This is a genomic window from Bradyrhizobium algeriense, assembly GCF_003062295.1.
GTDB classification, from domain to species: Bacteria; Pseudomonadota; Alphaproteobacteria; order Rhizobiales; family Xanthobacteraceae; genus Bradyrhizobium; species Bradyrhizobium algeriense.
The window spans coordinates 170,751-285,140 of the sequence record NZ_PYCN01000006.1 but is presented as its reverse complement, the minus strand read 5'-3'; the positions used below and the strand labels follow the sequence as shown (position 1 = coordinate 285,140).

Below are 114,390 nucleotides of genomic sequence, written 5' to 3'. Positions count from 1 at the left end.
CCGCTCGCAATGACGGCGAGGGTTGTTACTCCGCCGCCTGCGCAGCCCCGAGCGTCGGGTAGTCCGTATACCCCTTCGCGCCGCCGCCGTAGAACGTCGCCTTGTCGAACGGGTTCAGCGGGGCGCCCTTCTTCAGACGCTCGACCAGATCGGGGTTCGAGATGAACGGTTTGCCGAATGCGATCAGGTCGGCGGCGTTGGCCTCGAGCACCTTGGTCGCGAGATCGAAATCATAGCCGTTGTTGGCGACATAGGCTCCGCTGAAGCGCTTGCGCAGGCTTGTGTAATCGAACGGCGCGATGTCGCGCGGGCCGCCGGTGGCGCCTTCGATGACGTGGATGTAGGTCAGCTTCAGGGCGTTGAGCCCATCCACGATGTAGTCGAACAGCGGTTGCGGGTTGCTATCGGAGACGTCGTTCGCCGGCGTCACCGGCGAGATGCGGATGCCGGTGCGCTCGGGGCCCGCCACCGCAGCGACCACCTTGGAAACTTCCAGCATCAGTTTGGCGCGGTTCTCGATCGATCCGCCGTAAGCGTCGGTACGCTTGTTGGTGCCGTCTTTCGCGAATTGATCGAGCAGATAGCCGTTGGCCCCATGAATTTCGACGCCGTCGAAACCGGCCGCCAGCGCATTCTCGGTGCCGCGCTTGAAATCCTCGATGATCCCTGGAATCTCCGACAGCTCCAGCGCGCGCGGCTCGGAGATATCGGTGAAGGTGCCGTTGACGAACGTCTTGCCCTTGGCGCGGATCGCGGACGGCGCCACCGGGTTGCCGCCGCCGGGCTGCAGCGTCGAGTGCGAGATGCGGCCGACATGCCAGATCTGGATGAAGATGCGCCCGCCCTTTTCGTGCACGCGGTCGGTGACCTTGCGCCAGCCTGCGACCTGCTCCTTCGAGTAGATACCGGGCGTATCCTGATAGCCTTGGCCCTGCTGCGAAACCTGGCTGGCTTCGGTGATCAGGAGGCCTGCGGAGGCGCGCTGCCCGTAATAGTCGATCGCCAGCGGGCTCGGCACCATGCCGGGCGGCACCGCGCGGTTGCGGGTCAGCGGCGCCATTGCGAGGCGGTTCGGCAGCGTGATCGGGCCAAGCTTGAAGGGCTCGAACAGTCTGGTCTGGCTCATGTCTGATATGTCCGGATGGATGATGATAGGGGACAGTTGGGCATTGCGGGTAATTCTCGCAATCCCGGAAGCCATTCGGTTTGCGCAGAGGAGCTGCGCCCGATCCTGGCCGTGCGGCCGGCGCCGGGAAACGACGTATGCGCATAGCGTAGCAGGATTCACTCGAAACCACGAACCGCACAGCACGGGCTGCCTCGATGCCCGCGCCCTGGTGGCCGAACGGCGCTGTCGGCGCATGATCGAGCCGCCCCCGGCCGGCGCCGCGGTCGATCGGGGAATCGATGAGGCGGGGCGCGATCACATTGCCGCGAATGCTTTTTTTCACCGCCACGCCTGCCGGCGCCACAAGCTATTCCGCTGCAAATCCCATTCGCCTGTGGTCCAATTCCGCGATGGGGCCTGCGGAATCGACCTGCAGCAGTTCGAATGTCAGGCATTCGCAGCCGATGGCGCGGAGCACCTGGCTGGCGGCCTTCTGCGCGCTGTTGCTGAAGCTCTGGTGGTCCAGTTGAATTTCGAGGCGGGCTTTTCGGCTGCACACCGCCTTCACCACCGATTGCAGCCGGATCGATACCTCGTCCCGGTAGTTTTGCGTGCTTTCGAAAGCTACCCTGGGATCGACGATTTGACTCCGGACGACATAGACGAGGTTGATCGCAATACGGTCCGCGGAAACGGCGCCTTGCACAAATCGAAACACCTCGGGGCGTCGGTCGATCCGCGCCAGTTGGCGGCTGCCGGCGCGGATCCGGTGCCGGCCGGGCGGCAGCGCCTTTTCAAAACGGCCGTTCCGGTAGAGCAGGACGGTTTCAAACTGTTGCACACAGACCCGGTCGAAGCCGAGCAGCGCCATGGCGCCCTTCCTGAACAGCGTCGAAATCCAGGCCCATGCGCCGGCGATCACGGCGATGACGATCAAGGAGAATGCTATTGACCCCAGAAGTTCACCCACGTTCCCCTGCCATGTTTTTTATCTCGTCGGCAACACCGCGATATTAGTCATTGTCTTGGCTTTTCGTACGTCGAAATTAAGTCATCCGCATTTCAACCATAGCGGGTAAACAAAAAAATAAGCTCGGTGCCATCAGGCCATTTGTATTTTTAATAGAGTCATTGTGACGCCCGATTGTACGCGCCTTTGCCAAGGCTTTCGCGGGGCGGGCGGTCTCCGGCCGGCGTGTTCATTGGCATCCCCGCCATGGCAGTCCGGGCTACAAACTTTCTCCCCGTTATTGCGAGCGGCGCGACTTGGTGGAAGCAATCCATAGCCCGTAGGATGGGTGGAGCCAACGGGTCGCGCGAACGCGCGCCCGATGACAGGCTCCGCGATACCCATCAACGTCGGTGCGCGTGATGATGGGTTTCGCGTCGCTCTACCCATCCTACGAATAACATACCTTCGCGATCTCGCGGCGCATTGCGCCCGAGGTTTGCATTTTCTTTGCCCTCCAGAACTTAGAGGGCGCAGGGAAGACCGGGTGCACGCTGCACCCGCGATCTCGTGTGCAATTGCGCACAGAAAACGCGCACACGAGCATACAGGTACAGGCGGAACACTCCGGCCTTCCCTGCGCAATGGCTTTACGGCTTACTTCGTGCTCTCCCCGGCGGGCCGGGCTCGTTGTCACCGTCGCCGGCGGAATTGCTTCCGCCAACTTGACGCCAGCATCGGGGCGTCAGGACCACACGACTTCGCCGTACGCTCAAGCTGCACACGTCAGTCGCAGCTCTCGCGTCCATCGCATCTCACCGCGCGTTTGTGACGATGGCCAACGCCCCTCATCCGCCGTGAGACGGGCGGTGTTATGCCGCTGATTTGGCCTGCGTGTTAAGCGCAATATTTTTGCGCGAGGGGCTGGACAGGTTTCAGGTGATTTGCCCGTCGTGTTGCTTTGTCGCAGGCACTCGAGCGAGATTGCGCTTGCGCGCGAGGCAAATCAGTCCGCAGAGCGCAGGGTGGGCAAAGGCGCGTTAGCGCCGTGCCCACCAATTCACACTGTGCTCGTGATGGTGGGCACGCTCCCGCCTTCGCTCTTCGAGCTACGGCGAGACAAGTCCGCTTTGCCCAGCCTACGCTCTGCCGACCTAGCTGTGCGCGGGAATGTCGACGCCGTCAGTCGCATACTGCCGGATCTTGTTCCGCATCGTGCGCACCGAAAGTCCGAGCACGCGGGCTGCGTGGGTGCGATTGCCGTGGCAGCGCGCCAGCGTCTGCAGCACGAGCTCGCGCTCGATCGCCTCGACCGTGGAGCCGATCAGCATCGGCACGATCTGGTGGGGTGAAAGGCCTTGAGAATCCGACAGCGGAATCTCGGGCACGAGAACACAGTCCGCGCCAAGGTACAGGTCGCCAAGGTAGTCCCGGGGCATCAACACCTCCCGATCAACGCTAGCTCCGAAACGCGGAGCTGAAGCATCAGGAATCAACGGCCCCCAAGCCGTAGACGGAGGGTGAGCGCGTTTGGTTAATGAAAGGTTAATCGGCACGTAAAGATTTTGACGGCGGTTTGTCACACCCGGAGGTATATGCTCAACAGCGGGCAGATAGACGGGGCAGAGCGGCCCTACGTGTTAGCAGGGAAACCCAAATCTTAGGCGGTGGTGGCGAATGTTGGCCTCGGAAGGTCGCGCCGTGCTTGGCTGAAACACGTTTGTTTTCCGTAGAAATTGGTAGGCCGAGTCTTCTAGTTCCATACTCAGCTCGAGCCGCTTTCCATCCAATGTTAATGCGATCAAGCCTGCGTCAAAGAGGGCGTGGATATCCGCTCTGAGCAGGATCCCGTTCTCCAAGCTATTATCATCAACGCCCTTGCCGACCTTGATGTGAGCCGCTTCCAGTACCTCGGTCGTGGTGCTGCCTGTGATCGCACACGTGTTCTCGTAGGTCCGCCGGATGCTTGCGCTGAACGTGCTTTGATTTGGTCGAGAGGCAATCTTCCCGAGTCGTATGAGCCGCGCGACTTCGTCCTGTCCATCAGATTGAAGAGCGTCCAATGAAAACAAAGCGAGCAATTCGTCTGCTTCTGTTTGGTCTACTCGCCTTATTCCAGCGGGCGAATACGTCTTCAACTTCTCAAACAAGCTTTGTTGTGCGAGATTTTTGGAACTATAGAGCTTGTCAATTTCAGCAGCACCAAATTTTGAAGTGGCCTTCTGCAGATCTTCGATTCGAATCACAAACTTACTTGGATCACGTCTGTCTAAGGCCCGAACGCGGCCATACCATTCCAGCCCATGACCACCACTGTTCTCAAAAATCCATACAAACACGCGATCTCCGACAGAAATGTCTCCGCCCTTCTTCCGGTCAATCGGCTGACCCGATAGTTTGAGGGAATTGCCGTCGACTTCTGCGGTGTGGGCTTTGACAACGAAATACCGCGCAGCAGTCGCTCGATTGTCCTCTAACGAAATAATGGGACCTAAATCGACGAACTCTTGGCCGTTGGCATCCTGCCAATCTACCCGGCGAACTTCTCTTCTCTCGTTTCCCTCAAATGTTATTCGCGTGATACCCAACCATGTAGCGTTTGGTGGATTTTCGTTCGCTCGGTAAGTCAGGGTTGCAATATTACGCCTGATGAAGAGGTTAGACTTGACAGCGTATGCCGTTCCATTGGGCCTTCTTACCAAATGCTCGATCTCTCTCTCATCAGTCTCCGATCGAAACAATTCCAAGGGAACGATATCGACATAATTTCTTGAGTCTTTATTTGTCCAACGTATCCAAATCGATTTCATCGTGAAAAATCCATCTTAGTTGTGAAATATTGGCGTACAGATAAATCTGCAGCTGTGTGGAGCAATTTACGAAGCGTCCCCACCACTTGGGGATATGAGTAAGTCGGCGGATTACGCCTACGAGCTAACCGTTACTTCGGAAGACTGGACAACAAACGACAGCTCCAACGAGAGCAGCCATGGCCGTTAAGAGTTTTGCAAATGCTTCCATGAAGAACCAGACGTGAATTGAGATGCAATAACTGCGCATCTATTGGTTGTGTCAATCCGTTTCATCTAAAAAAGAAGGCCGGACAACTAGCCCGGCCTTCGTTATGGATGCCCGGGTCAAGCCCGGGCATGACGAGGAGAGAGCGGTGCCTCACAACACCCGATTACTCTCCTTCACCTTCTCCGCATCCAGATAGAGGTCGCTTCCCATCTCCTTGAACTTCTGGCTCATCGCCGCCATCCCATCCTCGATAGTCCCACTCACCGACATCCCGACACTCGCCGGATCGTTCAGCGTCGCCGCATAATCCCGCACGTCCTGCGTAATCTTCATCGAACAGAATTTCGGGCCGCACATTGAGCAGAAGTGGGCGACCTTGTGGGCTTCCTTCGGCAGGGTTTCGTCGTGGAAGCTTTTTGCGGTGTCCGGATCGAGGCCGAGGTTGAACTGGTCGGTCCAGCGGAAGTCGAACCTCGCACGGGAGAGCGCGTCGTCGCGAAGTTGCGCGGCGGGGTGGCCCTTGGCGAGGTCGCTCGCGTGGGCGGCGATCTTGTAGGTGATGACGCCGACCTTGACGTCGTTACGGTCGGGGAGGCCGAGATGCTCCTTCGGCGTGACGTAGCAGAGCATGGCGCAGCCGAACCAGCCGATCATGGCCGCACCAATGCCTGAGGTGATGTGGTCGTAGCCCGGCGCGATGTCCGTGGTCAGCGGCCCAAGCGTGTAGAACGGGGCTTCGCCGCATTCCTTGAGCTGCTTGTCCATGTTGATCTTGATCTTGTGCATCGGCACATGGCCGGGGCCTTCGATCATCACCTGGCAGCCCTTGTCCCACGCGATCTTCGTGAGTTCGCCGAGCGTCTCCAGTTCGGCGAACTGTGCGCGGTCGTTGGCGTCGGCGATCGAGCCGGGACGCAGGCCGTCGCCGAGCGAGAACGAGACGTCATACTTGCGCATGAGGTCGCAGATCTCATCGAAATGGGTGTAGAGGAAGCTCTCCTTGTGATGCGCCAGGCACCACTTCGCCATGATCGAGCCGCCGCGCGACACGATGCCGGTGACGCGGTTGGCGGTGAGGTGGATGTAGGGCAGGCGCACGCCGGCGTGGATGGTAAAATAGTCCACGCCCTGTTCGCACTGCTCGATCAGCGTATCCTTGTAGAGCTCCCAGGTCAGTTTTACCGGATCGCCTTCGCACTTCTCCAGCGCTTGATAAATGGGAACGGTGCCGATCGGGATCGGCGCATTTCGAAGAATCCATTCGCGGGTGGTGTGGATGTTGCGCCCCGTGGAGAGGTCCATCACGGTGTCGGCGCCCCAGCGGATCGCCCACACCATCTTGTCGACTTCCTCTTCCACCGACGACGTCACGGCGGAGTTGCCGATATTGGCGTTGATCTTGGTCAGGAAATTGCGGCCGATGATCATCGGCTCGAGTTCGGCGTGGTTGATGTTGCAGGGAATAATGGCCCGGCCGCGCGCGATCTCGCTGCGGACGAACTCCGGCGTGATGAAGGCGGGGACTTCGGCGCCAAAGCTTTCGCCGTCGGCCAACGCTGCCTCGGCGCGTTCGAGCTGTTGCTTGCGGCCGAGGTTTTCGCGCTCGGCGACGTAGATCATCTCTTTCGTGATGATGCCGGCGCGGGCGAATTCGAGCTGGGTGATCTTGTGGCCGTCGAGGCCGCGCAGCGGCTTGTGGTGCGCGGTGAAGGCCTTTGCGGCGTGCGACGCGCCGACATTGCCGTTGTCTTCCGGCTTGATCTCGCGGCCCTGATATTCCTCGACGCCGCCGCGCTCCTTGACCCAGGCGAGACGATTGCGCGACAGGCCGGCGTTGACGTCGATGGTCACGGTCGGATCGGTGTAGGGGCCGGAGGTGTCGTACACGGAAAGGTTCGGCTCGCCGGCGCCTTCGCTCAAAATGATCTCACGCAGAGGCACGCGCAGGTCGGGCGCGGCGTCCGGGGTGGCGAAGATTTTGCGGGACGAGGGAAGGGGCCCGGTGGTGACGGCGGGAAGGGTGGTGTCGGGATTGGAGCGAATGTTCATACTGTATCCTCCGTTGAATTTCTGATTGGTTTCTCCGTCATTGCGAGCGCAGCGAAGCAATCCATCCCACCGAGCATGCGGTAAGAATGGATTGCTTCGTCGCTGCGCTCCTCGCAATGACGTTGATAGTTTCGTAAATCATCACGCGGCCTCCGCGCTCTGGCCGAGCCATTGCCGCACCCGCGCGTCGGGGTCGGCGTGCTGGGTGACGTCGCTGACGACGGCGATGGAATCCGCGCCGGCGGCAAAAATCTCAGGCGACTGTTCGAACTTGATGCCGCCGATTGCGACCAGCGGTATGTCGCTGATGCGCTTCTTCCATTCGGTGATCTTTGGAATGCCCTGCGGGGCGAAGCGCATGGATTTCAGCGTGGTCGGGAAAATCGGACCGAGCGCGATGTAGTCCGGCTTCGCTGCCAGCGCGATCGCCAGCTCTTCGTCGTCATGGGTGGAGATGCCGAGCGTCAGTCCGGCTTTGCGGATTTCGCCGAGGTCGGCGTCCGCGAGGTCTTCCTGGCCGAGATGCAGGTGTTTTGCGCCGGCGACGATCGCCGCGCGCCAGTAGTCGTTGACCACGAGTTTTACCGGCGTGCCCTTGATGGCCTCGAGCGCGTCGGTCACGATCTGCAGCGCCTGGGATTCATTGAGGTCCTTGGCGCGCAACTGGATGGTGCCGGCGCCGAGCAGCGCCAGCCGCGTCACCCAAGCGACGTTGTGAACCACGGGATAGAATTTATCAGGATACGGCATGCCAGAACGGTGTCCCGATCACAGGGGTTGAGGGCGAGGCGAAGTCGCGGGCTTCCATCAGGCCGGCTTCGTAGGCGGTGCGGCCGGCTTCCACGCCGAGGCGGAACGCATTGGCCATCACGACAGGATCGGCAGCCTTTGCGATCGCCGTGTTGAGCAGCACGGCGTCGTAGCCGAGTTCGAGGGCGTGGGCGGCATGCGACGGCGCGCCGAGGCCGGCGTCGACCACCAGCGTGATGTCGGGCAGACGCTCGCGCATGAGTTTTAGCGCGTCACGGTTGGTGATGCCTTTTGCACTTCCTATTGGCGCGGCCCAGGGCATCACGACCTTGCAGCCGGCATCGACCAGCCGCATCGCGACCGAAAGGTCTTCGGTGCAGTAGGGGAACACTTCAAAACCGTCCTTGATCAGGATGCCGGCGGCTTCGACCAGGCCGACCACGTCGGGTTGCAGCGTGTCGTTGTCGGCAATCACCTCCAGCTTGATCCAGGGCGTGGAGAACAACTCACGCGCCAGTTTTGCCGTCGTCACCGCCTCGCGCACGCTGCGGCAGCCGGCGGTGTTCGGCAGCACCGTGACATCAAGCTCGCGGATCAGCGACCAGAACGCGTCGCCGGTCTTGCCGCCGGCGGCCTCGCGCCGCAGCGACACGGTGACGATGTTGGCCCCCGACGCGCGGATCGCGTCCTGCATGATCGCCGGCGAGGGGTAGAGCGCCGAGCCGATCAGGAGGCGGGAGGAGAAGGTTTTGCCGTAGAAGTTCAGCATGGTGTCAGTGTCCCGTTCTTTCCCGGTCGTCCCTGCGCACGCAGGGACCCATACCGCGTGATCTCGCGTATCGGCGCGGTCGCAGATACCTTTCGTCATCACGAAGGCCGGTGGTTATGGGTCCCTGCGTTCGCAGGGACGACGGGGGGAGAGAGTTTGCGCACAAAACCATCCTCACCCTCCCTGCCGCGGCGTGATGATCTCGATCTCGTCGCCGGCCTTCAGCACCGTCTCGGCCCAGCGGCTCTTCGGCAGCACGTCGTAATTCAGCGCAATCGCGAAATGCGTGCCCTCGTATTCGAGCTCTGAGAGCAGGGCGTCGACGCGGGAAGAAGCGATCTCCCGTTCTTCGCCGTTGACGGTCACACGCATCGCATCACCTCATTGTCGATCGCGCCGCGCTGGACATAGCCGAGCGTCAGCTCGGCGAGCGCAGGGGCCAGCAGGAAGCCGTGGCGATAGAGCCCGTTCACCGCGATCTTCTTGTCGACCGTGATCCGCGGCAGATTATCCGGGTAGGCCGGACGAAGGCCCGAGCCGAACTCGACGATGCGCGCCTCGGCGAAGGCCGGATGCACCGCATAGGCGGCGCCGAGCAGCTCCAGCGCCGAGCGCACGCTGACGCCGGTGTCCTCGGCCTCGATCGAGGTCGCGCCCAGCATGAACTTGTTGTCGCCGCGCGGGATCACGTAGAGCGGCCAGCGCGGATGGATCAGCCGCACCGGGCGCGACAGTTCAACCTCGCTCGTCTCAACGATGATCATCTCGCCCTTGACGCCGCGCAGATCGGGCTGCTCGTTTCGCGCCGCCAGCCCGCGGCAGTCGATCACGATGCCGTCGAGGTCGTCGGCATCGGCATCGCAGTCGAACTTGATGATGCCGCCGGCGGCTTCGATGCGGGCATGCAGTTCGGGGAGCACGCGGCGCGGCTCGACATGGCCCTCGCCGGCATAGAACAGGCCGTCGCGGAAACGGCCATCCAGCGACGGTTCGAGGTCGCGTAAACCGCCCGCGTCGAGCCTGACATGACCGGTGGTCAGCTTCGCAAACCGTTCGAAATCGGCACGGTCGCGCGCATGTGCCACGACCAGCGATCCGTTGAACGGGGTATTGGGAAAATGCTCGCGCCACAGATCGAGCGAGCGGATGCCGAGCCGGCCGATCACGGGCTCAGAGGTCTCGGCCTCGCACCAGGGGGCCAGCATGCCGCCGGCCCAGTGGCTGGTGGAAAGCGTCATATCGGCGTCACTGCGCTCATACAGAGTGACGGCATGGCCGGCCTGTGCGAACAGCAACGCCTGCCATGCGCCGGCAATGCCCGCTCCGATGATGGAAACGGGGGAATCCCCCCGCGGATCTGACTTCTGGTACATCCCTGTCCCTTCGCCGGCATGACCCGGATCAGGTTCAAAGGGTCACCGCGGTCCTGGGCGCCTCTACTTTGAGGTAGAACTGCCCAAGCTTGCGGTATCTCAGCTCCTCATCGGAGCACCCCTCGGAACAGGGCTAATGTAGGCAGTTGGGCGGAGGTGTCAACGCGGCTTTGCGGGAACTGCACCGCTGCCGTGCGCCGGACGCGGCGCAGCCGGGCCCAAAACCCCGCTACTGGGAGGTCTGCATTGCGTTCGCCTCAGCGGGCGTTTTCGCCGTTTCGACGGGCTTGGCGACGATTTTCGGCGGCACACCACTTGCGAGCACCGGGGTGGTGAGCCTCGGCTGCTCGAGCCGCTGGCGCTTTGCAGCGTAGTAATAGCCGCCCGCATAATAACGCACGGCCCGGCTGTGATCGCCGTTGGCGGCGCGGTAGGCGCCGGCCAGATATTTGATGCCCCAGGCGAGATTGGTGTCGGGATCGCGCAGGCCCGCGGCGTCGCCGGTGTAGCCGAGGCCGCGCGCGGTCGGGAGCTTGATCTGCATCAGCCCGATGGTGCCGCCGCGCCCGACGAGGCTTGGATGATACTTGCTCTCGCGCACGATCACCCGGTGCACCAGCGCTTCCGGCACGTTGTTGGCGCGCGCATGGCTTGCGACCATGCTCTCATACTGCGCGCGGCTCTGCGCCATCGCATCGGGTGAGGCCACAAGCGCCGCGATGGCGGCGAGCGCGAACTTCGGCAAACTTTTCATAAAATCAAATCCCGGCGGACAGGGAGCGTTAACGGTTCGGCGTTTTCGGTAGTTCCATTACCGGGCACAGATGTGGCGAAAAACCGACGATATCGCGGCGGGATGTCCGTAGCTGGCGCACGCGCTAACGGACCTGGGCGATCGTGACGCTGAAATTGTCAGTGCGATGCATCGCTTCTGTTACGCGAATCTGCGTCATGCGGACGCGCATGATTGTCGTGCAAATAATGCGATGAAAGTGTACAAGCGTTGCCGCCAGAATGTTCTATTTCGACAGCAATCCTGTCTCATTCAACGACATAACCAATCATCGATTTTGCAAAACGTCGTCAGCAAGACGTCGAAAGCAAGACGTCAAAAGGGAGATGCGTCATGGCTCGACTCGATTCCAGCTATCTGCCTCGCGGCAACCCCTGCGCCCAGTGCGGCAAGCCGATCGCAAGACCCGATTGGGTAGAGAGCAGTCCGGGCCGCACATCCTTCCTCTGGTTCTGCCGCGCCTGCGACTATCGCTTCGAGGCGATCGCAATCTACGAGGAAGCGGATCCCGACGCGCTCGCAGCCTGAAGCAATGAACTAGGCCGCAGCGCGGCCGCTGCTCTGGTGGATCGGCAATCGCATCCGAACCACCAGTCCATGCGGCCGCCGGTCATGCAGCGACAGCGTGCCGCCATGCGCCGTTGCGATGGCGTTGGTGATTGATAGACCAAGGCCGAAGCCCGCCGCCTCGTCCATATTGCGGGCCTCGTCGCCGCGCACAAACGGCTCCAGCACATTCTGCTTTTGCGCATCCGAAATGCCGGGGCCGTCGTCTTCGACGTCGATGGTGAGCTGGTCCGCCGAGACACGAAGGCGGATCACCGCTTCGGCGCCGAATCTCACGGCATTCTCCACCAGATTGGTGACGGCGCGGTGCAGGTCGTCGGGCCGCACCGTGGCCATGGCATGCGCGGGGCCGTCATAGGCGACCTTGCGTCCCATGTCGGCGAACTGGTCGGTGATGAGCTGCAGCGTGCTGGCGATGTCGGCCAGCGTCATCGCCTCCAACCTGCGGCCGTTGCGCAGGAACGACAGCACGGACTCAAGCATCGAGCGCATCTGGTCGAGATCGTCGAGCATGCGGCTGCGATGGGTCTCGTCCTCGATGAATTCGGAGCGAAGACGCATTCTTGTAATCGGCGTGCGCAGATCGTGGCTAATCGCGGCGAGCATTTTGGTGCGGTCGTCGATGCCGAGCTGCGAAAAGGCGCGCGCGATGTCGGCGGAGAGCCGCGGCCGTTCCGATGCGGGCGCTGCACCGAGCAGCTGCACGGCTGCGGCAAGCTGGGCCGTGGCCGCGGTCAGACGACGGCTCCGGCCGGTCGGGCCGCTGCAGCAGGAAACTCGCGGTGATGATCAGATGAAGCGCTGCGATCGAGACGACGACGAGGGCTGCGATCTGGCCGCTGATGCCGCGCAGGTTCAACAGGCCCTTCATGATCAGTGACCGGCGGCGGTCACCGCCTCGACGCTGATGGCTTCAACGCGCGGGGTGAACATGTAGCCGCCGGAGCGCACCGTCTTGATCAGGGTGGCAGCTTGCGGATCGGGTTCGATCTTGCGGCGGATGCGGCTGACCAGCACGTCGATCGAGCGTTCGAACGAGCCGGCGTTGCGGCCTTGCGTGAGGTCGAGCAGGCTGTCGCGCGACCCGGCGGTCCGCCGCCTGCGGATGGCGCGTCCTCCAGCGACGACTCCTCCTCGTCGAGCACGACTTCGATCGACGACATTCTCAAGCAGTTCCTGCAATCGCTGCAGGAATCGCTGTCGGCTTCGGCGTCGACGAGCTATGGCGCGACCGGTACTTCGAGCAGCAGCAACGCGTCGTTCTCGGCGTTGCTGATCGACTATCAGAGCTGATTTTTCCCCGCGCAGCTCCGTACCTTGCAACCCATCCTTTCCGACAGGGAAGGATGGTTGTCCTTTTTTGCGGCTGGAACCGCGCGGTTGCTGCGGCGTTGATTCACCTCTTCATTTGTGGAGGGTGCGATGGCAATCGACGTCATGGCCAAGCCGCATCAGTTGATCGCGAGCGACCGTGTCGAGGGGACCGCGGTGCGCCGGCCGAACGGGGACATGATCGGCCATATCGAACGGCTGATGATCGACAAGGTCACCGGTAAAGTATCCTATGCAATTCTGAGTTTCGGCGGCTTTCTCGGCATCGGCGCCAATCTGATTCCGTTGCCGTGGGGACGGCTTCGCTACAACATGAAGTTCGAAGCCTATGAACTCGACGTCGACGATGAAGAGCTGAAGCGCGCGCCGTCGTTCCGTGCCGACAAGGATTTCGACTGGGGCGATCGCGCGAAGGAAGCCGAGCTGCATCGCTATTACGGCATGCCGCCTTACTGGGGCGGCTTTTGACCGCAGTGCGGCGCAGGTTTCCGCGCGAAATGCGTGGAACACTTGTTGAAGTGACGGGTTCTTCCAGAGCGTTTCCTGAAATGAGGAGATGAGGAGAACCGATATGTTAACCAAAACTGCCGTTGCCGGCCTCGCGGCTTCCGCGTTGCTGGCGAGTGTCGCGTTCGCGCAACAAAGTCCTTCGGCAACGACTGACCGCGCCACCACCGCCGCGCCTGCGGCTGCGTCCGATACCTCGTCGTTCAAGGGCAACTGGCGTACGTCGAAGATGGTCGGCCTGAATGTGTACAACGACAGCAACGAAAGCCTCGGGTCGATCAACGATCTTCTGGCCGACAAGAGCGGCGACATCAAAGCCGTGGTGATCGGCGTCGGCGGGTTCCTCGGGGTCGGCGAGCATCTGGTCGCGGTACCGATCGACAAGGTGAAGTTCGTCGACGAGCCGATTGCCTATACCGGCACGGCCGGCGCGCCTGCCACCGGTGGCGCAAGGCCTGGGACGACAGGCACGGGTACGACGACGGGTGCTGCGCCGCCCGCGCCTGCCGCCGCGCCCAAGAAGAATCCGTGGTATCCGGACCACGCCGTGTTCAGCGCGACCAAGGATCAGCTGAAGTCGATGCCGGAGTTCAAGTACTCGACCGAGTGAGGCATCGGTCGCGTAGCAATGACTTTCACAAATGGCTGGACGGCGTAAGCCGCCCGGCCATTGTGTTTATGGGCGTGTGTTTTATGGGCGCCCGCTGGCGTAAGCGCTCGCAATGGTGCAGCGCATCCTATTCACGATGCGCGTCCCGATGTTAGGTTGTAACTGGCAGGAGCACCTGCGTCCTGCCTTGCATAGACCCTTGCTCAACGGGAGGACGACATGGCTGATAGCGTCTACAAGGTCATCGAGCTGATCGGCACCAGCACAGAATCCTGGGAAAAGGCCGCGGCGGCCGCGGTCAGCCGTGCGGGAGAGTCGCTCCGCGATCTGCGCGTCGCCGAAGTCGTGAAGCTCGATCTGCAACTTGACGCCAAGGGCAAGGTCGAAGCCTACCGTGCCAAGCTGAGCGTTTCGTTCAAGTTCGAGGGGGCGTAGCGACGGCATAATCGTGGGGTGGGCAAAGGCGCGCACGCGCCGTGCCCACTATCTTCATGAGCGTGCCCACCATCTTCATGAGAAAGAAACGGTGGGCACGCTTCCGCCTTCGCTCGTTGAGCTACGGCGGACAAGTCGCTTTGCCTACCCTACGGATCTCATCACAGCCCCGGCAGCGCGGTCACATAGACGCTGATCGCGCCTTCGGCTTCCGCGATCACGCGCAGCGTTTTGGAATCGAAGGCGATGTCGGCGAGGCGCAGTCTGCTGATCTCGGCCGAGACCCGCAGGCCTTCCTCGTTCTTCTGGAAATCGGCGATCACGGCCGCAATCTTTTTCTGGGCGTTGGCAGCGAACGGCTTGAGGTCGACGGTCGCCTTTTCCGCCAGCGTCTTCTGCAGGTGCGGGATGGCCGCGCGCGCCGCGGCGCCCAGCAGCCCGAAGGCGGCTTCCGACTCGACGGCGAGTTCGATATCGGTCAGCCGCAGCGTCTGCTCGGCGTGATCGAGCACCGGCCTTCCCCAGATATGCACATTGGCCTCGCCGCCCAGCCCCAGGAAGCTCTTCTTTTCCCTGGCGCTCACCAGCAGCGAAATCAGCAGGCGATTGCCCGACGCCGCGACGCTGGCGCGCTTGACGGTGACGTCGACCGAGCCCGAACCATCTTCCGGAAAAGTCTTTCCGGCGAACTGCGCTTCCACGATTCTGTTGAGCTCGGTGAAGGGCATGTCGATGGGAACGCCGATCGCGACCCGTCCCGGCGTTGGCGGCACGATGACGATCTCGGCGGGGAACGGGCAGGAGGGCTTGGTCTCACCCGGCGTGATGCGGGTCTCCGCCTCGATACCGAGCGTCAGCGTAAGGTTCGAAGCGTCGATGCGCGGCTGCGCGGCGATCGCCCGTGTGGGGCGCAATTCCAGCCACAGCGTCGGCATCGTCGAGCCGGCCGTCGTGCCCTGCAGCGGGATCGAGCGGCAGGCCTTGGCCCACTGCACGCGCGCGTTCTGTTCGAAGGTCGGATCGTTGCGCATGCGCGCCTGCACCAGCGCGATCTGCTCGGCGACGTTTTTGTCGATCAACGGCTTCACCTGCGCGGGCACGTTGACGCGCGCGCCGGCCACGCTGAGGCTGGTGTCGCCGAGATTGACCTGTGCCGCCAAATTCGGATCGATGCGCCAGTTCGCGGCGATCTTCGGCCGCGCTGATATGACGACGTTGCCCTTGATCTCGGCGCTGGCGTTGAGGTTCTTGATGTTCACGCTGCCGATTTGTTTCGCGACATTGCCGCCGAGCAGGCCGCCGAGCGCGTCGCCGACCGCACCGGTCGCCTTCGCCGACAGCGAGCCGGTTACGTTCAATGTACCGGTCAGCGGCGTCGTCAGCGACAGCACGTCCTGCGCGCCGGTCGCTGCGATCGGCCCGCGCGAGGCGGTCCAGCCGATATCGGCGTTCTGCAGGATCTGCGATATCGGATTGTCGGCCTTGCCGGTGAACGATCGCGGCGCGCCGCGATCGGCGGCGTCGCGGATCGCCGACAGCGTCACCGCAATCGGCGCCATCACGGTGGATGCGCGCGGCGCCGGCGGCAGCGGCGGCAATTCGGCGAGCGACGGCGCCCGGTTCGTGGCACGCGGCGCGACGAAGTCCATCACCTTCAGGCTGGCCACAAATGAGACGATGACGACCGCGAGCGCAATCGAAATCGTCTTGAGATGCATCGGCAGACGCATCGTCCCCCCGGATCCCCAATGAATCGCCCCACATCGTTTTACAGCGGCGGCGAGGGCCACGCCACTGCGCAATGAGGCTGCATCAGATCAATACAAACGGCCCGGCGAAGGCCGGGGCCGCCTTTTTCGCATTAAGAAGCGCTAATGACTTACCCGGATGGTGCCGCCGAGATCGGCGCGGCGATCCGTCATCGGCAGCACGATCACCTTGGTTCCGACACTGACCCGCGAATAGAGATCGCTGACGTCTTCGTTGGTGAGGCGGAGGCAGCCTGAGGAAACACGGGTGCCGATCGTCTCCGGCGCGTTGGTGCCGTGGATGCGATAGATGGTGCCGCCGAGATACATCGCGCGGGCGCCGAGCGGGTTGCCGGGGCCGCCGGCCATGTGGCGCGGCAGATAGGGCTGGCGGGCGATCATTTGCGGCGGCGGGGTCCAGGCCGGCCATTCGGCCTTGCGGGTGATCGTTTGCGTGCCGGACCAGGTGAACCCGTCGCGGCCGATGCCGATGCCGTAGCGCATCGCCTGGCCGTTACCGAGCACGAGGTAGAGATAGGTGTTCGGGGTATCGATGATAACAGTGCCCGGCGCCTCGCGGGTCGGGTAGCTCACGACCTGGCGACGCAGGCGCGCCGGCAGTTCGACCGAGCGGTCTTCTTCGTCCCGGGGGGCAGCCTGCACCGGCGGCGGGGCCGCCTCGATCTGCGGCAGGAAAAACGGAAACAGCGGCAGCGGAGCCGCCGCGGCAGGTGCGGAAAATGCGGTCGCGCCGATCGCCAGCGCGCCAAAAATGGCGGCAGCAAAGCGGGTATTGAGGCTAAATGAATTAAACATTGGTCGTCCCCTGTTCTACGCCCAGTCACGCCGTTTTCGGCGCGTCGTTGGGGAAACGTGTACAGGTGAACCGTTTCAGGACATTTGCACAAAATAGCCAAAATGGTTTCGTCGCGTTAGGGAATTGTTTCATTAAGGTTTCGTTGACGGCCGCGGCCCTCATCTTGAGACCAGCGCAGCCGGCTCTTGGGGATCGGCATTCGCCCGCGAATCGATCGACTGCCTGTCTCCAGCAGGCATAGCCCTTGCCCAGGCTTTCTTCGCTTGACCAACGGCGCATTGACCAGCGCGCTAGCTCCTAGTCTGCCGTTGTCGCCGCTCGAGGCGAAGTCTTTGCGCTCTCATGCGCTTGATGTCCTCTTCGAGCGCTTCCATCTCCGCGTTGCGCCGCTCATCTTTTGACTCCGGATCGGCGGAGCGGATTTTTTTCAGAGCCTTCTCGACGGAGAGTTTGGTTGTTTCAGCCATGGCGATCCTCTCGATCCCAGAACATGCAGGGCGGGAACCTGTCAAATTCATGGGTGCTGACCAAGGCGCTTCCTTGATTTGAGTCAACGTCCATAAAGAGACAGTAGTCTTACGCTCTTCCACGTCACGGATAACGGTTCGTCGATCTGATGCTGCTGGTCCGGTCGACGGAGTACTCACCACCAGCGTGGAGGGCAGGAGGCATGAAATGTCTGACCGCGGTGCTCGCGGCAATGCTCTTGCTTGCGCGAGCGGAAGCAAGCCATGCGCTGGTTCGAATTACCGATGACCGGGGCGGTCAGATCGGCCGCTACGTAGATCGATATGAAAAATTGCGAGCGTCAGGACACGCGATCGTCGTCGATGGCCTTTGCGCCTCCGCCTGCACAATTGTCCTCGGCACGATCCCCTACAACAAGATCTGTGTGACTCCGAATGCCGAGTTCGCCTTCCATGCCGCCTGGGATTTCGGAAGGCGCGGACGGGCTATTCCGAACCCGGAAGCAACCAGAGAGCTCTTTTCAATGTATCCATCGCAGGTCCAGCGCTGGATCGCCAGTCGCGGCGGCTTGTCTGCGCGCACGATCTTTCTGCGAGGCAGGCAGCTCGCAGCGATGTACCCTGCCTGCTACGGGGGCACGCAAGCTGCTACGACGCGGCGCATCGAGGGTTCTGTCTTAAGAAACTCCGGCCGACGGGAGCGGCCGGGATTGTTTGCAAGGGTTCACCAGCGGCGATAGTGGCGAACCCGGTACATCCCATAGCCCGCCGCCCAATACGGGCGATAGCCCGCATAGTAGCGCCTGGGGGGTCGATAATATGGGGTTCCTGCGGCGTAGCCATGATAGGGCAGGAGTAGCCGTAAGGCCTAGCTAGCGCGCATTCGCGGCGTCCCGGCAACGCCGGTCTGCAGCACCGCGCGGCGGTCTGCGACCGCATGGTGGAATTGTTCGAGCGTCAGCGCGATCACCGACAGATCACTCTCCTCGACGGTGCCGTCGTCATAGCAATCCAGCGTCTCGCGCAACATGCCGTCGGCCGCGCTTTGCATTTCGGCGAGTTCTTCCGGCGTTTCGGCCTTCCTCACCGAGGCAATCAGCTCGAGCAAATGATCGCGATGGGCAATGTACTGCTCGCGCTCGTCCTTGTTCCAGTAGTGCTTCAGCCAGGCGCCGGCCGATCCCAGGCCCGAGAGGATCAGGACCAGGAACCAGATGTAGTCGGTGTATTTTTCGAGGAACGTGCGCTCGTTGCCGTCGATATAGGCGGCCGCTCCCGCATGCGCCGGCAGCGCGGCATCCTTGTCGGTATCAGGCTTTTCGATCTGCGAGGCGGTCGGCAATTCGCGCGCGAGCTGCTGGCGGTTGGTGAAGAGCTGGCGGGCGAAGGCGGCGACCGCCGTGTCCGACAACGACTTCGGCGCGATGATCAGATGGCTGACGGCAACCGTATCGACCTTGTCTTCCGGCCGCTGCGGCGAAGAGCCGAAGATGCTGGCGGGAATTTCCTCGGATTCGTAGATCGGGTTCTTCTTCGCGATGGCATCGGCGACGTCGACCGGCAGGAACTTCGGCTCGCCGCGGGCCGCAGCCGTCAACGCGATGGCGTCGACCGTGATCTTGCTCTTGAGCGGGCCGACGGCCATGAACGCGTCGATCGTCTGGTCGCGCGCCATTTCGCCGATCTTGTCAGTGGCGAACTGGCTGATCGTGACCTTGTCGGGATTGATGCCGGACTCTTTCAGGACATTGCGCAGTAGCGTGACATTGGCCTGCGTCCGCCCGATCACGCCGACGCGGTGGCCGGCGAGTTCATCGAGACTCTTGATCTTGGGGGTCGGCTGCTTCTTCGAGCCCTTGGCGGGAAGGCCGGAAGGCGCCCACAGCACGACGACATTCTTGCGCAGGATGGCGACCGACTCGGCGTTCTCCGGCAGGTTGAGGTCGCCGCGGGCGACCGCGAGATCGGCCTTGCCGGCCGTGAACAACGCGATGCTCTCCGCCGCCCCCTCCGTCGTGACCAGCGACAGCCGCACCGAGCTGCCCTCGCGCGCGAACGTCTGCGCCATCAACTGGACCAGTTTCTGGTCCTCGCTGCCGGCAGGTCCCACCGCGATCCGCAGCGTCGTCGGCCGCAGCGCGTAATACAGCGCGCCGGCGGCAACGCCGAAGGCGAGCATGCCGGCGGCAAGGATCAGAAGCGCGTAGCTCCGCCGCTGTCGCCGGCGGCGGGATCGTGCAGGATTGTCGTTCGGGTCTGACATCATTCTGTCACGTTACCTGAAAAGCGTGGAGCTGGGTTTAAAAAACAACCTTACAGAACGATGACGTCATACGCTTGAAATATCCATGTCCCAACGTCGGATTTGAGAATCATTAATCTCGGGTCCGGGACATGAAGATACTGATCGCGACCGACGCGTGGCATCCGCAGGTGAATGGCGTCGTGCGCACACTGACGTCGCTTAAGCGCAGCGCCTCAGCGCTTGGCGCCGACATCAGCTTTCTCACGCCTGACGGATTTCCGTCGATGCCCCTGCCGACCTATCCTGGCTTGCGCGTCGCGCTGCCGAACCGCCGCGAGATCGCGCGCCGGATCGAGGAAGCCGTGCCGGACGCCATCCACATCGCGACCGAAGGACCAATCGGCTGGGCGGCGCGCGCCTATTGCCGCCGCCGCAAGCTTGCGTTTACCACGTCCTATACGACGCGCTTTCCCGAATATGTCGCCGTCCGCACCGGACTCCCGGCGAGCGTCGGCTATGCGGTGATGCGGCACTTTCATGCCGCGTCTTCCACAGTCATGGTCGCGACCAATTCGTTGCGACAGGAACTCGGCGCGCGGGGCTTTCGCAAACTCGGCTTCTGGACGCGTGGCGTCGACACCGAGCTGTTCAACCCGCACACGCCGGCAACGCTGGATCTGCCGCGGCCGATCTTCATGACCATGGGCCGCGTCGCGGTCGAAAAGAATCTCGAAGCGTTCCTGTCGCTCGATTTGCCGGGATCGAAAGTGGTCGTCGGCGACGGTCCGCAGAAGGCGCAGCTCGCGAAACAATACCCCGGCGCGATTTTCCTCGGCGAGAAGGAGGGCGCGGACCTGACCGCGCATCTTGCCGCCGCCGACGTCTTCGTGTTTCCGAGCCTCACCGATACGTTCGGTGTCGTGCAGCTCGAGGCGCTGGCGTGCGGCACGCCAGTTGCGGCGTTCCCGGTCACCGGCCCGAAGGATGTCATCGCCGATCATCCGATCGGCGCGATCGACACCGATCTGCGCAGCGCGTGCCTGCGCGCGCTGACGATGTCGCGCGAGGCCTGCCGGAATTTTGCGCTTTCGCGTTCCTGGGAAAACAGCGCGCGGCAGTTCATCGGTAATTTGACGGCGCTGCAGCCAAGCCGCGCGCTGCGGCCGGTGCGCCGGGCGCCCGCCGCGAGCGCCGTACAGGGTTGAATATCAAACCAGTCATACGAGTGAGACGAGAAGGCAGGACCACCATGGCAGACATCATCAAGCTTGACGGCACGAGGCAGCTCGATTTCGACCGCGAAACGGTCGAGCAGGCCTATGATCGCTGGGCGCCGGTTTACGACCTCGTGTTCGGCGGCGTGTTCAGCAAGGGCCGCAAGGCGGCGATCCAGGCGACCAACAAGATCGGCGGCCGCGTGCTCGAGGTCGGCGTCGGCACCGGCATTTCGCTGCCGCTATACGCGCCGCATCTGCGCATCTTCGGCACCGACATTTCGGAGGCGATGCTGCAGAAGGCGAAGAAGCGCGTCGACGAACTCGGCTTGAAGAACGTCGAGGGGCTTGCGGTGATGGACGCCGAAAACCTCGAATTCCCCGACGATTCGTTCGACGTGGTGATGGCGCAGTATGTCGTCACCGCGGTGCCGAACCCGGAAAAGGCGCTCGACGAATTCGCCCGCGTGCTGCGGCCGGGCGGCGAACTCATCATCCTGACCCGCGTCAGCGCTGATGCCGGCATGCGCCGCTTCATCGAGCAGCGGCTGCAGCCGGTGGTGCGTCCGCTCGGCTTCCGCACGGCTGAATTCGCCTGGTCGCGCTATGCGCAATGGCTGGCCGGCGCGGGCGGCATCGAACTGGCGGAGCGCCGCCTGGTGCCGCCGCTCGGCCATTTCTCCCTGGTGCGTTTTCGCAAAGTCGACGTCGCTGCGGCAGCCTGACGCGTAGCGGTTGCTGTTGCGTCATCGCGTCGCTGCAAGCCGTCACATGTCAACATGATGATGTCACATGCCGGACATCGAATCTCAGTAAACACAAACCCGAAAGCATTTGGGGGGTAGAGAATGATCAAGGACTTCCTGCAGGAACTGCGAACCCAGCGCTGGGACGACCATCGCTACTATCACCACAGCCGCATCAACCAGTCGCTGCACTTCGTCAGCGCCGCGAGCTTCCTGTTCGCCTATGCGATGCTGTTCTTCGATCCCGTGGTGTCGGCGCTGGTCGGCTGGCTGGTTTCGATGACGACGCGGCAGGCCGGTCACTTCTTCTTCGAGCCGCGCGGTTACGACCACGTCAACCACGCGACCCACGAGCACAAGGAAGAGATCAAGGTCGGCTACAATTTGCAGCGCAAGGTCGTGCTGATGGCGATCTGGGCGCTGTCGCCGCTGGTCCTGTATCTCGATCCGACGCTGTTCGGCCTGTTCACGCCATGGACCTCGACGGCAGACTTCATGCGCCAGGTGGCGAAGATCTGGCTCGCGGTCGGCATCGGCGGGCTGCTGTTCCGCACCGTGCACCTGTTCTTCATCCGCGACGTCGAGACAGGTTTGGTCTGGATGACGAAGATCCTAACGGACCCCTTCAGCGACCTCAAGCTGTACTACAGGGCGCCGCTGGCGCTGATGAAGGGCGAACTGATTGATCCGGGCCTGGAGAAGCACGTCAAGCACGCGTGAGTGTTGGGCAAGCGAAGAAGCCGACATGCCCGGCCTTGTGCCGGGCATCTACGTCTCTAGCACAGTCATTCCGGGATGGTCCGAAGGACCAGACCCGGAATCTCGAGATTCCGGGTTCGATGCTTCGCATCGCCCCGGAATGACGAGGAGACAGCAATAGCAGCAACAAGAATGACGTGGATGACCGAGACAAGCCCGGCCATGACGACAGGCGTTGGTGCCTCAGTGCCCGAACCTCTTGGCGAGCAGCTCTTTCAAAATCTGCCGCTTGATATTCTTGTTGGTGAGGGAAGCATCGTGCCACCACCAGCCGTCGCGCTTCATCTTTTCGGCGGCCGCGACAAAGCGGTCGGCGACTTCAGTGAAATCCGCGTCGGTGTAGTTGAGGCTGAAAATCAGCCGGCCGGTGCCGACCCAGCTCAGCGCCAGCCCTTCGGCGCGCAGATAATATTGAAGCATCCAGTTGTAGCGGGACGGCTCGGTGTATTGCACCATCCAGATCGAGGAGATGTTGCTGACGCGGACGGGCAGATCGTTTGCCGCCAGCCGCGCGTTCAGCACTTCGGCGCGGCCGTTCCAGGTCTCGTCGAGGCCCTGATAGACGGCGTTGAAATTGGGGCTGGCGAGGCGGCTGAGGAATTCATCCATCGCCGTCATCACGTAGGGGTGCGAGTTGAAGGTGCCGCGGGCGAAGCAGACGTCGGCGGGGCGGTCATCGCGAAAACGCCGCATCAGCTCCTTGCGGCCGCAGACGACGCCGACCGGAAGTCCGCCGGCAAGGCTCTTGCCGTAGGTCACCATGTCGGCGCGGACGCCGAAATATTCCTGGGCGCCTTTGGCGGCGAGGCGGAAGCCGACGAAGACTTCATCGAAGATCAGCACGATGCCGCGGTCGGTGCAGACGTCGCGCAGCTTCTTCAGCCATTCGGTGTAGGCCGCGCGATCGAAATTGCCTTTTCGCGAACTGTCGACCAGCGCGGAGTCGCCGGGCGCGTTGGCGTTCGGATGCAGTGCCTGCAGCGGATTTACCAGCACGCAGGCGATGTCCTTGCGCGTGCGCAGCACATGCAGCGTTCGCTCCGACATGTCGGCCAGCGTATAGGTCTCGTGCGGCGAAACCGGATTGCCGACGCCGGGCTGCACGTCGCCCCACCAGCCGTGATAGGCGCCAGCGAAGCGCACAAGGTGCGAGCGCTTGGTGTGGTAGCGCGCCAGCCGCACCGCCTGCATGACCGCTTCGGTGCCGGACATGTGGAACGAGACTTCGTCGAGCCCGGAGATTTTGCACAGCCGGCGGACGTTGTCGGTGATGACGGGGTGATAGGGGCCGAGCACGGGCCCGAGCGCATGGGCGCGCTTTTCGGCCTCGGTGATGCACTCCTTGTAGAAGTCATTTCCAAAGATGTTGACGCCGTAGGAGCCGGTCAGGTCGTAGAACACATTGCCGTCGACGTCGGTGACGGTGACGCCGGCGGAAGACTGCATGAAGGCGCCGGTGCCGAGATTTTCCCGGACAAGGCGGCTGTACTGGAACGGCACCCGGTAGCTTTCGGTGAACTGCAGATCGGAGATGTGCGCAGCCGCTTCCGCCGTCATCTGCCGGCCCTTGGCGTAGCGCTCCTCATAGAGGCGGGCGAGGCGGAAGAAGGCGTCCTGGCGCTGCATGGCGACGTTGCCGGGCGCGCCGTCGGAACAAAAGAAGCCGTCGATATCGAACTCGTAATGCGGCAGCAGCCGCGCGACCATTTTGGACATTTTGGAATGTCCGGCCAGCGAACGGTGCTTGGCGCGGGACAGCGCCAGCCGCGCCTGCAATTTGGGGAAGACTGCCGCGGCGCTCACGACCGCAGCGGCGGACAGCGAAAGAATCGGAAGGGACGAATCCATGCCTGAAGCGCTAGCCAATCCTGCTGACAGATTGATGACAATAAGGGGCCTGATCGCCCGCTTCACGCAACAGGAGGATCTCAATTTCCTCCTGACCAACCGCATCCCGCGGGCTGCACTGACGCGGTTCATGGGCTGGTTCAGCAAGATCGAGAACCCGTTCGTGCGCGATACCTCGATCGCGTGCTGGCGGCTGTTTTCAGATCTCGATCTGTCGGAAGCCAAGAAGACCGAATTCAAGAGCCTGCACGATTGTTTTACGCGCGAACTCCGCCCGGGGCTGCGCCCGGCCGATCCCGATCCCGCCGTCGTGGTCAGCCCCTCCGACGGCATCATCGGCGCCTTCGGCAGAATCGCGGATACCGAACTGTTCCAGATCAAGGGCGCGCCTTATTCGCTGCTGGATCTGCTCGGCGATCCCGCGCTGGTGGAGAGCCATCGCAACGGCCGCTTCCTGACGCTGCGGCTGACGTCGAGCATGTATCACCGCTTTCATGCGCCGTATGACGGCAAGATCGAGCGCGTGACGTTCATCCATGGCGACGTCTGGAACGTCAATCCGATCGCGCTGAAGCGGGTCGAGCGGCTGTTCTGCAAGAACGAGCGGGCGGTGCTCGAGATGCGCCTGCCGTCGGGCGAAGCGCTGACGCTGGTGCCGGTTGCCGCCATTCTGGTGGCCAGCATCCGGCTGCATTTCCTCGACGTCACGCTCAACGCGCAGAGCAAAGGCCCGACCGTGTTTCCCTGCGATGCCAATGTGCGCAAGGGCGACGAACTCGGCTGGTTCGAGCACGGCTCGACTATCATCGTGCTGACGCCGGAACATTTCGAATTCGCCGACAATGTCGTGGAAGGCGGGCGCGTTCACGCAGGCGAGCCGCTGCTGCGAAAACCGTAATTCCTGATCTCGATTTTGCGGCCGCTTGTCGCTATATGGTCGCGAGATTCGAAATCGGGAAACGGGAAGAGAGATGGCGCGAACGCCCGTGCTGGCGGCGGGAGGCATTGTGCTGCGGCCGGCAGAGACGCCGCTGGTCGCGGTGGTGCGCCTGCGCAAGCGCAATGAATGGGTGCTGCCCAAGGGCAAGCTCGACGACGGCGAGACGCCGCGCGCGGCTGCCGAACGCGAGGTGATGGAAGAAACCGGGCACGATGTTTCCGTGCACGAATTTCTGGGCACGCTGGTCTATGAGACCAGCGGCGGCTCGAAGGTCGTGCACTACTGGCGCATGGAAGCGCGCGGTGGCGCGGTTCATGAGCTGATGCGAGACGTGAAGGCCGTGGACTGGCTGCCGCTTGCGGACGCCGTCGACCGGCTCTCCCGCGATTACGAGCGCGCGTTTCTTGAAAATGTAGGCCCGATTGCACTCTCCGCGGCGGCGCATGCCGCGACCACCCGGAAAGCACGGGCCAAACAACCGGCGCCGGAAAAGCGCCGGACGCGGCGAGCCGACGTCACAGCGCCTCCGGCAGTCACTCCTGCGCCTGCTTCGCCCCCAATCGATCAGCCCTTGCCGCAGTTTGCGCCGCAAGAGGATGTGACTGACGTGATCGATGCGGCCGCGGGTGCATCCGTCGAGGAAGCGCAGCCGGCCGTCACGCCGTCATTTGCGCCAGAGATAGAGCCGGTAACCGTCGAACCGGCCGAGATGCAGAGGCGAGAGCAGCCGCGCAGAAACCTGCTTCAGCGCGTACGGGACTGGCTGCGGGGCGCGGCCTGATCCCATTTTCTGAGGGCAGGTCTAGCTAGATTGCTGAGGTGGGAATAGTTCACTGTTTCCCAAGGGACAGTGATCACCTAGACTGAGGTTGCGCGGGGGGCCCGTGGCGCGGAAGCCTAGTCTTGGATGACGAAACGTCCGAGCTGGCGTTGGCTACGGACGGGCCTGTCCAACGTTGAGTTTTGCACAAGTCGCGCTTGGTCCCCATAGGGCGCCGTGCGCAAGGCCAGATTGATCCTGAAACTGTACCGACGTCAGATAATAACCCTCTGGGCAGTCGAGTTTCAGGCCACCAACAGGTTTGCGCTCACTCGCTGCGCTGAGTAGCCCATTGCGTAATTTCGCCAGCTCGGTCTCGGCCTTTACTAGCCTGAGCGTGAGAGCGCTTAAGCACTCATTTAGTTTCTTGAAATTGGCTTCTGCTTGATCAGTTGTTGTGCCACCCGATTTGATCGAAGCCATGGCGCAGGAATCTTGCTGCGCGTTGGCTCGGGTCGCCACCAAGTTAAGCATGAGCAAATTAAGAGCAGTTCCAACGAAAAGTGTCTGTAGTAAGAAGTTTGACCGCTGAGCAATAGACATTGAACTCTCCTGTCATTTGCAGAATCACAGATCCAGCTAAGAAAACGCCGAAGAGGAAAATTGCGAGGATCAGCCACCGCAGGGGCAGCAACGCGATTATCCGAATCAACGGAGGCATTTTGGCCGGTTCAGCTTCAGGTCTTGGGCTCTCTCCTCGGAGGAATGGCACCCAAAATCTTCTGCAGAACTCCTTCGTCAAAAAGGCGCTGTGGCGAGAACGTTCATGCCAGCGCGTGAACACGCCAGGCCTGTTAAATTGGGTTGACCCGACGGAGCCATAGCCCCAGCCCGCGCTTTCGGCCAAGACTGGCCAATAATCGTTGATGCCAACCTCATTGAGGAGCGGATCTTCGAAGCGGTGCATTATGCTGCCCAAGTCAAAATCCTCGCGCAGGACGCTTCCGCAAAAAATCACGCGGTACCATTTCATGTCTGGATTACGCGCCACAATTGCCGCAACGACGTAGGTTCCAAAGCTATGACTTATGACGGACAATTTTTCGGGGTGCTTGCCCACTTTGCGGCGGTAAAGATCAATGGCCAGCTTGACATCGTATTCGACGCGAGCAATTGCGCGATGACGATACCAGGGCAACGGAGCAAGGAAGCGAAAAAGGCTAAATCTCCCGAAGCTTGTGGCCCCCACCGCAAAGCCGGCATCTTCAAGAGCCGGCCCTACATTGCCCATCCACAGGCCTCGCGTGTTTATGCCGTGTACCAGAATAACCAAATGGGTGCTGGGCAGCCCCACGTAGCCAGTTCGGCGTACTAACCCGAGCGCAGCCAAGGCGGTCGAAATCGCGACTCGGTTGGAAAGCAGTGAAGTTTGGATGACGCCAAAGGGCGGAGGGATGCTGCGAACGGCCAGTTCTGGTGTACGCAGCGGAATGAGAACCTTTCGCTCGTTGGCGCGCGTAGCTTCCCATCGTACCCAGTCGGAACTGACGGACTCCGGTGACCAGATAACGATAACTGCACGAGCTTCGTCGATCCTCTTGGTGATTTCATCGCCAAATCGGTTACCAGTGATCAACGACGTGTCCCACCATACCTCGAAGCCATTGGCTTCGAGCTCGGCGACAAGTTCTTGGGCTTGTGCATAATTTGCCGATGAGTAGCTTACAAATATGTCCGTCATAGAAATCTTGCGATCCTAGGAAAGGCGCACTTAATCAGTCTAGCGTCTGCTACATCGAAAATACTCGCACACTTTCTGGTTGGTTGACCAGCCGTCCGTCGTTACCCAGCTTGGGTTGTGGAGCGTTTGCGGGCCGGTCCGTTCGATTTCTACTACCGCAGCTCCTTTGGCGGCGGCTTGCCCCGTTGCGGCGCGACCGCTGGCCGCCTCGGCGCAGGCGATCCCGGACGTTGCACGGCAGGCGCACCCTGAATGCCGGGCGCTCGTTGCAGTCCGGGAGCGCCGAACCTGTTCAGCCCGGGGCGTCCCTGCGGCGCGGTCGGCTGCGCCGGCACATGCGGTTGCTGCGGTTGGCCCGCGCGCGGCGGCAGGCCGAGCTGTGGCGGCAAATCGGATCGTGGCGGTTGTCCCGCACGCGGTGGGAGACCGAGTTGATTTGGCAGCCCGAGGCGTTGCGGCTGTCCGGCGCGCGGCGGCGTACCCGGGCGGAGCGGCGAACCCGGCTGCTGCTGTCCCTGGCGGTTGGGCGCGCCCGGCGCTTGCGGTTGACCGGGTCGGTTCAACTGACCGGGCGGTTGCTGTCCGGGACCAGGCTGCTGTTGCCCGGGGCGGTGCTGCCCTGGCAGGCCATTCTGCCGCGGCTGGCCCGGCTGGAATTGCCGGATCGGCCGGTTCGGATTGACGAAGGTGGGATTGGCGCGGCGGAATTCGCGCTGCTGGAACACGACCTGCCGGCCGAAATTCTGCGTCGAGTGAAGCCGACGCACAATGCCCTGATCGCGCAGAATCACCGCTTGCGGAATCGCCAGCGGCACCGCTGCGAAGCGCACGCCGCCGCTACCTGGCCGGATGGTGAAGCCGCTTGCGCCCTGCGTCAGAAAGCCGAGCCGCGCGCCGGCGCGGTCGTTGACCTCGATGCGGCCGACGCGCCCGTCCGCGTCGGGATAGAGCTTGACCGCGACGTTATTCGGATTGTTGGCGGCCGCACCCTCCGGCACTTCGACGAGGCCGGTGGTGCCGCGAATGCCAAGCGTTGCCGTTGGCGTCGTGATCTTCATGTCGCCGGTCTTTGCCACCGAGGCGGCGACGAAAGCGGCGGTGCCCTTGGCGACGTCGAAGATCGCCGCGTTGCTCTTGCCGCCGTCCTCATAGACGTAATTGTCGATGGTGATCTTCGTGCTCGCCTTGAGATTAAAGGTGGTGGCGTCGATGAAGGTGATGCCGAGCGCGGAATTCGTTCCAGTCTGCACCACGTCGTTGAGATAGATGTCGTCCTTGATCTTGAGCGGCGTGGTCTTGTCGTTGCGGATCACGCTGGCGCGGCCGGTCACGGTGGCGACGTTGCCGACCGGCTCCTCGGGCGCTTGCGCATCAGTGGCAGGCGCGGTGGCGTCAGGCGTGGCGGGATCGGGCGTGGTCGTCGCCGGTGCGGCCGGCTGCGAAGGCTCGGTCTGTGCCTGCGCCAGTTGCGTCGGCCCGGAAGGACCTGCGAAAACTTGCCCCGCCCCGATCAGCGTGCCGCAAGCAAGCAGCACGAGCGCGAAGGAAAGTTGGCGCGACATCGGGTATTTCCGTTCACGGAGGGGAAGGCAGAAGGCGGGAATCCGATTTCAGCGCCATCAGGCTGAATGCGGGATGAACGCCGCGCCTGGTGTCAGGGCGAGCGCACAACGATCAAGCGCCACACCCGGGGTGCGGGCATGGCGCTTTGATGTCGCATTGGGCTGCGAGTTGCGCGCCGAAAGTAACGCCTCGTTGGAAAGGAGAACTACGAGACGTCGGAGCCGTGTCCACTACATTTCCGCAACTTCGCCCAAGGTTGGCAATGTCCCTTCGGCACGGATCGGCTATAATCTGATTCTGGCGCGGCCCATGCCTCCCCCCTCCGTCGGGAAAGCATCATTCATGCGGGGCCATTGCGATCATCGAACCAACTGTTCGAGCTACCCAAGCATAAGGAGGGGTTGTGATCATTGCTCGCAATAGGAGGTTCTTCGATGAAGCTGTCTGCGCCCCTTTATCACTTGAAGCGTAAGGCCAAACGTCTATCCCGTGCAGAAAATATCCCGCTGCACGAGGCGCTCGACCGCGTTGCCAGGCAAGAGGGTTTTGGCGGCTGGAGTTTGCTCGCGGCCAAAGCGACCGCAACCGCGCCCGCCGAAAAACTGTTTGCGCGGCTGGCTCCCGGCGACCTGGTGCTGGTGGGTGCGCGCCCGGGCCAGGGCAAGACCCTGATGAGCCTCGAACTCGCCGTGCAGGCCATGAAGTCCGGCAGTCGAGGCGTGTTCTTCACGCTGGAGTATACCGAGAAGGACATGCTGGATCGTTTCCGCGCCATCGGCGTGGCGCGCGAGGATTTTGCCGGCCTGTTTGAATTCGACAGCTCCGACGAAATAAGTTCGGATTACATCGTCAAGCGGCTGGCAGGCGCGCCTCGCGGCACCCTGGTGGTCGTGGACTATCTGCAGCTGCTCGACCAGAAGCGCGAGAATCCGGAATTGATGGTTCAGGTTCGCACCCTGCAGTCGTTCGCTCGCGATCGCGGGCTGATCTTCGTCTTTATCTCCCAGATCGATCGCTCGTACGATCCGTTGAAGAAACCATGCCCCGATCTGGAAGATGTCAGATTGCCGAATCCGCTGGATCTGAGCCTCTTCACCAAGACATGTTTTCTGAACAACGGCGAGGTTCAGTTCCGGGCGGCAAGCTAGCCCGCGGACTCGTTAAGCCATAGTCGTATCGACGCAAGGTGCATGGCCATGCTCCTCGGCTGAGTTACAGAGCACGAGAAGCATGCGTCAGCGTGCAGGCATGGGAATCAGGTCGGTATTCGGGCCGACTCGGACATGCCTTGATCTAGATCAACCGGGAAATGTGCCACTCCGTTTCCGTACGCCTCGGCATCCGTCAAAGGACCTTACTGAAAAACGCTCAACAAGCCATGTCGGCTTCGACGCGCTAGCAAGTAGAACGAGCAGGAGAGTGGCGGCGCGCATGGTCTAGTCGATCCGACGTTTTCTACTGGACGGAAGGAGAAACCATGAAGACAGCTATGGATTCCAGGTACAGCAGGGAGATTTCCTCCGTACCGTTGCTGGATATGAAGAATCCGCCACGAGTCAAAGCCGGCGGCGGCTAGTCGCGGCGGGCGGGTCGAGCGGGGCGTGCGCAGTTGCACGTCCCGCTGTTATTAAAGAAAGGACATCCCATGCACCCAGCAATCATGGCAATTGCGGTGAGCACTCAATTGGTGAGTACTCAATTGTTGACGCCCATTTCCGATGCCATCCCAAAACTCAACGTCGAGGCTACCTGCAGAGGATCGGTAGAAGCCGATAAAGCGATGGGTTTGGCCTTACCTCAAGGTTTCGACAAGTGTATGAGCGATGAGCATTCAGCGCGACAACAATTGGACCCGATCTGGGCTTCGTATTCCCCGGCTGTCAGAGCCCAGTGTGAGGGAGAGGCGACGGTTGCCGGCGAAGCGAGTTATGTCGATCTCTTGACCTGTCTTCAAATGAATGATGGATCAGTGACGACCTCGGCAAGTGCTTTGAAGGGCGCGAGCCGAAAGAAAAGGGCCCCAAACTAACTCGTATTATTGCCGCAACGCCGAAACGCCGGTCTTGTTGGGAGATAGCTGAGCGTGGCGGAGCCTTTCGATCGGCGCCTCCACCAGTAAGTTCGTTGGCAGGGCATTGAACTTGCGGCACCCCGGCGATCTTGGAGGCAGCGGCGCCGAGCTTTGGGCCGGTGCGCCGGGCAAATCCTTGCATCACTTTGGGAGCTGCAATGATGAAGTGTACCAAATCGACGAAAGAGAAGCGAAACGCTGCCATTAGAAATGGCCTAATCGCACTTGCTGGCATGGGTGCGGTGTTCGGCAGCGGTGCGCTGGCGCAGACACCGCCAGTCGCGCCCACCGGCTCGGCAGTACCGGCATTTGGCGTACTGGTTGGCCGGTGGGCGCGAACCGAAGGCCCATATGTAATCAACATCAGTGCGGTTGATGAAAACGGCAAGCTTGACGCCGGTTATGCCAATCCGAGGCTGCTACCTTTTCACACCGCAGAAGTTACCCGCGACGGAAACGCGCTCAAGCTATTCTTTGAATTACGCGCTGGCGGTTACGGCGGCTCAACTTACACACTCAAATATGATGCCGCGAGTGACAGTCTGAGAGGCGTCTACGACCAAGTTGTCGTAAAGCAAAAGTTCGACGTGGTTTTTAATCGTATGAAGTGACGGTACCCGGCGCAATTTGACGATGCGCATAAAGAAGGCCCTGTGGCGAACCACAGGGCCTCAAGTCTCGGGGAGAAGGTAATCAGCTCACGCGCTTCCAGGTCTGGCCGCCGCAGAACATGCCGCCGAAGGCGCAGCCCTGGACCTTGAGCGTATTGCTGCTCTTCAGCGCGATCGTCGAGTCGTAGTTGCGGCCGCTGTCGGGATCATTAATTCGGCCGGTCCACTTGCTGCCCTGCGGCTTCATGTTGATCAGGATCCTTGCGCCGGTGTTGACGGAATAGCCGCACAGATTGGCGCCGCATTCCTCGATGCGCACGTTGCCCTTGTTCTCTTCCGTCGCCCAGATGCCGATCGGCGAGTTCGGATCGGTCGCGGCGGCTGCGGCCACCGGGGCCGGCTGGGGTGCGGGCGCGGTAGCGATCGGCGCGGGTGGCGGAGGCGGAGCGGGCGGTGCAGCTTCGGTCCGTGCCGGCGTGACGGCGGCAACGGTCTGGGCGGGGGCGGGCGCAGTCGCGGCGGGAGCGGCAGGCTGCGGCGCGGTGGCCTGGGCCGGAGCGGGTGCTGCCGGTGCCGCCGGCGCGGTCGCCACGGCGTCATCGTCGTCGTCCTTGCGCTTGGAGCCCATGCCCTTGAGATCGACATTGCCGAGCGTGCCGTTATAGCCGGGCGCGGTGATCTTGATGCAGGAGATGGCGTTGCAGTTGCGCGGCGCTTCAACGCGAACGCGCTCGCCGTTGATCTGGAGCGTAATTCCGCCGGCATGCGCCGAGGTGGTGGCCATCAACAATGCGGCGAGGATGTAGAGCTTCTTCATGACTGGCTCCTGAGCGGCTTGTGAGCGCGTGGCGGTGAATGTGCGCGGACCCTACGCGGCGCGAGGGAGGCGTTCTGTGATGTACGTCACAAGACGCCCCGGGAGCGCCACAGCCGGAAGCACCGCGACGGCGCGGCTCGGTGATTCAAATCACATCCAGTCGAGGCTCCCCGCGGCTAGTTTTCCGCGTCACCTGCGGGGAGGCTTCGATGAAACGATTTTGTTTTCTCGCCGTGCTGATCACGCTCAGTTCTTCGGCCTATGCCGCCGGGATTTCATTCAACGTCGGCCGCCATCGGGTGCAGATCGAATCCTCCAGGCATTGCCGTTCGGTCTCGTGTGCCAGGATGTCGATCTCCAGAAACCTCGACTGGCGCCGCAAGCGTGACCGCTACGACGATGAGCGCGATGCGCCCGTACCGGCGAAGCCCGTGCCGTCCGCGCCGCAGACGGTCGGGCCAACTACGCCGCAGACGATTTCGCCGCCCGCACCGCCGGCGACCACGGCGCCGGCCAAGACCATCGTTGCCGCGCCGCCGCCGGCCGTTTACACGGTGGCCGCATCGAGAGGCCAGATCGTCGATGCGCCTCCGTCACCTCCGCCGCCACCCGTTCAACAGGATTCGATTCCGGTGCCGCCGCCCCCGCCGGCCGCAAAACCGGTCGAGACCGCGCAGCCTGCGCCGCAGGTCGAGCGCGTCGCGCATCGGGCCGAGGAAGAGCCGTCTGATTCTCCGATCGGCGATTGGCAGACCGAAGGCAAGGGATCGGTGCGGATCGCCAAGTGCGGCAATGCGCTGTGCGGCTTTGTGCTCGGTTCATCGAACGAGAAGGGCGAAGCGATCCTGATCAACATGAAGCCGAAAACGGACAGGCAATGGACCGGCGGCGTCTACAGCCAGGGTTCTGGCGAGACCTATTACGGCACGATATCGATGAAGGGGATCAACACGCTGCGCGTCGAAGCCTGCGCGCTCGGCCGCTTCTACTGCTCCGGCAACAATTGGAGCCGCATCACGCGCCGCGCCGACAGCCTGGTGACGTCATGGCAGACATTGTCCGGGCAGCGCTCTTAGAGCCTTCATCAATTCTTCGCTCTTGACGCTAAGTCAGCTCACGAAAACGCCCGATGACATCGTCACCGGGCGTTCAGGTCCATGTCTGGACGGGAAAGTCTAGAACACGCCAAGCACAATCGCGCCGACGAAGGCGAGTGCAAGATACGCGGTGACAACGCTAAGTCTGCTCACGAGAGGACTTGCGAAATCCATTGAGGACAGCTCCCTAGGTTCACGTCGTGCCCGCACATAACACTTTAGGCTAGCAAAGCGTTCCCGGCCCAAAAAGTCAGTGTTGCTGTCCATCCATCGGCTCTCCACAGGCGGCAGCCCCCGAAAACATGGTAAAAAATTCGTAAAATCAACATGTTGAAGAGTCTTTAAATAAATTAGTTGAACGTGCGAGCGATGACGCGCGGAGTTCGTTTGTATCTCGTCGGCTCCTTCGTCCTCGTCTCGCTAGCGGGTTGTGGCCGCGGATTTTTTCAGTCCGCCGAGCGCGAACCGTGGCGCGCCGAGGCCGAGGTCGCTTGCCTGAAGTCCGGCGCGGTCAAGGAGAGCCCGGAATTGGTTCGGATCGACCCGATCTCCGGTCCCGGCGTGTGCGGCGCGGAATATCCGCTGAAAGTGGCGGCGCTCGGCGAAAACATCACCAGCTTCGGCTTTGCCGACGAAAGCCTGCGGCCGCCCGGCAATATCGGCAATCAGCCGCGCTGGCCGATCGCGCGCGCGCCAGCGGCGGCTCAACCCCAAGGAAACTATCAAGGAAACTATCCGCGAACCTATCCGGATCCGGCGCCGCGCCAGCCGAATTATGCCGCGCCGTCGAACGGCCCGATCTCGCTGTCCGCGCCAGGCATCGCCACGCAGGAGGATGACGTCGACCTGCCGCCCGAGGGCGCGCCGGCATCGCGCGGAGGCGGCTATATGGCGGCACCGTCCCATCCGCCGCGCGACCGTTACGCGGCGCCCTCTTCTGCGCCGTATCCGCAACCATCCTATTCGCCACCGGCGGCAAACCCGGCCACGCCGCGGCTCGGGCCAGCGCAAGGAAATTCCGTCAGCGCTTTCGGGCAGGTCTCGATGAAACCGCCGGCGACGCTGGCGTGCCCGATCGTCTCGGCGCTCGACCGCTGGCTCACCGATTCCGTGCAACCGGCGGCGATGCGCTGGTTCGGCGTGCGCGTCGTCGAAATCAAGCAGATCTCGGCGTATTCCTGCCGCGGCATGAACGGCAGTCCGCACGCGCATATTTCCGAGCATGCCTTCGGCAACGCGCTCGACATCGCGGCCTTCACGCTCGCCGACGGCCGTCGCATCACGGTCAAGGGCGGCTGGCGCGGCATGCCGGAAGAGCAGGGCTTTCTGCGCGACGTGCAGGGGGCCGCCTGTCAGCAGTTCAACACCGTGCTGGCCCCGGGCTCCAACTCCCACCACGAGGATCACATCCACGTCGACCTGATGCGCCGTGCCTCCCGCCGCACCATCTGCCAGCCCGCCGCCGTGCCGGGCGACCAGGTCGCCGCGCGCGCCGGGCAGCGCAATCCCTATGCGTCACGCGATCCGTATTCGACCGGATCGGTCGGAGCCAAGAAGTCGGTGTCGCGCTGGTTCAGGGGCAACAGCAAGGTCAACGAGGAAGACGAGTTCGAGGATCATTAGAGTCGTCGGATTCGTAGGATGGGTGGAGCGAAAGCGATACCCATCAAACCCGTTCGGCAAGTGATGGGTTTCGCAAGGGCTCACGGGCTGGAGCTGACTTCACTGTGCGTGGTGACGCCTCCAATGGGTAGCTCGCATCTAGGCTAAATTGCGAAGGCTATCTATCCACCTCTGACGAAATCGCTCTTGTTGCTCTACCGTAGATGGAACAACAGTCTCATCAGCTTCGAAAATGTTGACAATGTCGTGGCGTGAGGTCGGGGAACCGATGCGCATCTTGTAAGCCAAAATCGCTGGCCCCATCGATTTCTGCATTCCAGAGGGATAAACATTCTCGCTGGCGCCAAAGCAATGAAGCAATGTGCTAGTTTTCTCCAAGTCGAGACGGAGTCTTTTCAACGCTTCAAAGAAATCTTCTTCCGACTCGGCAACTCTCACTTCGGTGCCTTGCTCAAGGGAAATTCTACAAATCTCTTTGCCTTCCGCGTAGATTTCGTCTGCAGTCAATTGGCAGGCACACGCGATCCATCAGCGAGAACGATGGTGATGTCTCCAGCAAAATATCGTTCCGGTTCCATTCAGCGCACCCTCCATAGCCAAGATTTCGAAATCATGACGCTGAGCTTGAGTAAGCGCCTTTGATTTCAGTACCGAGAAAAGTCACATCGTTGCATCAATCCGCTTGAGCATGGGCTCGTCACGCGCGTAACCTTGTGACATAGCTCGACGCACGAAGGTAGAAGCGCTCCGTCAGACGATACCAATATCGGTCAAGGGAAAGTCGTTTCCCTTGCAAAGTAGTGGGGCATTCATGGCCTTCGCCAGCGCGTAAGAAAAACAATCTCCGTAGTTTAAAGCCGCGGCATGGCCGGTCCCCTTTCCGAACCGGCGATGAGCTAAGCGGGCTATAGCCGCCTGCTCCCGCGTTACCGGTTCGATCCGGATGCCCGCTGTTTCGATGAATTCATCAAGCCACCGCTCGGCCCTATCCGGCGCGATTTTCTTCAGACCGCGCAGGACAATCGACGTCTCTACAATATTCGCGGCCGATATGAGCGGATCATCGTCAGCCGCAATACACCGTGCATAATGCGCGGCATCATCTTCCTGCCGAAAAATCGCGATGACGGCTGAGCTATCGACGACGATCACGTCGGCAGGCCGTGCTCATCGTAACCGAGAATCTCCTCCGGGCTGCGTCCGCTGTCGGGCAAGGCCGCATACCGGTTGCCGATCTTCAACAAACGCGCGGCGACATCGTCGGTGTTTCGGCGCCGGCGCTCCCGGGCCAGGCGTTCGCGCAGCGCCAAGGTTACGGCAGACGTCAAATTCTCGCCGGTGAGCTTCGCCAGTTCGGTTGCGAGCTTATGTGCTTCATCGTTCTTGATATTCAGGTGCATGGCCGCCTCGTTGATGGTAGAAATATATGAAATATCTACCATCTGCGCAAGGGCATGTGAAAATTGCTCCGCCAGTCTGCCACTTCGTAAACGGATCAGCCAACGGCGTAATCTGCTGATCCAATCACATCGATATCTTTAGTCCCTCAGGAATGGAAATTCCTGCCGTTGTGGGCAAGATTTTCCGGCGCGCTAACTTTCTTCAGGAAGGAGGACACCAGCCTTATCAATGATTTCCGCGTTGGCATGGTGATTGCCTTCACCCTTAAATTGCCGAGGAAGGGTGTATCCATGATTACGAGTATGGCCGGTGCCGGGAGCTATTTGCGTCCCACACAAGCGTATCCATCAAAGACGACATTGACGCCGGCAGATGCGTTGCCTGTGGCTGGTGCAGAGGCAGGCGCGACAGCAGGAAATGCCAAGCCGGGAATTCCAGTTTCGGCCGTCAAGGCACTCGACATCTCGGGACTGAAGGTCATCAGGGACATCCCCGAGCTTCGCGACCGGATGGCGGCGAGTTGGCTAAGGAAACAAGCCGCTGACGCAAACGTCGTCACTGACGTGCCCGACAATGCGCCGCAAAATATCTATGCGACCGTCAAGGTCAACGGCAAGGTTGTTGCAACCCTTTATAACGGCGGTTCTTCGGCGATGACGAACGATGCCGCGGCCAAGGTCGCAGACCTGCAAGATCCTCCCGGCCTGAGCGGCGGCCCCGATCTGGCGCGTTGGCGTGCGGAGCATATCGCGAAGGCCGTCGGCGGCACGGTCGAGAAGGCATCCACGGCGATCACGCAGTCTGCATGGAAACCACGTCAGACGACGTCGACAGACTATACCCGCGCGCAACTGGACGCGGCCTTCGAAGCAATGATGGCGGAACGACAGCAGGCCATCTCGCCGCGCTCTGTGGGCTATTCAACTGCGCAGGAATCCTCCGGCGGTTACGCAGATATCAGCGCCTGAGGCTTCTCCGATTCGGCGGTGTGGCCGCAACCTCCGCCCACACGATCATCCAAAAATCGTGGATTGGCTTTGCTAGTCCGTCCTGCTTTGGGCGTGCCGACTAGTTCGTGCGAGGCTTCAAGGGAGGACTGGGCTCTCTCCCCCTCACCCGGCCCATGCGCGCCCGGCACGGTTACAATGTCAGCGAAGCTCTAATCGCATCAGACAGATCTCGGCGGCTCTGGATCGACTGGAGCCGTGGCCGTCGGCGTAGCCAGTCGGCCCAAAATACCAGCTTGTTGACAATGGTGTTCGACGGTACCGTGGTCACGATTTTTCAGGGACCTAAATGATTTGCCAGAGTTGCCAGCACGAAAACGGCCCGGCGGCGAAGTTCTGCGAACAATGTGCTTCTGTGCTGGCACGCGTTTGCACGAACTGCGGCACTCAAATTTCGCCGACGGCGAAGTTTTGTTCACATTGCGGTCATTCAACGAGTCATAGCGTCGCAAATCAGAGCGTCGCAAACTATCTGTCTGCGCGCTCTGAGGCGTTGAAGCCACAGACTGCCCAGCCCCTCACAGCGAACATTCTAACCTCCACCGCCGAGCTTGGGGGTGAACGAAAACAGGTGAGCGTGCTGTTCGCAGACATCACGGGCTCACTGGCCCTGATATCCGGCCAGGATCCGGAGAGCGCGCAGGCGATCCTCAATCCTGTGCTCGAGCAGATGATCGATGCCGTCCACCGTTATGAGGGGACCGTCAACAGGATCCTGGGTGACGGCATCATGGCGATCTTTGGCGCGCCGCTCGCCCATGAGGATCACGCCGTGCGCGCCTGTTCCGCCGCCCTGATGATGCAGGGCTCCGTGGCCAAACTGGCGGACCGCGCCAATACGCCGCTCAAAATTCGCGTTGGGCTCAACTCGGGCGAAGTTGTCATCTGTGCCATCAGCAGCGAGCTCGACATGGAATACACCGTTGTTGGTGAGGCTGTGCACGTGGCCGCTCGCATGGAGCAGATGGCGGAGCCCGGCTCGATCCTGACGACGAAGAAAACCATTCGGTTGGCCGAGGAATACGTCATGGCGCGGTCGCTCGGTCCGCTGCCGGTTAAAGGGCTTGCCGAGCCCGAGGAGGTCTATGAGCTCATCGGTGCGGGTCCTGCACGCACCCGTTTGCAGGCCGCAACGATTCGCGGCCTGACCCTGTTTGTCGGCCGCGAGGCGGAGCTCGATGAGCTGCGCCGCGTACAGCAGCGGGCCGATACGGGGTCGGGCCAATTGGCGGCGATCATCGGCGAGGCCGGCATCGGCAAGTCGCGGCTTGTCTATGAGTTCACGCATACAAGCCGGCTGCCTGGTCTGCTTGGCTGGCTCGTGCTCGAGAGCACGTCGCTCTCGCACGAAAGAGCGACCAGCTACTTGCCCGTGATCGAGCTTCTCAAGAGCTACTTTGGAATCCAGGATCGGGACGAGCTTGATGAGATCCGCCAAAAGGTGGTCCAGAAAACCATCGCGCTCGACGAAAGGCTGGAATCGACGCTTCCCGCGTTATTGGCTTTGCTCGATATCCCCGTCGATGACCAGGGCTGGCACGCGCTCGATCCAGCTCAGCGCCGGCGTCGCAACATCGACGCCGTAAAGGCTTTGTTGCTGCGGGAAGCACGCAAGCAGCCGGTCCTCTTGATCTTCGATGACCTCCATTGGGTGGATAACGAAACGCAGGAATTGCTCGATGCCCTGGTGAGCGCCATGGGGTCGGCATCCCTCATGCTGCTCGTCAGTTACCGCCCGGGCTACCAGCACAACTGGGGAAGCAGGGAGAACTACCATCAGATCCGGCTAAGCGCGTTGCCCAGGCGTGACACCGGCTATCTGCTGGAGGCGCTGCTTGGCGAGGATCCCGGCATTGCGCCACTCAAGCGGTTTCTGATCGCGCGGGGTGGCAACCCTTTTTTTATCGAAGAAACCGTCCGCTCTCTGGTGGAAACCCAATATCTCGTCGGCGAACGCGGTCATTATCGACTGATGAGTCCGACCGCGACCATTCAGGTTCCACCGACTGTCCGGGCCATCTTGGCGGCGCGAATAGATCGGCTTCTTCCCGGTGACAAGAATCTTCTGCAGATCACTTCCGTCGTAGGCCGGGAGATTCCGTTTGCCGTGCTCCGAGCGATGGCCGATCTGACAGAGGGCGCTCTGGATGGCGCGCTCGATCGGTTGCAGGCGGCCGGCTTTCTCCATGAGACCAGGTTTTTTCCGGACGTCGAATACGCGTTCGTACACGCACTCACCCACGAGGTGACATACGAGAGCCTGCTGCGGACGCGACGGCGCGCGCTGCACGCGCGACTGGTCGACACGATCGAGACTCTGTATCGGGATCGGATCGGCGAGCACATTGAGCGTCTCGCGCAACATGCGGTTCGCGGGGAGTTGCCGGACAAGGCTGTTCGATACCTGCGACAGGCCGGACTGAAGGCGCTCTCGCGGTCGGCCCTCGAGAACGGGCGAGGCTGGTTCGAGCAGGCGCTCGCCATCCTTGAGAAGCTGCCCGAAAGCAAAGAAAGTATCGAACTTGCTATCGATATTCGCTTCGATCTGCGAAACGCCCTTCACCCATTGGGACACCTCGATAAATGCCTGGGGCACCTGCAGAAGGTGCAGGCGCTGGCTGCTCAACTCGCTGACAAACGGCGGCTCGGACAAGCTTCGTCATTCCTGTGCCAATACTACCGGCTCATGGCGGAGCTTGGCCCTGCCATCGAGGCCGGCGAAAAGGCAATGACTATTGCAGACGAGTTAGACGACTTGCGCCTCCACATAGTGGCTGCCGGACATTTGGGACCAGCTCTGACTGCAAGAGGGGACCATCATCGCGCGTCACAAATATTGGGCGCGGGCGTTGAGCGTCTCCGAGACGATCTCGCGGCCGACACGATGGGTACAACCGGCGTTCTTGGCGTGTTCACGCGCGTATATCTGATTTCCTCGCTGGTCGAACTCGGAGAGTTTGATCGGGCGTTGCGCGTTGCGGAGGAGGCCGTGGAAATTGCCCAAGCCGCCAACCACGTTTACAGCCTTGCGTTCTCCTATTACGGACTCGGCACTGTTCTTGCCCTTCGGGGCGAGGTTTCGCGAGGCATCACGGTCCTCGAGCAGGGCCTTGAGCTTTGCCGCTCGTGGATTCTTCCATTGATGCTGCCGCTGCTCGGCACCTCGCTTGGACACGCTTATCGCCTGGCTGATCGCATCGATGAGGCCATTGTCCTCCTGGAGGAAACCGAACGTGAGTCGAGCGCGATGCACCGCATGAGCGGGCTCGCCATGACGGTGGTCCGGTTGGGTGAAGCTTACCTTCAGAAGCTCCGCACGGCTGACGCCGAGCAATGCGCTCGACGGGCGCTCGAACTTGCGCGCAAACATGGTGAGCGCGGCCACGAAGCTTACGCGCTGCGATTGATCGCCGAACTCGGCGTGACGGACGCGCCTCTCCTCGACGAAAGCGAGACGAATTTTCTCCAGGCCCTCCGAAGGGCCGAGGAACTCGATCTGCGACCGCTGGCGGCGCAGTGCTATCTCGGGCTTGGAAAACGCTACCGGCGTATTGGCAAGCAGGCGAGCGCGGAGCAGCACTTCAGCGCCGGCGCAGCCCTGTTTCGGCAGCTCGGTCTGCAATTCCCCCTGGAGGATCACGCTACGTGCAACGGCTAGAGCATGATCCGGAAAAGCGGACACCGGTTTTCCCTCGCGACAAACGCGGAACGCGTTTGCGCAGAGATCATGCTCAAATCGCGGAGATCACGCTCATATCAAAGAGATAGAGTGGGATGGCGATTCGAAGAAACGTCATCCCGCTCTAGCTCAACTTTCCGAGAAAAGCTCTGCCAGACCGTGTAGCGGACGATCGTGCGGCAGGCTTTGGAAACTGCGGGCTGAATTGCCGGCTAGCCGCGATTCGAAGTTTCGACCTTGATGCCGCTGACCTCCAGCCCGCAAGAGCGGGCAAGAGCTCGCAGCTGGAGCTGGATTGTCTCTAGCTGATGGGTATCGAGGTCGCGGTCGATCGTTACCGTAGCGACAACGGCGTTCTCAGCTTCCCTTCTTTTTTGCAGCTTTCTTTTTCTTGGCCTTGTTGGCGTCTTGATAGGCCTTGGTCGCTTTCCAGCTTTTCTCAAAATCCTTCACTCCGGCCTGAAATTTACGAAGCAGCGCGCGTGTCTCTGGACTCTTGGGTGTGACCGCTACCCGAATTTGGGTTCGCCCTTTGCTCAAACGTTTGAATATTTTGATGTTTGCCATAAGTTTTTGCCCCTTTTCGTTGCTTTCAAGCGGCCTCGACGAGAGGCTGCCCCTTGCCAAGCGTTCATGATGTTATCTGAGAAATCGGACGCGTGGAAGATGCGCGGCGCTCCGTCGAGGTCTCGCAGCATGTACCAATCCGGTGCGGCGTCGTAGCTGTCCTCGATGTCGACCGGCAGATCTCGCGCCAGACGGACGAAAGTTTTCGCCATGTTCTGTTTTCCAACCAGATCAAAAATATTGGTCGCCGACGAAAACCGGCCCGCGTTGATTTCCGTGATGCAGGGAATGCCGCGCGTATTCTCCTTGAGATCCACGCTGAAGACGCCGGATGCTTTTGCATCGAGCAACCTGATGGCCCGGACGCAGGTGTCGACGATTTTCGGTTCGACGACTGTTTTTGCAAGGGCTGCCACCGAAGAGACTTGCGACGGTTGACTGCCCGTCCCGAGATAGGAAAGCCGTTCATACGTCTTGATCAGTACCAACTCGCCATCCTTCCAAAGGCTTTGACAGCCGAAATCGCGGCCTGGCAGGTACTCTGAAAGTACAAACGACGTCACGGGTATGCCGCGCATTTCTTTCCAGTACCGGATCCAGCCGCGCGCCTGCTCGGGCGTCCGTACCGGCAGGGCGCCAAGCGCGCCGGCTCCGCTTCGAACGCGGCACCAGAGGGGTCGCTTCCCGCCAAGTTGGCGGAAAATCCCGGTGATGTGCCTGATATCCTTCACCGGGTAGCTCGCGGGCGCGTCGATGCCGTTGCTGCGCAGGAGCTCAATGAGACGATACTTGTCCCGGCAGATGTCGACTACGGATGCCCGCGGCAGGAAAAGGTACTCACCAAGGCGGTTACGCGCGCGCGACAGGTCATCTACATCGGTATCAACGGTCGGAATAATGAGATCCAGGCATTCGGTCTCGGCGATCCATTGCAGTGTCTCGGCCCACTCCGGATGGTCCGCGGGCGGAACGAGATAATGTCTGTCCGCGTCGGATTTCTTCAGCGCGAACTGGTCATCATTGCAACCGACTATGAATACAGGCCCGTCACCCGTTCGCAGGCTGCGCGCCAGATTGTTGCTCGGAGCGTTACCAGCGTTCGTAAAAAGCAATCGCGCAGCCAACTCACTTCTCCTGCGTCTGCCAGCGAGAGGTCGCCGACAGGAAGACATTATGGATAATAAGAACAGGAAGACACTATGGATCATAAGACATGAAAAAGACATTCAATTTCCGCCGGCCCTTCGCCGGCGTCACACCGGCGCGTCCCGGCGATCGATGCATCCACTCGCTTATGGTCCTGCGGGGAGGTTAGGTTCGCGCTTATGAGCCCGTGGCCTGGTTACCCGCCAACCGTTCCAGCAGATCCTGCACGACGCCCTTCAGCAGATCGAGCTTATATCCCGTCATCGGCAACGGTTTTGCACCCGATGTCGCGCGTTCTGCGGCAACGGCAATCGCTGCTACATTGGCCGGCTTCCCCTGCAATGCCGCTTCCGCTGCGACGAGCCGCAGCGGCACCGATGCGATGCCGCCGGCGGCGAGGCGGACGAACTGGAACGCGCCGTCCTTGATCACGGCGCGGGCGCAGATCTCGACCAGCGGCCATTCCGCATGGGTGCGGCTGATCGCGCGCTTGTACAGCGCGCGCTCGCCTTGCAGCGGAACGGGAAGCTCGATGCTCTTGATCATCTCGCCCGGCTGCAGCGCGTTGTCGGCGCTGCCGTTGGAGCCGTCGCCGAGGAGGTCGCCGATCGTCAGCGAACTCCTGCGGTCGGTCGTCACGTTCGCCTCATAGGCCAGCAGCGCCGCCGCCATCGTCGAGGGATGCGGCGCCACGCAGGGACCGAGGTCGAAGGCGACATGATAGAGATGATTGCCGGACCGTGCCGGACAGTCGGACCCGCCTTTCTTCAGGCAGGCGATATGCGGATTTCGAAAATACCAGCAGCGCGAACGCTGCGCGAGATTGCCGCCGAGGGTGGCGAGGTGGCGGATCTGCGGCGTCGCCAGACCTTGCGCGGACGCGGCAATGCCCGGATACGCCGCGGCGAGGCGCGTGTCCGCAGCGATGGCGGCAATGGTGGTGAAGGCGCCGATGCGCAAACTCCCCTCAGTGCCCCAATGCATCCCGATCGTGTCGGGCGTGGCTGATATATCGACCAGCGGTCCGGTCGAGACGCCGCTGCGCCGTCGCTCGGAGAGGTCGGTGCCGGCGGCGCGGAATTCGCCTGCTTGCGTGGCGGTCATGGCTGATGGTGTCATGCGGCGGCCCTCCCTTTGAGCGCGGCGACGAGACGGTCGGGACGGATCGGCAGTTCGGTCAGCCGAACGCCGGTCGCATTGTGAATGGCGTTGGCGACCGCGGGCGAGGTCGGCACGGTTGCGACCTCGCCGATGCCGACGCTGCCGCCGAGCACGTGGTCGAAGCCGCCCTGGTCGAAATGCACGTCGATCATTGGCGTGTCCGCGATTCCCGGAATGCGATAGTCCTCCATGCCGCCGCTGAGCACATCGCCGGTGCGGGAATCGACTTCGCGGGCTTCATAGAGCGCGTAGCCGATGCCTTGAACGACGGCGCCGGTCGCCTGGCTTCGCGCCAGCGCGGGCGCCACCACCTTGCCGATCGCAATGCCGGTGTGAACGTTGACGACGCGCACGTGGCCGAGCCAGGTGTCGACTTCGACCTCGACGACTTGCACCGAACTCGGCATGCCGGCGCCGATCGCAAGGTTGGAGAAGCGCCGCATCATCCAGCCGAAGATCCAGCCCATGAAGCCGGCCTGTTTCAGCGGCGACTCGATTCCCGGCGCCATCTGCCTGGAGTCTTCCGGCCGCACGCGGGAAGCGGAGAGATCGGGTGAGGCCGCGAGCAGTTCGCGCCAGGGTGCGTTGGAGCCGGGGACGGGCTGCCGCTTTGCGTGTTGCTGGATCGCGGCTTTCAACTGCTCGATCGCCAGCAGCATCGGCGGGATCACCGAAGCGGTGACCCGGCTGCCGCCTGAGCCCGGCCCTTCCGGCAGTTTTGAATCGCCGATCCTGACTTCGATCTCATGCGGCTCCAGGCCAAATTCGCGCGCGACCGTATTGGCGATCACGGTGCGGGTGCCGGTGCCGATATCCTGCGTCGCGGTGCTTGCGATCAGGCGTCCGCCCTTGACAGCCACTTCGACCTTCGAGCCGGGCTGCCACAGATAAAGCCAGTAGCCGGTGGCGACGCCGACGCCGCGGCGATAGCGGCCGCTCTGCGCGGCAATGGGTTTCCGGTTGCGCCAGACCTCCAGGCTTGACGCCCAATCGTACAGCCGCTGCCGGTTGGGATCGGGATCCCAGCGTTTGCGCAGCGCGATCGGATCGACGTTCATGCGCAGCGCCGCTTCGTCGATCGCCTGTTCCAGCGCGAACGCCATCGGCGGCCCGCCGGGGCCGCGGAACGGAGCGCCGGCCGGCAAATTGCTGATGACGTCGAAATCGGCCAGCTCCTTGCCTTCCGCGGGATAGATCAGGCGGGCAAGTGCCGCGATGGTCGAATTGGTCGCGGCTCCCGTGTCGGCATAAGCGGTCAGCGAAAGGGCTTTCAGTCCGCCTTGCTCGGACGGCAGCAATGCAATTTTCATTTCCGTTGCCGGCCGATAGCCCGTCACCGAAAGCTCCTCATGCCGGTCATAGGCTACTCTGACCGGCGCCCTGGCTTCGCGTGCCAGTTCGATCGCGGTGGTCGTTTCCACGCCGAGAGCGGCCTTCGAACCAAAACCTCCGCCGACATGATCGGCAATCACGCGCACCTTGTCGTGGCCGAGCTTGTAGCGCTTGGCGATCTGCTCCATCGTGTGAAACACCGCCTGCGTCGAAACATGCACGGTGAGCCGGTCGCCGTCGAAACGCGCCACCGCGGCATGCGGCTCGAGGCAGGCATGCTGTTGCGTGCCGGTGCGGAAGGTACCCTCCACCAGCAGCGGATTGTTCGCCGCCCGTGCGCCGTCGACCCAGCTCCGCACTTTCTTCGGCTTCTTGGAGAACGCCGCCGATGGGCCGCGGACATTACCTTTCCAGGAGGCCGGCGAACCGCCGCCTTCGGAGACGTTGCCGGCTCTCTTGCGCGCGGATTTTTCGAATACGACCGGCGCATCGGCCTTGCGCGCTTCGTCGAGCCCGATCGCCGACGGCAGGCGTTCGCTGCCGAGCTTGATGGCGGCGATCGCGGCCAGCGCGGTCTTGCGGTCCTTTGCCGCGACGGCGGCGATCGGTTCGCCGACATAGCGGACGATGCGATCGTCGCGGAGCAGCGAGATCACAGCGCTCACCCCCGGCATCGCGCGCGCCGGCGCCAGATCGAGTTCGTTGACACGCGCATGCGCGAACGGCGAGCGCAGGATCACGCCTTCGAGCTGGCCGTCATGATGGATGTCGACGGTATACTTCGCCGATCCCGTCACCTTGTCGCGCGCTTCCATGCGCGGTGGCAGGATATCGTCGCCGTCGAAGCGGCCGGCACAGGCATCCGCCACGGCGCGGAAGATGCCGTCATAGGCGCCGCAGCGGCAGAGATGTCCCGACAACGCCGCGCCGATTTCCTCGCGCGACGGCACCGACGTTCCCTTTGCTGCGCGCCAGCGGTCGCAAAACGCCGCGGCCTCGACGATGAAGCCCGGCGTGCAGAAGCCGCATTGCAGGGCGTCGTGCGCCATGAAGGCCTTCTGCACCGGGTGCAGCTTTGCCGCGCCGATGCCTTCGACCGTCGTCACGTTCGTGTTCGCGGCTGATCGAGCGGGCATCAGGCAGCTCACGGCGGCCTCGCCATCGACCAGCACGGTGCAGGCGCCGCAGACGCCGGCCCCGCACACCAGCTTGGTGCCGGTGAGATCGAGCGCGTCGCGCACGACATCGACCAGCAGCGCATCGGGATCGTCGAGGAGGGGAGCAAGCTTGCCGTTGATCGTCATCGTGCTCATCTGCGATCTCCAGGTTTGCGAGAGGTGGATTTCCTTGCCGGCTTCGGCTTCGCCGCGGGCTTCCGCGGCGCCGGGCTCACCGCGCCAGCCACCAGCGTCCGCAGCATGATCTCCAGATCCCTCAGGAAAGCGCCGGCCGGCTGCAGCGCCGGATAGGCGGATTTGGTGCCGTTAATCGCCATCTCGATGTGCCGTGCAAAATCGCGCGGCGTCGTGGCATTGAGCGTGAGGTCCTGTTTGCGGCAGACGCGCGTGATCGTTTCCGCGAGTTGCTCGGTATAGGCGGTGGTGTATTTCTGGTAGAGGTCGCGGGCCTGCAGCAAATGTTCGGAGAACAGTTCCTCGACATGGGGCGAGCCATCGAGCGAGGCGGCCAGTTGCCCGAGCTTGGCGCTGACCGAAGCGACGAGGATGTCGGCGAGGCTGCCGCCCTCGTTCTCGGCGGCGCTGGCCGCGGCCATTTCGGCGGCGAGGGCCTCCTCATGCAGCCGTTCGATGACGGCGCGGAACAGCGCTTCCTTGGACTCGAAATGATGGTAGAGCGCCTGGCGCGTCAGGCCCGCGGCCTCTGCCGCCTGCTCGATCGACGAGCGCCGGAATCCCTGCCGGCGGAACACCAGCATTGCGGCATCGAGAATGCGGGTACGCGGGCCCATTTGACGATTTTGACAAAAATAGAAGAAGTGTCAAATAACGAGATTGCGAACAGGGACCAGTGCCGCGACGGCAGGCCCGATGTCACTGATCGGACGGCACTTTATATGTGCGGCAGTCGTACGGCCCGTTCCCGTCACGGCCGGCCGCCGTGATGTTCGCGTTGAAGAACTGGCCCATCGAGGGCGCGTTCAGAAACGCATCGAGCGTGTCCTTCGGCAAATCGCAATATTGGTGGTAGGCCGCGTGGCGCTGCACAAGCATGCGGCGGCTTTCGGCATCGTAGCAGACCCGGCTGATGACGCTGCTCCGGGTGATGTCCTGACAGTTGAACGGCTTGAGATCGACCGCTCCCATATCCTTCACGTCAACGATCTCGGCTTCTTCCCAGGGCGCGGTGAAGAGCAACGCGAGGATGAAAGCAAGACGGGTCATGTCGGTTGGCACCAAGGGCGGCGCAGGAAGCTGCAGCTTGGGCGAGAAGATGACAAGCGCCTGCGCCGCGGCAGGTTACACGAACTTGATCCCACTTGTCGCACTGGCAAGTCTTTCAGGCGCCGGTCCAGTAATCAACCTCATGCGGCTCATGCATGTTGATCCCGATCAGGTACGCTTTCCATTCGATCGTACGCGCGCGCTGTCACGCATCGCGCGCCGTTACAACTGTTGCGTTGTCTACTTAGACCAAGACTAATTCTAAATCCTGTTGGATGACGCTTATTCAAGCAGCCTGGAGCAATACTAATTCTAAACGCGTGATTGACGTGCCGTTGTATCTTTCTCGCACTTCATCGCAGTGGTCGCGCTTGTTACTGGTCCCGCGCGAAGCGATGAGGACTGGAAATGAATGCAAGTTTGAAGACCGCGGGATGGCTCGGCGCCGCGCTGCCGATGCTCGCTGCGATGATCGACGTGACGCCGGCGCAAGCGCAATCGTCCGCGCGGGAATTACCGGCAGTTGTCGTCGACCAGCCCTCACGTCCGCCGGCTGCGCGGTCGCGACCCGCACCCAGGCGGCAATCTGCGTCGGCCGCTAGCCGTCGCGCTGCTCAGCGCGCGCAGACGGCGCCTGACGCCGCTACGGCCGCCGGCGCGCGCGCTGAAACGGCGACCGGCCCGGTGCGCGGTTATCTCGCGGGCCAGAGCGGCACCGGAACCAAGACCGACACGCCGCTGCGCGAAACGCCGCAATCGATCACGGTGGTCACCGCCGACCGCATCACCGACCAGGGCGCGCTCACCGTGCAGGAATCGCTGCGCTACGTGCCGGGTGTGTTCGCCGACGCCTATGGTCCGGATTCGCGCGGCGACTATCCGCGCGTCCGTGGCCAGGATCCCAACATCTATCTCGACGGCACCCGCGTGGTGAACACGTTCCAGTTCAACGAATGGCGGCCCGATCCCTACACGCTCTCGCGCATCGAGGTGCTGCGCGGTCCGGCATCGGTGCTGTATGGCGACACATCGACGGCAGGCCTCTTGAACCTGGTCTCGAAGCGTCCGCAGGCGGAATCTTTCAACGAGATCGGGGTGCAATATGGCAGCTTCAACCGCAAGCAGGTGCAACTCGATTCGACCGGCAAGCTGACCAAGGACGGCGAGTGGCTGTACCGCTTCATCGGCGTATTCCGCGACAGCAATTCGCAGACCGATTACGTGAAGGATGACCGCATCGTATTGGCGCCGTCGCTGACCTGGCGGCCGACCAACAACACGAGCTGGACCGTGCTCGGCACCTATCAGAAGGACATGACTGGCTCCTCCACCGCCTTCCTGCCGCATGAGGGCACGCTGTTTCCAGGACCCAACGGCCTGATTCCCGTGCGGCGTTTCGCCAGCGATCCGAGTTTTGACAAATACCAGACCGAGACCGGCGCGGTCTCTAGCCTGTTCGAGCACAGCTTTGGCGAAGGGCTGAAGATCCGGCAGAGCATGCGCTATGCGCACGTCGAGGGCATCTACCGCACCGTCTATCCGGACAATTATTCAAATCCGGACAATCCGTATCTCGATGCCTCGCACCGCACCGTGGCGCGCTATGTCTCGGGGCGGCAAACCACAAAGGACAGCTTCACCTCTGATGCCAATGCCGAGCTGAAGTTCGCGACAGGCGCGATCACGCACAAGGCGCTGTTCGGCGTCGACTATCGCGGCCTCGGCGAGCGGGCGTCGTCAGGGGCGCACATCGACGGCGGAGATCTGACTCCGACGCCCTTCGATCTCTACGCCCCCGTCTACAATAGCGTCGTCCCACCCACGATGACGGCCGAACCGGACCTGCGGCAAAGCCAACTCGGGCTTTACGCACAGGACCAGATGCGGCTCGGGCCGTGGCTGGCTGTCCTCGGCGTCCGCCAGGATTTCGTCAGCAACAATGTGCAGGGGGCGCCGGCGGAAGACACCAGGGCGACCACCGGCCGCGCCGGACTGATGTACGAATTGCCGTTCGGCCTGACGCCCTATGTCACCTATGCGCAGTCGTTCACGCCGATCTTCGGCTCCGCCTGCGTCGGCGGCATCTGCAAGGCCCAGGCGGGCGAAATGGTGGAGCTCGGCTTCAAGTACAATCCGATGCCCGGCACGGCAATCAACGGCGCGATCTTCGACACCATCGAGAAGAACCGGCTGGCGAGCGATCCCGGCGGCACTCAGTTCTCAGTCCAGACCGGCAAGGTGCGGATTCGCGGCGCCGAACTCGAGGTGATCAGCCGCGTGACGCCCGACCTCGATCTGATCGGCGCCTATTCCTACCTCAATGCCACGGTGGAAAGCGGCGACAATGCCGGCAAGCGCGTCGAAACCGTTCCCGAACATCAGGCCTCGCTATGGGCGAAGTACCGGCTCACTGCGCTCGGTCTGCAGGGCGTGACCATCGGCGGCGGTGTGCGCTACATCGGCGAATCCTGGGACGGCGCCGACGTCATCCGCACACCTGACTACACGCTGTTTGACGCGATGATCCGCTATGAGACCGGCCCGTGGCGGTTTCAGGTCAACGCCACCAACCTTGCCGACAAGCGCCATGTCACCACCTGTCTCGCCCGCGGCGACTGCTTCTTCGGCATCGGCCGCACCGTGCTGGGGAGCGCGACGTACCGGTTCTAAGCCGGGGTCCGGAATAGGGGGGGCCGGTCTTACGCCGGCTTCGCCCGGTACGTCTGCAGAAACAGCCGCGTCGCGCTGTCAACCACGTGCGCGATGCGCTCCGCCGATGGCGCCGGCTCTGCCTGAAACACGAACGGCAGGAACAGCGTCGCCTGGCACATCTGCAGGAATTGCGCGGCGGCCAATCCGCAATCGTCGATGGCAAGATCGTCCGGCCCGAGACGGGCCTGCAGATAATCGGCGAGACGGTTGATCGTCTGTGCCAGCACGTTCTCGTAGAACCGGCGTCCGACCTCCGGCATCCGCTCGGCGATCGCCATCACGGTGCGGATCGACGATCCGCCGCCTGGCCGGCAGATCGATCCGATGTAGGTCTGGCCGAACTCCCGCAGCGTGGTTTCGACATCGCGTTTGGGATCCAGATTGTAGGCGATCTTGCCCCTTTCGAGCGCTTCGTCCTCGACGATGGCTTCGAAAAGCCGGCTCTTGTCGGCGAAGTAGACGTAGAGCGTACCCTTGGAGACGCCGGCGGCGCGCGCGATCTCGTTCATGCTGGCGCCATCAAAGCCCAGATCCATGAACACCTTTCGTGCGCCGTCCAAAATCTGGCGGCGCTTCGAACTGTCTTCCTCGCCAAAGGGATGAATGGTGTTTGATGTGGATGCAACCATTGGTTTATCTTCTCAGGAAAGAATTCAACCCGGGGTACAGGCCTGCATCTGTTTTCACTTTATGGTCTATACTCTGGATTGATATGTTGACCGAACCGTTCGGTCAATGCTACATTTTGTCCCGGCGGCGCCCGTGCAGCGAGGTTTAGGGCTGGCTGGCGCCGCGGCATTGTATGGGGAGGGTGGTCATGGCCGCAGCGAGAGACCAGGCCGCACGCATCGTTCGCGCCGGATCGGAAAAGGCGCAGGATGAAGCTGCGCCCGAGTCCGCCGCGCAGCTTGCGGAGCAGTTGCGGACTCACGTTGAGGAAACCAGACGTCGCACCGCCGAGACCGAGCGGCCGGCCGGCGTCGCCGAAGCAGCGGCGGCGAAACCGGGCAAGCGCAAATTCATCATGATCGGTGCGCTCGGACTGCTCGCGCTGGCCGCGATCGGTTACGGCGTCCACTTCGTCCTGGTCGGGCGCTTCTATGTCTCGACGGACGATGCTTACGTTCGCGCCAACAACACCACGCTTGGTGCCCGGGTATCGGGCCATGTCGCGGCCATCCTGCCCCGCGACAATTCGATCGTTCGCGCCGGCGACGTGATTTTCAGGATCGATGACGGCGACTATCGCATCGCAGTGGATGCCGCGCGGAGCAAGATCGCGACCCAGCAGGCCACCATCGACCGCATCGGCCGTCAGGTCACAGCGCTCGAAAGCGCCGCGGAGCAGGCCAAGGCGCAGCTCGCTTCCGCGGACGCGGCGCTGAAGCGCGCCGGTCTCGACTTCGATCGCCAGCAGACGCTGAGCACCAAGGGTTTTGCCTCGCGCGCCGCCTTCGAGGTTTCCGAGGCCGGCCGCGACCAGAGCGTTGCTGCGGTGAAGTCGGCGCAGGCAGCCTATGATGCCGCGCGCGACAATGTCGAGGTGACGAAAGCGCAGCAGGCCGAGGCCCGCGCGCAGCTCGCGGAGTTGCAGACCCAGCTTGCCAAGGCGGAGCGCGACCTCGCCTTCACCTCGGTGCGCGCGCCCGTCGACGGCACCTTCTCCAACCGCCTCGTCAATGCCGGCGATTTCATCCAGGCCGGGCAGCGGCTCGCCAACGTGGTGCCGCTGAACGACGTCTTCATCGACGCCAATTACAAGGAAACCCAGCTCAAGCGCATCCGTCCCGGCCAGCCCGTGAAGATCTCGGTCGACGCTTACGGCCACCGCAAGTTCGCCGGAATCGTCGACAGCATTTCACCGGCGGCAGGATCGGTATTCACGCTGCTGCCGCCTGATAACGCGACCGGCAATTTCACCAAGATCGTGCAGCGGCTGCCGGTACGCATTCGCGTGCCGAAGGAAGTCGCGAAGCAGAACCTGCTGCGCGCCGGCATGTCGGTCTATATCACCGTCGACACCCGTGAGGGCGCGGCCGACGCCGACAGCGAGGCCGACCTCGATGCGCCCGGGGCGGTTCAACCGCAGTAGTTTTTCCCTAGAGCCCCGGGTACAAGCCCGGCGCCTGTTCCGAGCTGATCATGGCTGACGCCACCGCCGCATCGCCGTCCGCGATGAATGCCGCGACCGACGCCGCCGAGCGCATCCCGCCGCGGCGGCTGTTTGCGTTTCTGATCATGGTGTTCGGGATGTTCATGTCGATCCTGGACATCCAGGTCGTCTCGGCATCGCTGTCGGAGATCCAGGCAGGCCTTTCGGCCAGCTCCAGCGAAGTATCGTGGGTGCAGACCTCCTACCTGATCGCCGAGGTGATCGCGATCCCGCTGTCCGGTTTCCTGTCGCGCGCCTTCGGCACCCGTCTGCTGTTTGCGATTTCCGCTTCCGGTTTCACCGTCGCCAGCTTCTTCTGCGGCTTTGCCTCGACCATCGAGCAGATGATTCTGTGGCGCGCGATCCAGGGATTTTTGGGCGCGGGTATGATCCCCACCGTGTTCGCGTCCGCCTATACGGTGTTTCCGCGCTCGAAGTTCCACATTGTCGGCCCGATCATCGGTCTGGTCGCGACGCTGGCGCCGACCATCGGGCCGACGGTCGGCGGTTACATCACCGGCATGATGTCCTGGCATTGGCTGTTCTTCATCAACATCGTGCCCGGCATCGGCATCACGATCGGCGTTCTCGCGCTGGTCGACTTCGACCGCCCGAATTTCGCGCTGCTCGAGCATTTCGACTGGTGGGGGCTTCTGTTCATGGCGGGCTTTCTCGGCACGCTCGAATATGTGCTGGAAGAGGGACCGCAATCTCAATGGCTGGAAGACACCTCCGTGGCCATCTGCGCGGCGATCTGTGTGGTCTCGGCGATCGCCTTCTTCTGGCGTGTGCTCAGCGCGCGGGAGCCGATCGTCGACATCAGGACGTTTACCGACCGGAATTTCGGCGTCGGTTGCCTGATCTCGTTCTGTGTCGGCATCGGGCTGTACGGCCTGACCTATGTGTATCCGCGCTATCTGGCCGAAGTGCGAGGCTACAGCGCGTTGATGATCGGCGAGACCATGTTCGTCTCGGGCATTACCATGTTCCTCGCCGCGCCGATCGTCGGCCGGCTGATGACCAAGGTCGACATGCGCTACCTCATTGCCTTCGGTCTCTGCACGTTCGCGCTCGGCTCCTACCAGATGACCTGGATCACGAAAGAATATGATTTCTTCGAATTGCTGATCCCGCAGATCCTGCGCGGCGTCGGCATGATGTTCGCAATGGTGCCGACCAACACCATCGCGCTCGGAACGCTGGCGCCGGAGCGGGTGAAGAACGCCTCGGGCCTGTTCAACCTGACGCGCAATCTCGGCGGCGCGGTCGGTCTCGCGCTCATCAACCAGGTGCTGAACGAGCGTACCGACCTGCACATCTCGCGTCTGCACGACCGCGTCAATTGGGGCAACGCCACCGCGGTCGAAACACTCAACATGTTCACGCAGCGCCTGCAGGGCATGGGCGATGCCGCGCTGATGGCGATGAAGCAATTGTCGCAGATCGTGCACCGCCAGGCCGTGGTGATGGGCTATGGCGACGCCTTCTTCATGCTGGCGGTGTTCTATTTCGGCCTGAGCCTGCTTGTTCTGGTTCTGAAAAAGCCTTCGGCAATGGTGGCCGGGGGCGATGCGCATTAGCCGCGCTTGATGATGCCCATCACGCGGTTGTCATGTTGCAAATCACCCGCGATGCATTTATAAGCAGCGCATTGTCGCTCGAACCGGGGAGATTTGCATGATTTCGATGTATTCGCAGATCGTACCCTCGCGTCCGATGCCCGTGCTGGATTTTCGGTCGCTTTGCTGACCGCGATCACTGCCAGCCCTGATCGGGCCTGACGTCCCGATCATCAAGCTTCCCAACGACTTAACGATATTTTTCAACGACGTTCGCGTTCGGCCCGAGGTCGGCTCGCGCGTCAATTCAGATGGAGCCGGCGTGTGCGCCAAGCGCAGCCGGATGACGCCATGACCGCTCTTAAAGACAAACGTCCCGCGGCAATACGCGTGGTGATCCCGTTCGTGTTCCGCCACTGGCTGCAGCAGCCCGGCCGCGCCGCAGTTGTTGCCGGCGGCCTGCTCGGCGCGACCGCGGCCGACCTGTTCATGCCGATCTTCTCCGGCCGCTTGGTCGATGCGCTGACCCTGGGCGCTTCGGACACGGCGGCGCGGCAGGCGGCATTCGCAGCCTTCGGCGGGATCGTGGCGCTCGGCCTGATTTCGATGGTGCTGCGGCTGACCGGCCTGCAGGCGATCGTGCCGTTCACGCTGAAGACCATGTCCGACGTGTCGCGCGACGCGTTCGCGCGCGTGCAGCGTTTCTCGACCGACTGGCACGCCAACTCATTTGCCGGCTCGACCGTGCGCAAGGTTACGCGCGGCATGTGGGCGCTCGACCTGCTCAACGATACCATTCTGATGGCGCTGTTGCCGTCGCTATTGGTGCTGGTGGGCTCGATGATCCTGCTCGGGCTGCACTGGCCGGTGCTGGGCGCGGTGATCGCCGTCGGCACGGTGATCTATGTCTCGATGACGATGGCGTTCTCGGTGAACTTCATTGCGCCGGCCGCGCGCGTCTCCAATGCATGGGACACCAAGGTCGGCGGCACGCTGGCGGATGCCCTGACCTGCAACGCAGTGGTGAAATCCTTTGGCGCGGAAGCGCGCGAGGATGCGCGGCTGGCCGGCGTCATCGGCCGGTGGCGCACGCGCGTGCGGCGGACGTGGTACCGTTACAACTACACCTCGACGGCGCAGCTCGCGGTGTTGTTGTGCTTCCGCGCATCCGTGATCGGCGGCGCGGTCCTGCTGTGGATCGCGGGCCGCGCCACGCCGGGCGACGTCACCTATGTGCTGACCAGCTACTACATCATCCACGCCTACCTGCGCGATGTCGGCATGCACATCAACAATCTGCAGCGTTCGGTCAACGACATGGAGGAGCTGGTCGCGATCCACGCCGAGCCGATCGGCATTGCGGATGCGCCTGATGCAGGACCGATCGACATCCAGGGCGGCCGCATCGTGTTCGACGACGTGACGTTCCATTATGGCGGCCATCGCGCGCCGCTGTATGACGGTCTGTCGGTGGAGATCCGCGCCGGCGAGCGGGTCGGCCTGGTCGGCCGTTCCGGCTCCGGCAAGACGACCTTTGTCAAGCTGGTGCAGCGGCTGTACGACGTCAGTGGCGGAAAAATCCTGATCGACGGTCAGGACATCGCGCAGGCGACGCAGCATTCGCTGCGCAGCCAGATCGCGATCGTGCAGCAGGAGCCGATCCTGTTTCACCGCACGCTGGCCGAGAACATCGCCTATGGCCGGCCGGGCGCCAGCATGGCTGCGATCGAGCAGGCGGCGCGGCTTGCCAACGCGCACGACTTCATCCTGCGGCTGCCGAAAGGCTACGGCACGCTGGTTGGCGAACGCGGCGTCAAGCTGTCGGGCGGCGAGCGGCAGCGCGTCGCGCTGGCGCGCGCGTTCCTGGCGGACGCGCCGGTGCTGATCCTGGACGAGGCGACCTCAAGCCTCGATTCGGAATCGGAAGGCCTGATCCAGCAGGCGATGGAGCGGCTGATGAAAGGGCGCACCTCGATCGTGATCGCGCACCGGCTGTCGACGGTACGCAGCCTCGATCGCATCCTGGTGTTCGATCGCGGCGAGATCGTCGAGCAGGGTAACCATGCCACACTGACGGCGCGTCCCGGCGGGATCTATCGCGGGCTGTTCGAGATGCAGGCGACCGAGTTCGGCCGCATCTCGGCGGCGGAGTGAGGTCGCGCATTGTTGCTAACCCCATCGATGCCGGAATATATTTCTGCCGTCGATGGGGCGTACGCGATGCGCTGGTTTCAAAAAGAGCGGAAGCTGGACGTCTGGGAAGCGACGGACATTCAACCGGCCGGGGATATCGAAGCGGCGCACGCCATCCGTGACATTTGCACGTCAGCCGCGGCGATCGTCGAACATATGGCGAGCGTTCACGGCAACAAGGCGGAGCAGGAGCGGGCCTCTGACGCCGAGCGATACCAGGCCGGCATCAAATGCGCGATCGAGATCGCAGGAAAAATATCCGACGATGCCATGCGTGATGTCGCGGTGAGCCAGATCGTCAGGCTGTGCGTCAAGGTCAATCATCTGAAGACGGCAAGAGTGCTGCTTCGGGCCATTCAATTAGAAAAGATGCGAGCCGAACTGATTGCGGAGTGTCCGGCCCTGATCGATCAGGACGCCGCCAGCTGAGGCGGCTCCCGATCGCGTTGCGGCGGCGCAGGCGCCTCTCTGGCGCGCGTCCGCGTCGAGATCGCGACCGTCACCACGACGGCTGTGGCGAACAGCAGGATTTGCAGCGTGATGGTCTCGTCGTTGAAGAACACCGCGAGCGCAAAGGTGACGAAGGGTTGCAGCAATTGGATCTGCGACACCCGCGCGATGCCGCCCATTGCGAGGCCGGCGTTCCATGCGAAGAACCCGATCCATTGCGAGAACAGCGCGACATAGAGCAGCCCGAGCCATGGCCTCACGGCGATGTGGGCGATGTCGGCAGGTACGGTCAGCACGGTCGCGGGGATCGAGAGCGGCAGCGCGATCACGAGCACCCAGCTGATCACCTCCCAGCCCGGCATCTGCGAGGTGAGCCGGCCGGAGAATGCATAGCCGATCGCGGCCACGGTGACGGACGCGAACAGAAACAGGTCGCCTGCCGCGAGCGCACCGCCGCCTTGACGCAAGGCAAACGTGATCACCAGCGCGGCGCCGGCGACGGACGCGATCCAGAACAGCGGCCTCGGCCGCTCATGGGTGATGGCAACCGCAACAAGCGCGGTGGCGATCGGCAGCACGCCCAGCACCACGCCGCCATGCGACGCGTCGACCCGCTGCATCCCGAGCGACATCAACAGCGGAAACAGGATGGCGACGCAAAGCATGGTGACCGCCAGTTGCGGCCACAGCGCGCGCGGCGGCAGCTTGCGGCGCAACACCAGCAGAAGCACGAGCGAGCATAGCCCGGCGATCACGGTGCGCAGCGAGGTCAGTGCAATCGGATCAATTTCCGCAACCGCAATCCGCGTCGCCGGCAACGTGCCGCCGAAGATCGCCATGCCGACGAAGCCCAGCAGCAGACCGAGACGCTCGCGCGAAGCATTGGAAGTCATGACGCGATTGGTTAGCGACTTTGCCGGTCAGCGTACAGCAATCTACTCGGTGCACATGGCGGCCATGCGCCGCTATCTCGGAGCAATGCTGCTCCACACCAATCCCAGTCCGGACAGGAACAGGAGAGCCAGCACAACGTCGTAGAAGTTTCGGTCGTTGAGGGCTCGATAGGTGCGCATGCCGAGGCGGGCGCCGATCAGCGTGCCGGGCATCGCCAGCAGCGCCAGCCAGAAGACGTTCAGCTTCACGAAACCGGTGGCGGCTTGCAGGATCAGCGCGGCGCCGAGAATGGTGCCGTTGAAGATCTGGAAAACGCCGCGGCGCTGATCCTTGGTCCAGCCGCGTATGCTGGCCCACAGCGTCGGAAGCGGGCCCGACAGCCCGGCAAGGCCGCCGAGAATGCCGCCGGCGAATCCGACGCAGGCATCCGCGATGCGGCCGCCGAAACGAAAGGCCATCGGCTTGCGGATGAAATAGAGCGCGGCCGGAAACACCAGCAGCATCACGCCGACGCTGAGCTTGAAAGTCTGCGGGTCGGCGCGCGCGACCAGCAGTGCCCCGATCGGCATGCCGAGGAGTCCGCCGGCCACGAACGGCAAGGCCAGCCTGAAGTCGAGCAGCTTCCACATCGAGGGTAATGTCGAGATCTGCGAGCTGACCGAACAGATCAGCACCAGCGGCACGGCAATCGCGGGCGGCAGAATGTATAGCCAGATCCCCAGCGCCATCAGCGCCGTGCCGAAGCCGGCAAGTCCGGACACGAAGCCGCCGGCAAGCGCGCCGGCAAGCAAAATCGCGTAGGTAGCGACGTCCAATCTTCATCCCCCCGTCATTCCGGGGCGCGAAGCGAACCCGGAATCTCGAGATTCCGGGTCTGGTCCTTCGGACTATCCCGGAATGACGATATTGAAATTTGCGGCGACGTTTACACGATGGAACAGACAGGTACTATCGCAATCCAAGCCTTCAACAACATCATCATGGAAACGGCCCGATGAGTACAGCTCCTTCGAAAACCTTTCTCGTCTGTCACGGTGCCTGGTCCGCAGGCTGGGCCTGGAAGAAGATGCACCCGCTGATGCAGGCGGCCGGGCATCGGCTGATCACTCCGACCTACACCGGCCTTGGCGAGCGCGCGCATCTGGCCAACCCAGCGATCGACCTGGATTCGCATATTGAGGACGTACTGAACGTCATCAGGTACGAGGATCTTCGCGACATCGCGCTGATCGGGCACAGCTATGGCGGCATGGTCGCGACCGGCGTCGCCGACCGTGCGCGCGACAAGGTCAAGCAGTTGATCTACGTCGATGCCTTTGTGCCCAACGATGGACAGTCGCTGCTCGATTTGTACGAGGCGGACCGGCCGCGGATACAGGAACTGTTGAAGAGTGGCGACGGCTGGCGGGTGCCGCCGAATCCGACGCCGCCGGATACTTCGCCTGCGGACGTCGAATGGCTGACGGCGCGTCGCGTCAACATGCCGATCAAATGTTTCGAGACCAGGCTCAAGCTGCAGGCCGGCGCGCTGACCCTGCCACGCAGCTATATCTACGCCACGCGCATCACCCCGGCTGACACATTCGGCCCGTTCGCCAGGATGACGAAGAACGATCCCGCCTGGAGCTATTACGAGATCGACGCCAGTCATTCGCCGAACGTCACCGCGCCGGAAGCGTTGATGGCGCTGTTGCAAGAGATCGCTGCGTAGTTGCGTCGCTCTGTAGCTGCGTAGCCCGGATGGAGCGCAGCGAAATCCGGGGGCTCTGCACGCCAAAGCCTCGTCGTATATTTGATTACGGCGTCCGGGACGACGTCGGTCCCCGGATTGCGCTGCGCTCCATCCGGGCTACGAGGTGTCTCCGAGGATTGACTCTCCACCGTTCGCCCAACAAGCTGGCGAACCGGTGGTCGACGTCGATCGCGGAGGGCAGGGCCATGGCGGCCAGAACGACGACGGGCATCGAGACGTGGTCGACTGGCTCGGTCGAGCCGGAACGACGCCTCGACTATTGGATCGGCGCCGTCTGCGAATGTTTTCTCGAAATGGATATCACGACGCAGGTTCGATCGGGCTTCGACTGCTCCGTTCAGCGCGGGCAACTCGACACCATCGGCATCAACCGCGTGCAGGGATCGGCGCAGCACGTCTACCGCCGCAAAGCCAGTGTCGCGCGCAGCGCGGCCAACTTCTATTACCTGCTGTGCAAGACCGACAACGACTGGACGGTGATGCAGAACGGTCACGCGTCGCGGATGCGGCCGATGGATCTGGTGCTGCTGGATTCCCGGCGCTGCTATGAATTCAACTTTCCGGTGAATGCGGACACGCTGTCGCTGGAGCTGCCGATCCACTGGGTCGAATCGTGGATATCAGATCCCGAGCGGCGCATCGGGCAGCGCATCGACGGACGCGCCGGCTGGGGCGCGGCGCTCAGCGCATTTGCCTGCCAGCTAACTCCCCAGCTCGCCACGGACCGGCCGCTGCCGGCGCGCGTCTTGACTGACCAACTCGGCGCGCTGTTGGCGCTTGGGTTCGGCAGCGAGATTCCGGCCACGCCCGCCGAGCAGCGCGATGCCGCAAGACTTCTGGACCAGATCGGCTGTGCCATCAGGCTGCGCTACGCCGAGCCGGGACTGACGGCGGTGGCGGTGGCGGAGGAGTTGCGTGTCTCGGAGCGGACCTTGCACCGCTGCCTCAACAAAGCGGGCCTGACGTTCAGCGGGCTGCTCAACGATTGCCGGATGGCGGCGGCGCGCCGAATGTTGAGCGAGCCGCGGTTCGATCGCATCAGCGTTGGCGGCATCGGGCTGCGCGTCGGCCTGTCCGACCCATCCCATTTCATCCGCCAATGCCGCAGGTATCTCGGCCTGACGCCTGGAGCGTTCCGACGGCAGCGCTAAAGCCTTGTTGTAATCCCCTTGGCGTAAATCGCCGATGACGCTGGCCGGATCCGGCCATCGGGGACGAGACGCCGTCTCTATCAAGGTTCGATTTTCCGAAATCGAGGGGAGACCGGAATGGCAGACACTTACGTACTGGTTCACGGCGCGTGGCACACCGGCGCTGAAATGGAAGTGGTGGCTGGACATCTGCGAAACAGCGGCCACGTCGTGCATTGCCCGACGGTGGCCGGCAACAACAGGGATGATGATCGCGAGAAGATTGGCCTCGAGCAGGCGATCTCGTCGGTTGTCACCTACATCGAAGCGAACGATCTGCGCGACGTCCGTCTGGTCGGCCATTCCTATGGAGGCATGGTGATTTCGGGCGTCGCTGACCGCCTGACGGACAGGATCAGACGCCTCGTCTATGTCAACGCCTTCGTTCCGCTGGACGGGCAATGCCTCAACGACATGGTGCCGCCGCACTATGTCGGCCTGTTCGATGCGGTGGCCGCCGCCAACAAGGGCGCCGTGATGCTGCCGTTCGAAATCTGGCGCGATGCCTTCATCAACGACGCCGACCTTGAACTGGCGAAATCCGCCTTCGCCAAACTCAATCTGCATCCGTACAAGACGTTCACCGACAGGATCACGCTGAAGCATGCGTTGGCGGAACTGCCGATCGGAAAATCCTATGTCAATTGCCGGCAGGACATCGCCCTGCCGCACAGCATGCCATGGCATCCGCGGTTGTCGGAACGGCTGGGCCTGTTTCGTTTGGTCGAGTGCGACGGCAGCCACGAAATGTTTTTCAGCAACCCGGCGCGGCTGGCGCAGGCGATCGCGGAGGCGGGACGCGATTGAGATCGTCGCGCCTTGTTCGACACCTGTAGCCCGGATGAGCGAAGCGATATCCGGGACAACTCTCGCCAATCGCTCACGGTCTCCAAAGCCGTCCCGCATGTCGCTACGCTCATGCGGGCTACGGTTCTGAACAAGACTGCAAATGGCGAGGGGTCCGGCGTGTTTGCGCCGAACCCCTCATTCTCATCGCTTTCTACTCGCTCGAAAACACTTTAGAGCATCAGCCAGCCTGTAAGCCGGGTTCTGTAGGGCACCATTCTTGCGAATGGTACGTGACGGCCATTCCTCTGGGACCATGTTTGCACATGGCCTCGAGCAACCTACCCGGACGGCGAGCCTGACATCGCCCTGCGGAGTTATCACCCGAAAGCGAACTTTCCGCGTTGCCATCCCTATTCGGTTTTGCTCCCGGTGTGGTTTGCCATGCCGTTTCCGTTGCCGGATACGCGGTGCGCTCTTACCGCACCTTTTCACCCTTGCTCCGTCCGAAGACGGAGCGGTTCGTTCTCTGTGGCACTTTCCCTGGGGTTGCCCCCGCCGGACGTTATCCGGCACCGTATGTCGATGGAGCCCGGACTTTCCTCCCCCGCAGCCTTTCGACCATAGCGGGAGCGGCCGTCCGGCCGACTGACGCCTTACGAATGGGGATTTCGGTGCGCCGCGTCAAGGGAAAGCGATGGTTAATCGGTTCCATGCGTGCAATTTTGACAGACGCGGCGCGGCGGCATTTGATGTAGCGGAAGAGTAGCGGTGACACGCGATGAATATTCCTGCCGGTCTTGGTGAAAGCCTGCTGCACAGCGCCTCCGACGCGATCATCGCGACCGATCGCGACGGACGCATCACATTCTGGAATCCCGGCGCGGAGCGGATTTTTGGATTCCCGGCGGGAGAGACCATCGGCCAATCGCTTGACCTGATCGTCCCTGAGAATTTGCGCGCACGGCACTGGGCCGGCTTTCGTCATACGATGGAGACGGGAACAAGCCGCTACGATCACGGCGATTTGCTGTCGGTGCCTGCGCTGACCAGGGCCGGACGGCGCATCTCGGTCGAGTTTACCATCGTGTTGCTGCGAGACGAGTCGCAGCAGGTGGCGGGCACCGTGGCGGTCATGCGCGACGTGACGAAGCGGTTTGAGGAAGTCAGGGAGTTGAAGCGGAAGCTTGCAGAGGTCGGCGGGAAGTCTTGAGTTACAAAATCCTCCCTCCTGGAGGGGTCGCCCTCCCGCCAGAAATAAATTTCCGGGACGATGTCGTTTTGCGGGAGGCCCGTTCGACTGGGTGTCGGCGATCCAGCCGAACAATGGGAGTAATGAGATGCAGTACCTGCTGTTGATCTATCAGAACGAAGCCGAAATCGGCAAAATGGGCCCTGCCGAGCGGAAGCAAGTGACCGCCGACTACGGCGCATTCACCCAGTCCATCGTTCAGAGCGGCCATTTCAAGGCCGGCGACGGTTTGCAGCCGACGACGACCGCGACCACGGTGCGGGTTCGCGACGGCAAGATGCTGACCACGGATGGTCCATTCGCGGAGACGCGCGAGCAACTCGGCGGCTATTATCTGGTCGAGGCCAAGGATCTCGACACGGCCCTCGGCATTGCCGCGCGCATTCCCGGCGCCAAGTCGGGTTCCATCGAGGTCAGGCCGGTCATGATTTATGACTGACGGCGAAGCCGTCATTCCGGGCTCGAAGCGGTAAACCAGATGACCCCGGTTGAGGTCGAAAAGATATTTCGCGACGAGGCGGGCAGGGCGCTGGCGACCCTGATCCGCCTCGTCGGCGATTTTGATCTCGCCGAGGATGCACTGCAGGACGCATTCGCGGTGGCGCTGGAGCGCTGGTCCAATGCTGGCCTGCCGTCCAATCCGCGGGCGTGGCTGGTCAATGTCGGGCGCAACAAGGCGATCGATCGCATTCGCCGCAACGTCACGCTTCGCGGCAAGCAGCAGGAGCTGACGCGCGAAATCCTGCTCAACGCGTCCGCGCCATGCGAGGATGCCGACAACGCGCTCGACGACGACATGCTGCGGCTGATCTTCACCTGCTGCCATCCGTCCTTTGCCGCCGAGGTTCAGGTCGCGCTCACGCTGCGTACCGTCTGTGGCCTCACGACTGCGCAGGTCGCGCGCGCGTTCCTCGCAGGCGAAGACGCGATGGCGCAGCGCCTGTTGCGGGCCAAGCAGAAAATCCGTCTTGCCGGCATTCCCTATGAGGTGCCGGAGCGCGATGCGCTGGAGCCGCGGCTGCGCGGGGTGCTCGCCGTGATCTATCTCGTGTTCACCGAAGGCTATGCGGCGACATCAGGCGAAGATCTGATGCGGCCTGATCTGGCGCGCGAAGCCATCCGGCTGGCGCGGCTGCTCGACGCGCTGATGCCGGGACGTAGCGAGATCAAGGGATTGCTGGCCCTGCTGCTGCTGCACGATTCGCGCCGCGCCGGCCGCGAGACCGCAGGCGGCGACATCGTGCTGCTCGAAGAGCAGGACCGGATGCTGTGGGATCGCGGGCAGATATCGGAGGGTTTGCAACTCGTCGAAGACGCGCTGCGGATGCCGGGGCGGCCGCAATCCTATGCGGTGCAGGCAGCCATCGCCGCGCTGCATGCGCGTGCGCCGAGTTACAAGGATACCGACTGGCGGCAGATCGCCGGCCTCTATGAAGTGCTGCTGCGGATCAGCCCGTCGCCGGTGATCGAACTCAACCACGCCGCCGCAGTGTCGATGGTCGACGGGCCGGCGCGGGCGCTCGACCTGATCGATGCGCTGGAGGCGCGCGGCGGGCTGAAGGGTTATGAGCTGCTGCCGGCGGTGCGCGCTGACTTGCTGCGCAGGCTGGGCCGGCGTGACGCGGCGCGCGAGGCGTATCAGGCCGCGACGGCCGCGACGCAACTCGAGCCGCTACGGCGATTTTATGCGCGGCGGATCGCAGAGATGGATCGGCTCTAACCGTCGTTGCGAGGAGCGTAGCGACGAAGCAATCCATGTCTCAGCTTGTGGCGCTATGGATTGCTTCGCTGCGCTCGCAATGACGTTGAGAGCACCCGCAAACAATTTACCTCGCCGCGACCACCGTCGTCATCGCTTCCGGCGGCAGGCTCGACAGCAGCGCGTGCAGCGTGCTGATGGTCGAGTGATCGGCGATCCCGTCGACGCGCTCGGGACGGAAGTGGCGCTGAAATGCGGTGACCACTTCCATGGTCGGGCCGTCAAACTTGCCGTGGGTCGGGATCTTGTAGCCGTATTTGGCAAGCGCCGCCTGTAGCCCGGCGACGTCGTCGCTGATGCTGCCGAGCTTGAGCGTTTCGCTGCGCACGATCGGCGCCGGCTGCACCCAATGGCCGACGCCGGAATTGGCCAGCGAATGCCATGGAAACTTTTCGCCGGGATCTCTTTTGCGCGCCGGGGCGACATCGGAATGCGCAAGCACGCGATGCGATTGTATCTTGCGGCGGAGCATGATGCCGCGGCACAGCGCGATCACGGCGGCGATCTGGCGCAGCGGGAAATCCGGATAGCCCCAGTCGTGACCGCGATTGATGATCTCGATCCCTATCGAGCAGGAATTGATGTCTTCCTCGCCGGCCCAGGAGGATACCCCGGCGTGCCAGGCGCGCTTGGCTTCCGGCACGCATTGCACGATGCGGCCGTCTTCCAGCACGATGTAATGCGCCGATACATCGGTGCCGGGGGTGCAGAGCTGGGCGATCGCGCCCTCCACATCCGGCATGCCGGTGTAGTGCAGCAGGATCATGTCGGCGAGGCGGCCCTTGTTGCGGTCGCCATGGTTCGGGGACGGAATGACGTCGGATGCGATCGAGGAATCCGGGGTAAAGGTCTTCATGTCGGCGTTGGCCCTGGGCACGGGAAGGGCGCGTTGACGCTTCGAATCAATACCAGCAGATGCGAACGAACCAGAAGCCATTTTTTAAACTCAAACCGGGCAAGGGAATGGCAACATGATGTCTTAAGCGACAATGCCATTTACTATTCCTTTACCTTGCGCCCGCGCAATGCGATGGCCGGGTTCCATCTCGCATTTTGAGCGAGTGTGTGCAGCGCGCATCACCGATATTCAAGTGTATAGAGCTTCGGTTCTGATCGAATCAGAACCGAAGCTCTAGATTCTTGTTTTGACGCGTTTTCTACCGCAGATAAGTCTACGCAATCTGCGTAAACTTGATTGCTATGCGGGACCCACTTCACTCAAAAACGCTATAGAAGCGCACAAAACTCGCAGCCGATCATCAACGCTTTCTTAACGCTAAGTGCCGTTACTAAGTGGTGAAGAGCCGAACCGGGTTGGGGACGGCCGAGGCCCTCTTTCGCGCTCGAAATGCCATGGCAACCCAGCAAATTCCGTCCGGAAATGAGGGGGCGCGAGGCCGGGCTCGATGCGGCAATCGTGCCTGTTCGCGGCTTTTTGGCCGGAAAAGCCCGGCGAAGCGCAAAGATTTGAGGCGCAATGGGCCCGTCCGCGTCCATCATCCATTTTGCAGGCTGGAATACGCTGGAGGACGGCGCATGAGCCCGGCTGCGCCACACCATATCTCCGTTCTCGGCCGCGAGGCGGTCGAAATGCTCGCTCCGCGTGACGGCGGCGTCTATGTCGACGCGACCTTCGGCGCCGGCGGCTACAGCCGCGCGATCCTCGCTGTCGCGGGAACCCGGGTCGTCGGCATCGACCGCGACCGGTCGGCAGTTACCGGCGGATTCGATCTGGTCGACCAATCGGCCGGCCGGCTGACCTTGGTCGAGGACCGATTCTCCAACCTTGCGGACATCTGCACAGCGCAAGGCATAGCCGAAGTGGACGGCGTCGTGATGGACGTCGGCGTTTCCTCGATGCAGCTCGACCAGGCCGAGCGTGGTTTCTCGTTCCGGCTCGGCGGCCCGCTCGACATGCGGATGGGCCATGACGGGCCGACGGCAGCGGATGTCGTTGCGAAGGCCTCCGAGGCCGATCTCGCCAACATCATCTATATCTTCGGCGAAGAGCGACATTCCCGCGCCGTCGCGCGCGCCATCGTGGCGGCGCGGAAGGAAGCGCCGATCACGACCACGCAAGCGCTGGCCGATATCGTCGGCAAGGTGGTGCGAAGCAAACCGAACGAGATTCATCCGGCGACGCGCACGTTCCAGGGCTTGAGAATTTTCGTCAACGCGGAACTCGACGAGTTGCATCTGGCGCTCGTGGCAGCCGAACGCGTGCTGAAGCCCGGCGGGCGGCTGGTGGTCGTGTCGTTTCATTCGCTGGAAGACCGCATCGTCAAGGATTTTCTCAACGCGCGCGGCAAGACCGGCGGCGGATCGCGGCACCTGCCCGAACTGGCGCAGGCCGCGCCGAGTTTTCAGATTCTGACCAAGCGTCCCATTACGCCCGGCGAAGCCGAAGTGTCTGCCAATCCGCGCGCGCGTTCCGCAAAATTGCGCGCTGCCGAGCGCACCACAGCGCCCGCTCATGCGGCAGACCGCCTGCCGGCATGGCCCGTTCTTACTGATGTGATGAGGGGAGGCTGACCATGCGGATCATCCACTTCCTCGTCATCGGCGTGCTGGTGTTCGCGGCCGCCTACGTCTACCGGATCAAGATGGAATCGACCGCGCGCGTCGAGCGCGTGCTGCGGCTCAACGCAGAGATCCGCGAGCAGCGCGACGCCATCGCGGCGCTGCGCGCGGAATGGGCCAAGCTCGACGCGCCGCTGCGGCTGCAAGGGCTCGCCGAGCGCCATCTCGGCCTGAAGCCGCTCAACGCCACGCAATACGATCAGTTGAAGAATTTGCCGGAACGGCCGCCGGCCTTTGCAAGGCCCGGTGCGCCCGATCCGATCGGCGCGATGATCAATACCATCGAGGCCAGCGCCGATGCGCCGCCCACAACCGGGTCGGTGCCCACGCCGGGAGATCGGCAATGACCGGCCGGGCGCTCACCAACATCAAGCGGCCCGCGGAGCCGTGGCGGCAGCGGCTGATCCGCAGCCTGCTCTATGGACGCAATGTCGATCGCGCCGTCAAGGCGCGGGCCCGGGTAGGATTGGCCATCCTGCTGTTCGCGGCGATCTATGCGGTGCTGGCCGGACGTCTGGTGATGTTCGCGGTCGGCGCCGACAGCCACGGCGCGCGCCGCACCGGCTCGCAGGATGCGATAGCGACCGCGCGGCCCGACATCGTCGATCGCAACGGCACGGTGCTCGCGACCGACGTCAAGAGCCCGAGCCTGTTCGGCGAGCCCAGGCGCATCATCGACAAGGACGAAGCGATCGAGCTTTTGACCGCGGCGTTGCCGGACCTCGACGAAGCGGAGGCGCGCACACGCCTGTCGTCGCGCAAGGGTTTTGTGTGGCTGAAGCGCGAGATCACGCCGAAGCAGCAGCACGACATTCACAAGCTCGGCATTCCCGGCATCGGCTTCCTGCGCGAGAACAAGCGGGTCTATCCGACCGGTGCCGCGGTCGCGCATCTGATCGGGCTCGTCAACATCGACAACGCGGGCATCGCCGGGATGGAGAAGTGGCTGGACAATAACGGTCTGGCCGATCTGCACCGCGCCGGCTTTGCCACCGACCGCCTGCAGCGCCCGGTAGAGCTGTCGATCGACCTGCGCGTCGAACATGCGCTGCGCGACGAGTTGTTGAAGGCGAAGGAAAAATACAAGGCCAAGGCCGCTTCGGGCCTCGTCTCCAACGTCCGAACCGGCGAGATCGTGGCCCTGGTGTCGCTGCCGGATTTCGATCCCAACAATCCGAAGGAGGCGCACGATCCCGAGCGCATCAACCGCCTGACCACCGGCGTGTTCGAAATGGGCTCGACCTTCAAGGCGCTGACGCTGGCGATGGCGCTGGATTCCGGCAAGGCCAACCTCAACACGCTCTATGATGGGCGCGGGGTGCTGAAGTTCGGCAAGTTTACCATTCACGACACCCATCCGGTCGGCCGCTCGATCACGCTGTCGGAAGTGTTTACCTTCTCCTCGAACGTCGGCGCCGCCAAGATCGCGCTGGCGCAAGGCGTCGACGCGCACAAGGCGTTCCTGAAGAAGCTCGGCCAGATGGACCGGCTGCGCACCGAACTGCCGGAAAGCGCCTCGCCGATCGTGCCGAAGCGCTGGACCGAGCTCAACACCATCACGGCGGCCTTCGGTCATGGTATCGCGGTGGCGCCGCTGCAGGCGGTGATGGGCATCAACGCCTGCATCAATGGCGGCCTCCTGATTCCCCCGACCTTCCTCAAGCGGTCGGAAGAGGAGGCCAGTGCCATGGCCAGGAAGGTGCTCCGAACCGAAACCTCCGACAAGATGCGCTATCTGATGCGGCTGAACGCCGAGATCGGAACCGCCAAGAAGGCCGACGTGAAGGGCTACTATATCGGCGGCAAGACCGGCACCTCGGAAAAGGTGGTCAACGGCCGCTATTCCAAGAAGCAGGTGCTCAATTCCTTCACGGCGATCATCCCGGCCGACAATCCGCAGTATCAGTTGCTGGTCATGCTGGACGAGCCGAAGGCGCTGCCGGAAACCCACGGCTTCATCACCTCGGGCTGGAACGCGGTGCCGACCGGCGGCAAGGTGATTGCCCGCATCGGGCCGCTGCTGGGCATCGAGCCGCGCTTCGATCTGCCGCCGTCCGACCGCCTTATTCTTGCGGCATCGAGGACAACCCAGTAAGGCGTAAGATCACGCGCCCTCACTGCGCCGGGCCGGACTGGAACACGATGAAACTTCGCGACCTCTTCAGCGATGACGCTGCGATCGAGCCGCAGGCGGAAGCTGTCGATGTGAAAGGCCTCAGCGTCGACAGCCGCGCGGTAAAACCGGGCGACCTGTTCTTTGCCATTGCCGGCAGCAAGACCGACGGCTCGCGCTTCGTCGATTCGGCGATACAGGCGGGTGCGGTCGCGGTAGCCGGTGACCATGCGCCGCCCGGCGGTCGCCGCGTGCCGTTCGTCGTCACGCCAAATCCGCGCCGCGCGCTGGCGCTGGCGGCGGCGCGATTTTATCCGCGCCAGCCCGCGACAACAGCGGCGGTGACCGGGACCAGCGGCAAGACGTCCGTTGCCGCCTTCACGCGCCAGATCTGGGAACGGCTCGGCCATGCTTCCGCCAGCATCGGCACCATCGGCCTCGTTTCGCCGAAGCGCACGGTCTACGGCTCTCTGACGACGCCGGACCCGATCGCGCTGCACAGGCAGCTCGACGAAATCACGGGCGACGGCGTGACGCATCTGGCCTTCGAGGCATCCTCGCACGGGCTCGACCAGTTCAGGCTCGACGGCGTGCGCATTGCCGCCGGCGGTTTTACCAACCTTTCGCGCGACCATATGGATTATCATCCTGATGTCGCGCATTACCTCGCCGCCAAGCTGCGGCTGTTCCGCGATCTCGTCGCGCCCGGTGGTGCGGCGGTGATCTCGGCCGATCATGAGTGCTCACCGGAAGCGATCGAGGCGGCGCGGTCGCGATCTTTGCGGATCATCGCCGTCGGCCGCAACGGGGATGGGGCAGGCGAGGGCATTCGTCTCGTCGATGCAGCGGTCGAAGGATTTGCGCAAAAGCTCACGCTCGAACATCGTGGGCGCAAGCGCATGATCAAGCTGCCGCTGGTCGGCGAATTCCAGATCGAGAACGCGCTGGTTGCCGCCGGGCTCGCGATTGGCACCGGCAGCGAACCGGACGCCGTGCTGGCTGCGCTCGAACATCTCGAAGGCGCAAAAGGGCGGCTGGAGCGGGTCGGCGAACACAATGGCGCGCCGATCTTCGTCGATTACGCGCACAAGCCGGACGCGCTGGCGAAGGCGCTGCAGGCGCTGCGGCCTTATGCCAAACGCAAGCTCGTCGTCATCTTCGGCGCCGGTGGCGACCGCGATGCCGGCAAGCGCCCGATCATGGGCGCGATTGCGGCTGAGAATGCCGATCAAGTCATCGTCACCGACGACAATCCGCGCAGCGAGAATCCGGAAACAATCCGCGCCGCCATTCTGGCCGCGGCGAAGGGCGCAACAGACATCGGCGATCGCGCTGAGGCGATCAGGGCAGGGATAGCGGCGCTGCAGCCCGGCGATGCGCTCCTGATCGCCGGCAAAGGGCACGAGACCGGCCAGATCGTCGGCGACAAGGTTTTGCCGTTCAGCGATCACGAGGCGGTGGCGGCCGCGCTTGCAGCGAGGGGGGCATGAGCACGACGCCATTGTGGACCGTTGCCGAAGTCGCGCGTGCGCTGGGCCTGTCCGGCGAGTATCCGGATACGCCGATCGATTTCGTCACGCAGGATAGCCGCCTGGTGAAACCGGGCTGCCTGTTCGTGGCGCTGAGCGGCACGCCAAGCGGCGGCTTCATCTCCAGCTTCGCCAGCGCGCGCGACGGCTGGGAATTCGCCGACAAGGCGGAAGCGGCCGGCGCGGTCGCGATGGTCGTTCCGCATCGGATCGACGGCATCAGCGTTCCGCAGTTGATCGTCAAGGATACGCTGATCGATGGCCTGTGGCGGTTGGCGCGCGCCGCGCGGGCGCGGTTTGCCGGTCCGGTGATCGGCCTGACCGGTAGCGCCGGCAAGACCAGCACCAAGGAATTCCTTGCCGCGTATCCTGCCGCCTATGCCAGCCCGAGCAGTTTTAACAATTTCTGGGGCGTGCCGCTGACGCTGTGCAATGCCAGCCCCGAGGCGAGCGTGTGGGTCGTCGAAATGGGCATGAACCAGACCGGCGAGATCGCGCGGCTCAGCGAACTGACCCAGCCCACGGTCGCGCTGGTCGTGAACGTGCAGCCGGTGCATCTGGAAAAGCTCGGCAGCCTGGAAGCGATCCGGCGCGAGAAGGTAAGCATCGCGCAAGGCTTACTAAGACAAGGCCTGCCAAAGGACGGCGTGCTGGTGCTGCCCGGGGATGTCGAGGCGCCGGAATGGAACGGCAAGGTCGTTCGCTTCGGCGAGGGATCCGGGGTACGGGAACTGAAGCACGCAGCCGAGGGCGAGAGCTGGAACGTCGCCGCAGAGGTGAACGGCACGCCAATCAAGTTCGGTCTGACGCCCGGAGCGCCGCATCGCCTGCAGAACGCGCTTGCCGCGCTGGCCTCCATCCACGCCGCCGGGCTCGAACCCGCGGTGCTGGCCAAGGAGCTCGGCCATGTCGGCATCATGACCGGCCGCGGCGTCGAGCAGGCGGCCCATGGCGTCACCGTGATCGACGACAGTTTCAACGGCAATCCGGCCAGCATGGTGGCCGCGCTCGGCAGCCTGAAGGCGCGGCCGGTGAAGGCCGGCCGGCGCATCGCCATTCTCGGCGACATGCTGGAACTGGGCGCCGATGCGCCTGCCTATCACGAGAAGCTCGCCGGCGACCTCCCGGGCATCGACGGCGTTTACTGCGTCGGTCCGCTAATGCGCCATTTATATGGTCTGGTGCCGGCGGAGCGGGCGCTCGGCTGGCATGAAGACCCGGCCACGCTCGATCCCCAACAAATCGCCGCCTTGCTGCGGGACGGGGATGTGGTGGTCGTCAAGGGCAGCAAAAAGATGTTCTGGGTGAACAAGTTTGTGCCGAGGCTGCTGGCCGCCCTGCAGGCAAAGGCGTAAACTGGCCGTATTTGGCGGGTGCGTTGTTTCCGCGTGGCATGATTCGTCAATACCCCATGCATGACCAAGATTTGCTTGGTTTGACGATGAAAACGATTAACAAGGCGTTCCCGGAACGAAGGCGTTCCCGAAGCGCTTCCCGCCAAAGACGGCGTAACCAAGCCGCGTGATAGGGCCGACCTGAATGTTTTACTGGCTGATCGAGCTTTCCAATACTGTCCCGGGTTTTGGCATCTTCCGCGGCGCGTTCAACGTGTTTCGCTACATCACCTTCCGCACCGGCGGGGCGATGGTGACGGGCGCGCTGTTTGTGTTCCTGTTCGGGCCCTGGATCATCGATCATCTGCGGCTCCGGCAGGGCAAGGGCCAGCCGATCCGCACCGACGGCCCGCAATCGCATCTGATCACCAAGAAGGGCACGCCGACGATGGGCGGGCTGATGATCCTTTCGGGCCTCGTGGTCTCGACGTTGCTGTGGGCCAATCCGCTCAATCCCTACGTCTGGATCGTGCTGGCGGTGACGCTCGGCTTCGGCTTCGTCGGCTTCTACGACGACTATCTGAAGGTGACGAAACAGAGCCATAGTGGCTTCGCCGGCAGGCTGCGGCTGTTGATCGAAGCGGTGATCGCGATCGCGGCCTGCTACGCGCTGGTGCGGCTCGGCCGCGATGCGACCTCGACCTCGCTTGCAGTACCCTTCCTGAAAGACGTGGTGATCAATTTCGGCTGGTTCTTCGTGATCTTCGGCGCGTTCGTCATCGTCGGCGCCGGCAACGCGGTCAATTTGACGGACGGCCTCGACGGGCTTGCGATCGTGCCGGTCATGATCGCCGCCGCGAGCTTCGGCATGATCTCGTATCTGACCGGCAACGCGGTCTTCTCGGACTACCTGCAGATCAGATATGTGGCCGGCACCGGCGAGCTCGCGGTGCTGTGCGGCGCGGTGCTTGGCGCCGGCCTCGGATTCCTCTGGTTCAATGCGCCGCCGGCTTCGATCTTCATGGGCGACACCGGCTCGCTGGCGCTCGGCGGCATGCTTGGTGCGACGGCGGTTGCGGTCAAGCACGAGATCGTGCTGGCCGTGATCGGCGGATTGTTCGTGCTGGAAGCCGTCTCCGTGATCGTGCAGGTGGCTTCGTTCAAGCTGACGGGAAAACGCGTGTTCCGGATGGCGCCGCTGCATCATCATTTCGAGCAGAAGGGCTGGACCGAGCCGCAGATCGTGATCCGGTTCTGGATCATCTCGGTGATGCTGGCGCTGGCCGGCCTCTCCACGTTGAAGCTGCGGTGAGCCGCGCGCGATGATCCCCGTCACCTCCTTTGCGGGCAAGACGGTCGCCGTCTTCGGCCTCGGCGGTTCCGGCCTTGCGAGCTGCCACGCGCTGAAGGCCGGTGGCGCGGAAGTGATCGCGGGCGACGACTCTGCCGACAATGTCGCCAAAGCGGCGCAGGCCGGTTTCACCACCGCCGATCTGCGCACGGTGTCGTGGTCGAATTTTGCGGCGCTGATTTTGACGCCCGGCGCGCCGCTCACCCATCCGACGCCGCATTGGTCGGTGCTGATGGCGCGGCAGGCCGGCTGTGAGGTGATCGGCGACATCGAATTGTTTTGCCGTGAGCGCCGCCGTCACGCGCCGGACGCGCCGTTCGTTGCCATCACCGGCACCAACGGCAAGTCGACCACAACAGCGCTGATTGCGCATCTGATGAAGGTCGCCGGCTACGACAGCCAGATGGGCGGCAATATCGGCACCGCGATCCTGTCGCTGGAGCCGCCGCGCATGGGGCGGGTGCATGTGGTCGAGATGTCGTCGTACCAGATCGATCTGGCGCCTTCGCTCGATCCGTCGGTGGGGATTCTCCTCAATGTCAGCGAAGACCATATCGACCGCCACGGCACGCTGGAGCATTACGCCGCCGTCAAGGCGCGGCTGGTTGCCGGCGTGCAGCCGCAGGGCACCTCGATCGTTGGCGTCGACGATGGCTGGTGCCGCAACATCGCCGATCGCCTCGATCAGGCGGGAAAACGCGTGGTGCGGATCTCCGTGAAGAACCCGCTGCCCGACGGCGTCTATGTCGAGCGCGAAACCATCGTGCAGGCCTCCGGCGGCGCGCGTCGCGAGATTGCAAGGCTGGGCGGCATCGGCTCGCTGCGCGGCCTGCACAATGCGCAGAATGCGGCCTGCGCGTCGGCCTGCGCGCTGGCGATGGACATCTCGATCGATATTTTGCAAAACGGCCTGCGCAGCTTTCCAGGGCTGGCACACCGCATGGAGCAGGTCGGCCGCCGCGGCAACGTGCTGTTCGTCAACGATTCCAAGGGCACCAACGCCGATGCCGCCGCACACGCGCTGTCGTCGTTCGCCGATATTTTCTGGATCGCCGGCGGCAAGCCGAAGCAGGGCGGCATCACCGGCCTCGCCGAATATTTCCCGCGCATCCGCAAAGCCTATCTGATCGGCGAAGCCGCGCAGGAGTTTTCCGGCACGCTTGGTGAGCGTGTGTCGCACGAGATTTCCGAAACCCTCGATGTGGCCGTAGCTAGCGCCGCGCGCGATGCGGAAGCGTCGGGACTCACTGACCCCGTGGTGTTGCTGTCGCCAGCTTGCGCCTCGTTCGACCAGTACCGCAATTTCGAAATCCGCGGCGCCAAGTTTCGCGATCTGGTGGCGGCGTTGCCGGGCGTCAAGCCGGTGGTGTGAGGATGCGGATCGCGTAGGATGGGTAGAGCGCAGCGAAACCCATCGCTGCGGTGCTGGATTGATGGGTTTCGCTTCGCTCTACCCATCCTACATCCTGCTCCTTCGAGGGCGTCGCAAATGGCAATTCATGCTCCCTCACGTAACCTTGTTCGTTTCGCGGTTGCGGTGCTTTCAGCGACCGTTGTGCTTCATGCCGTTGTAGATGCGGCTTCGCCGGTGTCCGATGGCGTGTCGCTCAGCGAGTCGACGATTTCGTGGAGCACTGTCAAATACGCGACCTCTGCGGAGAACGGATTCGTCAGCGGGTCGCTCGACAAGAAGGCCATCGTCGATCGCACGTTCAAGACCTACGTGCTCCAGAACCGTTATCTGAAGGTAACGCTCGTGCCCGAATTCGGCGGTCGCATTCTTTCCATCGTCTACAAGCCGACCGGCCACGAACAACTTTATCGCAACGAGGTCGGCGTCCCCTATGGCATGACGGCCGGCGTCTTTTATTACGACTGGCTGATGGTGTATGGCGGCATCTTCCCAACCTTCCCGGATCCCGAGCACGGCAGGACGTGGCTGAAGCCGTGGGATTTCAAGGTCGTGAAGGAGAGCGCCGGCGAAGTGACGGTGTCGATGTCGATTAAAGATGATTTCGCGTATCCCGCAGCGCCGACGCAGTTTTTCAAGGAGGTGACGGGTATCGAAGCGACTTACTACGTCACGCTGAAAGCCGACCGCGCCGCGCTCGATGCGCGCGTGGTGCTGAGAAATCCGCAAGCCCGGACGATCGACTACGAGTACTGGACGTGCACGACGCTCGCGCCGGGATCGGACCCGAACAACCCCAAGACGACCGGCGGCGCCGAGATCGTCGCGCCGATCCAGGCCTACAGCACGCCCCGCTGGTCAGCCAATCTGTCCGACGGCGACGAGAGCGCAGGCGCGGGCAGGAGCCGTTTCGAAAAACTGCGCCACTTCAGGAACTGGCCGACGATGGGCATTGCATACGCGGCGCCCGATATGCAGGGCGGGAATTTCTGGGGTGTGATCAACCACGATAATGAAGAGGGGATCATCCGCATCGCCGACAACACGGTCACACCGGGCCTGAAGATGTGGACGTGGGGATTTCCGTCGTTCACGAACGAAACGGATGCACGCAAGGACCCGAACGAAGCGCGGCCTTACGTCGAATTGTGGGCCGGCGTGTCGGACCAGTTTTTCCACCGCGCACAACTTCCCGCGCTGGGCGAAGTGTCGATTCCGGAGACCTACAGCCCGATCGTCGGCATGAGCAATGTGACGGATGCGAACGAGAATATCCTGATCAATCTCTCGGCCGCGGCATCGGGCGTGAATCTTCAGTTCTTCAGTATCGAACCAGCCACGTCATTGCGCGTCACGTTGAAACGCGGCGATGCGATATTGTTCAACGACGCCGTGACAGCCGACCCGAAAAACGGAAATCGCATTTCCGTAGGGGTTCCTGCAGGCTACAGCGGCGAACAGGTGCGGCTGACGATCACGACCGCGGAAGGCAAAGAGCTGATCGCGGCCGAGACAAAAATAAGGTGATCTGACCGTAGGATGGGTAGAGCGCAGCGAAACCCATCAACTTCGCCAACCGCAATTACCGCATAATGGGTATCGCTTCGCTCCAACCATCCTGCGCAGCTACATTCTGTCGTCACCCGCCTTGTGCGCAATCGCGGGTATGACGACCTTTTGTGAGGCGGGTACCGTGCGCTCCCATCTAAAAAGTTACCGTCCCCATTAACCCCCCATAAACCATCCTGCTCCACCAATGGGCGTTACCTCTGCCATTTTGGGGACGCCCATGCTCGCCCGTGACCAACGCACGCCGTTTTCGGACTGGTGGTGGACCGTGGATAAGCTGCTGCTCGGCGCGATCATGGCGCTGATGCTGGGCGGCGTCATCCTGTCGCTGGCGGCCAGTCCGCCGGTGGCGACCCGGATCGGGCTCGATCCCTTCCATTTCTTCGGCCGGCACGTGCTGTTCCTGCTGCCGTCCTTGATGGTGCTGATCGGCGTATCGTTCCTGTCACCCAAGCACATCCGCCGCCTCGCGCTGCTGGTGTTCGTGGTCTCGATCCTGCTGATCGTGGCGACGCTGGTCTTCGGCGCCGAGGTGAAGGGATCGCGGCGCTGGATCACGCTGCTCGGCGTCAACATCCAGGCTTCCGAATCCGCCAAGCCTGCCTTCGTGGTGATGGCGGCGTGGCTGTTTGCGGAATCGACCAAGCGGCCGGAAATGCCGGCGACATCGATGGCGATCGTATTGTTGCTGACGCTGGTGGCGCTCCTGGTGATGGAACCGGATTTCGGCCAGACCATGCTGATCCTGATGGTGTGGGGCGCGCTGTTCTTCATCGCAGGCATGCGGATGATCTGGGTGGCCGGCCTTGCCGGCGTCGCGGCGGCCGGATTGTTCGGCGCCTATCTTCTGGTCCCGCACGTCGCGGGCCGCATCAAGCGCTTCATCAATCCGGCCTCCGGCGACACCTTCCAGGTCGACATGGCGATGGAAGCCTTCTGGAACGGCGGCTGGTTCGGCCTCGGACCGGGCGAGGGGATTGCAAAACGCAGCCTGCCGGACAGCCATACCGACTTCGTGTTCGCGGTGGCCGCCGAAGAGTTCGGCATCATCCTGTGCCTGGCGCTGGTTTCGCTGTTCGCCTTCGTTGTGATCCGGACGCTGACACGCGCCTATTCGAGCGAGGACATGTTCGCGCGCTTTGCGGCGTCGGGGCTTGCGATCCTGTTCGGCGCGCAGGCCGCGATCAACATGGCGGTCAATCTGCAACTGATTCCCGCCAAAGGCATGACGCTGCCCTTCATCTCCTATGGCGGCTCGTCGATCATCTCGCTGGCTTACGGCGTCGGCATGATGCTGGCGCTGACGCGGCAGCGCCCGCGTACCGAGGTGGAATCGATGAACGCGGCCGGCGTGTCGCGCGGTTACGCGTAGAACCTTATCGATTCTGAAAACGCTATGGGGCGTGACTAGCCTCGCCGCGTCGGCTATTTGAAGCCATGGAAAACGCGCCTCTCATTCTACTCGCCGCCGGCGGCACCGGCGGTCATCTGTTTCCCGCCGAAGCGCTCGGCGTCGAGCTCATCAAGCGCGGCCTGCGGGTGCGTCTGGCAACCGACGACCGCGCGCTGCGCTACAGCGGCCTATTCACCCGGGATAACATCGATGTGGTGCCGAGCGAGACCGTGCGCGGCCGCTCGCTGGTGGCGCTGGCGCGCACCGTCTACACGCTTGGTTACGGCACGCTGGTTGCTGCCAGGCTGGTGCGGCGGCTGAAACCTGCCGCCGTGGTCGGCTTCGGCGGCTATCCGACGCTGCCGCCGCTGATGGCGGCAAGGCTGCTCGGCGTGCCCGGCATCATTCACGACGCCAATGCCGTGCTCGGCCGCGCCAACCGCTTTCTCGCCCGCCGCGTCAACGCCATTGCCACATCGCTGCCGGGCGTGCTCGATCGCGATCCTGATCTCGCGGGCAAGACGGTGACCGTCGGCACGCCGATGCGGCCCGCGATCCTCACGGCCGCCGCCGTGCCGTTTGCCTCTCCCGAACCGAACGGGCCGCTGCGCCTGCTGGTGGTCGGCGGCAGCCAGGGCGCGCGGGTCATGAGCGATATCGTGCCGGGCGCCATCGAAAAGCTGGAGCCGATGCTGTGGAGCCGCCTGGTTCTCACTCAGCAGGTGCGCAAGGAAGACATGGGGCGGGTGCGCGCGATCTATGAGCGGCGCAGGATCAATGCCGAACTCGCGCCGTTCTTTTCCGACCTGCCGGCGCGGCTGGCGTCCAGCCACCTCGTGATCTCGCGCTCCGGCGCCGGCACGGTGGCGGAACTCGCCGCGATCGGCCGGCCCTCGATTCTGGTTCCGCTGCCCGGCGCGATCGACCAGGACCAGTTCGCCAATGCCGGCGTGCTGGCCCAGGTGGACGGAGCTTTACGGATTCCGCAGGCCGAATTCACGCCCGACCGGCTGGCAGCGGAAATCTCCGCCTTCGCCGCCGAACCCGCTCGGCTGACCGCGATGGCATCAGCCGCACGCAGTGTCGGCAGGCTGGATGCTGCTGAGCGGTTGGCCGATCTGGTGATGAAAATGGCCGGAATCTAGGCCGTTGCGTGCAAAATTGCCCCTTGTCATGCCACGCGAAAGCGGGGCATCCAGTACCCTGCGGCGCCTGATTTGAGCCTCGGCTTCGCGGGATACTGGATCATCCGCTCCCGTGCGCAATTGCGCACAAGGCGGATGATGACGATAGGGAATACTCCATGAGACTGCCGCGCGAGATCGGACCCATTCACTTCGTCGGGATCGGCGGCATCGGCATGAGCGGCATCGCCGAGGTCTTAAGCAATCTCGGCTATACCGTGCAGGGCTCGGACGCCTCCGAGAGCGGCAATGTCGCGCGGCTGCGGGAGAAGGGGATTACGGTTTCGGTCGGGCACAAGGCCGAGAATGTCGACGGCGCCGACGTGGTGGTGGTTTCGACCGCGATCAAGCGCGACAATCCCGAATTGATGGCGGCCCGCGCCCAGCGCATTCCGGTGGTGCGCCGGGCCGAAATGCTCGCCGAACTGATGCGGCTGAAAAGCTGCGTCGCGATTGCCGGCACCCATGGCAAGACCACGACGACGACGATGGTGGCGACACTGCTCGATGCCGGCGGTCTCGATCCGACCGTGATCAATGGCGGCATCATCAACGCCTACGGCTCCAACGCGCGGCTGGGCGCGGGCGACTGGATGGTGGTCGAAGCCGATGAGAGCGACGGCACGTTCCTGAAGCTGCCGTCCGATGTCGTGATCGTCACCAACATCGATCCCGAACATCTCGATCACTTCAAGACTTTCGAGGCGATCCAGGACGCATTCCGCAATTTCGTCGAGAACGTGCCGTTCTACGGCTTTGCCGTGATGTGTACCGATCATCCCGTGGTGCAGAGCCTCGTCGGCAAGATCGAGGACCGCCGCATCATCACCTATGGCGAGAATCCACAGGCCGACGCGCGGCTGGTCGAGCTGACGCCCACCGGCGGCGGCTCGACATTCAAGGTCGTGTTCCGCAACCGCAAGACCGACGCCACCCACGAGATATCAGACCTCATGCTGCCGATGCCGGGGCGGCATAACGCCTCGAATGCCACCGCGGCGATCGCAGTGGCGCACGAGCTCGGCATGTCCGACGAGGCGATCCGCAAGGCGATGGCAGGTTTTGGCGGCGTCAAGCGGCGCTTTACCCGGACCGGGGAGTGGAACGGCGTCACCGTGATCGACGATTACGGCCATCACCCCGTGGAGATATCAGCCGTCCTTAAAGCGGCGCGTGAATCCACCAACGGCAAGGTCATCGCCGTGGTTCAGCCGCATCGCTTCACCCGCCTGCAATCGCTGTTTGAGGAATTCTGCACCTGCTTCAACGACGCCGATGCAGTCGTGGTCGCCGAGGTCTATCCGGCCGGCGAGGCGCCGATCGAGGGCATCGACCGCGATCATTTCGTGCTCGGACTGCGCGCCCACGGCCATCGCGAGGTGATCCCGCTGCCGAATGCGGGCGAACTCGCCAAGGTGGTTCACGGCCTCGCCGGTCCCGGCGACCTCGTGGTGTGCCTGGGGGCCGGCAACATCACGCAATGGGCCTACGCGTTGCCGGGCGAATTGAAGGCGTTGGGTTAGCCGTGGCATTCCCCGACATCACACCCGATCTCAAGACCGCGATGCCGGAGCTGCGCGGGCGGTTGCTGGCGAATCAGTCGCTGGCGGAGCTGACGTGGTTTCGCGTCGGCGGGCCGGCGCAGGTGCTGTTCACGCCGGCGGATGAAGACGATCTCGCGTACTTCTTAAAGCGGCTTCCGAAGGCATTGCCGGTCTATGTCGTCGGCGTCGGCTCCAACCTGATCGTGCGTGACGGCGGCATGGCGGGGGTGGTGATCCGCCTGTCGCCGCGGGCGTTCGGCGAGACACTGGCTTCTGGCGATATCGTCAGCGCGGGCACTGCCGCGCTCGATAAGCGCGTGGCGGAGACCGCGGCTGCCGCCAACATCGGCGGCATGGAATTTTTCTTCGGCATTCCCGGCACCATCGGCGGCGCGCTGCGGATGAATGCCGGCGCCAATGGCAGCGAGACCAAGGACGTTCTGATCGAAGCTGTCGGCATCGGCCGCGACGGCACCAGGCATGTCTTCACCAATGCCGGCATGAAGTTCGTCTATCGCAACAGCGGCGTCGATCCCTCGGTGATTTTCACCTCTGCGCGTTTCCGCGGCGCCATCACGGATGCTGAAGCCATTCGCGCGAAGATGAATGAAGTGCAGACCCATCGCGAAACCGCGCAGCCGATTCGCGAAAAGACCGGAGGATCGACCTTCAAGAATCCGCCCGGAGACAGCGCCTGGAAACTGATCGACGCCGCCGGCTGCCGGGGCTTGCGCGTCGGCGGGGCGCAGGTCTCGGAAATGCACTGCAACTTCCTCATCAACACCGGTAATGCTACCGGGCATGATATTGAAACGCTGGGTGAAACCGTGCGCGAGCGGGTTAAAGCGAATTCTGGAATCGAGCTACACTGGGAAATCAAGCGGATCGGAATCGAGCGAGGCTGATGCGGACGACCATTCTCTTTGGCGGCACCAACAAGGAGCGGCTGGTCTCGGTCGCGAGCGCCCAGGCGCTGCATCGGGCCTTGCCTGAGGCCGACCTCTGGTTTTGGGACGTTGCCGATACCGTCCACGACGTCAGCTCAAAGGCACTCCTCGAGCATTCGCGTCCGTTTGAGGATGAATTCAAACCCGGCAACCGCGGCCTGTCGCTCGAAGCCGCGCTCGACAAGGCGAAGTCCGAGGATCGCGTGCTGGTGCTCGGCCTGCATGGCGGCCGGGCCGAGAACGGCGAATTGCAGGCGATGTGCGAACTGCGCGGGATTCCCTTCACCGGCTCCGGCTCGGCGTCGTCGAATCTCGCTTTCGACAAGGTGGCGGCAAAACGCTTTGCGGCCTATGCGGGCGTCGCAGCGCCGGCCGGCGTCGCCCTGGAAAACCTCGACGCGGCGTTTGCGGAATACGGCAGGCTGATCGCAAAGCCGGCGCGGGACGGATCGAGCTATGGCCTGATCTTCGTCAATGCGAAGCAGGATCTCGTCGCCGTGCGCAACGCCGCCAAAACAGAGGAATATCTGATCGAGCCGTTCGTGCCGGGTGTGGAGGCGACCTGCGGCGTGCTGGAGCGGCCAGACGGTTCGGTGCTTTCATTGCCGCCGATCGAAATCGTTCCGGCGGAAGGCGCGTTCGACTACACGGCGAAGTACTTGCTCAAATCCACCCAGGAGATCTGTCCGGGACGATTTTCGCCCGAGATCAGCACAGCCCTCATGGACCAGGCGCTGCGGGCGCACCGGGCGCTGTCGTGCAGCGGCTATTCCCGGACCGACTTCATCGTCTCGGCGAAGGGGCTGGTTTACCTGGAAACCAACACGCTGCCGGGCCTGACCGCCGCATCGCTCTACCCGAAGGCGCTGAAGGCGCAGGGGATCGAATTCCCGGATTTTCTGCGCGACCAGATCGCGCTGGCCGAACGGCGCAACCGGGAACGGGTCTGACCGGCCGACCGGCCAGTTAACAGGCCGTTAACCCGGAACTAACCTCGCCACGAGAATTGTTGCTAAAATCCTAAGAATTAGCCGGCAAACCACTCAAAAGACGCGTCAAAACGCGTCACCGGTGCCCCGAATTTACACTTTGTTTACCAGGAAGTCCGAAGGTTAACGCTGGCGGCGCATGTGGCGCTTGGCTGCCGGGGCGTGCGCTGTTCCGACTTCAGATCAGCACCAAGTCCGGCAAAACCGAGGCGTCACATGGGCCGGAACCCGCAAAACGCTTGCGGGAACAACACTTGGACAGGCTCGTGCAATGGATGGTGCAGGACGCCTCGCTCGGTCGCTGAGATCGCTGGGGCCCCAAGCTGACCTGAAAGCGGCTGCTATTGGAGCGGCCGTGCTGCTGCGCGAGCGGATGGGCCTTCGTGCCCGCGTCCCGGCAAGGCCTGTGATCGATCGCGAACCGTCGAATCGCCTGGTCCTGCTGGTCGAACGTTACCTTCCGAACCGCGCAGGCGTCGCCTTGACCGTGCTGATGCTGCTCGGCAGCGCAGGCCTGGGTATCGTCAAGGGCGGCCATGTCGACGACTTCATGGTGGCGCTTAACGATACCCGCAATGCGCTGGCCAATTCGGCCGGATTCCGCATCACGACGGTTGCCATCAACGGCCGCAAGCAATTGAGCCAGGACGAGGTGCTTGCGATCGGCGGCGTCAATGGCCGCTCCTCGCTGTTGTTCCTCGACGCCGCCACCGTGCGCGACAGGCTCAAGGCCAATCCGTGGATCGCTGACGCGACCATCCTGAAGCTTTATCCCGGTCAGCTGCAGATCGACATCGTCGAGCGTACGGCGTTCGCGCTGTGGCAGCAGGAGGGCCGGCTGTCCGTGATATCGGAGGACGGCGCGGTGCTGGAGCCCTACGTGTCGCGCCGCTTCGTGACGCTGCCGCTGGTGGTGGGCAAGGGCGCCGACGTCAAGGCCCGTGATTTCCTCGCGCTGCTCGACCGCTATCCGCAGGTTCGCACCGCGACCAAGGCTGCGATCCTCGTCGGCGAACGGCGCTGGAATCTGCGGCTGAAGGACGGCCTCGACATCCGCCTGCCGGAGAACGACGTTGGCAATGCGCTTGCCGTGCTGAGCAAGCTGGACAAGGACGACCTGCTGTTCTCGCGCGATATCGTCGCGGTCGACATGCGCCTGCCGGACCGCTTGACGGTGCAATTGTCTGAAGACGCGGCCAAGGCCCGCGAAGAACTGTTCAAGGACAAGAAACCCAAGAAAAAGGCCGGTGACGCATGACCGGCCTCGATCGCAACCAGACCCCGAAGACGCGCCCCGTCGATCACAAGCGCACCGCGCTGGTGGCGTCGCTCGATGTCGGCACCAGCAAGATCGCCTGCATGATCGCACGGCTGAAGCCGTCGCCGGCGAACGACGCGCTGCGCGGCCGTACCCATGCGGTGGAATTGATCGGCTACAGCCAGATCCAGTCGCGCGGCGTCAAGGCCGGCGCTGTGGTCGATCTCGCCGAATGCGAACAGGCGGTGCGGCAGGCCGTGGCGCTGGCCGAGCGTATGGCCAAGGTCCGCGTTGAGTCAGTATTGCTGTCGGTTTCCGGCGGCCGGCTGCAGGGCCAGCTGGTCGAGGCTGCCGCCGATATCAGGGGCGGCGCCGTTACCGCCGATGACGTCACCCGGGTGACGTCCACCGGCATGCGCCACGCCACCGGCGAGGGTCGCACCGTGCTGCACGCGCTGCCGGTCGGCTACGCGCTGGATGGCGTCAAGGGCATCCGCGACCCCCGCGGCATGGTGGCCCGGCAGTTCGGCGTCGACATGAACGTGGTGACGGCGGATGCCACCGTTGCCCGCAATCTGATGCTGGTGGTCGAGCGCTGCCATCTCAATGTCGAAGCCATGTCGGCGAGTCCTTATGTCGCAGGCCTTTCCGTGTTGACCGACGACGAGGCCGATCTCGGCGCCGCCGTGGTCGAAATGGGCGCCGGATCGACCACGATTGCGACTTATTCCGCCGGCCGCTTCGTTCATGCATCAGGATTTGCGCTCGGCGGACAGCACGTGACCATGGATCTTGCACGCGGCGTCGGCGCATGCATTGCAGATGCCGAGCGAATCAAGACTTTATACGGGACCGTGCTGACCGGCGGGTCCGACGCGCGCGAGTTGATGTCTGTTCCGACTGCGGGAGAGGAACACGATGCACCGCAGATCGTCTCGCGCGCCACGATCGCGAACATCGTCCGGCATCGCGCCGAGGAGATTTTTGAAATGGTCCGGGACCGGCTCGCGGATTCCCCCTTTGCGGCAGAGCCGCGGGCGCGGGTTGTCTTGAGCGGCGGCGCGTCCCAGCTCACCGGCACCGTCGAACTCGCCACCCGCATTCTCAACCGGTCGGTCCGGATCGGCCGGCCGCTCGGTTTCGGCCGGCTGCCCAACGAGGCCAAGAGCGCCTCGTTCGCGGTGCCGACCGGCCTTTTGGTCTATCCGCAATACGCTCATCTGGAACACGTCGAACCGCGGCATACGCGGCAGCTCAGGACAGGGACTGACGGCTATTTCGGAAAGGTCGGACGATGGCTTCGCGAGGGCTTCTGATGACCGGTCCAATGACCAAACGATTTTCACCAAATCCCGCGGCCGTCGGCCGGGGCGAACCAACGCGCGCGTCGTAGGAGAGGCAACCATGGCACTCAATCTGACCCCCCCTGACATCAGCGAGCTGAAACCGCGGATTACTGTCTTCGGCGTCGGTGGAGCAGGCGGCAATGCCGTCAATAACATGATCACTGCCGGGTTGCAGGGCGTCGATTTCGTCGTCGCCAACACCGACGCGCAGGCGCTGACCATGTCGAAGGCGCAGCGCATCGTGCAGATGGGCACCCAGGTGACGCAGGGCCTCGGCGCGGGGTCCCAGCCTGATGTCGGCGCGGCGGCGGCGCAGGAAGTCATCGACGAACTTCGCGACCACCTCTCGGGCGCCAACATGGTGTTCGTCACCGCGGGCATGGGCGGCGGCACCGGCACGGGTGCCGCCCCCGTCATCGCCAAGACCGCGCGCGAAATGGGTATCCTCACCGTCGGCGTGGTGACCAAGCCGTTCCACTTCGAGGGCATGCGCCGCATGCGCACCGCCGAGTCCGGCATCGCCGAACTGCACAAGGTGGTCGATACGCTCTTGATCATCCCGAACCAGAACCTGTTCCGGGTCGCCAACGAAAAGACCACCTTCGCCGATGCCTTCGCGATGGCCGATCAGGTGCTCTATTCGGGCGTTGCCTGCATCACCGACCTGATGGTCAAGGAAGGCCTGATCAACCTCGACTTCGCCGACGTGAGGGCGGTGATGAAGGAGATGGGCAAGGCGATGATGGGCACCGGCGAAGCCACCGGCGAGAAGCGCGCGCTGACCGCGGCCGAAGCTGCGATCGCCAACCCGCTGATCGACGACTCATCGATGAAGGGGGCCCGCGGCCTGCTGATCTCGATCACCGGCGGCAAGGACCTGACGCTGTTCGAAGTCGACGAAGCCGCCACCCGGATTCGCGAGGAAGTCGACCAGGACGCCAACATCATCGTCGGCGCCACCTTCGACGAGACGCTCGACGGCATCATCCGCGTCTCCGTCGTCGCCACCGGCATCGAGCAGGCGCAGATCGCGCGCAATGCCGCCGCCGCCCCGGCGGCCGCGACCACGGCCACTGCCGGCGCCACGTCCTCGCCCGACAACCGCCTGGCCGAACTGACCGCTCGCCTGCGCGCCGACAATGCGCGGCTGGCCGAACGCGCCCAGAAGCTCGAGCCGGCGCCCGCGCAGCAGGCGATTGCTCCGGCTCCCGCGCAGGCCCCGGCCGTCGCGTCGGCGCAACGTCAGGCCAACAATGTCGAGCGTGCGGCGCTTGCTGCGATCGCAGCTGCGGTTGATACGCCGCAACAGGCTCCGATCCAGCCGGCTTCCTATGGCGACGTCACGGTCCGCCCGATCGCGCAGAAGCCGACTTTGTTCCCGGATCATAACGAGGCCGCCCGCATCGAGCCCGAGCAGCCTGCGACCCCCGAAACCTTCATCCCGCAGGCGGCCGAACGTGCGCCGGCCCGCTCGCCGCGGATGCCGAAATTCGAGGATCTGCCGATGCCGGCGCAGGCCGAAATCCGGCAGGCCCGCGGTGAGGCCGAAGAGGAGCACCCGCAGAAGTCCAAGCTCTCGCTGTTGCAGCGGCTCGCCAATGTCGGGCTCGGCCGCCGAGACGAAGAGACCGAGCCGCCGATTTCGGCCCGCGCCTCCGGTCCGGCGATGGCGCCGCTGCCGCCGCTGCCCGATCGCAAGCCGCAGCGGACCGTCGCCCAGCAAATGGCGGCGAATCACGAGCCGGTATCAGAGTACGCAAAACGCCCGGCGCCGCAAGGTTTGGACGTCCATGGCCGCCCAGCGCCTGTTGCCCAGACGCCACAGGGCGACGACCATCTTGATATCCCGGCCTTCCTCCGACGCCAGGCCAACTGAGCTTTTGTAACAATTAAGGCGACCCAAGGGGCCCCGGCTGACCCAGCCGGGGCCCTCTCTTTGGCTGGGTGCCGAGGCGCGGTTGGTCAGTCAAGCAACTGATTTTAAATGATTAATTATTCATTCCGTGATCAGCTATTGCAGCTGAAACGGCCTTCGGCCGTGCCGGAATTTGGTTAACCCTTGGCGTGATTGCGGCAGAGATAGGGTAACAATCCGTAAAGAAGCGTGAGTTGGCGCGCATTGGGAAATAGTTATGGTCTGCCGTGACTTGGGGATGCCTAGAACGCGAATCGCCACCTACGCGCGGTTCCCGTCTTTGGGTTAAGTCAGGGTAGTGGGCAGTTATCGATGAAATTCAGCCGGCAAACCACGCTTCGGTCGCAAGCCACCGTAACGGGCGTTGGCGTTCATTCCGGTTTACCTGTCAGCCTGACGCTTGGTCCTGCTCCTGTGGATGCGGGTTTTATTTTTGTCCGCACCGGCCTTGATGAGGCCGACCGCGAAGTTCCCGCCATCGCAGAATCTGTAACCGCCACCGATCTTGCTACCGTTCTCGGCGACCGCGAAGGCCCGCTGGTTTCCACTGCGGAACATGTCCTCGCTGCCTTGCGCGGCATGGGCGTCGACAACGCCATCATCGAAGTCGACGGTCCCGAAGTTCCGATCATGGACGGCAGCGCGGCGGCCTTCGTCGCCGCCATCGATCAGGCCGGCATTGTCACCCAGTCGGCCTCCCGCCGCTTCATTCAGGTGCTGAAGCCGGTCCAGGTTGCGATCGGCGACAGCTTCGGCGAGTTGCGGCCGCATGCAGGCGGGTTCCGCGTCGAGATCGAGATCGACTTCGCCAATCCCGTGATCGGCCGCCAGAATTTCTCGCTCGATCTCAATCCTGAAAGCTTCCGCCGCGAGGTTTCCCGCGCCCGGACCTTCGGCTTCATGAACGACGTCGCGCGGCTCTGGAGCGCCGGTTTTGCGCGCGGCGCCTCGTTTGAGAATACGGTGGTGCTCGACGACGCCCGTCTGCTCAACACCGAAGGCCTGCGCTTTTCCGATGAATGCGCCCGCCACAAGGCGCTGGACGCGGTTGGCGATCTGACCCTGGCCGGTTTGCCGCTGCTCGGCGCCTATCGCTCGGTGCGTGGCGGCCACAAGCTGAACCACGCCGTACTGACGGCCCTGTTGGCCGATCCCAGCGCCTGGCGGGTGGTCGAGGCCGAACCGGCACGCCGTACCCGTGGCCATGTTGAGGCCGGCGCAGGCATGGTGGGCGGTTTGATCGCCCCGGCCTATGGTCCGGATGTGTCCTGACTTTCGCTTTGCGAAATGTCCTGACTTTCGCTTTGCGAAATGTCCTTGACCTTGGCTTGTGAAATCCACTGACTTCGGCTGCGAAGGCCGGGCTTTCGTGCCGTACAGACGCGTTTTCCGTAGTAACCACAATCGGTAACGATGCCCGTTCCGCCGCCTTAATCCGGGCGAATTGGCTGCGTATTCGGTTGGTTGAGGACCATTTTTCGGCTACAGAGGCTCGCGGTTGCACGACAAGCGCTACGGGCCCCTGAGGAATTATGCATTGGGCACGGGAAATATGGCTTCCATGACCGCGGTTCATGGGCAGGCGGGCTCCAGTCATCAACCGCATCAAAGGCGTCAGGTCACAGATTCAATGTCGGCACAGCGTATGACGCTTGAACCACGCAAATCACTACGGTCGCTGCGGCTGGCGGCGGGCCTGATTGCGCTCGCCATTCCCTTGAGCGGATGCGGCACCGGCGCGCTCTGGGACAAGTTCACCGCCAAGGACGACACCTTCAACGAGGAACCGGCGGACAAGCTCTACAATGAGGGCTTGTACCTGATGAACCAGCGCAAGGATAACAAGGCGGCCTCGAAGAAATTCGAGGAAGTCGATCGCCAGCATCCTTATTCCGACTGGGCGCGCAAATCGCTGCTGATGTCGGCCTATTCCTTCTACAATTCCGGCGACTACGACAGCTGCATTGGTGCTGCGACCCGTTACGTCACGCTGCATCCCGGCAGCCCGGATGCTGCTTATGCGCAATATCTGATCGCGGCCTCGCATTACGACCAGATCCCGGACATCTCCCGCGACCAGGGCCGCACCGAAAAGGCGATCGCGGCGCTGGAAGAGGTGATTCGCAAATATCCGACCTCGGAATATGCCAACTCCGCCAAGGCCAAGCTTGAAGGCGCGCGCGACCAGCTCGCCGGCAAGGAATTGGACGTCGGCCGCTATTATTTGGATAAGCGCGACTTCACTCCGGCGATCAACCGTTTCAAGACCGTGGTCACGCGCTATCAGACCACCCGCCACGTCGAGGAAGCGCTCTACCGCCTCACCGAGGCCTATATGGCGATCGGCATCGTCGGCGAGGCGCAGACGGCGGCGGCCGTACTTGGACACAACTTTCCTGACAGCCGCTGGTACAAGGACGCCTATAATCTTGTAAAGTCGGGTGGTCTCGAGCCGAGCGAGAACAAGGGTTCCTATATTTCCAGGGCCTTCAAGAAGATGGGTCTCGGCTAGGAATTTACTTCGCATGCTGGCGCGTCTGTCGATCCGTGACATCGTCCTGATCGAACGGCTCGATATCGAATTCTCCCGTGGCCTCGCGGTGCTGACCGGCGAGACCGGCGCGGGCAAATCCATCCTGCTCGATGCCTTCGCGCTGGCGCTTGGCGGCCGCGGCGATTCGGGCCTGGTTCGCCATGGCGCAGAGCAGGGCCAGGTGACGGCCACTTTCGACGTTCCCAAGGGCCATCCGGCCGCAAGGATCCTGTCCGAGAACGGTCTCGACGATGCGAGTTCTGAAGAATCCTGCGAAATGATTCTGCGCCGCGTGCAGCTCGCCGACGGCCGCACCCGCGCCTTCATCAACGACCAGTCGATCAGCGTGCAGACCCTGAAAGCGGTCGGCGCTGTCCTGGTCGAGATCCACGGCCAGCATGACGAGCGCGCGCTGGTTGACGCCTCGACGCACCGGCAGTTGCTCGATGCCTTTGCCGGGCTGGAGAAAGAGGTCGCGGCGCTGGAAACGCTATGGGAGGCGCGGCGCACCGCGAATCAAGCGCTCGACGCGCATCGCGCCAGCATGGAACGCGCCGCGCGCGAGGCGGACTATCTGCGCCACGCCGCCGACGAGCTGAAGACGTTGAAGCCGAAGGAGGGCGAGGAGACCGCGCTCGCCGGACGCCGCACCATCATGATGCAGGGCGAGAAGATCGCAAGCGACCTGCGCGAGGCGCAGGAGGCGGTCGGCGGCCCCCATTCGCCGGTGCCGGCGCTGGCCGCCGCAGTACGCCGCCTCGAACGCCGCGCCGCCAATTCGCCCGCGCTGGTCGAGCCGGCGGTGAAGGCGATCGATATCGCGATCAACGCGCTGGAAGAGGCCGACCAGCATCTCAGCGCAGCCCTGGTCGCGGCCGATTTCGATCCCGCCGAGCTGGAGCGCATCGAGGAGCGGCTGTTCGCGCTGCGCGCCGCCTCGCGCAAATATTCGACGCCAGTCGACGGGCTCGCGGCGCTCGCCGCCAAATTCGTCGCCGACGTGGCGCTGATCGATGCCGGCGCGGATCAGTTGAAGAAGCTGGAAGCCGCCGCTGCCGAGGCCGACCAGCGCTATGGCGTGGCAGCCGAGAAGCTTTCCGCGGCCCGCAACAAGTCCGCCGAGAAGCTCAACAAGGCAGTCAACGCCGAACTCGCGCCGCTGAAGCTCGAGCGCGCAAAGTTCATGACGCAGGTCGAGACCGATGCGAAGTCACCGGGGCCGCAGGGCATCGATCGCGTCGAGTTCTGGGTGCAGACCAATCCGGGGACAAAACCGGGGCCGCTGATGAAGGTCGCTTCCGGTGGTGAGCTGTCGCGCTTCCTGCTGGCGCTCAAGGTGGTGCTGTCCGACCGCGGCTCGGCGCCCACGCTGGTGTTCGACGAAATCGATACCGGTGTCGGCGGCGCGGTGGCGGACGCGATCGGCGCGCGGCTGTCGCGGCTGGCCGGCCAGGTCCAGGTGATGGCGGTGACGCATGCGCCGCAGGTCGCCGCACGGGCCAGTACGCACCTGCTCATTTCCAAGGATGCGCTCGACAAGGGCAAGCGCGTCGCCACCCGCGTCAACGCGCTCGCCGCCGACCACCGCCGCGAGGAAATCGCCCGCATGCTGGCGGGCGCCGAGATCACGGCGGAGGCGAGGGCGGCGGCGGAGCGGCTGTTGCGCGCGGCGAGCTAGCCGTCATGGCCAAGACAGCAAAAACAAAAAGCCTGACCGACGTTGCCAAGCTCACCAAGGCACAGGCCAAGGTCGAGCACATGCGGCTGGCGCTGGAGCTCGAGGGCCACGACAAGCGCTATTATCAGGAGGACGCGCCCAGCGTCAGCGACGCCGAATATGACGCGCTGCGGCAGCGCTACAACGCCATCGAGAAGCGGTTTCCCGAATTCGTCACGGCGGAATCGCCGTCGCAGAAGGTCGGCGCGGCGCCGTCGGGGCGTTTCAAAAAAGTTCGCCATGCGGTGCCGATGCTGTCGCTCGACAACGCGTTCGCCGAACAGGATGTGCTCGACTTCGTTGGCCGCATCGAGCGCTTTCTCAAGCTCAGCGACGACAAGATCGATTTCTCTGCCGAGCCGAAGATCGACGGGCTCTCGATGTCGCTGCGCTACGAGGGCGGCGAACTCGTTACCGCCGCCACCCGCGGCGACGGTGCGGTAGGCGAGGATGTCACCGCCAATATCCGCACGCTGGAAGATGTGCCGCACAGGCTGAAGGGCCGCAATATCCCTGATATCTGCGAGGTGCGCGGCGAGGTCTATATGACCAAGCACGCTTTTCTGGCGCTGAACGAACGTCAGAAGACCGCGGGCGACACGATCTTCGCCAATCCGCGAAATTCCGCCGCGGGTTCGCTTCGCCAGAAAGATCCTTCGATCACCGCTTCGCGCCCGCTCGGCTTCTTCGCCTATTCCTGGGGCCAGATGAGCGCGATGCCCGAAAAGACTCAAGCCGGCATGATCCACTGGTTCGAGCGCTGCGGCTTCAAGACCAACCCGCTGACAAAGCTCTGCCACTCCGTCGAGCATCTGATCGCATTCCATCGCAAGATCGAGGAGCAGCGCGCCGAGCTCGATTACGACATCGACGGGGTCGTCTACAAGATCGACCGGATCGACTGGCAGGAGCGGCTCGGTTTCGTCTCGCGCACGCCGCGCTGGGCCATTGCGCACAAATTCCCGGCCGAGCGCGCCATGACGGTGCTCAAGGACATCGAAATCCAGGTCGGCCGCACCGGATCGTTCACACCGGTCGGCAAGCTGGAGCCGGTCGGCGTCGGCGGTGTGATCGTGCAGAACGTCACGCTGCACAACGAGGATTACATCAAGGGCATCGGCGGTGACGGCGAGCAGTTGCGCGAGGGGCGCGATATCAGGCGTGGGGACACCGTCGTGATTCAGCGCGCCGGGGACGTCATCCCGCAGGTGGTCGACGTCATCATCGACAAGCGCCCGAACGACTCGAAGCCCTATAAATTTCCAACAAAATGTCCGTGCCCGCTGCACACCGACGTCGTGCGCGAGGAAACGGCAACCGGTGAGGAAGGCTCCCGCGCCCGCTGCACCGGCGAGTTCGCCTGTCCGTTCCAGAAGATCGAGCATCTGAAACTGTTCGTTTCGCGGCGCGCCTTCGACATCGACGGGCTCGGCGAGAAGCAGCTTCAGTACTTCTTCGACGAAGGCTGGGTGAAGGAGCCCGCCGACATCTTCACGCTGCAAAAACGCAACGCCAAGCTGAAGCTGGAGGAGATCGAGGGCTACGGCGAAACCTCGGTGCGCAACCTCTTTACCGCGATTGAGAGCCGCCGCCGCATTGCGCTGGAGCGTTTTATTTATGCACTCGGCATGCGCCATGTCGGGGAAACGACTGCACTTGCTCTGGCGCGCGGCTACGGCTCATGGGACGCATTCCACGATGCCTGCCTCAAGGTCGCCAAGGGGGACGAGGAGACCATCGCCGAGATGGACGCACTCGACCAGATCGGCGACACAGTGATCAAGAGCGTCGCCGCCTATTTCGGCGAGAGCCACAACCGCGGCATCGTCGAGCGGCTGACGAAAGAACTCGAAGAGATCATCGACGCCGAAAAGCCGAAGAGCAATTCGGCGGTTGCGGGCAAGACCGTGGTCTTCACGGGTTCGCTGGAAAAAATGACGCGCGACGAGGCCAAGGCGACGGCCGAACGGCTGGGCGCCAAGGCAGCCGGTTCGGTATCCAAGAAGACGGACTATGTCGTTGCGGGCCCGGGGGCGGGGTCAAAGCTGGCGGAAGCCAAGAAGCACGGCGTGCCGGTGCTGACCGAGGATGAGTGGCTGAAGCTGATCGGGGAGTAGGGTGGTGCGACGCATTCCTGTGTCGTCACATGCGAAAGCGGGTGACCCGGTATTCCAGAGACGGTTGTGACAGATCGAGAAGCCTCGGCGTACTGGATCGCCCGCCCCAGTGCGCAATTGCGCACAAGGCGGACGCCTCCTCCGCTTGCTCAATCAATTCCTCGCACGCGTTCGGCCGTCAGTTGAATTCGAGCCGCTGATATGTCTCCCACGATCGGAAGGGTGAGACCACACGCCCCCTGCGGTCGATGCGTCCCCATTGTCCGCCCTCGTACCAGCTGCGCTCGCCTTCAGAGACATTGCGGTCATAGACAATAGTGCAAGCCGTGCAGACAACAGCAACTCCATCCTTGAATGGATAGGCTCCGTCATAAGTTGCTGCGATCACGAGGTTGAGTTTGCGGTCGATGTATCCAATCTTGCCGCCGACCCGCGACCGCGCGAGACCATCCTCGAAATAGTCCGGGCCGTTGTCCATTGATTCAACCGGCACTGGGATGACGCCACGTCGAACGTAGAACCATTGGGCTTTTCGTTTGTCAGTCCCATTGAACAACAAGACGGAAGCCAGCCCACCTCGGTCATATCGAAGTCGAGCCAAATAGGATCGCTTCAAGCGCGGCCGCCCGTCGGGGCCGGTTGCCGCACACCGCTTGAAAGTGCGCTCGGGCTCCCAGCAATCAAAGACCACAGGCGCAACCGTGTCCTGATCTTTTGCTATGACCGGCCTGGACGAGAGTGCAAGCAGAGCGCCCAGCACAACAATCTTGAGAAAATCGGGCATCATGCACGCTCGTCGCAGGCAGACTGTATCCAGCCGTCATTGCGAGCAAAGCAATCCATTGCGGCATAAAGAAAGTGATGGATTGATTTGCCTGGCTCGCAATGACGAAATGGCGTCGTCGGGTGCGACCAATTGGCACGACGGGCAAATCACCAAAAGCCTGTCCAGTCCCGCGCGCAAAAATATTCTGCTTTCGTTCTCACCCAAATCACCCGCATAACTCCGCCCGTCTCACGGCGGATGAGGGGCGTTGGCCATCGTCACGAACGCGCGGTGGGGTGCGATGGACGCGAGAGCTGCGACTGACGTGTGTGGCTCAAGCGTACGGCGAAGTCGTGTGGTTCTGACGTCGCGGTGCTGGCGTCAAGTTTTACGAGTCACATCGTGGAGCGACGGTGGCAAAAGAGCCGTTCACCGGGGAGAGCTCGATATAAGCCGTAAAGCCATTGCGCAGGGAAGGCCGGAGTGTTTCGCCTGTACCTGTATGCTCGTGTGCGCTTTTGCCATGTGCATTTGCACACGGGACCGCGGGTGCAGCGTGCACCCGGTCTTCCCTGCGCCCTCTGTTCAAGAGGAGGGCAAAGAAGATGCAAACCTCGGGCGCGATGCGTCGCGAGAAGGCGAAACTATATCCACGTCATTGCGAGCGAGGCGAAGCAATCCACCTCTCCGCATGCCGTGTATGAATTACTTTACTTCGCTGCGCTCGCAATGACGGTCGAGGCTGCGATCGTAACCTCACAGCATCCCGCTCTCTTCCTGCTCCGCCTTCGCCATCAATTCCTCGCTGACCACGACCGTTGGCCGCGGCACGAGAAAGAACATCGCCGACGCACACGCGATCGACAGCGCGAAGATCGCCGCCGTCAGCGGCAGCGTCGTGGTGGAGTGGCCGCCGAGATAGGCGCCGAATTGCGAGACCAGCGCGCCGATGCCCTGTTGCAGGAAACCCATCGCGCCCGCCGCGGTGCCGGCGGCCTCGGGCCGCACGCTGATGGCGCCGGCCGCGGCATTGCTCATCACGAAGGCGTTGGCGACCATCACGATCATCTGGGTGCCGAACAGCCAGAGCGGCGCCTGGTTGGTCCCAACGATGCTGAAGATCAGGTTCAGCAGCGCGCCGGCGAATTGCAGCGCCAGCCCGAACCAGATCAGCTTCTCCAGCGAATGGCGCGGCGCGAAGCGGACGCAGAACAGGTTGCCGACCAGATACGCAAATCCGGTGGTCGCGAACCATGCGCCATACTCGGCGGTGGTTCGGCCCATCTGCGTCACCACGATGTAGGGACCGCCGCCGGCAAAGGTGAAGATGATCTGGGAAGCCAGCACCTGGCACAGCACATAGCCGAGAAAGGCGCGGTCGCGCATCAGCTTGCCGACATCGCCGCGGAAGCTGCTGCTCACGCCGCGGTCGCGCCGCGTCTCGGGCAGCGCAACGGCGATCAGCACGGCGACACCGAGTGAAGCCGCGGTGATGGAATAGAAGATCGCGCGCCAGCCGAACGCGGTCTCCAGCAGGCCGCCGGCGAGCGCACTCAGCATCTGCGCCACCATCATCACCCCGATGACGAGGCTGATCATGGAGCTGATGCGGTCGCGGCTGTAGAGATCACGGACGATGGCGCGGCTCACCACCATGCCGGTGGCGCCGCCGAGCGCCTGCAGGAATCGCGCGGCGATCAACTGCGGCAGCGTCTGCGCCAGCGAGCAGCCGATGCTGGCCGCCACCATCAGGGCAAGGCCCGCGAGCAGCACCGGACGGCGGCCGTACTTGTCCGACAACGGCCCCATGACGAGCTGCGAGCAGGCGATGCCGACCATGAACAGCGACACCGTCATCTGCGCGATCGAGATGTCGCTGCCGAACATCGTCGCCAGCACGGGCAGCGCCGGCACCAGCATGTAAAGCGAGATCGGCGCGACACCGGTCATGGCGACCAGCATCAGCAGCATGATTTTTGAGGTCGCGACGGCATTCGCCGCCGCGCCGGGCGGTTTGCCCACGACGCCGTGCATTCAGTCCGATCCTGCTGTTGAAGATTCTGTTGGTTGAATCAGACTGTAGCGCGATGGCTCATGGCGGATACGGATGTTTCAGCATGCGGCCATGCCCTTGTCGCATCCGTCATTTGCGGGGTGCGTCTTCGTGCGCCGAAATGACGATTAAAGCGGCAGCATCGCCGCCGTCGCCTCATCGAGCCACAGCTTCGTGGCGTTGTCGTCGAGATGCGGGCGCACCGCGCGATTGACGCGCTCATGGTAATCGTTCAGCCATTTCAGCTCTGTCGGGCTGAGCATGTTCACGTCGATCAGGCGGCGGTCGATCGGCGCCAGCGTCAGCGTCTCGAACGCATTCACCGGCTTGTCGGCACCTGGCACGTCGGTGCCGATGACGAGTTCGAGGTTCTCGATCCGGATGCCATAGGCGTCGGTCTTGTAATAGCCGGGCTCGTTGGAAAGGATCATGCCGCGCTTCAGCGGCGTGGTGCCGAGTTTTGAAATCCGCGCCGGGCCTTCGTGCACCGAGAGATAGCTGCCGACGCCATGGCCGGTGCCGTGCTCGAAATCGAGGCCGGCCTGCCACAGGAATTGCCGCGCAAAGGAATCGAGCTGCGCGCCAGTGGTGCCGTCGGGAAACACCGCGCGCGCAATCGCGATGTGGCCACGCAGCACGCGGGTGAAGCGGTCGCGCATTTCGTCGGTGGGATTGCCGATCGCGATCGTGCGGGTGACGTCGGTGGTGCCGTCTTCATATTGCGCGCCGGAATCGATCAGCAGGAGATCGCCGGGCGAAATCCGCCGGTTGCTCTTGCGGGTGACGCGGTAATGCACGATCGCGCCGTTCGGCCCGGTCCCGGCGATGGTCGGAAACGAAACATCCTTCAGCGCGCAGGTCTGGCGCCGAAAGGTTTCCAGCGCCTCGACGGTGTCGATCTCCGTCAGCGCGCCGGATGGCGCCTCGCGGTCGATCCAGGCGAGGAAGCGTGTCAGCGCCACCGCGTCGCGCTGGTGCGCGGTCCGCGTGCCCTCGATTTCGGTGCTGTTCTTCACCGCCTTCAGCAGGCTCACCGGATCGTTGCCGCTCACCGGTTTTCCGCCGGCGCCCGCGATCAGGCGGCTGAGCGCATCGGCGGCCGTGGCGCTGTCGAGGGCGATCGCGGCGCCGCTGCGCGCGAGTTCGGTCAGATCGGGCACCAGCGCGTCGGGATCCCGGACGTCGGCTGATTGTTCGAGATGGTCGCGCGTCAGGTTGGAAAGCTTGCGGTGGTCGATGAAGATGGTGGGGCGGCCGTCCTTCGGCACCAGCGCGTAGGACAAAGGCAGCGGCGTGTGCGAGACGTCGGCGCCGCGGATGTTGAAGGTCCAGGCCACCGCGTGGCTATCAGACAGAACCAGCGCCTCGGCCCCGAGCTTGCTGATCTCAAGCCGGATCCGCCTGAGTTTTTCGGCTTCGATCTCGCCGGAAAACTGCACGCCATGAACGGAAACGGGGCCGAGCGGCGGCGCCGGGCGCTCGGTCCACACCTGGTCCAGCGGGTTGCTGTCGACCGCGATCAGCTCCGCGCCCGCCTTGGTACAGGCGGCGGTCAGCCGCTCGGCTGCCGCGGAAGTGTGCAGCCACGGGTCAAAACCGAGGCGATCGCCGGCCGCAAGGTGCTTGGTCAGCCAATGTTCCGGCGGCGGATCGGCCAGCGGCTCGATATGCCAGGCCTTGCGGTCGACCTGTTTGGCGGCCTGCAGCGTATAGCGGCCATCGACGAAAACGACGGCCTCGCGCGTCAGGACGATCGCTATGCCGGCCGAACCGGTGAAGCCGGTGAGCCAGGCCAGCCGCTCTTCGGAGGCTGCGACATACTCGTTTTGCTGCTGATCGGCGCGCGGAATGACGAATCCCGTCAGCTTTCGCCGTGCAAGCTCCTCGCGAAAGCGGGCCAGCCGTGCGGTCAGCGCCACGCCGCCTTCGGGTTCTTCGAATGTCTGGAAATGGGCTTCGAACATCGCCTTGTCACTTTAGGGTTCGGTGGAGCGGTCCGCAATGCAGCGGGGCTGGCCACAATTTGGCATAATCCGTGCTTCATTATATCCGTCCGCGTCAGTCGGATGGAACGGTTTTGCGGTGCTGTTCGGCTCAGGATACCGGGAGGTCCGAGGAGTGTTTCAACTCAACGAAGAGGGGATACACCATGCCTGCTTTCACGTTCGAGAAGATTTCGCCGCCGGCCGACCGCGGCCCGGTTCCGCCGGTGGCTAACAAGAAACAGCGCGGCGTTATCGTCCAGATGCTGGACCGGTTCGCGGAAGCGCGGGTCAAACGGACGTTGAAGGCAGAGAAGGGCGCGATCGCCCGCAACCCGCGCAAAGCACCCGAGTAGAGTTTTCAATTCACCTTGCGCAACAACAGGCTGCTCCAGCCTTCGATACGCAGGTGCCGTAGCGGCACCAGCCCACGGGCGCGATAGGCGGCGATGACCGCGGGCGCCTGATGCGTCAGCAGGCCCGACAGAATGACCAGCGCCGATGGCGCCAGATGTCGCGTCATGGGCGCTGCCAGTTGCCGCAACGGATTGGCAAGAATATTCGCCAGCACCAGGTCGAACGGCGCGGCATCAGCAAATTGCGGCGCCGCGAAGCCGGTGGCACGGATCGCCTGCACCAGATGCCCTGACACGTTCAGCCGCGCGTTTTCGCGGGCCACCTGCACCGAGGGCTGATCGATGTCGCTCGCCAGCACCTTGTCGTGCAGCGCCTTGGCGGCGGCGATCGCCAGCACGCCGGTGCCAGTGCCGAGATCGAGCACGCGGCGTGGACGCCAGGCTTTCAGGACATGATCGAGCAGCAGCAGGCAGCCGCGCGTGGTGCCGTGGTGGCCGGTGCCGAACGCCAGCGCCGCCTCGATTTCGATGCCGATCTTGTTGGGCGCGATCCGCTCGCGGTCATGCTGGCCGTGGACGATGAAGCGTCCGGCCGGCACGGGAACGAGGTCTTCGAGGCTGGCCTTGACCCAATCCTTGGCCTCGACCATGTCGAAGGCGATGCCCTCGGCGATATCAGCGCCTGCGGCATTGGCCACGAGTTCGCGCACCAGCGGCTGATCGGGCGGCTCGGCGAAATGCACCGTGACGTCCCATCGGCCATCCGGCCGTTCGAACGCGGCGATCGCGGCCTGGCCCTCAAAAAAAACTTCGGTCAGGGCATCGACGACGCTCTTGGCTGCGTGCTCGTCACCGATGGCAAAGCTGACGCGATACGTAGCGGGAGGGGAAGTCATGGAAGAACCTGGGAGAAGGCGAGAGGGCGCGATTGGAGGAAGCGGTGTTTCGTTCAAATTTGAACAAATTTCATGTCGCAATATCCCGAAAAGTTGGGTTCCGGTTGTTAGGCCAACATTAGATGAATCCCCATAGGTTCCCAGCTAGGAACTACGGGGGGCACCCTGGTTCCAGAAACATACACTTAGGTCGGAACCAGCCATGAAATCGATCGTCAAGTCATTCTTCAAGGATGAATCAGGAGCCACGGCCATCGAGTATGGCCTGATTGCAGCCGGAATCTCGATTGCGATCATCACCGCCGTGAACGGTCTCGGCGGCAAGCTCAGCACGAACTTCAATACCATCAGCACCTCACTGAAGTAACCACCCTTTTCGGGGGCATTTCGAGACCGGGCGCGCCAAGCGCCCGGTCTCTTTCTTTTTGGACCAGCGTTGCTGCGGTGAAATATCCACCTTCTATCCACAGCCGGCAGGGGCCTTGCTGATAACGTTATGCGCGATAGGTCCCGGCTCTTTCCACAGCCGCTGCGGCGAGTTTTCGACAATCAATCCACAGGCTTTTCCCATCATTACCCACCGGCTTTGCACATTGTCTGCAGCCGGCCCGCCCTCGCAAGTCGAAGGCAAATCGCGGGACTTGGTTAAAATCCCGTTCAGGGCAATTCGGACCGGCGGCCCGACGCCGGTCTTAGGCGTTGCGCCTTGTGCGTTCCATCTATCCGAACAGTGCGCGGTGATCGCCCAGGATTGTCCGCGCGGCGTTGTGGCCGGGGGCGCCGGTGACGCCGCCGCCGGGGTGGGCGCCTGAGCCGCAATGGTAAAGCCCCTTCAGCGGCCCGCGATAGTCGGCATGGCCCAGCATCGGCCGCGCCGAGAACAATTGATTGAGCGTCAAGGCGCCATGGAAGATGTCGCCGCCGAGCAGGCCGAACTGCCGCTCGAGATCGAGCGGCGACAGCACCTGGCGGCCGATTACGCTTGTCCCAAAGCCTGGCGCGAATTTATCCACCGTCGCGATCATGAGGTCGGCGACCTCCTCGCGATGGTCGTCCCACGATTTTCCATCCGGCAATTCCGGCGCGACATGCTGGCAGAACAGGCTCGCGACATGCCGGCCTTCCGGCGCGAGCGAGGAGTCGAGTGTCGAGGGGATCAGCACTTCCACCACGGGCTCGCGACTCCAGCCGTAGCTGCGCGCATCCTGCCAGGCGCGATCCATGTAGCCTAAGCTCGGCGCGAGGATGATGCCGGCGGTGAGATGGTCGCCGGGGCCGGGCAATGCGGTGAAGGAGGGCAGGGCGCTCAACGCGACGTTCATCCGAAAAGTGCCGGAGGCGTTGCGCCAGCGCGAGATCCGTTCGAGGAATTCCGGCGCCAGCGCGCCCGACGGCACGAGCCGCGTATACAGCAATTTCGGATTGACGCCGGAGACGACGTATTTCGCGCGGATCGTCTGGCCATTGTCGAGGATGACGCCCGCGGCGCGGTCGCCTTCGACGATCACCTCGCGCACGCCGGCCTCGGTTTCGATTTCGGCGCCATGCCCGCGCGCCGCGCGCGCCATCGCTTGCGTGATCGCGCCCATGCCGCCGATCGCGTGGCCCCACACGCCCTTCTTGCCGTTCACCTCGCCGAACGCATGGTGCAGCATAACGTAGGCCGAGCCGGCGGCGTAGGGACTTGCGTAATTGCCGACGATGGCGTCGAAGCCGAACAGCGCCTTCACCAGGTCGTTCTCGAAACGCTCGTCCAGCATCTCGCCGGCCGAGCGCGTGAACAGGTCGAGCAGATTGCGCTGCTGCTCCAGTGAAAGCTTGCGCAGGATGCCGGCGGTGCCTACCGCATTGAAGGCTTCCCGGATCGCGCCGATCCCAAATCCCTCGACGATGTTCGGCGGCGCGCGCAGCACGAATTGCCGCAGCACGTCGGCGATGGCCTCCAGCTCGCGCGAGAAGGCATCAATAGCGGCCGCATCGTGCTGGCTGAGTTTCTCGACCGATTGCCTTGTGCGGCCCTCGCCGGTCAGGAGATAGCTACCGTCGGGCGCGGGCAGAAAATTTTGCGCACGGCGCTCGACGATGCGCAGGCCGTGATCGGCGAGCTTCAGGTCGGCCATGATCTGCGGGTTGAGCAGGCTGACAGTATAGGCGGCCACCGAGTTGCGGAAGCCGGGGTGGAATTCCTCGGTCACCGCGGCGCCGCCGACCGCCTTGCGGCGCTCGACCACCTTTACGCGAAGGCCGGCCATCGCGAGATAGGCGGCGCAGGTGAGGCCGTTATGCCCCGCCCCAATGATGACAACGTCGGTCTCGTTCATGCCAGCTTCAGCTTCAAAAAGGTTTGATCGGGATGGGCGCGGCGCGCCTATCCGTGCTTTCTTATCCCGCATTGCTCGCCGTGTCGCCCTATGCTCCATTGCGGCCCTCCGGCGGCCCTGCCGGGCATCCCGCCACCGGCGCCCGCCGGTTTCCAGCCGGAGTTTTGATGACTTCTCCCGATCTGTCCGTTTCAGCGGACCAGCCTTCCGAAAGCCGGAACCGGCTGGTCCTGGTCGTCTACACCGCCGCGATCTTCGTCAGCGCGCTGCTGCTGTTTTCGGTGCAGCCATTATTCACCAAGATGGTGCTGCCGCGGCTCGGCGGCTCGCCGGCGGTGTGGTCGGTGGCGATGGTGTTCTTCCAGTCGCTGCTGCTCGGCGGCTATGCCTATGCGCATTTTCTGATGCAGGCCCGCAACCGAACGATTCCCGTGGCGGTCCATCTGCTGCTGCTCGCTTGTGCGATGCTGACGCTGCCGCTGTCGATTTCGAGCGGATGGGGCGATCCGCCGACGTCAGGCTATGCGCCTTGGCTGCTCGGCCTGTTTGCGGTGTCGATCGGGTTGCCGTTCTTTGCGCTCGCGGCCAACAATCCGCTGCTGCAGGCCTGGTTCGTCCGCACCGGCCACCCCAACGGCCCCGACCCGTACTTCCTCTACGCTTCCTCGAATATCGGCAGCTTTCTGGCGCTATTGTCCTATCCGGTGCTGCTGGAGCCGATGTTCACGCTGCGCACGCAAAACCTGATCTGGACCGGCGGCTATGGCCTGCTGATCGTGCTGATCGCAAGCTGCGGCATGTTGCTGCTGCGCTCGCCGGCGAAGGCGGCCGAACTGAACATGCCGGCCGGCGATAGCGCCGCGACGGCGCCGCCATGGATCTTGCGCGCGCGCTGGATATTCCTCGCCGCCGTACCGTCGGGGCTGCTGATCGCGGTGACCGCGCATATTTCCACCGACGTCGCCGCCGCGCCCTTACTGTGGGTGCTGCCGCTGTCGCTCTATCTCCTGACATGGGTGCTGGTGTTCCAGTCGCGGCCATTGCTTCCTCATAAATGGATGCTGCTGGCGCAACCGCTGGCAATTGCGGGCGTCGTGGTGCTGCTTGCGTTTGGCGGCGAACAGAACCTGCTGCTGACGCTTGGTGGCCATCAGCTCTGCTTCTTCGTCATCGCGATGGCCTGCCACGGCGAACTGGCGCGCACCCGCCCGGCGGCGAGATATCTCACCGGTTTCTATGTCGCGCTGTCGTTCGGCGGCATGGTCGGCGGATTGTTCGCCGGCCTGATCGCGCCGTTCACGTTCTCATGGGTTGCGGAATATCCGATCCTGCTGGCGCTGGCGGCGCTGTGCCGTCCGACCGGTAATGAGCGGTTACCGCGCTGGAGCCACTGGTACTGGCCGTTCCTCGCCGCGTTGGCGGTGGCGCTGATCGCACCGACCTGGTCGACCGGCAAACTGTTCACTTGGCTCGACACCAACAGGGTCTGGGTGATCGGCGCGGTCGGCGTGCTCTCGGCGCTGCTGGCGCTTGCGCTCAACGCCAACCGCTGGAAGATATTTGCGACCGTCGCTGTGGCGCTGGTGCTGCTGCGCGCTTATCCCTCCGACGAAGGACGGGTGGAGACCGTGCGCAGCTTCTTCGGCGTCCACAAGATCGTGGTGACGCCGAACGGCCAGTATCACGTGCTGATGCACGGCACGACGATTCATGGCGCCGAGAAATTCAAGAACGACGACGGCACGCCGGTCACCGGCCAGCCGGAGCCGATCACCTACTACCACAAGGACGGCGGCATCGGTCAGGCGATTACCGCGATCCGCGAGCGCAAGGGCGCGCCGCTGCGGGTCGCGGTGATCGGGCTCGGCTCCGGCACGCTTGTGTGTGCTTCGGAGCCCGGCGAGGACTGGAAGTTCTTTGAGATCGACCAGTCAATGGTCGATACCGCGCGCGACCCGAAGTATTTCACCTACATCCAGGTCTGTGAGCCGAATCTCGAACCCGTGATCGGCGATGCGCGGCTGACTTTCGCGCGCGAGCCCGATGGCGTCTACGATCTGATCATCGTCGACGCCTATTCCTCGGATGCGATCCCGATTCATCTGGCGACCGAAGAGGCGATGGAAATCTACAAGTCCAAGCTGGCGCCGCAGGGGGCTGTGGTGATGCATGTCTCCAACCGGCATCTGGAACTGTCGAGCGTCGTCGTCGGCATCGCCGACGCCAACGACTTGAAGAGCTGGGTCTACAGCGAGGATTCCGGCCGCGACAATGAATACATCTTCTCGACCTCGGTCGTGGTCTCGGCGCGCGAAGAGGCCGACGTCGGCAAGCTGGCGTCGTCGGATAAATGGACGCTGACCGAGGCGGAGGATCACCAGCGGGTCTGGACCGACGATTATTCCAACGTGCTGGGCGCGGTATGGCGACGGCTCAGGAATGGTGAGGAATAGACGGGTTGCGGTCAGGCAAGGCACGCCTATGATTGAGCGGGCCCAACCAATGGAAATCCGTCATGGCTAATTTCACTCCCGTATCGGCCGCGATCGGCGGTGTGCTGATCGGGCTTTCCGCTGTCCTGCTGATGTTGTCGACCGGCCGGATCGCAGGAATCAGCGGCATCTTCAGTGGCCTGTTGAATTTGCGCGGGGAGGACAAGGGCTGGCGCATCGCCTTCGTCGCCGGGCTCATTCTCGCGCCCATCCTCGCCGGCCTGATTGGTTACGGCATGGCGCAGCCGAAATTGCCATCGAGTTGGGCCGTCATTATCGCAGCAGGACTGCTGGTCGGATTCGGCACCCGGCTTGGCGGCGGCTGCACCTCCGGCCACGGCATTTGCGGAATAGCCCGGCTGTCGCCGCGCTCCATCGCGGCCACCGTCGTCTTCATGGTGACGGCGGTCATTACGGTCGCGGTCACCCACCATGTGTTGGGAGGTTGAGCCATGTGGATCATCGCTCCCCTGCTGTGCGGCCTGATCTTCGGCGCGGGCCTGCTGATTTCAGGCATGGTGCAGCCGACCAAGGTTTTTGGCTTTCTGGATATCTTCGGCGCGTGGGATCCGAGCCTCGCGGTGGTGATGGCTGCGGCGCTCGCGGTATCGGTGCCGGGCTTTATGCTGGCCAATCGCCATTCGCGGCCGTGGTTTACCGGGCAATACTTCCTGCCGGGAAAATCGGGGATCGACTTGCCGCTGGTGGCGGGTACCGCACTGTTCGGAATCGGGTGGGGCCTTGTCGGCTTGTGCCCGGGACCGGCGCTGGAAAGCCTTGCGATCCTGTCGCCCGGGATCATCGTCTTTGTCGTCGCAATGGCCGCCGGGATGATTGCGCACGACGCCTGGCAACAGGCGCGGTTGACGGCGCACCGCGACCGCATGCTGGCGAGCGCGACGGACGGTTAGAATCGCGGCCGCGGATAACGCCGCGGCCGCGAAAAATTCGCCCAGCTATTCCTGATAGGTGAACAGTCCGCGCGGCTGATACGACTGCCGCGGCTGATAGTAGTAGCCCTGCGGCGCCGGCGCGTAGCCGCGGTTGCCGTAATATTGCTGCTGCTGCTGATAGGCTTGGGTGTCGTAAGCGCGGCGGCCGGGCGCGGGGTAGCGGGCTTCGTTGGAAGAGCCGTCGGCGGGATAGATATAGCCATCGTCGGCTCGCGCCTGCGCCTGCGGTGCCACGCGCTGCTGCGGCGGCGTGATCACGACGGGATCGCCGGCGGAGTCGTATTGCTGTTCATATTGCGGCAGCGGGGCGCGGCGGGCGACGGCGGTGTTGCCGCGCGGTCGCGGATTGCGCGCCAGCGCGACCTGCGACGAGCCGCTCAGCGTTACCGTGGTGTTGAGCACGCCTTGCTCCTTGACCAGCGCGAAGAGTTTTGCGGCATTCTCGCGCGACAGCCGCACACAGCCATGCGACGCCGGGCTGCCGAGGCGGTTGACGGAGTCCGTGCCGTGGATGGCATGGCCGATCTTCGTGAAGAAGATCGAGTGCGGCATCGGCGCCTCGTCGAATTCCTTGGAGTAGTGGTCCTCTTCCATCCGGAAGGCGCGGAAGCTGCCGCTCGGCGTCTCGTAGGACGGAAGGCCTGATGATACCGGCCACGTGTAACGCTCGACGCCGTCGACGGCGACGGTCATCTGCTGGTTATCCTTATCGACGGTGATGGAGACTTTGGCTTGGGCTGCGCCCGAGGCAAACAGCGTCAGCGCGGCGACAGCAATGAGGAAGGAACGCATTTTACCTTTGGCCTCCCAGGCCCCTGTACTAAACGCCGGCTCTCCGTCCCACGGCATCGACTATGCCCGGAAACCGGTACTGGTTCCAGTGGCCTGCGCCGCAATCGTTAACGCCCGCGGCGGCGCAAACAAGGCAGCAGGACGGCGCAGGCGGGCTGTGGCGCTGACTTTTTCGCGAGTGGCGGATGGAGGAGCCGTAGCCCGGATGGAGCGAAGCGAAATCCGGGGACTTCGCCCGATCGCGAGAATCCCGGATTGCGCTTCGCTCCATCCGGGCTACGAGGCTGGGGTCAGTTCTTCAGCCGGTATCCCGTTTTGAAAATCCACCACACCAGGGCCGTGCAGATGGCGAGGAAGCCGAGCGTCATGCCAAGGCTCAGGGCTACGCTGACGTCGGCGATCTCGTAAAAACTCCAGCGGAAGCCCGAGATCAGATAGACCACGGGATTGAGCAGCGTGATGGTGCGCCAGCCCGAGGGCAGCATGTTCACCGAGTAGAAGCTGCCGCCGAGAAAGGTCAGCGGCGTCACCACCAGCATCGGGATCATCTGCAGCTTTTCAAAACCGTCGGCCCAGATGCCGATGATGAAGCCGAACAGGCTGAACGTCACCGCCGTCAGCACCAGGAAGGTCAGCATCCACCAGGGATGCATGATGTGCAGCGGCACGAACAGCGCCGCGGTGGCTAGGATGATCAGGCCGAGGATGATCGATTTGGTCGCCGCCGCCCCGACATAGCCGATCACGATCTCGTAATAGGAAACCGGCGCCGACAATATTTCATAGATGGTGCCGACGAATTTAGGAAAATAGATTCCGAAAGAAGCGTTGGCGATGCTCTGCGTCAGGACCGACAGCATCACCAGCCCCGGCACGATGAAAGTGCCATAGCTGACGCCCTCGACCTCGGTGATGCGGGAGCCGATCGCTGCGCCGAACACCACGAAATAGAGCGAGGTGGAGACCACCGGCGAGACAATGCTCTGCAGCAACGTGCGCCAGGTGCGGGCCATTTCGAACAAATAGATGGCGCGGATCGCACGATAATTCATGGCGCCCTCACCAGGCTGACGAAGATGTCTTCCAGCGACGACTGCCTTGTGTCGAGGTCCGAGATGCGGATACCCGCGCTGCGGAGGTCGCCGAGCAAGCTGGTGATGCCGGTGCGGTCGCCCTTGGTGTCGTAGTCATAGATCACGGCGTGGCCGTCGTCGCACAGTTCGAGATTGTAGGCGGCGAGCGAGGCGGGGATCGCATCGATCTTGCCTTGCAAATGCACTTTCAATTCCTTCTTGCCGAGCTTCTGCATCAGCCCGGCCTTGTCCTCGACCAGGATGATCTCGCCCTTGTTGATGACGCCGATGCGGTCGGCCATCTCCTCAGCTTCCTGGATGTAATGCGTGGTCAGGATGATGGTGACGCCGGAGGCTTGGAGCGCGCGCACCACATCCCACATGCCCTTGCGCAGTTCGACGTCGACGCCCGCGGTCGGCTCGTCCAGGAAAAGAATCTGCGGCTCGTGCGACAGCGCTTTTGCGATCATCACGCGGCGCTTCATGCCGCCGGACAGCGTGATGATCTTGGAATCCTTCTTGTCCCACAGCGACAGGTCCTTCAGCACCTTTTCGATATGGGCCGGATTCTTGGGCTTGCCGAACAGGCCGCGGCTGAAGCTGACGGTCGCCCATACGGTTTCAAAGGAATCGGTATGCAGTTCCTGCGGCACCAGCCCGATCAGCGACCGCGCTGCGCGATAATCCCGGTTGATGTCATAGCCGCCGACGGTGACGCGGCCTTCGCTCAGATTGGCGATGCCGCAGACGATGCTGATCAGCGTGGTCTTGCCGGCGCCGTTCGGCCCGAGCAGCGCGAAGATCTCGCCGCGCTTTATGTCCAGATTGATGCCGTTCAGCGCCTTGAAACCGGAGCCGTAGGTCTTTGAAAGATTTGAGACGGATATGATGGGGGGCATCGCGAGCATGGCAGTCTGAAACGGAAATGGGCGAACGACACAGCGGCGCCTCGGCCGGATCGACGCGGGGAAGGGGTGGGAACCGGGAGATAGGAACGAACGTCTCATTCCGCAATGGTAGAATCTACTTTGCGGAAACGAAGCCTTCGCAATGCATTTGTTCTCGGCCAACCTCGAAACGTCGACGGTCTCCAAACCGCATGTTCTTATGACGTGGGCAACAGCCATTTGCCTTGTGCGGCTTGCACAACAGGCAGCCGGCCCGGGCGAACTTCGGGCGTTTGCGCTTGTGGTTCATGAGGTGATTTACACCCGCTCCACGAAACTATCGACCACCTTCTTCTCGCCGGCCTTTTCGAACGCAATCGTCAGCTTGTTGCCGTCGATCTTCACCACGTTGCCGTAGCCGAATTTCTGGTGGAACACGCGGTCGTCGAGCGAAAATTCCGAAACGGTGCCGGTGGATTTTGCGACCAGCTCGCCTTCGATCACCATCGGGCCGCGCTTGTTGCGCGAAAAGCCGCCGCCTGAGAAGGTATCGCTGCGCGAGCCGGCATCGCTGCGCGAGCCTGAGGTATCGCTGCGCGAACCAGAAAACGGCGACTGGCTTTCCTCGAAACCGCCGCGGGCCTGTCCGCGACCGCCCTGGTTGCGGTTGCGGTTGGCCTGGGCGCGCTGCCAGCCCGGGGTGCTGTAGCTGGAGCCGAAGGATTCGACATTGTCGAAGCGCGACGGGCCGTAGCCGCTGCTGCCGCCCCAGCCGGAGCCGCCCTTGGATTCCGTGATCTCGACATTGGCCGCCGGCAACTCATCGAGGAAGCGCGACGGGATCGTGGTCGACCACGTGCCGTGGATGCGCCGGTTGGTGGCGAAATAGAGTTTGGCGCGGCGGCGCGCGCGGGTCAGGCCGACATGAGCGAGGCGCCGTTCTTCCTCGAGGCCGGCGCGGCCCTGCTCGTCGAGCGTGCGCTGGCTCGGAAACAGGCCTTCTTCCCAGCCGGGCAGGAAGACGTTGTCGAATTCCAGCCCCTTGGCCGAATGCAGTGTCATCAGCGATGCTGCTTCATCCTCGGCGCCGCCGTCGCGGTCCATCACCAGCGAGATGTGTTCGAGGAACCCTTGCAGGTTCTCGAACTCTTCCATCGAGCGCACCAGTTCCTTCAAGTTATCCAGCCGGCCCGCGGCGTCGGCGGAGCGGTCCTTTTGCCACATCTCGGTGTAGCCGCTCTCGTCGAGCACGATTTCGGCCAATTCGGTATGCGAGGTGACCTCGCGCTGGGCGCGCCAGCGGTCGAATTGTGCGACCAGCTCGCGCAGGCTCCCGCGCGCCTTCGGCTTCAGCTCGTCGGTCTCGACCACGGCGCGCGCCGCCTCGAACAGCGGAATGCGGCGCTTGCGGGCGTGGTCGTGCAGCATCTGCACGGTGGCGTCGCCAAGCCCGCGCTTCGGCACGTTGATGATGCGCTCAAAGGCGAGATCGTCGGCCGGCGAGTTGATCGTGCGCAGATAGGCCAGCGCGTCGCGGATTTCGGCGCGCTCATAAAACCGCGGCCCGCCGATCACGCGATAGGGCAGGCCGAGGGTCACGAAACGATCTTCGAACTCGCGCATCTGGAACGAAGCCCGCACCAGGATCGCGACCTCGTTGAGGTTTTCGCCCGCGCGCTGCAGCTCCTCGATCTCCTCGCCGATGGCGCGGGCTTCCTCTTCCGAATCCCAGGAGCCGGTGACGGTGACTTTCTCGCCGTCGACATCCTCGGTGCGCAGCGTCTTGCCGAGCCGGCCCTCATTGTGCGCGATGAGATGTGAGGCGGCGGCGAGGATATGACCGGTGGAACGGTAATTGCGTTCGAGGCGGATGACTTTTGCGCCGGGAAAGTCGTGCTCGAAGCGCAGGATGTTGTCGACCTCCGCGCCGCGCCAGCCATAGATCGACTGATCGTCGTCGCCGACGCAGCAGATGTTTTTGAGAGGAGCGGCGGGCGACGCGGCCGCGCTCGCCGTCATTCCGGGATGCGCTGAAAGCGCAGACCCGGAATCTCGAAGTGAGTCTTCGCCCGCTCGAGATTCCGGGTTCACGCCTTCGGCGTGCCCCGGAATGACAGGAGAATCGATGCGCCCCGGAATGACGGAGGGCTCCGTCGCTCCCGGAATGATCGCCGAGAGCGGCGCCCCCGGCCGAGACGGCGCCTGCGACAACAGCCGCAGCCAGAGATATTGCGCGACGTTGGTGTCCTGGTATTCGTCGACCAGAATAAACTTGAACCGGTTCTGGTACTGCCGCAGCACATCGGGGTTTTCGCGGAACAGCCGGATGTTCTCCAGCAGGAGATCGCCGAAATCGGCGGCGTTGAGAATCTTCAGCCGCTCCTGATAGCTGGCGTAGAGCTTGCCGCCCTTGCCGTTGCCGAACATCGCGGCCTCGCCCGCCGGCACCTGCGAAGGCGTCAGGCCGCGGTTCTTCCAGCCATCGATCAGTCCGGCCAGCATGCGCGCCGGCCAGCGCTTGTCGTCGATGTTCTCGGCCTGCAGCAATTGCTTCAAGAGCCGCACCTGATCGTCGACATCGAGCACGGTGAAATTGGATTTGAGCTGCACCAGTTCGGCGTGGATGCGCAGGATGCGGCCGCCGATCGAATGGAAGGTGCCGAGCCACGGCATGCCTTCCACGGCCTGGCCGAGCATCTGGCCGAGCCGCAGCTTCATCTCGCGCGCGGCCTTGTTGGTGAAGGTCACCGACAGGATTTCATGCGGCCGCGCCCGGCCCTGACTGAGGATGTGGGCAATCCGCGTGGTGAGCACGCGGGTCTTGCCGGTGCCGGCGCCGGCCAGCACCAGAACCGGCCCGTCCAGCGTCACGACCGCGTCGCGCTGTTCGGGATTGAGGCCGTTCAGATATTGCGGACCGGCCGCGGCCCGCGCACGCGCGGCGATGCCGCCAGCCGCAGGCTGGTGCTCGGGGACGCCGTGATGGGGCAGCTTGCTCGGCTCGGTCATGCTCGAATCGCGTTGGCCCCACGATGGCACCGTGAGGCGGTAAAGGGGAGCCTTCATAGCAGGGATTAAGGGCCATATAGGGCCTGTCCGGCCGTTTTGACAGGTTTAATCCTGGTGCTTTTGCAGGCCGGATTTTGAGGCAAGCCTGCGATTTTGTTCCGCTGGAATCGTCAAATTTCGCGATTTTGCGGCCCGGAACCATCATTCCCGACCCGGATTGGTCCAGCAGGCGATGCGCGACGCGTCAGCCGCCGCCATCGCGAGAGCAACAGCTAATCGAGGTCATGTGATGTTGAGCTGGGTCGTTACGTTTCTGGTCATCGCATTGATCGCGGGTGTTCTGGGCTACGGCGGCATCGCCGGCGCTTCCGTCGAAATCGCCAAGGCGATCTTCTTTATTGCCGTGATCCTGTTCCTGATCTCGGCGGTGGTCGGATTGGTGCGCGGACGCAGCGACGTCTAGCGACCGGAATGGGCTATCCTGAAGGCATCGCGACCTTGCGGCCGATGCCTTCGGGCCGCGGCACGGCTGCATGCGAACCCACCACCGCCTGGATGCGGGCGCGGATATCGGGCGGGAAGGGGGCGACCTTTCGCGCCTTCATGTCCATGTGGAGCGTCATGTTCTCCGACGTGGCGGAGAGCCAGCCTTCGTTCGCGTGGCGCAGTTCCTCGAACGTATGCAGCCGCTTCTCATCATGACCTAACAGATAAACCGAAATCTGAACGGGATCGCCGAGGTGAATCTCGCGTATGTAGCGTACATGGCATTCGGCGGTGAAGGTCGAGCTGTGGCGCTCCTTCATGTAGGCCGGCCCGATCCCGAGCTGCAGCCACATCTCGTCAATCGCGCGGTCCATCATCACGTTGTAATAGGCCATGTTGAGATGGCCGTTGTAGTCGATCCATTGCCGTTCGATCTGCATCACCGAGGACAGGAACGGGACCGGCGGTAGCGGCATATCCTTCAAATTGTCCTTGGTAGCGGCAGCGGTCGTCATCCATCCATCCCTTTGTTTTTGCGGGTCTCTTGACCCCCCTTATATCCTTTGCCACGGTCCGCTCAAATCCGGAGGAATTTGGCGTGGCGATGACGGTATCAGGTAATTTGAAGCGGCCGGAGCCGCAGGCGCTGGCGGGCGCGGTCGAGGCGCTGGCGGCGCGATTCGGCAACCGGCTGATTACCTCGCAGGCGGTGCGCGAGCAGCACGCCCATACCACCACGTGGCTTCCGACGCAGCCGCCCGACGCGGTGGTGATGGCGCAGGAAACGTCTGATATCCAGGACGTGGTGCGGATCTGTGCCAAGCACGGCGTTCCCGTAATCGCGTTCGGCACTGGTACGTCGCTGGAGGGCCAGGTCAACGCGCCGGCCGGCGGCGTCTGCATCGATTTGCGCGACATGAACCGGATTCTCGAAGTTCATGCCGAGGATCTGGATTGCGTGATCCAGCCGGGCGTCACCCGCAAGGCGCTGAACGAGCATCTGCGCGACCAGGGATTGTTCTTCCCGATCGATCCCGGCGCCGACGCCTCGCTCGGCGGCATGGCTTCGACGCGGGCCTCAGGGACCAATGCGGTGCGTTACGGCACCATCCGCGACAACGTGCTGGCGCTCAAAGTGGTGCGCGGCGATGGCGAGATCATCACGACCGGCACGCGGGCGAAAAAATCAGCGGCCGGTTACGACCTGACGCATCTGTTCGTCGGCGCCGAGGGTACGCTCGGTATCATCTCCGAACTCACCATCAAGCTGCGCGGCATCCCCGAGACGATCGCAGCCGCCGCCTGTTCGTTCGAAACCGTGCGCGGCGCCTGCCAGGCCACCATCCTGGCGATCCAGACCGGGATTCCGCTCGCGCGGATCGAGCTGCTCAACGCCGAGCAGGTCCGCGCCTGCAATGCCTATTCGAAGCTGACCTTGCCGGAGACGCCGCTGCTGCTGCTGGAATTCCATGGCAGCGAGGTCGAGGTGGCCGAGCAGTCGAGGAATTTCGGCGAGATCGCCAAGGAATGCGGCGGCGGCGATTTCACCTGGACCACCAAGCCGGAGGACCGCACCAAGCTGTGGCAGGCGCGGCATGACGCCTATTGGTCGGTGAAGGCGCTGCGACCCGGCGCGGGCGTGGTGGCGACCGATGTCTGCGTGCCGATCTCGAGGCTTGCCGATTGCGTCACCGAGACCGAGGACGATCTGAAGCGGCTCAATCTGCTGTCGCCGATCGTCGGCCATGTCGGCGACGGCAATTTCCACTGCTCGCTGGTCTGTGACATCGACAATTCGGAGGAAATGGCTCGCGGCGAGGACTTCATGCATCGCCTGGTCGAGCGCGCGCAGGCGATGGGCGGCACCTGCACCGGCGAACACGGCATCGGGCAGGGCAAGCAGAAATACCTCGAGGCCGAGCTCGGCCCCGAGGCGATCGACGCCATGCGCGCGCTGAAGCAGGCGCTCGATCCGCAGAACATTTTCAATCCCGGCAAGATCGTGCCGGCGAACTAGGGCACCCCGGATCAAGTCCGGGGCATGCTTCGCTCAAAAACGCTACAGCCCTGCCCAGCGACAGCCACCTTCGTGTTGAAACCGCTGGTGGTGGGCGAGGGCCTGCAACGACGTTGTTCGCTCAAGGGTTGTACATTGTGGCGGCCGTCGCAGTTTGGTTCCAAACATAGCCTCGTTTCACCACAGCGCCGCCCGACTTAAACATCGTCGCGCCCGAAGTTCCCTCTTCAGCTTGGTTCCGCAACATGTGTTGCGTGTGCGTGCGTGATGAGGTGCGTTGATGCGTTTTCTTTCCTGGGGGATTGTTGCCGCTTGTGGCTTTTTACTGGCAGGTCCGGCGGCGAAGGCTGCCGAAATCCGTATTCCGGACCTGCCTTCGCCTCAATACAACTGGACCGGGTTCTATGCGGGCGTTTACGGCGGCGGCGCGTATGCCGCGTGGGCGGCCGATTACTGCCGGAATGGTGCTTGTCGTCATGCGGAGGGGCAGGCCGGCGGCTTCGCCGTCGGCGTCTATGGCGGCTACAACTATCAATTCGCCAACCGCTTTGTGATCGGCGGCGAACTCGATTGGGGCAAGTCCACGTCGTCGCGGGACGAGCACGTCTTTGGCGACAGCGCGTTGCTGTCGAGCTTCGGCGCATTCGGCTCCGCCCGCCTGCGCGCAGGCTACGCGTTCGACCGCCTGCTGGCGTTTGGTGCGGTCGGTGTCGGCGTGGCCAGCATCGGCAACGGCTACCGCTACACCGTTC

General features: G+C 63.0%; 100 protein-coding genes, 1 other RNA gene, 4 pseudogenes and 1 riboswitch (1 of these 106 cut by a window edge). Of the genes and pseudogenes, 60 read left to right on the top strand and 45 right to left on the bottom strand.

From position 1 onward, the window contains the following. Positions 1-25: 25 nt before the first annotated feature. Together C7G61_RS15735 and C7G61_RS15730 are read right to left on the bottom strand one after the other, a co-directional pair. The gene (locus tag C7G61_RS15735) at positions 26-1,126 is read right to left on the bottom strand and encodes an alkene reductase (RefSeq protein ID WP_108515636.1); all 1,101 of its coding nucleotides are present in this window, start codon (positions 1,124-1,126) and stop codon (positions 26-28) included. Positions 1,127-1,475: 349 nt separating this feature from the next. Next, positions 1,476-1,979, bottom strand: coding sequence for an SPFH domain-containing protein (locus C7G61_RS15730; protein WP_145963628.1), 504 nt, complete (start codon positions 1,977-1,979; stop codon positions 1,476-1,478). Here C7G61_RS15730 and C7G61_RS43930 point away from each other — a divergent pair. Further along, entirely contained in the window at positions 1,978-2,187 is a 210-nt protein-coding gene (locus C7G61_RS43930; RefSeq protein ID WP_145963627.1) for a hypothetical protein, read from the top strand. The genes C7G61_RS15730 and C7G61_RS43930 overlap by 2 nt on opposite strands. Before the next feature lie 1,024 nt (positions 2,188-3,211). Here C7G61_RS43930 and C7G61_RS15720 read toward each other — a convergent pair. The 8 genes from C7G61_RS15720 to C7G61_RS15685 all read right to left on the bottom strand — a co-directional run bounded on the left by C7G61_RS15720 (position 3,212) and on the right by C7G61_RS15685 (position 10,773). Next, positions 3,212-3,496 (bottom strand): helix-turn-helix domain-containing protein, encoded by a 285-nt coding sequence (locus tag C7G61_RS15720; protein WP_108515631.1) that lies wholly within the window; start codon positions 3,494-3,496, stop codon positions 3,212-3,214. A 201-nt stretch (positions 3,497-3,697) separates the two neighbouring features. Beyond that, a complete protein-coding gene (locus C7G61_RS15715; protein WP_108515629.1) occupies positions 3,698-4,867 on the bottom strand; it encodes an HNH endonuclease in 1,170 nt (389 codons plus the stop codon). A 361-nt stretch (positions 4,868-5,228) separates the two neighbouring features. Next, entirely contained in the window at positions 5,229-7,127 is a 1,899-nt protein-coding gene (thiC, locus tag C7G61_RS15710) for a phosphomethylpyrimidine synthase ThiC (protein ID WP_108515627.1), read from the bottom strand. A 141-nt stretch (positions 7,128-7,268) separates the two neighbouring features. Next, the gene (gene thiE, locus C7G61_RS15705; protein WP_108515624.1) at positions 7,269-7,877 is read right to left on the bottom strand and encodes a thiamine phosphate synthase; all 609 of its coding nucleotides are present in this window, start codon (positions 7,875-7,877) and stop codon (positions 7,269-7,271) included. Then, positions 7,864-8,646, bottom strand: coding sequence for a thiazole synthase (locus C7G61_RS15700; RefSeq protein ID WP_108515622.1), 783 nt, complete (start codon positions 8,644-8,646; stop codon positions 7,864-7,866). The genes thiE and C7G61_RS15700 overlap by 14 nt, the downstream gene beginning before the upstream one ends. Positions 8,647-8,820: 174 nt before the next feature. After that, entirely contained in the window at positions 8,821-9,018 is a 198-nt protein-coding gene (thiS, locus tag C7G61_RS15695; protein ID WP_108515620.1) for a sulfur carrier protein ThiS, read from the bottom strand. After that, the gene (locus tag C7G61_RS15690; protein WP_108515618.1) at positions 9,009-10,019 is read right to left on the bottom strand and encodes an FAD-dependent oxidoreductase; all 1,011 of its coding nucleotides are present in this window, start codon (positions 10,017-10,019) and stop codon (positions 9,009-9,011) included. Before C7G61_RS15690 ends, thiS begins: the two co-directional genes overlap by 10 nt. Beyond that, positions 10,007-10,152, bottom strand: a riboswitch (TPP riboswitch). Its footprint overlaps the gene before it by 13 nt. 96 nt (positions 10,153-10,248) lie before the next feature. Continuing rightward, complete coding sequence (locus tag C7G61_RS15685; RefSeq protein WP_108515616.1) at positions 10,249-10,773, bottom strand: lytic transglycosylase domain-containing protein; 525 nt, start codon at positions 10,771-10,773, stop codon at positions 10,249-10,251. A gap of 372 nt (positions 10,774-11,145) precedes the next feature. On the opposite strand from C7G61_RS15685, the gene C7G61_RS15680 reads away from it, so the two are divergent. Continuing rightward, positions 11,146-11,340, top strand: a complete 195-nt coding sequence (locus C7G61_RS15680; RefSeq protein ID WP_108515614.1) for a hypothetical protein — start codon at positions 11,146-11,148, stop codon at positions 11,338-11,340. Between the two features lie 9 nt (positions 11,341-11,349). Here C7G61_RS15680 and C7G61_RS15675 read toward each other — a convergent pair. Both C7G61_RS15675 and C7G61_RS15670 read right to left on the bottom strand, forming a co-directional pair. Next, positions 11,350-12,250 (bottom strand): annotated as a pseudogene (locus tag C7G61_RS15675) (ATP-binding protein). 2 nt (positions 12,251-12,252) lie between these two features. Further along, positions 12,253-12,462, bottom strand: a pseudogene (locus C7G61_RS15670) (winged helix-turn-helix domain-containing protein); the annotation flags it as partial. Here C7G61_RS15670 and C7G61_RS44665 point away from each other — a divergent pair. The 4 genes from C7G61_RS44665 (at position 12,433) to C7G61_RS15655 (ending at position 14,263) form a co-directional block, all read left to right on the top strand. Beyond that, entirely contained in the window at positions 12,433-12,672 is a 240-nt protein-coding gene (locus C7G61_RS44665) for a hypothetical protein (protein ID WP_190241841.1), read from the top strand. The pseudogene C7G61_RS15670 and the gene C7G61_RS44665 sit on opposite strands and share 30 nt — an antisense overlap. Positions 12,673-12,801: 129 nt before the next feature. Next, a complete protein-coding gene (locus tag C7G61_RS15665; protein WP_108515612.1) occupies positions 12,802-13,179 on the top strand; it encodes a PRC-barrel domain-containing protein in 378 nt (125 codons plus the stop codon). Positions 13,180-13,282: 103 nt separating this feature from the next. After that, positions 13,283-13,828, top strand: a complete 546-nt coding sequence (locus C7G61_RS15660; protein WP_108515610.1) for a PRC-barrel domain-containing protein — start codon at positions 13,283-13,285, stop codon at positions 13,826-13,828. Positions 13,829-14,047: 219 nt separating this feature from the next. After that, positions 14,048-14,263 (top strand): dodecin family protein, encoded by a 216-nt coding sequence (locus C7G61_RS15655; protein WP_108515607.1) that lies wholly within the window; start codon positions 14,048-14,050, stop codon positions 14,261-14,263. A gap of 161 nt (positions 14,264-14,424) precedes the next feature. On the opposite strand, the gene C7G61_RS15650 is transcribed toward C7G61_RS15655, so the two are convergent. The 3 genes from C7G61_RS15650 to C7G61_RS44660 form a co-directional block, all read right to left on the bottom strand. After that, positions 14,425-15,993, bottom strand: a complete 1,569-nt coding sequence (locus C7G61_RS15650; protein WP_108515605.1) for a DUF4403 family protein — start codon at positions 15,991-15,993, stop codon at positions 14,425-14,427. 141 nt (positions 15,994-16,134) lie between these two features. Further along, positions 16,135-16,827: a L,D-transpeptidase gene (locus C7G61_RS15645; RefSeq protein WP_108515603.1), complete on the bottom strand. Its 693-nt coding sequence runs from the start codon at positions 16,825-16,827 to the stop codon at positions 16,135-16,137. Between the two features lie 291 nt (positions 16,828-17,118). Then, entirely contained in the window at positions 17,119-17,346 is a 228-nt protein-coding gene (locus tag C7G61_RS44660) for a hypothetical protein (protein WP_190241840.1), read from the bottom strand. A gap of 152 nt (positions 17,347-17,498) precedes the next feature. On the opposite strand from C7G61_RS44660, the gene C7G61_RS46025 reads away from it, so the two are divergent. Then, positions 17,499-18,035, top strand: a complete 537-nt coding sequence (locus C7G61_RS46025; RefSeq protein ID WP_244608314.1) for a hypothetical protein — start codon at positions 17,499-17,501, stop codon at positions 18,033-18,035. Positions 18,036-18,163: 128 nt separating this feature from the next. On the opposite strand, the gene C7G61_RS15635 is transcribed toward C7G61_RS46025, so the two are convergent. Next, a complete protein-coding gene (locus C7G61_RS15635; RefSeq protein WP_108515739.1) occupies positions 18,164-19,558 on the bottom strand; it encodes a TAXI family TRAP transporter solute-binding subunit in 1,395 nt (464 codons plus the stop codon). A gap of 131 nt (positions 19,559-19,689) precedes the next feature. Here C7G61_RS15635 and C7G61_RS15630 point away from each other — a divergent pair, with 131 nt between their 5' ends. From C7G61_RS15630 to C7G61_RS15620, 3 genes are all read left to right on the top strand, one after another. Beyond that, a complete protein-coding gene (locus C7G61_RS15630) occupies positions 19,690-20,745 on the top strand; it encodes a glycosyltransferase family 4 protein (RefSeq protein ID WP_108515601.1) in 1,056 nt (351 codons plus the stop codon). A 44-nt stretch (positions 20,746-20,789) separates the two neighbouring features. Then, positions 20,790-21,479: a class I SAM-dependent methyltransferase gene (locus tag C7G61_RS15625; RefSeq protein WP_108515599.1), complete on the top strand. Its 690-nt coding sequence runs from the start codon at positions 20,790-20,792 to the stop codon at positions 21,477-21,479. A 123-nt stretch (positions 21,480-21,602) separates the two neighbouring features. Continuing rightward, complete coding sequence (locus tag C7G61_RS15620; RefSeq protein ID WP_108515596.1) at positions 21,603-22,220, top strand: hypothetical protein; 618 nt, start codon at positions 21,603-21,605, stop codon at positions 22,218-22,220. A gap of 222 nt (positions 22,221-22,442) precedes the next feature. On the opposite strand, the gene C7G61_RS15615 is transcribed toward C7G61_RS15620, so the two are convergent. Beyond that, positions 22,443-24,107 carry an aminotransferase class III-fold pyridoxal phosphate-dependent enzyme gene (locus C7G61_RS15615; protein WP_108515594.1) on the bottom strand — a complete coding sequence of 555 codons (1,665 nt, stop codon included), beginning with the start codon at positions 24,105-24,107 and terminating at the stop codon, positions 22,443-22,445. A gap of 34 nt (positions 24,108-24,141) precedes the next feature. On the opposite strand from C7G61_RS15615, the gene asd reads away from it, so the two are divergent. After that, a complete protein-coding gene (asd, locus tag C7G61_RS15610; protein ID WP_108515737.1) occupies positions 24,142-25,005 on the top strand; it encodes an archaetidylserine decarboxylase in 864 nt (287 codons plus the stop codon). A gap of 73 nt (positions 25,006-25,078) precedes the next feature. Next, entirely contained in the window at positions 25,079-25,828 is a 750-nt protein-coding gene (locus C7G61_RS15605; protein WP_108515592.1) for an NUDIX hydrolase, read from the top strand. A gap of 153 nt (positions 25,829-25,981) precedes the next feature. On the opposite strand, the gene C7G61_RS43920 is transcribed toward C7G61_RS15605, so the two are convergent. The 3 genes from C7G61_RS43920 to C7G61_RS15595 all read right to left on the bottom strand — a co-directional run bounded on the left by C7G61_RS43920 (position 25,982) and on the right by C7G61_RS15595 (position 29,110). Then, on the bottom strand, positions 25,982-26,410 hold the full coding sequence (locus tag C7G61_RS43920; protein ID WP_145963625.1) for a hypothetical protein: 429 nt from the start codon (positions 26,408-26,410) through the stop codon (positions 25,982-25,984). After that, positions 26,349-27,548, bottom strand: coding sequence for a TIR domain-containing protein (locus tag C7G61_RS15600; RefSeq protein WP_108515590.1), 1,200 nt, complete (start codon positions 27,546-27,548; stop codon positions 26,349-26,351). Before C7G61_RS15600 ends, C7G61_RS43920 begins: the two co-directional genes overlap by 62 nt. 152 nt (positions 27,549-27,700) lie before the next feature. Next, on the bottom strand, positions 27,701-29,110 hold the full coding sequence (locus C7G61_RS15595) for a FecR domain-containing protein (protein WP_108515588.1): 1,410 nt from the start codon (positions 29,108-29,110) through the stop codon (positions 27,701-27,703). A gap of 435 nt (positions 29,111-29,545) precedes the next feature. Here C7G61_RS15595 and C7G61_RS15590 point away from each other — a divergent pair, with 435 nt between their 5' ends. The 3 genes from C7G61_RS15590 (at position 29,546) to C7G61_RS45540 (ending at position 31,793) form a co-directional block, all read left to right on the top strand. Continuing rightward, entirely contained in the window at positions 29,546-30,259 is a 714-nt protein-coding gene (locus C7G61_RS15590; protein WP_108515585.1) for a DNA helicase, read from the top strand. Positions 30,260-30,756: 497 nt separating this feature from the next. Continuing rightward, a complete protein-coding gene (locus C7G61_RS15585) occupies positions 30,757-31,140 on the top strand; it encodes a hypothetical protein (protein ID WP_244608312.1) in 384 nt (127 codons plus the stop codon). A 200-nt stretch (positions 31,141-31,340) separates the two neighbouring features. After that, a complete protein-coding gene (locus C7G61_RS45540) occupies positions 31,341-31,793 on the top strand; it encodes a hypothetical protein (protein ID WP_202975778.1) in 453 nt (150 codons plus the stop codon). 82 nt (positions 31,794-31,875) lie between these two features. On the opposite strand, the gene C7G61_RS15575 is transcribed toward C7G61_RS45540, so the two are convergent. Next, positions 31,876-32,610: a DUF2147 domain-containing protein gene (locus C7G61_RS15575; protein WP_108515583.1), complete on the bottom strand. Its 735-nt coding sequence runs from the start codon at positions 32,608-32,610 to the stop codon at positions 31,876-31,878. 209 nt (positions 32,611-32,819) lie between these two features. On the opposite strand from C7G61_RS15575, the gene C7G61_RS15570 reads away from it, so the two are divergent. Beyond that, positions 32,820-33,686 carry a DUF2147 domain-containing protein gene (locus C7G61_RS15570; protein WP_108515580.1) on the top strand — a complete coding sequence of 289 codons (867 nt, stop codon included), beginning with the start codon at positions 32,820-32,822 and terminating at the stop codon, positions 33,684-33,686. A 390-nt stretch (positions 33,687-34,076) separates the two neighbouring features. Further along, entirely contained in the window at positions 34,077-35,330 is a 1,254-nt protein-coding gene (locus tag C7G61_RS15560; protein ID WP_108515575.1) for an extensin family protein, read from the top strand. A 138-nt stretch (positions 35,331-35,468) separates the two neighbouring features. On the opposite strand, the gene C7G61_RS15555 is transcribed toward C7G61_RS15560, so the two are convergent. The 3 genes from C7G61_RS15555 to C7G61_RS15545 form a co-directional block, all read right to left on the bottom strand. Beyond that, the gene (locus C7G61_RS15555) at positions 35,469-35,837 is read right to left on the bottom strand and encodes a hypothetical protein (protein ID WP_108515572.1); all 369 of its coding nucleotides are present in this window, start codon (positions 35,835-35,837) and stop codon (positions 35,469-35,471) included. Between the two features lie 243 nt (positions 35,838-36,080). After that, positions 36,081-36,482, bottom strand: coding sequence for a type II toxin-antitoxin system VapC family toxin (locus C7G61_RS15550; protein WP_108515570.1), 402 nt, complete (start codon positions 36,480-36,482; stop codon positions 36,081-36,083). Next, complete coding sequence (locus tag C7G61_RS15545; RefSeq protein WP_108515730.1) at positions 36,479-36,730, bottom strand: type II toxin-antitoxin system VapB family antitoxin; 252 nt, start codon at positions 36,728-36,730, stop codon at positions 36,479-36,481. The genes C7G61_RS15550 and C7G61_RS15545 overlap by 4 nt, the downstream gene beginning before the upstream one ends. 168 nt (positions 36,731-36,898) lie before the next feature. On the opposite strand from C7G61_RS15545, the gene C7G61_RS15540 reads away from it, so the two are divergent. The 3 genes and pseudogenes from C7G61_RS15540 to C7G61_RS15535 all read left to right on the top strand — a co-directional run bounded on the left by C7G61_RS15540 (position 36,899) and on the right by C7G61_RS15535 (position 41,396). Then, complete coding sequence (locus C7G61_RS15540; protein ID WP_244608311.1) at positions 36,899-37,699, top strand: hypothetical protein; 801 nt, start codon at positions 36,899-36,901, stop codon at positions 37,697-37,699. A gap of 328 nt (positions 37,700-38,027) precedes the next feature. Then, positions 38,028-38,168: pseudogene (locus tag C7G61_RS47395) on the top strand (zinc-ribbon domain-containing protein); the annotation flags it as partial. A gap of 141 nt (positions 38,169-38,309) precedes the next feature. Further along, positions 38,310-41,396, top strand: coding sequence for an ATP-binding protein (locus tag C7G61_RS15535; RefSeq protein ID WP_244608310.1), 3,087 nt, complete (start codon positions 38,310-38,312; stop codon positions 41,394-41,396). 378 nt (positions 41,397-41,774) lie between these two features. On the opposite strand, the gene C7G61_RS43915 is transcribed toward C7G61_RS15535, so the two are convergent. From C7G61_RS43915 to C7G61_RS15510, 6 genes are all read right to left on the bottom strand, one after another. Then, the gene (locus C7G61_RS43915) at positions 41,775-41,984 is read right to left on the bottom strand and encodes a hypothetical protein (RefSeq protein ID WP_145963624.1); all 210 of its coding nucleotides are present in this window, start codon (positions 41,982-41,984) and stop codon (positions 41,775-41,777) included. After that, complete coding sequence (locus C7G61_RS15530; protein WP_108515566.1) at positions 41,954-43,108, bottom strand: ATP-grasp domain-containing protein; 1,155 nt, start codon at positions 43,106-43,108, stop codon at positions 41,954-41,956. The genes C7G61_RS43915 and C7G61_RS15530 overlap by 31 nt, the downstream gene beginning before the upstream one ends. 199 nt (positions 43,109-43,307) lie before the next feature. Then, entirely contained in the window at positions 43,308-44,249 is a 942-nt protein-coding gene (locus tag C7G61_RS15525) for an FAD binding domain-containing protein (protein ID WP_108515564.1), read from the bottom strand. Next, positions 44,246-46,936, bottom strand: a complete 2,691-nt coding sequence (locus C7G61_RS15520; RefSeq protein ID WP_108515562.1) for a molybdopterin-dependent oxidoreductase — start codon at positions 46,934-46,936, stop codon at positions 44,246-44,248. The genes C7G61_RS15525 and C7G61_RS15520 overlap by 4 nt, the downstream gene beginning before the upstream one ends. Further along, positions 46,933-47,592, bottom strand: coding sequence for a TetR/AcrR family transcriptional regulator (locus C7G61_RS15515; protein WP_108515560.1), 660 nt, complete (start codon positions 47,590-47,592; stop codon positions 46,933-46,935). Before C7G61_RS15515 ends, C7G61_RS15520 begins: the two co-directional genes overlap by 4 nt. 82 nt (positions 47,593-47,674) lie before the next feature. Beyond that, a complete protein-coding gene (locus tag C7G61_RS15510) occupies positions 47,675-48,025 on the bottom strand; it encodes a KTSC domain-containing protein (RefSeq protein ID WP_108515558.1) in 351 nt (116 codons plus the stop codon). Positions 48,026-48,433: 408 nt separating this feature from the next. Here C7G61_RS15510 and C7G61_RS15500 point away from each other — a divergent pair, with 408 nt between their 5' ends. Beyond that, positions 48,434-50,695 carry a TonB-dependent siderophore receptor gene (locus C7G61_RS15500; RefSeq protein WP_108515552.1) on the top strand — a complete coding sequence of 754 codons (2,262 nt, stop codon included), beginning with the start codon at positions 48,434-48,436 and terminating at the stop codon, positions 50,693-50,695. Between the two features lie 29 nt (positions 50,696-50,724). Here C7G61_RS15500 and C7G61_RS15495 read toward each other — a convergent pair whose 3' ends face one another. Further along, a complete protein-coding gene (locus C7G61_RS15495; protein ID WP_108515549.1) occupies positions 50,725-51,366 on the bottom strand; it encodes a TetR/AcrR family transcriptional regulator in 642 nt (213 codons plus the stop codon). Positions 51,367-51,554: 188 nt separating this feature from the next. On the opposite strand from C7G61_RS15495, the gene C7G61_RS15490 reads away from it, so the two are divergent. From C7G61_RS15490 to C7G61_RS15475, 4 genes are all read left to right on the top strand, one after another. Then, complete coding sequence (locus C7G61_RS15490; RefSeq protein ID WP_108515547.1) at positions 51,555-52,829, top strand: HlyD family secretion protein; 1,275 nt, start codon at positions 51,555-51,557, stop codon at positions 52,827-52,829. Positions 52,830-52,879: 50 nt separating this feature from the next. After that, positions 52,880-54,469, top strand: coding sequence for a DHA2 family efflux MFS transporter permease subunit (locus tag C7G61_RS15485; RefSeq protein ID WP_108515545.1), 1,590 nt, complete (start codon positions 52,880-52,882; stop codon positions 54,467-54,469). A 330-nt stretch (positions 54,470-54,799) separates the two neighbouring features. Beyond that, positions 54,800-56,602 carry an ABC transporter ATP-binding protein gene (locus C7G61_RS15480; protein ID WP_108515543.1) on the top strand — a complete coding sequence of 601 codons (1,803 nt, stop codon included), beginning with the start codon at positions 54,800-54,802 and terminating at the stop codon, positions 56,600-56,602. Between the two features lie 66 nt (positions 56,603-56,668). Further along, on the top strand, positions 56,669-57,070 hold the full coding sequence (locus tag C7G61_RS15475) for a hypothetical protein (protein WP_190241836.1): 402 nt from the start codon (positions 56,669-56,671) through the stop codon (positions 57,068-57,070). Here C7G61_RS15475 and C7G61_RS15470 read toward each other — a convergent pair. Together C7G61_RS15470 and C7G61_RS15465 are read right to left on the bottom strand one after the other, a co-directional pair. Further along, entirely contained in the window at positions 57,052-57,984 is a 933-nt protein-coding gene (locus C7G61_RS15470) for a DMT family transporter (protein WP_108515541.1), read from the bottom strand. The genes C7G61_RS15475 and C7G61_RS15470 overlap by 19 nt on opposite strands. A gap of 72 nt (positions 57,985-58,056) precedes the next feature. After that, positions 58,057-58,800 carry a sulfite exporter TauE/SafE family protein gene (locus tag C7G61_RS15465; protein WP_108515539.1) on the bottom strand — a complete coding sequence of 248 codons (744 nt, stop codon included), beginning with the start codon at positions 58,798-58,800 and terminating at the stop codon, positions 58,057-58,059. 179 nt (positions 58,801-58,979) lie between these two features. Between C7G61_RS15465 and C7G61_RS15460 the strand changes: the two genes are divergently transcribed. The 3 genes from C7G61_RS15460 (at position 58,980) to C7G61_RS15450 (ending at position 61,735) form a co-directional block, all read left to right on the top strand. Next, complete coding sequence (locus C7G61_RS15460) at positions 58,980-59,696, top strand: alpha/beta fold hydrolase (RefSeq protein ID WP_108515537.1); 717 nt, start codon at positions 58,980-58,982, stop codon at positions 59,694-59,696. Positions 59,697-59,923: 227 nt separating this feature from the next. After that, on the top strand, positions 59,924-60,889 hold the full coding sequence (locus C7G61_RS15455) for a helix-turn-helix transcriptional regulator (RefSeq protein ID WP_108515535.1): 966 nt from the start codon (positions 59,924-59,926) through the stop codon (positions 60,887-60,889). A gap of 117 nt (positions 60,890-61,006) precedes the next feature. Beyond that, positions 61,007-61,735 carry an alpha/beta hydrolase gene (locus C7G61_RS15450; RefSeq protein WP_108515532.1) on the top strand — a complete coding sequence of 243 codons (729 nt, stop codon included), beginning with the start codon at positions 61,007-61,009 and terminating at the stop codon, positions 61,733-61,735. A gap of 216 nt (positions 61,736-61,951) precedes the next feature. Here C7G61_RS15450 and rnpB read toward each other — a convergent pair. Further along, an RNA gene (gene rnpB / locus C7G61_RS15445) (RNase P RNA component class A) lies at positions 61,952-62,366 on the bottom strand. Between the two features lie 129 nt (positions 62,367-62,495). Between rnpB and C7G61_RS15440 the strand changes: the two genes are divergently transcribed. From C7G61_RS15440 to C7G61_RS15430, 3 genes are all read left to right on the top strand, one after another. After that, the gene (locus C7G61_RS15440; protein WP_108515529.1) at positions 62,496-62,927 is read left to right on the top strand and encodes a PAS domain S-box protein; all 432 of its coding nucleotides are present in this window, start codon (positions 62,496-62,498) and stop codon (positions 62,925-62,927) included. Positions 62,928-63,054: 127 nt separating this feature from the next. After that, positions 63,055-63,405 (top strand): YciI family protein, encoded by a 351-nt coding sequence (locus C7G61_RS15435; protein WP_108515526.1) that lies wholly within the window; start codon positions 63,055-63,057, stop codon positions 63,403-63,405. Between the two features lie 39 nt (positions 63,406-63,444). Beyond that, positions 63,445-64,686 (top strand): RNA polymerase sigma factor, encoded by a 1,242-nt coding sequence (locus C7G61_RS15430; protein ID WP_108515525.1) that lies wholly within the window; start codon positions 63,445-63,447, stop codon positions 64,684-64,686. 106 nt (positions 64,687-64,792) lie between these two features. Here C7G61_RS15430 and C7G61_RS15425 read toward each other — a convergent pair whose 3' ends face one another. After that, a complete protein-coding gene (locus C7G61_RS15425; protein WP_108515726.1) occupies positions 64,793-65,581 on the bottom strand; it encodes an N-acetylmuramoyl-L-alanine amidase in 789 nt (262 codons plus the stop codon). A 680-nt stretch (positions 65,582-66,261) separates the two neighbouring features. Between C7G61_RS15425 and rsmH the strand changes: the two genes are divergently transcribed. The 21 genes and pseudogenes from rsmH (at position 66,262) to ligA (ending at position 93,555) form a co-directional block, all read left to right on the top strand. Continuing rightward, complete coding sequence (gene rsmH, locus C7G61_RS15420) at positions 66,262-67,257, top strand: 16S rRNA (cytosine(1402)-N(4))-methyltransferase RsmH (protein ID WP_190241834.1); 996 nt, start codon at positions 66,262-66,264, stop codon at positions 67,255-67,257. A gap of 2 nt (positions 67,258-67,259) precedes the next feature. After that, positions 67,260-67,652, top strand: a complete 393-nt coding sequence (gene ftsL / locus C7G61_RS15415) for a cell division protein FtsL (RefSeq protein WP_108515520.1) — start codon at positions 67,260-67,262, stop codon at positions 67,650-67,652. Further along, positions 67,649-69,400: a peptidoglycan D,D-transpeptidase FtsI family protein gene (locus C7G61_RS15410; RefSeq protein ID WP_108515518.1), complete on the top strand. Its 1,752-nt coding sequence runs from the start codon at positions 67,649-67,651 to the stop codon at positions 69,398-69,400. The genes ftsL and C7G61_RS15410 overlap by 4 nt, the downstream gene beginning before the upstream one ends. A 47-nt stretch (positions 69,401-69,447) precedes the next feature. After that, on the top strand, positions 69,448-70,908 hold the full coding sequence (locus C7G61_RS15405) for a UDP-N-acetylmuramoyl-L-alanyl-D-glutamate--2,6-diaminopimelate ligase (RefSeq protein ID WP_108515515.1): 1,461 nt from the start codon (positions 69,448-69,450) through the stop codon (positions 70,906-70,908). Continuing rightward, positions 70,905-72,302, top strand: a complete 1,398-nt coding sequence (locus tag C7G61_RS15400) for a UDP-N-acetylmuramoyl-tripeptide--D-alanyl-D-alanine ligase (RefSeq protein WP_108515513.1) — start codon at positions 70,905-70,907, stop codon at positions 72,300-72,302. The genes C7G61_RS15405 and C7G61_RS15400 overlap by 4 nt, the downstream gene beginning before the upstream one ends. Before the next feature lie 184 nt (positions 72,303-72,486). Next, positions 72,487-73,593, top strand: coding sequence for a phospho-N-acetylmuramoyl-pentapeptide-transferase (mraY, locus tag C7G61_RS15395; protein ID WP_108515511.1), 1,107 nt, complete (start codon positions 72,487-72,489; stop codon positions 73,591-73,593). Positions 73,594-73,603: 10 nt separating this feature from the next. Further along, positions 73,604-75,004 (top strand): UDP-N-acetylmuramoyl-L-alanine--D-glutamate ligase, encoded by a 1,401-nt coding sequence (gene murD, locus C7G61_RS15390; protein WP_108515508.1) that lies wholly within the window; start codon positions 73,604-73,606, stop codon positions 75,002-75,004. 18 nt (positions 75,005-75,022) lie between these two features. Beyond that, the gene (locus tag C7G61_RS15385; RefSeq protein ID WP_108515506.1) at positions 75,023-76,570 is read left to right on the top strand and encodes a DUF5107 domain-containing protein; all 1,548 of its coding nucleotides are present in this window, start codon (positions 75,023-75,025) and stop codon (positions 76,568-76,570) included. A 262-nt stretch (positions 76,571-76,832) separates the two neighbouring features. Beyond that, positions 76,833-77,984 carry a putative lipid II flippase FtsW gene (ftsW, locus tag C7G61_RS15380; protein WP_108515504.1) on the top strand — a complete coding sequence of 384 codons (1,152 nt, stop codon included), beginning with the start codon at positions 76,833-76,835 and terminating at the stop codon, positions 77,982-77,984. A gap of 65 nt (positions 77,985-78,049) precedes the next feature. After that, positions 78,050-79,150 carry an undecaprenyldiphospho-muramoylpentapeptide beta-N-acetylglucosaminyltransferase gene (gene murG, locus C7G61_RS15375; RefSeq protein ID WP_108515501.1) on the top strand — a complete coding sequence of 367 codons (1,101 nt, stop codon included), beginning with the start codon at positions 78,050-78,052 and terminating at the stop codon, positions 79,148-79,150. 158 nt (positions 79,151-79,308) lie between these two features. Next, positions 79,309-80,712 (top strand): UDP-N-acetylmuramate--L-alanine ligase, encoded by a 1,404-nt coding sequence (gene murC / locus C7G61_RS15370; protein WP_108515498.1) that lies wholly within the window; start codon positions 79,309-79,311, stop codon positions 80,710-80,712. Between the two features lie 2 nt (positions 80,713-80,714). Further along, positions 80,715-81,638: a UDP-N-acetylmuramate dehydrogenase gene (murB, locus tag C7G61_RS15365; RefSeq protein WP_108515496.1), complete on the top strand. Its 924-nt coding sequence runs from the start codon at positions 80,715-80,717 to the stop codon at positions 81,636-81,638. After that, positions 81,638-82,630 carry a D-alanine--D-alanine ligase family protein gene (locus C7G61_RS15360; RefSeq protein WP_108515493.1) on the top strand — a complete coding sequence of 331 codons (993 nt, stop codon included), beginning with the start codon at positions 81,638-81,640 and terminating at the stop codon, positions 82,628-82,630. The genes murB and C7G61_RS15360 overlap by 1 nt, the downstream gene beginning before the upstream one ends. Before the next feature lie 84 nt (positions 82,631-82,714). After that, positions 82,715-82,974, top strand: a pseudogene (locus tag C7G61_RS46020) (D-alanine--D-alanine ligase); the annotation flags it as partial. Next, complete coding sequence (locus C7G61_RS15355) at positions 82,941-83,927, top strand: cell division protein FtsQ/DivIB (protein WP_108515490.1); 987 nt, start codon at positions 82,941-82,943, stop codon at positions 83,925-83,927. The pseudogene C7G61_RS46020 and the gene C7G61_RS15355, both read left to right, overlap by 34 nt. Continuing rightward, on the top strand, positions 83,924-85,243 hold the full coding sequence (gene ftsA / locus C7G61_RS15350) for a cell division protein FtsA (protein WP_108515488.1): 1,320 nt from the start codon (positions 83,924-83,926) through the stop codon (positions 85,241-85,243). Before C7G61_RS15355 ends, ftsA begins: the two co-directional genes overlap by 4 nt. Before the next feature lie 88 nt (positions 85,244-85,331). After that, positions 85,332-87,149 carry a cell division protein FtsZ gene (gene ftsZ, locus C7G61_RS15345; protein ID WP_108515485.1) on the top strand — a complete coding sequence of 606 codons (1,818 nt, stop codon included), beginning with the start codon at positions 85,332-85,334 and terminating at the stop codon, positions 87,147-87,149. A 351-nt stretch (positions 87,150-87,500) separates the two neighbouring features. Further along, positions 87,501-88,460 (top strand): UDP-3-O-acyl-N-acetylglucosamine deacetylase, encoded by a 960-nt coding sequence (gene lpxC, locus C7G61_RS15340; protein WP_108515482.1) that lies wholly within the window; start codon positions 87,501-87,503, stop codon positions 88,458-88,460. 358 nt (positions 88,461-88,818) lie between these two features. Continuing rightward, complete coding sequence (locus C7G61_RS15335; RefSeq protein WP_108515724.1) at positions 88,819-89,700, top strand: outer membrane protein assembly factor BamD; 882 nt, start codon at positions 88,819-88,821, stop codon at positions 89,698-89,700. A 13-nt stretch (positions 89,701-89,713) separates the two neighbouring features. Beyond that, positions 89,714-91,399, top strand: coding sequence for a DNA repair protein RecN (gene recN / locus C7G61_RS15330; RefSeq protein WP_108515480.1), 1,686 nt, complete (start codon positions 89,714-89,716; stop codon positions 91,397-91,399). A gap of 5 nt (positions 91,400-91,404) precedes the next feature. Beyond that, positions 91,405-93,555 carry an NAD-dependent DNA ligase LigA gene (gene ligA, locus C7G61_RS15325; RefSeq protein ID WP_108515478.1) on the top strand — a complete coding sequence of 717 codons (2,151 nt, stop codon included), beginning with the start codon at positions 91,405-91,407 and terminating at the stop codon, positions 93,553-93,555. A 178-nt stretch (positions 93,556-93,733) separates the two neighbouring features. On the opposite strand, the gene C7G61_RS15320 is transcribed toward ligA, so the two are convergent. The 3 genes from C7G61_RS15320 to C7G61_RS15310 form a co-directional block, all read right to left on the bottom strand. Further along, positions 93,734-94,339: a WG repeat-containing protein gene (locus tag C7G61_RS15320; RefSeq protein WP_108515722.1), complete on the bottom strand. Its 606-nt coding sequence runs from the start codon at positions 94,337-94,339 to the stop codon at positions 93,734-93,736. A 738-nt stretch (positions 94,340-95,077) separates the two neighbouring features. After that, positions 95,078-96,355: a multidrug effflux MFS transporter gene (locus tag C7G61_RS15315; protein WP_108515476.1), complete on the bottom strand. Its 1,278-nt coding sequence runs from the start codon at positions 96,353-96,355 to the stop codon at positions 95,078-95,080. A gap of 147 nt (positions 96,356-96,502) precedes the next feature. Next, positions 96,503-98,338, bottom strand: coding sequence for an aminopeptidase P family protein (locus C7G61_RS15310; RefSeq protein ID WP_108515473.1), 1,836 nt, complete (start codon positions 98,336-98,338; stop codon positions 96,503-96,505). A 185-nt stretch (positions 98,339-98,523) separates the two neighbouring features. Here C7G61_RS15310 and C7G61_RS15305 point away from each other — a divergent pair, with 185 nt between their 5' ends. After that, the gene (locus C7G61_RS15305) at positions 98,524-98,712 is read left to right on the top strand and encodes a hypothetical protein (protein ID WP_108515471.1); all 189 of its coding nucleotides are present in this window, start codon (positions 98,524-98,526) and stop codon (positions 98,710-98,712) included. Between the two features lie 5 nt (positions 98,713-98,717). Here the strand turns inward: C7G61_RS15305 and C7G61_RS15300 are convergent, their stop codons facing one another. Beyond that, positions 98,718-99,608: a 50S ribosomal protein L11 methyltransferase gene (locus tag C7G61_RS15300; protein WP_108515469.1), complete on the bottom strand. Its 891-nt coding sequence runs from the start codon at positions 99,606-99,608 to the stop codon at positions 98,718-98,720. A 202-nt stretch (positions 99,609-99,810) separates the two neighbouring features. Here C7G61_RS15300 and C7G61_RS15295 point away from each other — a divergent pair, with 202 nt between their 5' ends. Further along, entirely contained in the window at positions 99,811-99,975 is a 165-nt protein-coding gene (locus tag C7G61_RS15295; protein ID WP_108515467.1) for a Flp family type IVb pilin, read from the top strand. A 352-nt stretch (positions 99,976-100,327) separates the two neighbouring features. Here the strand turns inward: C7G61_RS15295 and C7G61_RS15290 are convergent, their stop codons facing one another. Then, positions 100,328-101,929, bottom strand: a complete 1,602-nt coding sequence (locus tag C7G61_RS15290; protein ID WP_108515465.1) for a phytoene desaturase family protein — start codon at positions 101,927-101,929, stop codon at positions 100,328-100,330. Positions 101,930-102,096: 167 nt separating this feature from the next. Between C7G61_RS15290 and C7G61_RS15285 the strand changes: the two genes are divergently transcribed. From C7G61_RS15285 to C7G61_RS15275, 3 genes are all read left to right on the top strand, one after another. Then, entirely contained in the window at positions 102,097-104,382 is a 2,286-nt protein-coding gene (locus C7G61_RS15285) for a spermidine synthase (RefSeq protein WP_108515463.1), read from the top strand. 62 nt (positions 104,383-104,444) lie between these two features. After that, entirely contained in the window at positions 104,445-104,870 is a 426-nt protein-coding gene (locus C7G61_RS15280; RefSeq protein ID WP_108515460.1) for a YeeE/YedE family protein, read from the top strand. A 3-nt stretch (positions 104,871-104,873) separates the two neighbouring features. Beyond that, positions 104,874-105,332 carry a DUF6691 family protein gene (locus C7G61_RS15275; RefSeq protein WP_108515458.1) on the top strand — a complete coding sequence of 153 codons (459 nt, stop codon included), beginning with the start codon at positions 104,874-104,876 and terminating at the stop codon, positions 105,330-105,332. Between the two features lie 45 nt (positions 105,333-105,377). Here the strand turns inward: C7G61_RS15275 and C7G61_RS15270 are convergent, their stop codons facing one another. From C7G61_RS15270 to C7G61_RS15255, 4 genes are all read right to left on the bottom strand, one after another. Next, on the bottom strand, positions 105,378-106,166 hold the full coding sequence (locus tag C7G61_RS15270; RefSeq protein ID WP_108515456.1) for a L,D-transpeptidase: 789 nt from the start codon (positions 106,164-106,166) through the stop codon (positions 105,378-105,380). A 290-nt stretch (positions 106,167-106,456) separates the two neighbouring features. Continuing rightward, a complete protein-coding gene (locus C7G61_RS15265) occupies positions 106,457-107,218 on the bottom strand; it encodes an ABC transporter permease (protein ID WP_108515454.1) in 762 nt (253 codons plus the stop codon). Next, positions 107,215-108,138, bottom strand: a complete 924-nt coding sequence (locus C7G61_RS15260) for an ABC transporter ATP-binding protein (RefSeq protein WP_108515720.1) — start codon at positions 108,136-108,138, stop codon at positions 107,215-107,217. The genes C7G61_RS15265 and C7G61_RS15260 overlap by 4 nt, the downstream gene beginning before the upstream one ends. Positions 108,139-108,444: 306 nt before the next feature. Then, positions 108,445-111,135: an ATP-dependent helicase gene (locus C7G61_RS15255; protein WP_190241833.1), complete on the bottom strand. Its 2,691-nt coding sequence runs from the start codon at positions 111,133-111,135 to the stop codon at positions 108,445-108,447. Positions 111,136-111,424: 289 nt separating this feature from the next. On the opposite strand from C7G61_RS15255, the gene C7G61_RS15250 reads away from it, so the two are divergent. Continuing rightward, a complete protein-coding gene (locus tag C7G61_RS15250; protein ID WP_108515450.1) occupies positions 111,425-111,598 on the top strand; it encodes a DUF1328 domain-containing protein in 174 nt (57 codons plus the stop codon). A 13-nt stretch (positions 111,599-111,611) separates the two neighbouring features. On the opposite strand, the gene C7G61_RS15245 is transcribed toward C7G61_RS15250, so the two are convergent. Beyond that, complete coding sequence (locus C7G61_RS15245; protein ID WP_108515447.1) at positions 111,612-112,136, bottom strand: thioesterase family protein; 525 nt, start codon at positions 112,134-112,136, stop codon at positions 111,612-111,614. Positions 112,137-112,225: 89 nt separating this feature from the next. Between C7G61_RS15245 and C7G61_RS15240 the strand changes: the two genes are divergently transcribed. Both C7G61_RS15240 and C7G61_RS15235 read left to right on the top strand, forming a co-directional pair. After that, on the top strand, positions 112,226-113,638 hold the full coding sequence (locus tag C7G61_RS15240) for an FAD-binding oxidoreductase (RefSeq protein WP_420836762.1): 1,413 nt from the start codon (positions 112,226-112,228) through the stop codon (positions 113,636-113,638). Between the two features lie 280 nt (positions 113,639-113,918). After that, on the top strand, positions 113,919-114,390 hold the 5' portion of the coding sequence (locus tag C7G61_RS15235; protein ID WP_108515443.1) for an outer membrane protein. 227 nt of this gene lie beyond the right edge of the window; only the first 472 of its 699 coding nucleotides appear in the window; it begins with the start codon at positions 113,919-113,921; its stop codon lies beyond the right edge, outside the window.

Bases quoted from the DNA above. Each gene is read 5' to 3' on its own strand.
- rsmH (WP_190241834.1), top strand. From the start codon at position 66,262: ATGAGCCCGGCTGCGCCACACCATATCTCCGTTCTCGGCCGCGAGGCG.
- C7G61_RS15615 (WP_108515594.1), bottom strand. From the start codon at position 24,107: ATGGATTCGTCCCTTCCGATTCTTTCGCTGTCCGCCGCTGCGGTCGTG.
- C7G61_RS15290 (WP_108515465.1), bottom strand. From the start codon at position 101,929: ATGAACGAGACCGACGTTGTCATCATTGGGGCGGGGCATAACGGCCTC.
- C7G61_RS15630 (WP_108515601.1), top strand. From the start codon at position 19,690: ATGAAGATACTGATCGCGACCGACGCGTGGCATCCGCAGGTGAATGGC.
- C7G61_RS43915 (WP_145963624.1), bottom strand. From the start codon at position 41,984: ATGGCAAACATCAAAATATTCAAACGTTTGAGCAAAGGGCGAACCCAA.
- ftsA (WP_108515488.1), top strand. From the start codon at position 83,924: ATGACCGGCCTCGATCGCAACCAGACCCCGAAGACGCGCCCCGTCGAT.
- C7G61_RS15595 (WP_108515588.1), bottom strand. From the start codon at position 29,110: ATGTCGCGCCAACTTTCCTTCGCGCTCGTGCTGCTTGCTTGCGGCACG.
- C7G61_RS15715 (WP_108515629.1), bottom strand. From the start codon at position 4,867: ATGAAATCGATTTGGATACGTTGGACAAATAAAGACTCAAGAAATTAT.
- C7G61_RS46025 (WP_244608314.1), top strand. From the start codon at position 17,499: ATGAAATGTCTGACCGCGGTGCTCGCGGCAATGCTCTTGCTTGCGCGA.
- C7G61_RS15435 (WP_108515526.1), top strand. From the start codon at position 63,055: ATGCAGTACCTGCTGTTGATCTATCAGAACGAAGCCGAAATCGGCAAA.
- C7G61_RS15240 (WP_420836762.1), top strand. From the start codon at position 112,226: ATGACGGTATCAGGTAATTTGAAGCGGCCGGAGCCGCAGGCGCTGGCG.
- C7G61_RS15560 (WP_108515575.1), top strand. From the start codon at position 34,077: ATGACGCGCGGAGTTCGTTTGTATCTCGTCGGCTCCTTCGTCCTCGTC.
- C7G61_RS15570 (WP_108515580.1), top strand. From the start codon at position 32,820: ATGAAACGATTTTGTTTTCTCGCCGTGCTGATCACGCTCAGTTCTTCG.
- C7G61_RS15475 (WP_190241836.1), top strand. From the start codon at position 56,669: ATGCGCTGGTTTCAAAAAGAGCGGAAGCTGGACGTCTGGGAAGCGACG.
- C7G61_RS15400 (WP_108515513.1), top strand. From the start codon at position 70,905: ATGAGCACGACGCCATTGTGGACCGTTGCCGAAGTCGCGCGTGCGCTG.
- C7G61_RS15305 (WP_108515471.1), top strand. From the start codon at position 98,524: ATGCCTGCTTTCACGTTCGAGAAGATTTCGCCGCCGGCCGACCGCGGC.
- C7G61_RS15270 (WP_108515456.1), bottom strand. From the start codon at position 106,166: ATGCGTTCCTTCCTCATTGCTGTCGCCGCGCTGACGCTGTTTGCCTCG.
- C7G61_RS15510 (WP_108515558.1), bottom strand. From the start codon at position 48,025: ATGACCCGTCTTGCTTTCATCCTCGCGTTGCTCTTCACCGCGCCCTGG.
- C7G61_RS43920 (WP_145963625.1), bottom strand. From the start codon at position 26,410: ATGTCTATTGCTCAGCGGTCAAACTTCTTACTACAGACACTTTTCGTT.
- C7G61_RS15450 (WP_108515532.1), top strand. From the start codon at position 61,007: ATGGCAGACACTTACGTACTGGTTCACGGCGCGTGGCACACCGGCGCT.
- C7G61_RS15650 (WP_108515605.1), bottom strand. From the start codon at position 15,993: ATGCGTCTGCCGATGCATCTCAAGACGATTTCGATTGCGCTCGCGGTC.
- C7G61_RS15730 (WP_145963628.1), bottom strand. From the start codon at position 1,979: ATGGCGCTGCTCGGCTTCGACCGGGTCTGTGTGCAACAGTTTGAAACC.
- C7G61_RS15260 (WP_108515720.1), bottom strand. From the start codon at position 108,138: ATGCCCCCCATCATATCCGTCTCAAATCTTTCAAAGACCTACGGCTCC.
- C7G61_RS15315 (WP_108515476.1), bottom strand. From the start codon at position 96,355: ATGCACGGCGTCGTGGGCAAACCGCCCGGCGCGGCGGCGAATGCCGTC.
- C7G61_RS15455 (WP_108515535.1), top strand. From the start codon at position 59,924: ATGGCGGCCAGAACGACGACGGGCATCGAGACGTGGTCGACTGGCTCG.
- C7G61_RS15690 (WP_108515618.1), bottom strand. From the start codon at position 10,019: ATGTACCAGAAGTCAGATCCGCGGGGGGATTCCCCCGTTTCCATCATC.
- C7G61_RS15500 (WP_108515552.1), top strand. From the start codon at position 48,434: ATGAATGCAAGTTTGAAGACCGCGGGATGGCTCGGCGCCGCGCTGCCG.
- C7G61_RS15490 (WP_108515547.1), top strand. From the start codon at position 51,555: ATGGCCGCAGCGAGAGACCAGGCCGCACGCATCGTTCGCGCCGGATCG.
- C7G61_RS15605 (WP_108515592.1), top strand. From the start codon at position 25,079: ATGGCGCGAACGCCCGTGCTGGCGGCGGGAGGCATTGTGCTGCGGCCG.
- asd (WP_108515737.1), top strand. From the start codon at position 24,142: ATGACAATAAGGGGCCTGATCGCCCGCTTCACGCAACAGGAGGATCTC.
- C7G61_RS15585 (WP_244608312.1), top strand. From the start codon at position 30,757: ATGCACCCAGCAATCATGGCAATTGCGGTGAGCACTCAATTGGTGAGT.
- C7G61_RS15255 (WP_190241833.1), bottom strand. From the start codon at position 111,135: ATGACCGAGCCGAGCAAGCTGCCCCATCACGGCGTCCCCGAGCACCAG.
- thiC (WP_108515627.1), bottom strand. From the start codon at position 7,127: ATGAACATTCGCTCCAATCCCGACACCACCCTTCCCGCCGTCACCACC.
- C7G61_RS15410 (WP_108515518.1), top strand. From the start codon at position 67,649: ATGACCGGCCGGGCGCTCACCAACATCAAGCGGCCCGCGGAGCCGTGG.
- C7G61_RS15590 (WP_108515585.1), top strand. From the start codon at position 29,546: ATGAAGCTGTCTGCGCCCCTTTATCACTTGAAGCGTAAGGCCAAACGT.
- C7G61_RS15720 (WP_108515631.1), bottom strand. From the start codon at position 3,496: ATGCCCCGGGACTACCTTGGCGACCTGTACCTTGGCGCGGACTGTGTT.
- C7G61_RS15680 (WP_108515614.1), top strand. From the start codon at position 11,146: ATGGCTCGACTCGATTCCAGCTATCTGCCTCGCGGCAACCCCTGCGCC.
- ligA (WP_108515478.1), top strand. From the start codon at position 91,405: ATGGCCAAGACAGCAAAAACAAAAAGCCTGACCGACGTTGCCAAGCTC.
- C7G61_RS15685 (WP_108515616.1), bottom strand. From the start codon at position 10,773: ATGAAAAGTTTGCCGAAGTTCGCGCTCGCCGCCATCGCGGCGCTTGTG.
- ftsW (WP_108515504.1), top strand. From the start codon at position 76,833: ATGCTCGCCCGTGACCAACGCACGCCGTTTTCGGACTGGTGGTGGACC.
- C7G61_RS15285 (WP_108515463.1), top strand. From the start codon at position 102,097: ATGACTTCTCCCGATCTGTCCGTTTCAGCGGACCAGCCTTCCGAAAGC.
- C7G61_RS15625 (WP_108515599.1), top strand. From the start codon at position 20,790: ATGGCAGACATCATCAAGCTTGACGGCACGAGGCAGCTCGATTTCGAC.
- C7G61_RS15655 (WP_108515607.1), top strand. From the start codon at position 14,048: ATGGCTGATAGCGTCTACAAGGTCATCGAGCTGATCGGCACCAGCACA.
- C7G61_RS15470 (WP_108515541.1), bottom strand. From the start codon at position 57,984: ATGACTTCCAATGCTTCGCGCGAGCGTCTCGGTCTGCTGCTGGGCTTC.
- C7G61_RS15335 (WP_108515724.1), top strand. From the start codon at position 88,819: ATGTCGGCACAGCGTATGACGCTTGAACCACGCAAATCACTACGGTCG.
- C7G61_RS15635 (WP_108515739.1), bottom strand. From the start codon at position 19,558: ATGTCAGACCCGAACGACAATCCTGCACGATCCCGCCGCCGGCGACAG.
- recN (WP_108515480.1), top strand. From the start codon at position 89,714: ATGCTGGCGCGTCTGTCGATCCGTGACATCGTCCTGATCGAACGGCTC.
- thiS (WP_108515620.1), bottom strand. From the start codon at position 9,018: ATGCGTGTGACCGTCAACGGCGAAGAACGGGAGATCGCTTCTTCCCGC.
- C7G61_RS15645 (WP_108515603.1), bottom strand. From the start codon at position 16,827: ATGTTTAATTCATTTAGCCTCAATACCCGCTTTGCTGCCGCCATTTTT.
- murC (WP_108515498.1), top strand. From the start codon at position 79,309: ATGAGACTGCCGCGCGAGATCGGACCCATTCACTTCGTCGGGATCGGC.
- C7G61_RS15620 (WP_108515596.1), top strand. From the start codon at position 21,603: ATGATCAAGGACTTCCTGCAGGAACTGCGAACCCAGCGCTGGGACGAC.
- C7G61_RS15520 (WP_108515562.1), bottom strand. From the start codon at position 46,936: ATGAGCACGATGACGATCAACGGCAAGCTTGCTCCCCTCCTCGACGAT.
- C7G61_RS15495 (WP_108515549.1), bottom strand. From the start codon at position 51,366: ATGGTTGCATCCACATCAAACACCATTCATCCCTTTGGCGAGGAAGAC.
- C7G61_RS15295 (WP_108515467.1), top strand. From the start codon at position 99,811: ATGAAATCGATCGTCAAGTCATTCTTCAAGGATGAATCAGGAGCCACG.
- C7G61_RS15425 (WP_108515726.1), bottom strand. From the start codon at position 65,581: ATGAAGACCTTTACCCCGGATTCCTCGATCGCATCCGACGTCATTCCG.
- C7G61_RS15360 (WP_108515493.1), top strand. From the start codon at position 81,638: ATGCGGACGACCATTCTCTTTGGCGGCACCAACAAGGAGCGGCTGGTC.
- murG (WP_108515501.1), top strand. From the start codon at position 78,050: ATGGAAAACGCGCCTCTCATTCTACTCGCCGCCGGCGGCACCGGCGGT.
- C7G61_RS15660 (WP_108515610.1), top strand. From the start codon at position 13,283: ATGTTAACCAAAACTGCCGTTGCCGGCCTCGCGGCTTCCGCGTTGCTG.
- C7G61_RS15545 (WP_108515730.1), bottom strand. From the start codon at position 36,730: ATGCACCTGAATATCAAGAACGATGAAGCACATAAGCTCGCAACCGAA.
- C7G61_RS45540 (WP_202975778.1), top strand. From the start codon at position 31,341: ATGATGAAGTGTACCAAATCGACGAAAGAGAAGCGAAACGCTGCCATT.
- C7G61_RS15515 (WP_108515560.1), bottom strand. From the start codon at position 47,592: ATGGGCCCGCGTACCCGCATTCTCGATGCCGCAATGCTGGTGTTCCGC.
- C7G61_RS15485 (WP_108515545.1), top strand. From the start codon at position 52,880: ATGGCTGACGCCACCGCCGCATCGCCGTCCGCGATGAATGCCGCGACC.
- C7G61_RS15300 (WP_108515469.1), bottom strand. From the start codon at position 99,608: ATGACTTCCCCTCCCGCTACGTATCGCGTCAGCTTTGCCATCGGTGAC.
- C7G61_RS15480 (WP_108515543.1), top strand. From the start codon at position 54,800: ATGACCGCTCTTAAAGACAAACGTCCCGCGGCAATACGCGTGGTGATC.
- C7G61_RS15600 (WP_108515590.1), bottom strand. From the start codon at position 27,548: ATGACGGACATATTTGTAAGCTACTCATCGGCAAATTATGCACAAGCC.
- C7G61_RS15430 (WP_108515525.1), top strand. From the start codon at position 63,445: ATGACCCCGGTTGAGGTCGAAAAGATATTTCGCGACGAGGCGGGCAGG.
- lpxC (WP_108515482.1), top strand. From the start codon at position 87,501: ATGAAATTCAGCCGGCAAACCACGCTTCGGTCGCAAGCCACCGTAACG.
- C7G61_RS44660 (WP_190241840.1), bottom strand. From the start codon at position 17,346: ATGAATTTGACAGGTTCCCGCCCTGCATGTTCTGGGATCGAGAGGATC.
- C7G61_RS15250 (WP_108515450.1), top strand. From the start codon at position 111,425: ATGTTGAGCTGGGTCGTTACGTTTCTGGTCATCGCATTGATCGCGGGT.
- C7G61_RS15355 (WP_108515490.1), top strand. From the start codon at position 82,941: ATGGATGGTGCAGGACGCCTCGCTCGGTCGCTGAGATCGCTGGGGCCC.
- C7G61_RS15385 (WP_108515506.1), top strand. From the start codon at position 75,023: ATGGGTAGAGCGCAGCGAAACCCATCGCTGCGGTGCTGGATTGATGGG.
- murD (WP_108515508.1), top strand. From the start codon at position 73,604: ATGATCCCCGTCACCTCCTTTGCGGGCAAGACGGTCGCCGTCTTCGGC.
- C7G61_RS43930 (WP_145963627.1), top strand. From the start codon at position 1,978: ATGGCGCCCTTCCTGAACAGCGTCGAAATCCAGGCCCATGCGCCGGCG.
- C7G61_RS15665 (WP_108515612.1), top strand. From the start codon at position 12,802: ATGGCAATCGACGTCATGGCCAAGCCGCATCAGTTGATCGCGAGCGAC.
- ftsL (WP_108515520.1), top strand. From the start codon at position 67,260: ATGCGGATCATCCACTTCCTCGTCATCGGCGTGCTGGTGTTCGCGGCC.
- C7G61_RS15280 (WP_108515460.1), top strand. From the start codon at position 104,445: ATGGCTAATTTCACTCCCGTATCGGCCGCGATCGGCGGTGTGCTGATC.
- ftsZ (WP_108515485.1), top strand. From the start codon at position 85,332: ATGGCACTCAATCTGACCCCCCCTGACATCAGCGAGCTGAAACCGCGG.
- C7G61_RS15440 (WP_108515529.1), top strand. From the start codon at position 62,496: ATGAATATTCCTGCCGGTCTTGGTGAAAGCCTGCTGCACAGCGCCTCC.
- C7G61_RS15700 (WP_108515622.1), bottom strand. From the start codon at position 8,646: ATGCTGAACTTCTACGGCAAAACCTTCTCCTCCCGCCTCCTGATCGGC.
- C7G61_RS15265 (WP_108515454.1), bottom strand. From the start codon at position 107,218: ATGAATTATCGTGCGATCCGCGCCATCTATTTGTTCGAAATGGCCCGC.
- mraY (WP_108515511.1), top strand. From the start codon at position 72,487: ATGTTTTACTGGCTGATCGAGCTTTCCAATACTGTCCCGGGTTTTGGC.
- C7G61_RS15320 (WP_108515722.1), bottom strand. From the start codon at position 94,339: ATGCCCGATTTTCTCAAGATTGTTGTGCTGGGCGCTCTGCTTGCACTC.
- C7G61_RS15405 (WP_108515515.1), top strand. From the start codon at position 69,448: ATGAAACTTCGCGACCTCTTCAGCGATGACGCTGCGATCGAGCCGCAG.
- C7G61_RS15275 (WP_108515458.1), top strand. From the start codon at position 104,874: ATGTGGATCATCGCTCCCCTGCTGTGCGGCCTGATCTTCGGCGCGGGC.
- C7G61_RS15460 (WP_108515537.1), top strand. From the start codon at position 58,980: ATGAGTACAGCTCCTTCGAAAACCTTTCTCGTCTGTCACGGTGCCTGG.
- C7G61_RS15575 (WP_108515583.1), bottom strand. From the start codon at position 32,610: ATGAAGAAGCTCTACATCCTCGCCGCATTGTTGATGGCCACCACCTCG.
- C7G61_RS15735 (WP_108515636.1), bottom strand. From the start codon at position 1,126: ATGAGCCAGACCAGACTGTTCGAGCCCTTCAAGCTTGGCCCGATCACG.
- thiE (WP_108515624.1), bottom strand. From the start codon at position 7,877: ATGCCGTATCCTGATAAATTCTATCCCGTGGTTCACAACGTCGCTTGG.
- C7G61_RS15310 (WP_108515473.1), bottom strand. From the start codon at position 98,338: ATGTTCGAAGCCCATTTCCAGACATTCGAAGAACCCGAAGGCGGCGTG.
- C7G61_RS15525 (WP_108515564.1), bottom strand. From the start codon at position 44,249: ATGACACCATCAGCCATGACCGCCACGCAAGCAGGCGAATTCCGCGCC.
- C7G61_RS15245 (WP_108515447.1), bottom strand. From the start codon at position 112,136: ATGACGACCGCTGCCGCTACCAAGGACAATTTGAAGGATATGCCGCTA.